Origin of the sequence: Halomarina rubra, from assembly GCF_023699475.1 — an archaeon.
GTDB classification, from domain to species: domain Archaea; phylum Halobacteriota; class Halobacteria; order Halobacteriales; family Haloarculaceae; genus Halomarina; species Halomarina rubra.
On sequence record NZ_JALXFV010000008.1, the window covers coordinates 589,911 to 698,959 of the forward strand.

115 protein-coding genes and 3 tRNA genes (2 of these 118 cut by a window edge) are annotated in these 109,049 nt (G+C 68.5%); 61 read left to right on the forward strand and 57 right to left on the reverse strand.

The annotated features are described in order from the left end of the window. A protein-coding gene (locus tag M1L36_RS18050; protein ID WP_250875130.1) for an amphi-Trp domain-containing protein crosses the window boundary here: on the reverse strand, nt 1-187 show its 5' portion. 92 nt of this gene lie to the left of the window's left edge; 187 of the gene's 279 nt are visible here — the first part of the coding sequence; its start codon is at nt 185-187; its stop codon lies off the left edge, out of view. 191 nt (nt 188-378) lie between these two features. Here M1L36_RS18050 and M1L36_RS18055 point away from each other — a divergent pair, with 191 nt between their 5' ends. After that, nucleotides 379-672: a PadR family transcriptional regulator gene (locus M1L36_RS18055; RefSeq protein ID WP_250875131.1), complete on the forward strand. Its 294-nt coding sequence runs from the start codon at nt 379-381 to the stop codon at nt 670-672. On the opposite strand, the gene M1L36_RS18060 is transcribed toward M1L36_RS18055, so the two are convergent. Next, on the reverse strand, nt 669-1,856 hold the full coding sequence (locus tag M1L36_RS18060) for an AI-2E family transporter (protein ID WP_250875132.1): 1,188 nt from the start codon (nt 1,854-1,856) through the stop codon (nt 669-671). The two genes, M1L36_RS18055 and M1L36_RS18060, sit on opposite strands and share 4 nt — an antisense overlap. Nucleotides 1,857-1,938: 82 nt before the next feature. Between M1L36_RS18060 and M1L36_RS18065 the strand changes: the two genes are divergently transcribed. After that, entirely contained in the window at nt 1,939-3,198 is a 1,260-nt protein-coding gene (locus M1L36_RS18065; protein WP_250875133.1) for an MgtC/SapB family protein, read from the forward strand. Nucleotides 3,199-3,291: 93 nt separating this feature from the next. Further along, the gene (locus M1L36_RS18070) at nt 3,292-4,629 is read left to right on the forward strand and encodes a class-III pyridoxal-phosphate-dependent aminotransferase (RefSeq protein WP_250875134.1); all 1,338 of its coding nucleotides are present in this window, start codon (nt 3,292-3,294) and stop codon (nt 4,627-4,629) included. Nucleotides 4,630-4,768: 139 nt separating this feature from the next. On the opposite strand, the gene M1L36_RS18075 is transcribed toward M1L36_RS18070, so the two are convergent. The 3 genes from M1L36_RS18075 to M1L36_RS18085 form a co-directional block, all read right to left on the reverse strand. Beyond that, nucleotides 4,769-5,122: a DUF7344 domain-containing protein gene (locus M1L36_RS18075; protein ID WP_250875135.1), complete on the reverse strand. Its 354-nt coding sequence runs from the start codon at nt 5,120-5,122 to the stop codon at nt 4,769-4,771. Between the two features lie 153 nt (nt 5,123-5,275). Beyond that, nucleotides 5,276-5,596: a ribbon-helix-helix protein gene (locus M1L36_RS18080; RefSeq protein ID WP_250875136.1), complete on the reverse strand. Its 321-nt coding sequence runs from the start codon at nt 5,594-5,596 to the stop codon at nt 5,276-5,278. 39 nt (nt 5,597-5,635) lie between these two features. Then, on the reverse strand, nt 5,636-5,908 hold the full coding sequence (locus M1L36_RS18085) for a hypothetical protein (RefSeq protein ID WP_250875137.1): 273 nt from the start codon (nt 5,906-5,908) through the stop codon (nt 5,636-5,638). A 102-nt stretch (nt 5,909-6,010) separates the two neighbouring features. Here M1L36_RS18085 and M1L36_RS18090 point away from each other — a divergent pair, with 102 nt between their 5' ends. Both M1L36_RS18090 and M1L36_RS18095 read left to right on the forward strand, forming a co-directional pair. Beyond that, the gene (locus M1L36_RS18090; protein WP_250875138.1) at nt 6,011-6,913 is read left to right on the forward strand and encodes an HhH-GPD family protein; all 903 of its coding nucleotides are present in this window, start codon (nt 6,011-6,013) and stop codon (nt 6,911-6,913) included. Further along, nucleotides 6,910-7,089: a hypothetical protein gene (locus M1L36_RS18095; protein ID WP_250875139.1), complete on the forward strand. Its 180-nt coding sequence runs from the start codon at nt 6,910-6,912 to the stop codon at nt 7,087-7,089. Before M1L36_RS18090 ends, M1L36_RS18095 begins: the two co-directional genes overlap by 4 nt. Here M1L36_RS18095 and M1L36_RS18100 read toward each other — a convergent pair. Both M1L36_RS18100 and M1L36_RS18105 read right to left on the reverse strand, forming a co-directional pair. Further along, the gene (locus tag M1L36_RS18100) at nt 7,086-7,298 is read right to left on the reverse strand and encodes a hypothetical protein (protein ID WP_250875140.1); all 213 of its coding nucleotides are present in this window, start codon (nt 7,296-7,298) and stop codon (nt 7,086-7,088) included. The two genes, M1L36_RS18095 and M1L36_RS18100, sit on opposite strands and share 4 nt — an antisense overlap. Nucleotides 7,299-7,371: 73 nt before the next feature. After that, nucleotides 7,372-8,403, reverse strand: a complete 1,032-nt coding sequence (locus tag M1L36_RS18105) for a hypothetical protein (protein ID WP_250875141.1) — start codon at nt 8,401-8,403, stop codon at nt 7,372-7,374. 95 nt (nt 8,404-8,498) lie between these two features. Between M1L36_RS18105 and M1L36_RS18110 the strand changes: the two genes are divergently transcribed. The 11 genes from M1L36_RS18110 to M1L36_RS18160 all read left to right on the forward strand — a co-directional run bounded on the left by M1L36_RS18110 (nt 8,499) and on the right by M1L36_RS18160 (nt 19,661). Beyond that, nucleotides 8,499-9,221 (forward strand): YIP1 family protein, encoded by a 723-nt coding sequence (locus tag M1L36_RS18110; RefSeq protein WP_250875142.1) that lies wholly within the window; start codon nt 8,499-8,501, stop codon nt 9,219-9,221. 107 nt (nt 9,222-9,328) lie between these two features. Beyond that, entirely contained in the window at nt 9,329-11,479 is a 2,151-nt protein-coding gene (locus M1L36_RS18115) for a DHH family phosphoesterase (RefSeq protein ID WP_250875143.1), read from the forward strand. Nucleotides 11,480-11,625: 146 nt separating this feature from the next. Continuing rightward, nucleotides 11,626-11,913 (forward strand): hypothetical protein, encoded by a 288-nt coding sequence (locus tag M1L36_RS18120; protein ID WP_250875144.1) that lies wholly within the window; start codon nt 11,626-11,628, stop codon nt 11,911-11,913. 77 nt (nt 11,914-11,990) lie between these two features. Continuing rightward, nucleotides 11,991-13,673, forward strand: coding sequence for a tRNA uridine(34) 5-carboxymethylaminomethyl modification radical SAM/GNAT enzyme Elp3 (locus M1L36_RS18125; protein WP_250875145.1), 1,683 nt, complete (start codon nt 11,991-11,993; stop codon nt 13,671-13,673). 56 nt (nt 13,674-13,729) lie between these two features. Then, nucleotides 13,730-14,263, forward strand: a complete 534-nt coding sequence (locus tag M1L36_RS18130) for an SHOCT domain-containing protein (protein ID WP_250875146.1) — start codon at nt 13,730-13,732, stop codon at nt 14,261-14,263. Between the two features lie 55 nt (nt 14,264-14,318). After that, on the forward strand, nt 14,319-15,023 hold the full coding sequence (locus M1L36_RS18135; protein WP_250875147.1) for an MBL fold metallo-hydrolase: 705 nt from the start codon (nt 14,319-14,321) through the stop codon (nt 15,021-15,023). A 67-nt stretch (nt 15,024-15,090) separates the two neighbouring features. Next, nucleotides 15,091-15,603 (forward strand): SHOCT domain-containing protein, encoded by a 513-nt coding sequence (locus M1L36_RS18140; RefSeq protein WP_250875148.1) that lies wholly within the window; start codon nt 15,091-15,093, stop codon nt 15,601-15,603. 99 nt (nt 15,604-15,702) lie between these two features. Then, the gene (locus M1L36_RS18145; RefSeq protein ID WP_250875149.1) at nt 15,703-16,746 is read left to right on the forward strand and encodes an NAD(P)/FAD-dependent oxidoreductase; all 1,044 of its coding nucleotides are present in this window, start codon (nt 15,703-15,705) and stop codon (nt 16,744-16,746) included. A 111-nt stretch (nt 16,747-16,857) separates the two neighbouring features. After that, nucleotides 16,858-18,189: an APC family permease gene (locus M1L36_RS18150; protein ID WP_250875150.1), complete on the forward strand. Its 1,332-nt coding sequence runs from the start codon at nt 16,858-16,860 to the stop codon at nt 18,187-18,189. Further along, on the forward strand, nt 18,186-19,280 hold the full coding sequence (locus M1L36_RS18155) for a 3-hydroxyacyl-CoA dehydrogenase (protein ID WP_250875151.1): 1,095 nt from the start codon (nt 18,186-18,188) through the stop codon (nt 19,278-19,280). The genes M1L36_RS18150 and M1L36_RS18155 overlap by 4 nt, the downstream gene beginning before the upstream one ends. Before the next feature lie 48 nt (nt 19,281-19,328). After that, nucleotides 19,329-19,661, forward strand: coding sequence for a DUF8070 family membrane protein (locus tag M1L36_RS18160; RefSeq protein ID WP_250875152.1), 333 nt, complete (start codon nt 19,329-19,331; stop codon nt 19,659-19,661). A gap of 26 nt (nt 19,662-19,687) precedes the next feature. Here the strand turns inward: M1L36_RS18160 and M1L36_RS18165 are convergent, their stop codons facing one another. From M1L36_RS18165 to M1L36_RS18180, 4 genes are all read right to left on the reverse strand, one after another. Next, nucleotides 19,688-20,527, reverse strand: coding sequence for a hypothetical protein (locus tag M1L36_RS18165; protein ID WP_250875153.1), 840 nt, complete (start codon nt 20,525-20,527; stop codon nt 19,688-19,690). Nucleotides 20,528-20,610: 83 nt separating this feature from the next. Then, complete coding sequence (locus M1L36_RS18170) at nt 20,611-22,260, reverse strand: thiamine pyrophosphate-binding protein (RefSeq protein WP_250875154.1); 1,650 nt, start codon at nt 22,258-22,260, stop codon at nt 20,611-20,613. A gap of 123 nt (nt 22,261-22,383) precedes the next feature. Continuing rightward, on the reverse strand, nt 22,384-22,710 hold the full coding sequence (locus tag M1L36_RS18175; RefSeq protein WP_250875155.1) for a DUF7344 domain-containing protein: 327 nt from the start codon (nt 22,708-22,710) through the stop codon (nt 22,384-22,386). Nucleotides 22,711-23,003: 293 nt separating this feature from the next. Next, nucleotides 23,004-23,639, reverse strand: coding sequence for an MBL fold metallo-hydrolase (locus M1L36_RS18180; RefSeq protein WP_250875156.1), 636 nt, complete (start codon nt 23,637-23,639; stop codon nt 23,004-23,006). A 122-nt stretch (nt 23,640-23,761) separates the two neighbouring features. Here M1L36_RS18180 and rqcH point away from each other — a divergent pair, with 122 nt between their 5' ends. Further along, a complete protein-coding gene (gene rqcH, locus M1L36_RS18185; protein ID WP_250875157.1) occupies nt 23,762-25,918 on the forward strand; it encodes a ribosome rescue protein RqcH in 2,157 nt (718 codons plus the stop codon). 132 nt (nt 25,919-26,050) lie between these two features. On the opposite strand, the gene M1L36_RS18190 is transcribed toward rqcH, so the two are convergent. Both M1L36_RS18190 and M1L36_RS18195 read right to left on the reverse strand, forming a co-directional pair. Next, nucleotides 26,051-26,494, reverse strand: coding sequence for an ester cyclase (locus M1L36_RS18190; protein ID WP_250875158.1), 444 nt, complete (start codon nt 26,492-26,494; stop codon nt 26,051-26,053). Nucleotides 26,495-26,658: 164 nt separating this feature from the next. Next, nucleotides 26,659-27,723, reverse strand: coding sequence for a zinc-dependent alcohol dehydrogenase family protein (locus tag M1L36_RS18195; RefSeq protein WP_250875159.1), 1,065 nt, complete (start codon nt 27,721-27,723; stop codon nt 26,659-26,661). Nucleotides 27,724-27,975: 252 nt separating this feature from the next. Between M1L36_RS18195 and M1L36_RS18200 the strand changes: the two genes are divergently transcribed. Continuing rightward, nucleotides 27,976-29,043: an mRNA surveillance protein pelota gene (locus tag M1L36_RS18200; protein WP_250875160.1), complete on the forward strand. Its 1,068-nt coding sequence runs from the start codon at nt 27,976-27,978 to the stop codon at nt 29,041-29,043. 57 nt (nt 29,044-29,100) lie between these two features. On the opposite strand, the gene M1L36_RS18205 is transcribed toward M1L36_RS18200, so the two are convergent. The 3 genes from M1L36_RS18205 to M1L36_RS21480 form a co-directional block, all read right to left on the reverse strand. Next, the gene (locus tag M1L36_RS18205) at nt 29,101-29,628 is read right to left on the reverse strand and encodes a universal stress protein (protein WP_250875161.1); all 528 of its coding nucleotides are present in this window, start codon (nt 29,626-29,628) and stop codon (nt 29,101-29,103) included. A 112-nt stretch (nt 29,629-29,740) separates the two neighbouring features. Continuing rightward, on the reverse strand, nt 29,741-30,565 hold the full coding sequence (locus M1L36_RS18210) for an MBL fold metallo-hydrolase (protein ID WP_250875589.1): 825 nt from the start codon (nt 30,563-30,565) through the stop codon (nt 29,741-29,743). Nucleotides 30,566-30,731: 166 nt separating this feature from the next. Further along, the gene (locus tag M1L36_RS21480) at nt 30,732-30,857 is read right to left on the reverse strand and encodes a hypothetical protein (RefSeq protein WP_305794565.1); all 126 of its coding nucleotides are present in this window, start codon (nt 30,855-30,857) and stop codon (nt 30,732-30,734) included. A 332-nt stretch (nt 30,858-31,189) separates the two neighbouring features. On the opposite strand from M1L36_RS21480, the gene M1L36_RS18215 reads away from it, so the two are divergent. Continuing rightward, nucleotides 31,190-34,075 carry an ATP-dependent helicase gene (locus M1L36_RS18215; protein WP_250875162.1) on the forward strand — a complete coding sequence of 962 codons (2,886 nt, stop codon included), beginning with the start codon at nt 31,190-31,192 and terminating at the stop codon, nt 34,073-34,075. Between the two features lie 55 nt (nt 34,076-34,130). On the opposite strand, the gene M1L36_RS18220 is transcribed toward M1L36_RS18215, so the two are convergent. From M1L36_RS18220 to M1L36_RS18240, 5 genes are all read right to left on the reverse strand, one after another. Further along, nucleotides 34,131-35,828 (reverse strand): alkaline phosphatase D family protein, encoded by a 1,698-nt coding sequence (locus tag M1L36_RS18220; protein ID WP_250875163.1) that lies wholly within the window; start codon nt 35,826-35,828, stop codon nt 34,131-34,133. A 69-nt stretch (nt 35,829-35,897) separates the two neighbouring features. Continuing rightward, nucleotides 35,898-37,127: a lactate racemase domain-containing protein gene (locus tag M1L36_RS18225; RefSeq protein ID WP_250875164.1), complete on the reverse strand. Its 1,230-nt coding sequence runs from the start codon at nt 37,125-37,127 to the stop codon at nt 35,898-35,900. Continuing rightward, nucleotides 37,124-37,657, reverse strand: coding sequence for a DUF6789 family protein (locus M1L36_RS18230; RefSeq protein ID WP_250875165.1), 534 nt, complete (start codon nt 37,655-37,657; stop codon nt 37,124-37,126). Before M1L36_RS18230 ends, M1L36_RS18225 begins: the two co-directional genes overlap by 4 nt. A 120-nt stretch (nt 37,658-37,777) precedes the next feature. Continuing rightward, on the reverse strand, nt 37,778-40,516 hold the full coding sequence (locus M1L36_RS18235) for an AAA domain-containing protein (RefSeq protein ID WP_250875166.1): 2,739 nt from the start codon (nt 40,514-40,516) through the stop codon (nt 37,778-37,780). A 59-nt stretch (nt 40,517-40,575) separates the two neighbouring features. Beyond that, nucleotides 40,576-40,839: a hypothetical protein gene (locus M1L36_RS18240; protein ID WP_250875167.1), complete on the reverse strand. Its 264-nt coding sequence runs from the start codon at nt 40,837-40,839 to the stop codon at nt 40,576-40,578. Between the two features lie 79 nt (nt 40,840-40,918). Between M1L36_RS18240 and M1L36_RS18245 the strand changes: the two genes are divergently transcribed. Then, complete coding sequence (locus M1L36_RS18245) at nt 40,919-41,299, forward strand: FAS1-like dehydratase domain-containing protein (RefSeq protein ID WP_250875168.1); 381 nt, start codon at nt 40,919-40,921, stop codon at nt 41,297-41,299. Between the two features lie 147 nt (nt 41,300-41,446). Here the strand turns inward: M1L36_RS18245 and M1L36_RS18250 are convergent, their stop codons facing one another. Continuing rightward, complete coding sequence (locus tag M1L36_RS18250) at nt 41,447-42,211, reverse strand: enoyl-CoA hydratase/isomerase family protein (RefSeq protein ID WP_250875169.1); 765 nt, start codon at nt 42,209-42,211, stop codon at nt 41,447-41,449. A gap of 90 nt (nt 42,212-42,301) precedes the next feature. Here M1L36_RS18250 and M1L36_RS18255 point away from each other — a divergent pair, with 90 nt between their 5' ends. From M1L36_RS18255 to M1L36_RS18275, 5 genes are read left to right on the forward strand one after another with little or no spacing between them, the layout of a single operon-like run. After that, nucleotides 42,302-42,850, forward strand: coding sequence for a hypothetical protein (locus M1L36_RS18255; protein WP_250875170.1), 549 nt, complete (start codon nt 42,302-42,304; stop codon nt 42,848-42,850). Between the two features lie 31 nt (nt 42,851-42,881). Beyond that, a complete protein-coding gene (locus M1L36_RS18260; protein WP_250875171.1) occupies nt 42,882-43,310 on the forward strand; it encodes a nuclear transport factor 2 family protein in 429 nt (142 codons plus the stop codon). Then, nucleotides 43,311-43,532 (forward strand): DUF8527 family protein, encoded by a 222-nt coding sequence (locus tag M1L36_RS18265; protein WP_250875172.1) that lies wholly within the window; start codon nt 43,311-43,313, stop codon nt 43,530-43,532. Nucleotides 43,533-43,589: 57 nt separating this feature from the next. Further along, on the forward strand, nt 43,590-44,756 hold the full coding sequence (locus M1L36_RS18270; RefSeq protein ID WP_250875173.1) for a thiolase C-terminal domain-containing protein: 1,167 nt from the start codon (nt 43,590-43,592) through the stop codon (nt 44,754-44,756). Then, the gene (locus tag M1L36_RS18275; protein ID WP_250875174.1) at nt 44,753-45,112 is read left to right on the forward strand and encodes a Zn-ribbon domain-containing OB-fold protein; all 360 of its coding nucleotides are present in this window, start codon (nt 44,753-44,755) and stop codon (nt 45,110-45,112) included. The genes M1L36_RS18270 and M1L36_RS18275 overlap by 4 nt, the downstream gene beginning before the upstream one ends. A gap of 42 nt (nt 45,113-45,154) precedes the next feature. On the opposite strand, the gene M1L36_RS18280 is transcribed toward M1L36_RS18275, so the two are convergent. After that, nucleotides 45,155-46,105 (reverse strand): zinc-dependent metalloprotease, encoded by a 951-nt coding sequence (locus M1L36_RS18280; protein ID WP_250875175.1) that lies wholly within the window; start codon nt 46,103-46,105, stop codon nt 45,155-45,157. Nucleotides 46,106-46,209: 104 nt separating this feature from the next. Continuing rightward, the gene (locus M1L36_RS18285) at nt 46,210-46,737 is read right to left on the reverse strand and encodes a hypothetical protein (protein WP_250875176.1); all 528 of its coding nucleotides are present in this window, start codon (nt 46,735-46,737) and stop codon (nt 46,210-46,212) included. Nucleotides 46,738-46,896: 159 nt separating this feature from the next. Between M1L36_RS18285 and M1L36_RS18290 the strand changes: the two genes are divergently transcribed. The 6 genes from M1L36_RS18290 to M1L36_RS18315 all read left to right on the forward strand — a co-directional run bounded on the left by M1L36_RS18290 (nt 46,897) and on the right by M1L36_RS18315 (nt 50,840). Next, the gene (locus M1L36_RS18290; protein ID WP_250875177.1) at nt 46,897-47,958 is read left to right on the forward strand and encodes a M20/M25/M40 family metallo-hydrolase; all 1,062 of its coding nucleotides are present in this window, start codon (nt 46,897-46,899) and stop codon (nt 47,956-47,958) included. Nucleotides 47,959-48,086: 128 nt separating this feature from the next. Next, on the forward strand, nt 48,087-48,272 hold the full coding sequence (locus M1L36_RS18295; protein ID WP_250875178.1) for an LSM domain-containing protein: 186 nt from the start codon (nt 48,087-48,089) through the stop codon (nt 48,270-48,272). Next, nucleotides 48,269-48,442 (forward strand): 50S ribosomal protein L37e, encoded by a 174-nt coding sequence (locus M1L36_RS18300; protein ID WP_250875179.1) that lies wholly within the window; start codon nt 48,269-48,271, stop codon nt 48,440-48,442. Before M1L36_RS18295 ends, M1L36_RS18300 begins: the two co-directional genes overlap by 4 nt. Nucleotides 48,443-48,666: 224 nt before the next feature. Next, complete coding sequence (gene purF, locus M1L36_RS18305; protein ID WP_250875180.1) at nt 48,667-50,118, forward strand: amidophosphoribosyltransferase; 1,452 nt, start codon at nt 48,667-48,669, stop codon at nt 50,116-50,118. A gap of 155 nt (nt 50,119-50,273) precedes the next feature. After that, on the forward strand, nt 50,274-50,525 hold the full coding sequence (ddfA, locus tag M1L36_RS18310; protein WP_250875181.1) for a DdfA family disk-determining factor: 252 nt from the start codon (nt 50,274-50,276) through the stop codon (nt 50,523-50,525). Nucleotides 50,526-50,681: 156 nt separating this feature from the next. Then, complete coding sequence (locus M1L36_RS18315) at nt 50,682-50,840, forward strand: DUF7563 family protein (protein ID WP_250875182.1); 159 nt, start codon at nt 50,682-50,684, stop codon at nt 50,838-50,840. 349 nt (nt 50,841-51,189) lie between these two features. Here M1L36_RS18315 and M1L36_RS18320 read toward each other — a convergent pair. After that, nucleotides 51,190-51,273: transfer RNA gene (locus M1L36_RS18320), tRNA-Ser, on the reverse strand. Nucleotides 51,274-51,313: 40 nt separating this feature from the next. After that, nucleotides 51,314-52,033 (reverse strand): hypothetical protein, encoded by a 720-nt coding sequence (locus tag M1L36_RS18325; RefSeq protein ID WP_250875183.1) that lies wholly within the window; start codon nt 52,031-52,033, stop codon nt 51,314-51,316. A 54-nt stretch (nt 52,034-52,087) separates the two neighbouring features. Here M1L36_RS18325 and M1L36_RS18330 point away from each other — a divergent pair, with 54 nt between their 5' ends. Beyond that, nucleotides 52,088-52,294, forward strand: coding sequence for a hypothetical protein (locus M1L36_RS18330; protein WP_250875184.1), 207 nt, complete (start codon nt 52,088-52,090; stop codon nt 52,292-52,294). 15 nt (nt 52,295-52,309) lie between these two features. Here the strand turns inward: M1L36_RS18330 and M1L36_RS18335 are convergent, their stop codons facing one another. Then, a complete protein-coding gene (locus tag M1L36_RS18335) occupies nt 52,310-53,974 on the reverse strand; it encodes an acetate--CoA ligase (protein WP_250875185.1) in 1,665 nt (554 codons plus the stop codon). Nucleotides 53,975-54,046: 72 nt separating this feature from the next. Next, entirely contained in the window at nt 54,047-55,237 is a 1,191-nt protein-coding gene (gene aroC, locus M1L36_RS18340; protein WP_250875186.1) for a chorismate synthase, read from the reverse strand. A gap of 198 nt (nt 55,238-55,435) precedes the next feature. Here aroC and M1L36_RS18345 point away from each other — a divergent pair, with 198 nt between their 5' ends. Both M1L36_RS18345 and M1L36_RS18350 read left to right on the forward strand, forming a co-directional pair. Next, nucleotides 55,436-55,591 carry a hypothetical protein gene (locus M1L36_RS18345; RefSeq protein ID WP_250875187.1) on the forward strand — a complete coding sequence of 52 codons (156 nt, stop codon included), beginning with the start codon at nt 55,436-55,438 and terminating at the stop codon, nt 55,589-55,591. Nucleotides 55,592-55,711: 120 nt separating this feature from the next. Then, nucleotides 55,712-56,569 carry a winged helix-turn-helix domain-containing protein gene (locus tag M1L36_RS18350; RefSeq protein ID WP_250875188.1) on the forward strand — a complete coding sequence of 286 codons (858 nt, stop codon included), beginning with the start codon at nt 55,712-55,714 and terminating at the stop codon, nt 56,567-56,569. Nucleotides 56,570-56,600: 31 nt separating this feature from the next. Here the strand turns inward: M1L36_RS18350 and M1L36_RS18355 are convergent, their stop codons facing one another. The 4 genes from M1L36_RS18355 to M1L36_RS18370 form a co-directional block, all read right to left on the reverse strand. Further along, nucleotides 56,601-57,803, reverse strand: coding sequence for an iron-containing alcohol dehydrogenase family protein (locus tag M1L36_RS18355; protein ID WP_250875189.1), 1,203 nt, complete (start codon nt 57,801-57,803; stop codon nt 56,601-56,603). A 57-nt stretch (nt 57,804-57,860) separates the two neighbouring features. After that, nucleotides 57,861-59,138: an alkaline phosphatase family protein gene (locus M1L36_RS18360; protein ID WP_250875190.1), complete on the reverse strand. Its 1,278-nt coding sequence runs from the start codon at nt 59,136-59,138 to the stop codon at nt 57,861-57,863. Between the two features lie 95 nt (nt 59,139-59,233). Further along, the gene (gene aroA / locus M1L36_RS18365; RefSeq protein WP_250875191.1) at nt 59,234-60,526 is read right to left on the reverse strand and encodes a 3-phosphoshikimate 1-carboxyvinyltransferase; all 1,293 of its coding nucleotides are present in this window, start codon (nt 60,524-60,526) and stop codon (nt 59,234-59,236) included. Between the two features lie 183 nt (nt 60,527-60,709). After that, nucleotides 60,710-61,246, reverse strand: coding sequence for a hypothetical protein (locus M1L36_RS18370; RefSeq protein WP_250875192.1), 537 nt, complete (start codon nt 61,244-61,246; stop codon nt 60,710-60,712). Between the two features lie 136 nt (nt 61,247-61,382). Here M1L36_RS18370 and M1L36_RS18375 point away from each other — a divergent pair, with 136 nt between their 5' ends. Genes M1L36_RS18375 through M1L36_RS18385 form a run of 3 tightly spaced genes read left to right on the forward strand, consistent with a single transcriptional unit; the run spans nt 61,383 to nt 64,351 of the window. After that, entirely contained in the window at nt 61,383-62,180 is a 798-nt protein-coding gene (locus M1L36_RS18375; RefSeq protein WP_250875193.1) for an enoyl-CoA hydratase/isomerase family protein, read from the forward strand. Between the two features lie 2 nt (nt 62,181-62,182). After that, nucleotides 62,183-63,061, forward strand: a complete 879-nt coding sequence (locus M1L36_RS18380) for a beta-keto acid cleavage family enzyme (protein ID WP_250875194.1) — start codon at nt 62,183-62,185, stop codon at nt 63,059-63,061. Nucleotides 63,062-63,112: 51 nt separating this feature from the next. Next, nucleotides 63,113-64,351 (forward strand): alpha/beta hydrolase family protein, encoded by a 1,239-nt coding sequence (locus tag M1L36_RS18385; protein WP_250875195.1) that lies wholly within the window; start codon nt 63,113-63,115, stop codon nt 64,349-64,351. On the opposite strand, the gene M1L36_RS18390 is transcribed toward M1L36_RS18385, so the two are convergent. Beyond that, nucleotides 64,352-66,418 carry a S9 family peptidase gene (locus tag M1L36_RS18390; RefSeq protein WP_250875196.1) on the reverse strand — a complete coding sequence of 689 codons (2,067 nt, stop codon included), beginning with the start codon at nt 66,416-66,418 and terminating at the stop codon, nt 64,352-64,354. A gap of 116 nt (nt 66,419-66,534) precedes the next feature. On the opposite strand from M1L36_RS18390, the gene udk reads away from it, so the two are divergent. Further along, nucleotides 66,535-67,173, forward strand: a complete 639-nt coding sequence (udk, locus tag M1L36_RS18395; RefSeq protein ID WP_250875197.1) for a uridine kinase — start codon at nt 66,535-66,537, stop codon at nt 67,171-67,173. Between the two features lie 80 nt (nt 67,174-67,253). Here udk and M1L36_RS18400 read toward each other — a convergent pair whose 3' ends face one another. Both M1L36_RS18400 and M1L36_RS18405 read right to left on the reverse strand, forming a co-directional pair. Beyond that, complete coding sequence (locus tag M1L36_RS18400; RefSeq protein WP_250875198.1) at nt 67,254-67,493, reverse strand: hypothetical protein; 240 nt, start codon at nt 67,491-67,493, stop codon at nt 67,254-67,256. 71 nt (nt 67,494-67,564) lie between these two features. Continuing rightward, a complete protein-coding gene (locus tag M1L36_RS18405; RefSeq protein WP_250875590.1) occupies nt 67,565-69,277 on the reverse strand; it encodes an acyl-CoA carboxylase subunit beta in 1,713 nt (570 codons plus the stop codon). A gap of 181 nt (nt 69,278-69,458) precedes the next feature. Between M1L36_RS18405 and M1L36_RS18410 the strand changes: the two genes are divergently transcribed. Next, on the forward strand, nt 69,459-70,625 hold the full coding sequence (locus M1L36_RS18410; protein ID WP_250875199.1) for an acyl-CoA dehydrogenase family protein: 1,167 nt from the start codon (nt 69,459-69,461) through the stop codon (nt 70,623-70,625). Between the two features lie 23 nt (nt 70,626-70,648). Here the strand turns inward: M1L36_RS18410 and M1L36_RS18415 are convergent, their stop codons facing one another. Beyond that, complete coding sequence (locus M1L36_RS18415) at nt 70,649-71,041, reverse strand: hypothetical protein (RefSeq protein ID WP_250875200.1); 393 nt, start codon at nt 71,039-71,041, stop codon at nt 70,649-70,651. Between the two features lie 138 nt (nt 71,042-71,179). On the opposite strand from M1L36_RS18415, the gene M1L36_RS18420 reads away from it, so the two are divergent. Continuing rightward, complete coding sequence (locus M1L36_RS18420; RefSeq protein ID WP_250875201.1) at nt 71,180-71,344, forward strand: hypothetical protein; 165 nt, start codon at nt 71,180-71,182, stop codon at nt 71,342-71,344. Between the two features lie 57 nt (nt 71,345-71,401). Here M1L36_RS18420 and M1L36_RS18425 read toward each other — a convergent pair whose 3' ends face one another. Together M1L36_RS18425 and M1L36_RS18430 are read right to left on the reverse strand one after the other, a co-directional pair. Then, the gene (locus M1L36_RS18425) at nt 71,402-71,902 is read right to left on the reverse strand and encodes a hypothetical protein (protein WP_250875202.1); all 501 of its coding nucleotides are present in this window, start codon (nt 71,900-71,902) and stop codon (nt 71,402-71,404) included. A 59-nt stretch (nt 71,903-71,961) separates the two neighbouring features. Continuing rightward, a complete protein-coding gene (locus M1L36_RS18430; protein WP_250875203.1) occupies nt 71,962-73,602 on the reverse strand; it encodes a class I adenylate-forming enzyme family protein in 1,641 nt (546 codons plus the stop codon). Nucleotides 73,603-73,723: 121 nt separating this feature from the next. Between M1L36_RS18430 and M1L36_RS18435 the strand changes: the two genes are divergently transcribed. From M1L36_RS18435 to M1L36_RS18445, 3 genes are all read left to right on the forward strand, one after another. Further along, entirely contained in the window at nt 73,724-74,515 is a 792-nt protein-coding gene (locus tag M1L36_RS18435) for an HAD-IIA family hydrolase (protein WP_250875204.1), read from the forward strand. A 48-nt stretch (nt 74,516-74,563) separates the two neighbouring features. Beyond that, nucleotides 74,564-74,728: a hypothetical protein gene (locus tag M1L36_RS18440; protein WP_250875205.1), complete on the forward strand. Its 165-nt coding sequence runs from the start codon at nt 74,564-74,566 to the stop codon at nt 74,726-74,728. Between the two features lie 136 nt (nt 74,729-74,864). Continuing rightward, entirely contained in the window at nt 74,865-75,116 is a 252-nt protein-coding gene (locus M1L36_RS18445; RefSeq protein WP_250875206.1) for an MTH865 family protein, read from the forward strand. Between the two features lie 28 nt (nt 75,117-75,144). Here M1L36_RS18445 and M1L36_RS18450 read toward each other — a convergent pair whose 3' ends face one another. Then, nucleotides 75,145-75,624 carry a metal-dependent hydrolase gene (locus tag M1L36_RS18450; protein WP_250875207.1) on the reverse strand — a complete coding sequence of 160 codons (480 nt, stop codon included), beginning with the start codon at nt 75,622-75,624 and terminating at the stop codon, nt 75,145-75,147. Between the two features lie 65 nt (nt 75,625-75,689). Between M1L36_RS18450 and M1L36_RS18455 the strand changes: the two genes are divergently transcribed. Together M1L36_RS18455 and M1L36_RS18460 are read left to right on the forward strand one after the other, a co-directional pair. Further along, nucleotides 75,690-75,827 (forward strand): hypothetical protein, encoded by a 138-nt coding sequence (locus M1L36_RS18455; protein WP_250875208.1) that lies wholly within the window; start codon nt 75,690-75,692, stop codon nt 75,825-75,827. A 90-nt stretch (nt 75,828-75,917) separates the two neighbouring features. Beyond that, on the forward strand, nt 75,918-76,505 hold the full coding sequence (locus tag M1L36_RS18460) for a peroxidase-related enzyme (protein WP_250875209.1): 588 nt from the start codon (nt 75,918-75,920) through the stop codon (nt 76,503-76,505). 17 nt (nt 76,506-76,522) lie between these two features. On the opposite strand, the gene M1L36_RS18465 is transcribed toward M1L36_RS18460, so the two are convergent. Next, nucleotides 76,523-77,323 carry a hypothetical protein gene (locus M1L36_RS18465; protein ID WP_250875210.1) on the reverse strand — a complete coding sequence of 267 codons (801 nt, stop codon included), beginning with the start codon at nt 77,321-77,323 and terminating at the stop codon, nt 76,523-76,525. A gap of 127 nt (nt 77,324-77,450) precedes the next feature. Here M1L36_RS18465 and M1L36_RS18470 point away from each other — a divergent pair, with 127 nt between their 5' ends. Continuing rightward, nucleotides 77,451-78,041, forward strand: coding sequence for an AsnC family transcriptional regulator (locus M1L36_RS18470; RefSeq protein ID WP_250875211.1), 591 nt, complete (start codon nt 77,451-77,453; stop codon nt 78,039-78,041). Nucleotides 78,042-78,084: 43 nt separating this feature from the next. Here M1L36_RS18470 and M1L36_RS18475 read toward each other — a convergent pair whose 3' ends face one another. Continuing rightward, nucleotides 78,085-78,282 (reverse strand): heavy-metal-associated domain-containing protein, encoded by a 198-nt coding sequence (locus M1L36_RS18475; RefSeq protein WP_250875212.1) that lies wholly within the window; start codon nt 78,280-78,282, stop codon nt 78,085-78,087. A gap of 139 nt (nt 78,283-78,421) precedes the next feature. Between M1L36_RS18475 and M1L36_RS18480 the strand changes: the two genes are divergently transcribed. Next, nucleotides 78,422-81,100: a heavy metal translocating P-type ATPase gene (locus M1L36_RS18480; RefSeq protein ID WP_250875213.1), complete on the forward strand. Its 2,679-nt coding sequence runs from the start codon at nt 78,422-78,424 to the stop codon at nt 81,098-81,100. Nucleotides 81,101-81,140: 40 nt separating this feature from the next. On the opposite strand, the gene M1L36_RS18485 is transcribed toward M1L36_RS18480, so the two are convergent. After that, nucleotides 81,141-82,580, reverse strand: a complete 1,440-nt coding sequence (locus M1L36_RS18485; protein WP_250875214.1) for an MFS transporter — start codon at nt 82,578-82,580, stop codon at nt 81,141-81,143. A 161-nt stretch (nt 82,581-82,741) separates the two neighbouring features. Between M1L36_RS18485 and M1L36_RS18490 the strand changes: the two genes are divergently transcribed. From M1L36_RS18490 to M1L36_RS18500, 3 genes are all read left to right on the forward strand, one after another. Then, nucleotides 82,742-83,467: an ABC transporter ATP-binding protein gene (locus tag M1L36_RS18490; protein ID WP_250875215.1), complete on the forward strand. Its 726-nt coding sequence runs from the start codon at nt 82,742-82,744 to the stop codon at nt 83,465-83,467. Beyond that, on the forward strand, nt 83,464-84,891 hold the full coding sequence (locus M1L36_RS18495; protein WP_250875216.1) for a hypothetical protein: 1,428 nt from the start codon (nt 83,464-83,466) through the stop codon (nt 84,889-84,891). Before M1L36_RS18490 ends, M1L36_RS18495 begins: the two co-directional genes overlap by 4 nt. Nucleotides 84,892-84,987: 96 nt before the next feature. Then, on the forward strand, nt 84,988-86,460 hold the full coding sequence (locus tag M1L36_RS18500; RefSeq protein ID WP_250875217.1) for a sodium:solute symporter family protein: 1,473 nt from the start codon (nt 84,988-84,990) through the stop codon (nt 86,458-86,460). Nucleotides 86,461-86,863: 403 nt separating this feature from the next. On the opposite strand, the gene M1L36_RS18505 is transcribed toward M1L36_RS18500, so the two are convergent. Then, nucleotides 86,864-87,454, reverse strand: a complete 591-nt coding sequence (locus tag M1L36_RS18505; protein ID WP_250875218.1) for a DJ-1/PfpI family protein — start codon at nt 87,452-87,454, stop codon at nt 86,864-86,866. Nucleotides 87,455-87,637: 183 nt separating this feature from the next. Between M1L36_RS18505 and M1L36_RS18510 the strand changes: the two genes are divergently transcribed. Next, complete coding sequence (locus tag M1L36_RS18510; protein WP_250875219.1) at nt 87,638-88,060, forward strand: hypothetical protein; 423 nt, start codon at nt 87,638-87,640, stop codon at nt 88,058-88,060. A gap of 3 nt (nt 88,061-88,063) precedes the next feature. Here M1L36_RS18510 and M1L36_RS18515 read toward each other — a convergent pair whose 3' ends face one another. Next, nucleotides 88,064-88,249, reverse strand: coding sequence for a hypothetical protein (locus M1L36_RS18515; RefSeq protein ID WP_250875220.1), 186 nt, complete (start codon nt 88,247-88,249; stop codon nt 88,064-88,066). Nucleotides 88,250-88,383: 134 nt separating this feature from the next. Between M1L36_RS18515 and M1L36_RS18520 the strand changes: the two genes are divergently transcribed. After that, nucleotides 88,384-90,345, forward strand: a complete 1,962-nt coding sequence (locus M1L36_RS18520; protein WP_250875221.1) for a DEAD/DEAH box helicase — start codon at nt 88,384-88,386, stop codon at nt 90,343-90,345. A 3-nt stretch (nt 90,346-90,348) separates the two neighbouring features. On the opposite strand, the gene M1L36_RS18525 is transcribed toward M1L36_RS18520, so the two are convergent. Then, nucleotides 90,349-91,899, reverse strand: a complete 1,551-nt coding sequence (locus M1L36_RS18525; RefSeq protein ID WP_250875222.1) for an aldehyde dehydrogenase family protein — start codon at nt 91,897-91,899, stop codon at nt 90,349-90,351. A gap of 139 nt (nt 91,900-92,038) precedes the next feature. On the opposite strand from M1L36_RS18525, the gene M1L36_RS18530 reads away from it, so the two are divergent. Further along, nucleotides 92,039-92,371 (forward strand): hypothetical protein, encoded by a 333-nt coding sequence (locus tag M1L36_RS18530; protein WP_250875223.1) that lies wholly within the window; start codon nt 92,039-92,041, stop codon nt 92,369-92,371. 126 nt (nt 92,372-92,497) lie between these two features. On the opposite strand, the gene M1L36_RS18535 is transcribed toward M1L36_RS18530, so the two are convergent. The 3 genes from M1L36_RS18535 to M1L36_RS18545 form a co-directional block, all read right to left on the reverse strand. Then, the gene (locus tag M1L36_RS18535; RefSeq protein WP_250875224.1) at nt 92,498-94,045 is read right to left on the reverse strand and encodes a cryptochrome/photolyase family protein; all 1,548 of its coding nucleotides are present in this window, start codon (nt 94,043-94,045) and stop codon (nt 92,498-92,500) included. A 173-nt stretch (nt 94,046-94,218) separates the two neighbouring features. After that, nucleotides 94,219-94,947, reverse strand: a complete 729-nt coding sequence (locus tag M1L36_RS18540) for a sporulation protein (RefSeq protein WP_250875225.1) — start codon at nt 94,945-94,947, stop codon at nt 94,219-94,221. A gap of 105 nt (nt 94,948-95,052) precedes the next feature. Continuing rightward, nucleotides 95,053-95,991 carry a haloalkane dehalogenase gene (locus tag M1L36_RS18545; protein ID WP_250875226.1) on the reverse strand — a complete coding sequence of 313 codons (939 nt, stop codon included), beginning with the start codon at nt 95,989-95,991 and terminating at the stop codon, nt 95,053-95,055. A gap of 71 nt (nt 95,992-96,062) precedes the next feature. On the opposite strand from M1L36_RS18545, the gene M1L36_RS18550 reads away from it, so the two are divergent. Continuing rightward, entirely contained in the window at nt 96,063-96,389 is a 327-nt protein-coding gene (locus M1L36_RS18550) for a ubiquitin-like small modifier protein 1 (protein WP_250875227.1), read from the forward strand. After that, complete coding sequence (locus M1L36_RS18555) at nt 96,386-97,405, forward strand: MBL fold metallo-hydrolase (protein ID WP_250875228.1); 1,020 nt, start codon at nt 96,386-96,388, stop codon at nt 97,403-97,405. Before M1L36_RS18550 ends, M1L36_RS18555 begins: the two co-directional genes overlap by 4 nt. Before the next feature lie 255 nt (nt 97,406-97,660). Here M1L36_RS18555 and M1L36_RS18560 read toward each other — a convergent pair whose 3' ends face one another. The 3 genes from M1L36_RS18560 to M1L36_RS18570 all read right to left on the reverse strand — a co-directional run bounded on the left by M1L36_RS18560 (nt 97,661) and on the right by M1L36_RS18570 (nt 98,694). After that, nucleotides 97,661-97,978 (reverse strand): hypothetical protein, encoded by a 318-nt coding sequence (locus tag M1L36_RS18560; protein WP_250875229.1) that lies wholly within the window; start codon nt 97,976-97,978, stop codon nt 97,661-97,663. 306 nt (nt 97,979-98,284) lie between these two features. Next, a tRNA-Arg gene (locus M1L36_RS18565) sits at nt 98,285-98,357 on the reverse strand. A gap of 31 nt (nt 98,358-98,388) precedes the next feature. After that, on the reverse strand, nt 98,389-98,694 hold the full coding sequence (locus M1L36_RS18570; RefSeq protein WP_250875230.1) for a twin-arginine translocase TatA/TatE family subunit: 306 nt from the start codon (nt 98,692-98,694) through the stop codon (nt 98,389-98,391). 89 nt (nt 98,695-98,783) lie between these two features. On the opposite strand from M1L36_RS18570, the gene M1L36_RS18575 reads away from it, so the two are divergent. The 3 genes from M1L36_RS18575 to M1L36_RS18585 all read left to right on the forward strand — a co-directional run bounded on the left by M1L36_RS18575 (nt 98,784) and on the right by M1L36_RS18585 (nt 101,588). Continuing rightward, entirely contained in the window at nt 98,784-99,257 is a 474-nt protein-coding gene (locus M1L36_RS18575; protein ID WP_250875231.1) for a redoxin domain-containing protein, read from the forward strand. Nucleotides 99,258-99,305: 48 nt separating this feature from the next. Further along, nucleotides 99,306-100,124 carry an HD domain-containing protein gene (locus tag M1L36_RS18580; protein ID WP_250875232.1) on the forward strand — a complete coding sequence of 273 codons (819 nt, stop codon included), beginning with the start codon at nt 99,306-99,308 and terminating at the stop codon, nt 100,122-100,124. 141 nt (nt 100,125-100,265) lie between these two features. Further along, nucleotides 100,266-101,588, forward strand: coding sequence for an MFS transporter (locus M1L36_RS18585; protein WP_250875233.1), 1,323 nt, complete (start codon nt 100,266-100,268; stop codon nt 101,586-101,588). A gap of 24 nt (nt 101,589-101,612) precedes the next feature. Here M1L36_RS18585 and M1L36_RS18590 read toward each other — a convergent pair whose 3' ends face one another. From M1L36_RS18590 to rocF, 5 genes are all read right to left on the reverse strand, one after another. Then, a complete protein-coding gene (locus M1L36_RS18590; protein WP_250875234.1) occupies nt 101,613-102,098 on the reverse strand; it encodes a YciE/YciF ferroxidase family protein in 486 nt (161 codons plus the stop codon). Nucleotides 102,099-102,183: 85 nt separating this feature from the next. Further along, on the reverse strand, nt 102,184-103,005 hold the full coding sequence (locus M1L36_RS18595) for a class I SAM-dependent methyltransferase (RefSeq protein WP_250875235.1): 822 nt from the start codon (nt 103,003-103,005) through the stop codon (nt 102,184-102,186). 187 nt (nt 103,006-103,192) lie between these two features. Continuing rightward, nucleotides 103,193-103,263 (reverse strand) — tRNA-Gly (locus tag M1L36_RS18600). Nucleotides 103,264-103,292: 29 nt separating this feature from the next. Continuing rightward, nucleotides 103,293-104,015: a class I SAM-dependent methyltransferase gene (locus M1L36_RS18605; protein WP_250875236.1), complete on the reverse strand. Its 723-nt coding sequence runs from the start codon at nt 104,013-104,015 to the stop codon at nt 103,293-103,295. A gap of 2 nt (nt 104,016-104,017) precedes the next feature. After that, the gene (gene rocF, locus M1L36_RS18610; RefSeq protein ID WP_250875237.1) at nt 104,018-104,920 is read right to left on the reverse strand and encodes an arginase; all 903 of its coding nucleotides are present in this window, start codon (nt 104,918-104,920) and stop codon (nt 104,018-104,020) included. Nucleotides 104,921-105,102: 182 nt separating this feature from the next. Here rocF and M1L36_RS18615 point away from each other — a divergent pair, with 182 nt between their 5' ends. Further along, a complete protein-coding gene (locus M1L36_RS18615; protein WP_250875238.1) occupies nt 105,103-106,443 on the forward strand; it encodes a TIGR00341 family protein in 1,341 nt (446 codons plus the stop codon). Nucleotides 106,444-106,471: 28 nt separating this feature from the next. Here the strand turns inward: M1L36_RS18615 and M1L36_RS18620 are convergent, their stop codons facing one another. Next, nucleotides 106,472-107,383 (reverse strand): NAD-dependent epimerase/dehydratase family protein, encoded by a 912-nt coding sequence (locus tag M1L36_RS18620; RefSeq protein ID WP_250875239.1) that lies wholly within the window; start codon nt 107,381-107,383, stop codon nt 106,472-106,474. Between the two features lie 102 nt (nt 107,384-107,485). On the opposite strand from M1L36_RS18620, the gene M1L36_RS18625 reads away from it, so the two are divergent. After that, nucleotides 107,486-108,019 carry an HTH domain-containing protein gene (locus M1L36_RS18625; protein ID WP_250875240.1) on the forward strand — a complete coding sequence of 178 codons (534 nt, stop codon included), beginning with the start codon at nt 107,486-107,488 and terminating at the stop codon, nt 108,017-108,019. Between the two features lie 160 nt (nt 108,020-108,179). Further along, nucleotides 108,180-109,049: the 5' portion of an NAD(P)/FAD-dependent oxidoreductase gene (locus tag M1L36_RS18630; RefSeq protein WP_250875241.1), read on the forward strand. Its footprint extends 324 nt past the window's final position; the window shows 870 of its 1,194 coding nt (coding positions 1-870); it begins with the start codon at nt 108,180-108,182; its stop codon lies off the right edge, out of view.

Sequence of the window (109,049 nt, forward strand, 5' to 3'; positions counted from 1 at the left end):
ACCCGGTCTCGCGTTCGGCTTTCACCTCGAACGTGGGTCGAGCGGGGACCTCCAGGGAGAGGGTCTCCTCACCGGCGGTGAGGACGATGGGTTCGCCCGCGTCCAGCTTGTCGGCGACCGCTCGCAGGTGGTCGGCGATGGCCGAGCGGTCGAGGGTCGACTCCGATTTGAACAGGGTCTCTTCCATGGCGATACACTGGTCGGAACGGAGATAAGTCGGTCGCTCGGTTCGACGTCCGGACGGAGCTGACTGTCGACTGGCACGACAGACGGCGGAGGGACGAAAACGGCCGCGGACGGGGCAAATACGCTTCGGTTCGGTGCTGCCCGGATGCCGACATGTTTATACTTCCTTCCGTGATACTATTCTAGTGACACATGTACGACCTGACCGGATTTCAACGGGACCTCCTGTACGTCATCTCCGGTAGCGAGAAGCCACACGGCCTCGCCATCAAGGAGGAACTCGAAGACTACTACGAGAAGGAGATCCACCACGGACGGCTCTACCCCAACCTCGACACGCTCGTCGAGAAGGCCCTCATCGAGAAGGGCGAGCAGGACCGCCGGACGAACTTCTACACGATGACGGCCCGCGGACGGCGCGAACTCGAAGCCCGCCGCGAGTGGGAAGCCCAGTACGTTCAGGGCGAAGTCGATATCGAGGCTTAATCGGTTCCGTCGGGCGACGCCCCGCCAGGGTTCTCGACCGGTGGTTCGTCGACGACGACCTCTTCTGCGGACGGTGGTCCCGCCGACTCGATAGTCATCGCTCCGGGGTCGACGGCGAACGGCTGGATGGTCTCGCCGTCGAGCAGTTCGGGGAGGACCACGGTCCCGAAGTTGTAGACGAGCACCAGCGCGATGGGACCGAGGAAGATGCCGTACCACCCCCAGAGCAACGGCCCGAAGATGTACGCGAACATCACCATCCCGATGTGGAGGTTCCGACCGCTGACGTACGGTCGGAGCAGGAAGTCCGGGATGGAGTCGACGACGACGAACGAGACGGCGAAGAACACCGCGACGAACCAGAGGTTGTCGAGTCCGGGGAGGCCGCGGACGACGAGCAACCCGGTGATGGGGAAGTAGACGAGTTTCATCCCGACGACGGGGACGAGACTCGCCACCCCCGTCAGCAGGCCCAGGAGGGTCGGGTACGGGATGGGCGTCCCCGGGGCGATCTCGTTGAGCAGCGTGTAGGAGACGGCCCCGATGACGCCGGTCATGATAGCGTTGAGAATGTTCCCGAAGAAGATGGAGGCGAAGTCGGTGTCCACGGCGCGTGCGTACGCCTCGAAGACGCCGCGGTCGTCGCCGAAGCGGGTTCGCACCCACCGCGAGAGTCTCGGGCCGTCGCGCAGCAGGTAGAACGCGATGGCGAGCATGATGAACAGGTGGAACAGGGCGTTGCCGATGAAGAAGACGTAGTCGAGAGCCTGGTTCACCCCCTCCTGGAGGACGCTCTGGAGGTTCGGGTCGTTGAGCAACTCCTGGGGGTTCTCGGCGACGGTCGATATGTCGACGTACTCCTCGATGTACGGTTGCAGGGGGCCGAGGTCCGCGCCCCTGTTCTCGACGAGGGTGTTCACCTCCTGGAGCGAGACGGCGAGGACGTACGCGAACAGGAGCAACGCCGGGAGCGCGAGGACGAAGATGGAGACGCCCGCCGCGAGACTCGGCGGGTAGATGTGGCGTTTCAGCCGGTCGTACACCGGCCGGGTCGCGTAGTAGATGAACAGACCGAACACGAACGTCCCGACGAACGAGTAGAGCGTCAACAGGAGGACACCGACGAGGAGGACTCCGAGCGCGGCCCACGCGAGGCGTCCGCGGTCGAGGGAGGGCCATTCCATACCCGTCGGTGGCGATGGACTGTCAAAAATCCCGTTGCAAGGGGCGGGTTTAAGATGTACTGAGTGGTATATAGTGCTACGTATGTCACAACAGTTGCCCGTGTTCGCAGACGGGCTGCTCCTCCGACTGGTGCTCGCGGGGGCCCTCGGCCTGTTCATGGGCCTCGAACGCGAGTGGTCACACCGGTCTGCGGGCGTGCGCACCTTCTCGCTCATCACGCTGCTCGGGGCGATGTTCACGGTCCTCGAACGCGACGGTCTGCTGACCGTCGGGGCCGCACTGGTCGTCCTGATGGGGCTGGCGCTGGTCGCCCGCGGCCTGCTCGACGAGGACGAGGGCCTGTCGCTGACGACGGCCACCTCCATGCTGGTCGCCTACGGCGTCGGCGTGCTCGTCGGCGCGGGCTACATCACCGCGGGGGTCACCGTCGCCATCCTCTCGTCGCTCCTGCTCGTGTTGAAGCGGGAGCTCCACTCGTTCGCGTGGGGGCTGAAACGCGACGAGCTACGGTCGGCGACGGAGTTCGGCGTCCTCGCGTTCGTCGTCTACCCGTTGCTCCCGGCGGAGCCGATGAAGTTCGCCATCGCGGACCTCCCCATCACGGTCGAGCCACGCACGGTGTGGCTCCTCGTCGTGAGCGTCGCCGCCATCGGCATCGTCAACTACGCCATCGTCAAGAACTACGGCTCTCGGGGCATCGCCGTCACCGGATTCTTCGGTGGGTTGGTCTCCTCGACGGCCGTCGTCGGGACGATGCTCGACCACGTCCGCCAGCGCCCGAACGCGGTCAACTACGCCGTGGCGGCCGTCCTGCTGGCCGACGCCGCGATGGCCGTCCGCAACCTCGTCATCGTGCTGGCGTTCACGCTCGGCAACGGGCCGCTGTGGGGACTGGTCGTCCCGCTAGGGGTCGTCATCCTCGGGAGCGTCGCCATCGCGGCGTTCACAGCCGACTGGAGCGAGTCCGTCGAGATGGACCTCGACAGCCCGTTCTCGCTGCGCAACGCCCTCGGGTTCGGCGCGCTGTTCGCCGTCGTCCTCGTCGGCAGCGCACTCGCTCAAGCGCTGTTCGGCCAGCAGGGGTTCTACCTCGCGGCGGCGCTCTCGGGACTCGTCTCCAGTGCGGGCGCGACCACCTCCGCGGTCGTCCTCTACACCGGCGGGGCGCTGTCGGCACAGACCGCCATCATCGGCGTGATGATCGCCACCGTCTCCAGCATCGTCGTGAAGGCCGCGCTGACGCTCGCCGGCCCGACCCGGTCGTTCGGCTACCGCGTTTCCATCTGGAGCGGCGGCCTGACGCTCGCCGCCGCCGCCGTCAGCCTGGCCGTCATCGTGTAAGCCACGCGCGCCGACATTCACATATCAACCCACGGTCGCAAGTTTCGTCCCCATCCCGAAGCCTTATTTAGTGAATTGGTACCAAGGCCGGCCATGAACCGCGAGACTGCGGAGCCGAACGTGCGCTCCATGCCGGGCGAGAAGGCTCGACGATGGGCCGCGGCACACCGCGAGCACGCCGCGAAGAGCACCTACGTCTACGACTTCGTCTGGGATCTGACGGGCGAGGCGACGGGACCGTTCTGTACCGACGTCGACGGCAACGTCCTCATGGACTTCACCAGCCACGTCGGGGCCGCGCCGCTCGGGTACAACAACCCGAAGATCCTCGACCCGCTCTCCGAGTTCGACCTGGTCGACCCGCTGAAGATCGCGGGCCAGGACTTCTACGTCTCCGGCGAGGGCGTCGGCGACGACGGCATCCCCGGCCCCGCGGGCCTGATGCGACGGCTCACCGAGGCGACGAGCCACTACGACATGGACACCGTCTTCCTCTCGAACTCGGGCGCTGAGGCCGTCGAGAACGGTATCAAGATCTGTTACGACGCGACCGAGGGCCAGTACGGCATCACCACCCACGGCGCGTTCCACGGGCGGACGCTCGGTGCGCTCTCGCTCAACCGCTCGAAGTCGGTCTACCGGACGGACTACCCCGAGGTCGCCGGCATCCACGACGTGCCGTTCTGCGACGACGGTGGCTGTGACGCCTCGACGTGTTCGTGTGGCTTCTTCACCGACGACGGGTCACAGCTTCGGCGGATGCTCGACCCGGACACGGGGTTCGTCGACCCCGAGGAGGTCGCGTACCTCGTCCTCGAACCCGTCCAGGGCGAGGGTGGTTACCGTATCCCCAGCGACGCGTTCATGGAGGAGGTCGCCGCCGTCACCGACGAACTGGACGTCCCCATCGTCGCCGACGAGATCCAGTCGGGGATAGGCCGCACCGGGAAGATGTGGGGCGCGGACCACTACCCCATCGAACCGGACGTCATCACGAGCGCGAAGGCGCTGCGGGTCGGCGCGACCATCTCCCGCTCGGACGTGTTCCCCGACGAGGGCTCGCGCATCTCCTCGACCTGGGGCGCGGGCGACGTCCTCGCCAGCGCGCAGGGCGCGCTCACCATCGACGCCATCCACGAACACGACCTGCTGGAGAACGCCACCGAACGCGGGCGACAGATGGTCGAGCGTCTCGAAGACGCGAACCTCGACTGCATCACCGACGTGCGCGGTCTCGGCCTGATGCTCGCACTCGACTTCGAGACGAAGTCCCTACGCGACGACGTCATCGACGCCGCGCTCGCACGCGGCTTCCTCACGCTGGGTTGTGGCTACCGCACGCTCCGCCTGCTCCCCCCGCTCGACGTCACGGAACGCGAGATCGACCTCGCGGCGGACCTGCTGTTGGAGTCCGTCTCCGACGTGAACTGAGGCAGTCTCGACCGACTCGACAGTCCCCGCGGGTCGCGAGCGCTGTGGAGGGCCGCTGCTCGGGGACTTACGAGTCGGTCGTCTCGCCGGGGCGGCCACGACACGGTGGGAACGGCCCGTCGTGCTCGGAGGGTGTCGCTCAGACGCTCGCGACGAACGCGCGCTTCTCGTCGACGCGGTCGTCGTGACCGAGCAGGTCGTCGAGGTGCGCACCGAGTGCGGGGAGGAGGCGTCCCGATTCGACGGTTTTCGTCTCGGCGTCGAAGTCGACGGCGTCCGCGTCGGCGAGTTTCGGCAGTGCGCAGTGGTAGAGGCGGATGGCGACACGCTCGACGTCGTCGGTGGAGGCGGTCGGGTCGAGTCGGGTGAGTTCCGCGGCGAGTTCGCGGACGTCCCACTCTCGCTCGACTTCCAGCATGAGTGCGACGACCTGCCGGCGGGTCTCGGTCTCCAGGAGGTCGTGTGCCGTGGTCGCAGTCATCTCGGATTTCATGGTGTTCTCGACCACAGAGACAAGACAGACGACTATAGGAGAACTTCCTAATCAGTTAGGCTCGCGACGACGGAACCACGACGTACCTCTCGAATCTACGCGACTGAAACCCCGTACTCACGATTTCGGGCCCTCGCGCTCCGAGAAGAGCGTCTAGAACTGGTAGCGACGGCCGTCGTTCTCGGGGGGTTGGGGTGTCCCCGTCATCTGCTCGTAGGTCATCCCCGAGAGGTACTCGTCGTAGGTGACGTCGTACTCCCGGCGGAGGTGGGCGTCGAGGCGACCCGTCTCGACGGTCGACTGGAACAGGAGGTGGACGGCGCGCTTGAGCAGGTCGTCGGCGTCCTCGGGGCCGAGTCCGGCCTGGAGGAGCGCGAGTTCGGTCCTCGTCTCGCGGTCGAGCGAGACGGCGTAGTCGTCGCCGAGGTCGGCGTACGCGGCGTCGACGGCGTCCGAGAGGTCGTCGAGACTCATGTCCGGGCAGTCGAACGCCGCGGGCCAAACGCGTTTCGCTCAGAGCCGACCGCCACAGAACCGACAGTCCTCGCGCGTGGCCACCTCGCGAGCGCGACAGTGTGGACAGGTTCGGACGTCGGGGCCGGGGACCGGGGCCGAGGTCGGGTCGGGAGTCGACGCGAACGCGGAGTGGACCCCGGCGAAACAGACGACTGCCACGCCGAGGAGCAGCCAGAACGCCTCGATATCCAGGAGGGCGACCAACCCGTCGACGAGGAACGGCGCGAGCGCGAGGAGGACGCCGACGAGTGCGATCTCTTCGGAGCGCATGGGCGGTGTTCGAGTCAGCCGTCATGAACGTTCGGATGCGTCGGCACGGCCCGCCGCCACGCGAATCACCACCGCTAAACCGCCAGCGAGCGACCCCCGAGTATGACAGAGACGGCGCTCGCCGAGGACGAGCGCGAGGGCGTCAGGCGAGCGCTCGTGGAGTGGTACGAGGCCGACCACCGCTCGTTCCCGTGGCGCGAGACGACGGACCCGTACCGCATCCTCGTCAGCGAGGTGATGAGCCAGCAGACCCAACTCGGGCGCGTCGAGGAGGCCTACCGGGAGTTCCTGGCCGAGTGGCCCACCGTCGAGGACCTCGCGGCCGCCGACCGTGCCGACGTCGTGGGGTTCTGGACCGGCCACTCGCTGGGGTACAACAACCGCGCGAAGTACCTCCACACCGCCGCGAACCAGGTCGTCGACGACTTCGACGGCGAGTTCCCCCAGACGCCCGACGCGCTCCAAGAGCTCCACGGTGTCGGCCCGTACACCGCCAACGCAGTCGCGTCGTTCGCGTTCGACGCGGGCGACGCCGTGGTCGACACGAACGTCAAGCGCGTGCTGTACCGCGCGTTCTCGGTGCCCGACGACGACGGCACGTTCGAGGAGAGCGCGAACGACCTCATGCCCGACGGCGAGTCACGGGTCTGGAACAACGCCATCATGGAACTCGGGGGAGTCGCCTGCGGGCAGACGCCGCGCTGTGACGAGGCGAGTTGCCCGTGGCGCGAGTGGTGTGACGCCTACACCTCGGGTGACTTCACCGCGCCCGACGTCCCCACGCAACCGACGTTCGAGGGGTCGCGCCGCATGTTCCGGGGGCGCGTCGTGAAGCTGCTCCGGGAACACGACGAACTCGACGTCGACACGCTCGGCCACCGCGTCCGCGTGGACTACGCGCCCGACGGCCGGTACGGACGGGAGTGGTTGCGGGAGCTCCTCGACGACCTCGAATCGGACGGCCTAGTGGAGGTGACGGCGGGTCGCGCCCGCCTCCAGCGATGAAGGTCGGGTTCAGGTCGGAGAACCTCGGCCGGGCGCTGGTGGGGTTCACCGCGGCGATGCTGGGCGTCGCCGTGGTCGGTGCGCTCGTCGGGATGACCGTCCAGGAGATACTCGTCTTCGGCGTCGCCCTCGGCGTCGGGTTCGCGCTCGGCGTGCTGTTCTTCGACCAGGGCTAACGGACGTGGTAGCCCAGGTCGCGAATCGCGACGACGGCGCGCTCGACGGCCTCGGTGTCGCCGACGAGGTCGAGCCAACCGCTCATCCGGTCGAACTCGAACTCGGTGAGGCCGTCGACCTGGAACACGCGCCGCCGAATCGTGTTCTCGTCGAGGACCTCGCTCGCGCCCTCGACACGGAGGAGTCGCCGCGTCTGTTCTTCGGGCATATCGTGAGCGGTACGACTGGTAGGTAAAGACGTTTCCGGGCGACGTGCGGCGAGCGTTCGGTACCGAACCCCGTTACGCTCGCTCGCCGACGGTGAACACGGCGAGAGTCGTCTGCGTGCCCTCGGCGACGTACGACACGAGCACCTCGGCACCCTGGGGTGGGTTCAGTGCGATGCTCGACCCCGCGGCGACGGTCCCCTCGAACTGGGTGGCGGCCGGGTCGCCGTCGACGCTGACGAGGAGGTGGTCCGCGTCGACCGTGTCCCCGCCCGCGTGGCGCAGTTCGTACCCGGTCTCCGTCTTCACGAACCCGAACCGGACCTGCGGGACGGTCTCGTCGACGCCGCCGGTGGCGGGCACGAGCGAGACGCCTGCGACTTCGGAGGGGCGGTCGTCGAGTATCTCCGCGACGGTGTAGTTCGTGACGGCGACCGTCAGTGGGTCGGTGGGGTCGGCCCCCACGTCGGTCGGCCGGAACACGTCGCGGTAGACGCCGGGGGCGTGCTCCTCGAACGCCGCAGAGCGGGTCGTGCGGTCGCCGCCCTTCCGGATGCGCCGTTCGCTCGACCCGGTCAGGTGCCAGTCGAAGGCGTCGCGGAACGCGCGATTGGCGTAGACCCGGTACTCGAACCCCTCGGACTCCCGGTACACCGGTGCGACGAACCCGGCGGGAGGACCGTCGAGGGGCAGTGTTCGCGAGACGACCAAGGGGCCCCCGTCGCCCGGGACGCTCGTCCCGCCCCACGTCCCGCGCAGTTCGAACGTCGTCTCGACCGGTGCGGTGTACGCGACTCTCGACGCCGCGTCGACGGCGGCGCGCGCGTCGACGGTCACCGCCCCGTCGGTCACCGATGCGAGTTCGACCGCGACGCTGTCTGCTTCGATACGCACGTCGGGGGGCGAGGCGGACGGCGTCTCCGTTCCCGGTTCGGCCCCGGCGTCGGTCGTCGCCACGGCGGTGTGACCCGGCGTACGTGTCGACGCGTCGGTTCCGTCCGGTGTCGTCGCGCCGTCTCCCGTCGGCCCTTGGAGACACCCCGCAAGGGTCGCGGTCCGACCGAGCACGCCGACGGCGAGCAACCGTCGTCGCGAGATGTCTTTCACGTTAGTGTGTTACTACAGAAAACTTATATATCTTGGGTCTACCCGGCGACGGTCGCTTCGGAACCCTCATGCGGCGCGCGAGTCTCCGTTCGTGCGTGACGCAGTGGGTCGAGACCGCGGAGGGTGGCCGCGACCGCGGACCGGTCGGCATCGCCCGGGCGTGGGTCGAGGTGCTCGTCAGGCCACGGCGCTTCTTCCACAACGGCATCGCCCCCGGCGACCAGGCACCCGGGTTGGTGTTCGCCGTCGTCGTGGCGATGTGCCACCTCGCGGTGCGCTTCGCGCTCGAAGCCGAACCGCTCCCGAACGTCACGGGACGACCGACCGGCCTGCTCGTGTTCGGCTTCCTCGTCTCCGCGCTCATCCTCGCACCGCTGGCGCTCCACCTCGCGGCGGCGCTCCAGACGCTCGTGTTCCTCGCGCTGTCGACGCTCGGCCTGGCGCGGAATCGCGGCGGCGTCAGCCAGACCGTCCAGGTCGTCGCGTACGCGACCGCCCCGTGTGCACTCTCCGGGGCACCGATTCCGGCCCTGCGGGTCGCCGCGGCCGCCTACGGCTTCCTCCTGCTCGTCGTCGGCCTCACCGTCGTCCACGACCTCTCGCCCGCGGTGGCCCTCCTCGCGGCCCTCGTCCCCGGGACGTTCGTGTTCGGCTACGCCTTCGGCGGGGTCTTCGCACTGGAGGCGTTCCTCGGCGTCGACCTCGTCGGCCCGACCGGGAACGCGACGAACGCGTCGGCCGCGTCGACCACCACGACCGCCGCCGTGACCACAACCGACGTCGCGACCGCGCCCGCCACCGCCGCGAACGGCCCGTAGCGGGCTACCCTGTCGGGGTTCTGACCGAACGGGGTCGGTCCGACGGGGGCGGCGGCCGTGTAAGTTAATCCGACAACCGTTTCAAGCCGGGCAGGAACAGTCGAGTAATGGGTAGCTGTATCATCTGCGGCACGTCGACCGACGGCCGTATCTGTTCGAGCCACGAGGAGGACGTCGTCTTCGAGTTCAAGGGAAAGCACGCCAACCAACTGACCAGCGGCCGGTTCTACCGCGGCACCGTCGACGGCTACGCCGACTTCGGCGTCTTCGTCGACATCGGTGACCACGTCACCGGCCTCCTCCACCGCAGCGAGATCGACCGCCGACTGGAGAGCCTGACGTGGGAACCCGGCGACACCGTCTACGTGCAGGTCAAGGGCGTCCGCGACAACGGCAACATCGACCTCGGCTGGTCCATCCGCCAGGCCGACCGCGAGTTCCGCGGCGCACTCGTCGACGACCCCTCCAGCGACGAAGGGACGTACCTCCCCGACGACACCGACGAGGACGACGACCCGACGCCGACGGTCACCACGTCCTCGCCCGACCCCGAGGCGTCCTCGCAGGACGACGACTCGCAGGCCGAGTCGGACGACGCGTCCGAGAGCGACGAGACTCCCGACCCGACCGACGCCGAGCCGGACCGCCGCGAGGGTGCGAAGGCCGAGTCCTCGACGCCGAACGGCGGTGCGGTCGTCACGCAGGAACCGGCCGAGGAGACCACCGAAACGGCTGAGACGGCCGAGACCGCAGAGAGCACCGAGGAGCAGGCCGCAGACGTCGAGCGCGCGAGCATCGAGACGCTGAACGACCAGGTCGGCGACGTCGTCCGTCTCGAAGGTCGCATCGTCGGCGTGCGTCAGACCTCCGGGCCGACCGTCTTCGAACTCCGCGACGAGTCGGGTATCGTCGACTGCGCGGCGTTCGTCGAGGCCGGCGTCCGCGCGTACCCGGACGTCGAGATGGGCGACCTCGTCCGACTCGACGGCGAGGTCCGCGAACGCCGCGGCGAGCTCCAGATCGAAACCGAGGCGCTCGTCGTCCTCGAGGACGACGACGCGGCGACGGTCAGCAGCCGGATGGACGACGCGATGGACGAGCGCGCCCGCCCGCCCGAGACCGAACTGCTGGCCGACGACGACGCCGTGGCCGCGGTCCTCGACGACACGCGCGACGCCGCGACGGCCATCCGCCGCGCCATCATCGAGTCCCGACCCGTCGTCGTCCGTCACGACGCGACCGTCGACGGCTACCTCGCCGGCGCGGCCATCGAGCGCGCCGTCCTCCCGCTGGTACGTGAGGAACACGCCTCCAGCGACGCGGTGTACCACTACTTCGACCGCCGCCCGCTGGAGACGGTGTACGACATGGACGACGCGACGAAGGACGTCACGTCGATGCTGTCGAACCGCGACCGCCACGACGAGAAGCTCCCGCTGATGGTGTTCGCCGGTGTGGGTGCGACCCGCGACTCCCTCGACGGGTTCGGCCTGCTCGACGTCTACGGCGCGGAGCGCGTCGTCGTCGACGCGGGGACCGTCGACGAGGGCGTCGCCGACGCGACCGACGTGCTGGTCACCCCGGACACCGACGACGCGACGAGCGCCACCGCGCTCGCCAGCGCCGTCGCGCTCCACGTCAACGACGGCGTGCGCGAGGACCTCCGGCACCTCCCGGCCGCCTCGTTCTGGGAGGACGCCCCCGCCGAGTACGTCGACCTCGCCGCCGACGCGGGCTACAAGACGAGCGACGTCGAGCACCTCCAGGAGGCCATCGCGCTCGAAGCGTACTACCAGTCCTACGAGGACAAGCGCGAACTCGTCGAGGACCTGCTGTTCGACGACAGCGAGTCGCTCGTCGAGTCCATCAGCGAACAGTTCCGCGAGAAGCTCGCCACCGAGGTCGAGACGGCCGAGGCGAACCTCGAGGAACGCGCCGAGGGCGGCGTCGCCTTCGCGGTGCTCGACACCGACTCGTTCACCCACCGCTTCGACTTCCCGTCGACGGACATCCTCCTCGACGAGGTCCACCGACGCAACCGCGACGGCTCGTTCGTCACGCTCGGCGTCGCGACCGACGAACTGCACGTCCGGTCGACGTTCGACCTCGACACCCGCGCGGTCGCCGAGGCCGCCCGCGAGAACGTGGAGAACGCCGGCATCGACGCCCGCGGCGGCCGCGACCGCATCGAGTTCGTCGCGGGCGAACGCGACGCCGTCGTCGACGCCGTCGTCGCGGCCATCGCCGACCTCGCCTGAGCGACTGTTTCGGACCTTCACCGCGAAACGCCGTCGTGGTTAATCACGGGATAGACGGCCTGTAGACGATATTTTTCCACGCCGAGACGACTCACATCTTGTTACCCGAGCTATAGCTTAGTCCCCGGAGTGCCCGAGGTCGAGCCATGAGTGGGGGAATCGACGGTCGTCGGAGGAGACTCCCGGACCCCGAGTCACGCCGCTGGACGCTCTCGGACCTGCCGTGGCTGCTCGACGGCGAGTGGGTGGTGCAGTCGGTCGCGAACCGTATCGTCGCCAGCCGTGAGCACGCCGCGGTCGTCGTGACGCGCGAGCGTGGCGTCTACCGAGCGACGACGCGCATCCACGGCCTAGAGTACAACCACCACCAGTCGGTGACGCTGCCGGGCGCGCTCGCGGGTGTCCGGCGCGACCTGCGGCGAGAAGGCCGCTGAATCCACCGGGCGACGGCCCACCGGACCGTACCGAAACCACAGCCTCTTGTCCGCCCACGCCCTCGCTCCGCCAACGAATGAGCAGCGAGGCGACCGAGACGGAGGCGTTCGAGCAGGCGTGTGAGGCGCTCGTCCAGCGCATCCTCGCGGGGGAGGTCGACCGCGACGACGTCGAGAGCGAGAAACTGGCGGTCTGTTCGGAGTTCTCCGCGCCGAAGGTGCCCAAGAACTCGGAGATTCTCGACCACGCCGGTCCGGAGTTGCGCGAGGAACTCGAACCCGTCCTCCGGCGGAAACCGGTCCGTACCGCCTCCGGCGTCTCGCCCATCGCGGTGATGACCTCGCCGCACATGTGCCCCCACGGGAAGTGTCTCTACTGTCCGGGCGGCCCAGCCTCGGAGTTCGACTCCTCTCAGAGCTACACGGGTCACGAACCCGCCGCCGCCCGCGGCGTCCAGAACGACTACGACCCCTACGGGATGGTCACGCTCCGATTGGAGCAACTGCGCGAAATCGGGCACCCCGTCGACAAGGCCGAACTCATCGTGATGGGCGGGACGATGACCGCCCGCAGCCACGACTACCAGGAGCACTTCGTCAAGCGCTGTCTGGAGGCGATGAACGACTACGACGTGGAGAAGGAGCCCGAACCCGCACAGGACGAGAGCTTCGCGCAGGACCCCGCGGACTACGAGTTCAGCTACCTCGAGGACGTCGTCGCGGAGAACGAGACGGCCGACGTGCGCAACATCGGGACGACGTTCGAGACCAAACCGGACTGGTGTGACCCCGAGCAGGTCGACCGGATGCTCGCGCTCGGCGGGACGAAGGTCGAGGTCGGCGTCCAGACGACCTACGAGCGCATCAACCGCGAGATGCACCGCGGGCACGGTATCCAGGCCAGCGTCGACGCCAACCGCCGCCTGCGCGACGCCGGGTTCAAGGTGGGCTTTCACATGATGCCCGGCCAGCCGGGGATGACTCCCGAGATGTGTCTGGAGGACTTCCGAGAGCTGTTCGACTCGACCGACTGGCGACCGGACTACCTCAAGATATACCCCACGCTCGTCGTCCGGGGCACCCGCACCTACGACATGTGGCGACGCGACGAGTACGACCCGCTCACCAACGAGGAAGCCGCCGACCTCGTCGCGGAGATCAAGTCGATGATTCCGAAGTACACCCGCCTCCAGCGCGTCCAGCGTGACATCCCCGCGGACTTCATCGACGCCGGCGTCTGGAAGTCGAACCTCCGCCAACTCGCCCGCAAGCGCATGGACGAGCACGGCTGGACGTGTGACTGCATCCGCTGTCGCGAGGTCGGGATGAACGACGAGAGCCCCGAGTCCATCGAGATGGACACGCTCACCTACGAGGTGTGTGGCGGCACCGAGCAGTTCATCTCCTTCGAGGACCCCGAGAAGGACCTGCTCGTCGGGTTCTGTCGCCTGCGGTTCCCGAACGACCCAGTGCGCCGCGAACTGGAGAACGCCGCTATCGTCCGCGAACTCCACGTCTACGGCAACGAGGTCGGCGTGGGCCGCGAGCCGCGAGACGACGGTGGAACCGCGAGCGCCGACTCGGACGACGACTTCCAGCACAAAGGGTTCGGCAAGCGCCTGCTGGGGGAGGCCGAGCGCCGCGCCCGCGACGCCGGCTTCGACAAACTCGCCGTCATCTCCGGCATCGGCGTCCGCCAGTACTACCGCGAGAAACTGGGCTACTACCAGGACGGTCCGTACGTCTCGACGTCGCTGTAGAGAGGGTCCGGTGGTGGGTTGGTAGGGTTTTTGTCACCGGAGGAGAACAGTCGGTCGTGTCTCGCTCTCCACTCGCCGAATCGGCCCGAATCGTCGCGCTCGCCGCGAGTGTACTCGCAGCCGTCTCGATTCTCATCGGCGTCGGGGGGCTCGTCGTTACGATTCTGTTACTGACGGCCCTCGCTGGGGCCGCGACGATGGCGTTCGGCGACGATCGGCAACAGGAGGTTCGGCGTCGCACGAGCACGGCTCTCGACGACGTCGTCCAGACCGCACCCACTCGGTCCACAGACGCCGGCGAGGCTCCGATGGTCGATTCCGACGGGCCGACGACCGACGACGCCCTCGCGGAACTCCGCCGTCGGTACGCCGCGGGCGAACTCAGCGAACCCCAGTTCGAGGGTCGCGTCGAACGCTTGCTCGCCGACGAGGACGACCCCGACGACGCTCGTGCAGTCCTCGAACTCCGCTACGCTCGGGGCGAACTCTCCGACGAACAGTTCGACAGGAAACTCGCTCGACTCGACGGGACGCGGACCGTCGAGTCCGCCGAGCGCACGTTCGACCGCGACGCCGTCTCGGAGTCCTGACCGGGGTCGACGTCGGACTGCTCCGCTTTTCTCCCCGCGACCCCTCCGGACGAGCATGGAACGGGTCCGCGCAGACACCCACCGCCTCCAACTGGGCTGGACCGAACCGTTCGTCGTCAACGCCTACGTCTTCGAGGGCGAGGACGGCGTGACGCTCGTCGACACCGGGATGCCGCTCAACCGTCGGTCGCTCCGGGCCGAACTCGCGGCGGCGGGCTACGTGCCCGCGGACGTCGACCGCGTCCTGCTGACGCACTACGACCTCGACCACGTCGGCGGGCTGACCAGCCTCGCACACCGACTCGGGGGAGCGCGGTTCGACGCCGAGGTCTACCTCGGCGCGGGGGACGTGGCGCTCGTCCGGGGGACCGCCGACCCGCCGTGGGTCCACCACAAGGGAGCGTTCCACCGCCTCGCTCGCGAGCTGTTCGACCTCGACGGAGTGGCCTTCCGAGGCGTCGCCGAGGGCGACCGTATCGGGTCGTTCACCGCGTACCACACGCCCGGTCACAACCCCGGCCACACCGTGTACGTCCACGACGCCGGGGTCGCGTTCGTCGGCGACCTGCTGTGGGAGACCGACGGCGAACTGACGCCGCCGTTCTGGGGCGACAGCTACTCCATGCGCGAGTTGCGCGCCAGCATCCGGGCGTTCAGCGACCGGGCGGGGTCGTTCGAGGTGGTCTGTCCCGGCCACGGGACGCCGTTCGTCCGCGGCGGGAGCGACCGCGTCGCGGCGCTCTCTTCGCGCGTCGACTGAGCGGTCGGTGGCCCCGACACCTGCCCATTCGGGAGTGTTTTCACCTCGTCGGCGAAACGGTCGTGCGATGAGTGCCGACACGCCGCGAGAGCGCCTCCGAGAGAACGCGACGGGCATCGCCTCGACGCTGGTAACGGGCACCTGGCTCGCGGCGCTGTTCCTGGGTGTGGAGTGGTGGCTCCCGCTGATGCTGTTCGGCTACATCGTCGTCATCCCCATCGTCTCGTTGCTGTTTGGCGACGACGAGGACCGCGAGGAGTGGTGGGACGAGGACGGTCAGTCGGCGTGGTGGGGGACCAAGGAGGACTGGTTCGGGACGGGGTGGGGGAGCGACCCGGAGACGGACCGCGACACCGCGACGACCGCTTCGCCGGCCTCGACGCCGGACGAGACGCCGCTGGAGACCCTCAGACGTCGCTACGCGGCGGGTGAACTCACCGACGCCCAGTTCGAGGCGAAACTGGAACGCCTGCTGGAGACGGACACGCTGGAGAACGCCGAGGAGCGGGCGGCCCGGCGCGAGCGCGAGAGTCTCCGCGACCGAGACCGACTCGACGAGCGCGACCGGGAGTACGAGTGAGAGCGCCGGGCGACGCCCACCGACCGCAGCGGGAGCCGAGTGTCGCGGTGGACTACCGCGGTCCGCGTCTTTTTGCGTCGCACGGCCGTCGGTTCGGACATGACCGTCGCAATCGTCGGAGCCGGTGCAGCGGGTGCGGCCATCGCCTACGCGCTTCGAGACGCCGACGCCGACGTCACCGTCTTCGAGAAGTCCCGTGGCGTCTGTGGTCGGGCCGCGACCCGTCGCAAGGAGGGCTGTCGCTACGACTACGGCGCGAACTACGTCAAGGACGACGACGAGCGCGTCACCCGGCTGCTGACCGAGGAGTTGGACACGAACGGCCTCGTCGAGGTCGAAGAACCCGTCTGGACGTTCGACTCGGCGGGGGAGATATCGCCGGGGCGCGACAGCGACGAACGCAAGTGGACCTACGAGGACGGCATCACCCAGCTAGCCAAACGGCTGTTCGCGGCCACGGACGCGACGGTCCAGCGCGAGACGCGCGTCGAGACCGTCGCTCGCGAGGAGGGGCGGTGGTCGCTGGCCGACGCCGCCGACACCGTCCTCGGGTCGTTCGACACGGTCGTGCTCACGCCGCCGGCACCCCAGACCGCCGAGTTGCTCGCGGCGATGGCGTGGGACGACGACCGACGCGTCGCGGCGCACGACGCCGTCGCGGCCGTCGACTACGCGTCGGTGTTCACCGCCGTGCTCCACTACCCGTTCACCCTCGACCGCTCGTGGTACGCCCTGATCGACACCGACGGCGAGCACCCCGTCGGCTGGCTCGCCCGCGAGGAGCTCAAACCCGGCCACGTCCCCGAGGGCGAGAGCCTGCTGGTCGCCCAGATGGGCCACGACTGGTCGGGCGACCGCATCGACGACGACCGCGACCAGGTGCTCCGGGAGGCGGTGGGACACGTCGCGGAACTGCTCGACGACGACCGGTTCGCCGCCCCCGACTGGACCGACCGGCAGGGGTGGCGATACGCGCTCCCGGACGGCGGCGTCACGGGCGACGCCCACCGGTCGACGGAGGACGCCGGGCTCTACTTCGCTGGCGACTGGGTGGCCGGCGAAGCCCGCGTCCACGCCGCACTGCGCAACGGGTTCGCGGTCGGCGAGCGCATCGTGGAGGCGCGGAACGCGAAGACGTACTGACGACGGCTGCCTCGCGCGTCCGTCGTGCCGTCGGGAACCTGTGACCGAGGCGAGGGTTTTTGTCCTCCCTCTCAGAGTGCTAGCCGTCATCATGCAACGAGGGGTGTGTCCGTGCTGACCGAACGGGAGGGCGGTGACGTCGGGTTGCTCGACGCCGTCGCCATCGAGGTCGGTCTGGTCGTCGGCGGTGCGCTGTTCAGTCTCACCGGAGTCGCGACGGGAATCGCGGGCACGGGCGTGTTCGTCTCGTTCGCGCTCGCGTTCGGTATCGTCGTGCTCGGTCTCGTCCCGACGGCGATGTTGGGTGCGGCGTTCCCGACGACCGGCGGGAACTACCGCTACCCGCGGGCGTTCGTCTCGCCCTTTGTCGCCTTCCTCGCGGCGTGGGGGCTGGGCGTGAGCATGTTCGGCGGCGGGTTGCCGCTGTACGCGCTCACGTTCGGCCAGTACGTCGAGTCGCTGGTCGCCGTCGACCCCGTCGTCGTCGGCTTGGCGGTGCTCACCGCGTTCTTCCTCGTCAACCTCGCGGGCATCCACGTCGCCGCCCGCGTCCAGGTGCTGCTGTTCGTCGCGCTCGTCGCCGCACTCGGCGTGTTCGTCGTCGGTGGCGCACCGGCCGTCGACACCGCGAACCTGACGCCGCTGTTCTCGACTGGCCCGACGGGACTGGTCGCGGGCGCGGCCGTCCTCTACTTCGTCTGTCTGGGTGCGAACTTCGTCGTCGACATCGGCGGCGACGTCCGGGAGGCGACGGTCACGCTCCCGCAGTCGCTCGCCATCAGCGTCCCGCTCGTCCTCCTGTTGTACGTCGCGACGGCCGTCGTCGCCGTCGGGTCGGTCGGGGTCGGTGCGCTGACGGACGAACCGCTCACGGTCGCCGCCGACGCGTTCCTCTCGCCGGGGCTGCGTGGCTTCTTCGTCGTCGGTGGCGCGCTGTTCGCCATCACGACGTCCATCAACGCCGTGTTCATCATCGTCCCGAAGTACCTCGACGCGCTGGCGACCGACAGGTTGGTTCCGGGCGTCCTCGCGACGACGAACGACCGCTTCGGGACGCCACACTGGGGGCTGGCGCTGGTGTACCTGCTGTCGGTGCTGGCGCTCGTCAGCCCGCTCCCCATCGCGGAACTCGGGACGTTGCTCGGGTTCGGCGGCATCTTCCTCATCGTCCCCGTGATGCTCGCGGCCATCCGGGCGGTGCGTCGCCGACCCGAGGCGTTCGCGGCGGTCCCCTCGTACGTCGGGCGGCGCGCGACCACCGTCCTCGCGGCGAGCGCCGTGGTCTGCAACGCGCTCCTGTTCGTCGTCCTCGCCACCCAGTCGCCGGTCGTCTGTGCGACCTGGCTCGGTCTCGTCGCACTCGGCGCGGGCTACTACCTCGTCCGGACCCGACTCGGTGCCGGCGAGCGCGACCCCGACCCCGTCGTGGAGGGGTCGCTGTGAGGACCGGTGTCGTCGGCGCGGGCGTGATGGGTCGGGACATCGCCGGCCTGTTCGCCAACGGCGGCCACGACGTGACGCTCGTCGACGTCGACCCCGACGCGCTGGCGGCCGCTCGGGACTACCACCGCGAGACGCTCCGCGACGCGCTCGCCGACGCCGGTCTGGTCGCCGAGGACGACCCGGCCGAGCGCATCGTCTACGACCGGAGCATCGAATCGCTCGCGGACGCGCGGTTCGTCGTCGAGGCCGTCCCCGAGCGTCTCGGCCTGAAGCGGTCGTTGCTGGCGGACCTCGACGCGGTGCTCGACGCCGACACCGTCGTCGGGACGAACACCTCCTCGCTCACACCCTCGGCCATCGCCGCCGACTCCGAGCACCCCGAGCGTGTCGTCCTGTTCCACTTCGCCAACCCCGCCATCCCCCGGGACGTCGTCGAGATATCGGGCGACGACGCAAGCGACGCGGCCCTGAATCTGGCCGTCGAGGTTGCCGAGGACATCGGGAAACACCCCGTCGTCCTCGGTGCGGAGTACCGGGCGAACTGTCTCTCGCGGCTCTCGGCGAGCATCAAGTGCGCCGCGACGTGGGAGTTGCGCGTCGCCTCGCCCGCGGCCATCGACGGCGCGGCCCGCGCCATCGGGTTCGACCGCGGTCCCCTGGAGTTCATCGACCTCATCGGCCTCGACGTCCACCTCGCGACAGTCGACAACCTCGCGGAGGCGTACGGCGACCGATACGCCCCGCCCGCCGAGTCCCGCGAACGCATGGAGCGGATGCGCGAGGAGGGCCGCCTCGGCACGAAGACCGGCGAGGGGTTCTTCGAGTGGGACGGCGAGACCTGCCTCGTCCCAGAGACCGACGAGACGTACGACGTGACGCCCGTCGTCGCCGCCCTCGTCAACGAGGGCCACCGCCTCGTCGCCGACGGCGTGGCCGACGCGGAGACGGTCAACGACGTCCTGAAACGCGGCTCCGGGGGCGAGGTCGGGCCGTTCGACGTCGAGGCGATGCTGGGTTCGGAGTACCTCCGCGAGACGCTGGTGCGCCGCCACGAGGAGACCGGCGCGGGCGTCTACGACCCCGTCTTCTGACCGCCTCGGCGTGGATACACTCTTATCATCGGATACCTAACACGAACCATGGTCCTCCACACGGTCGGTCGCTGTCTCCTGCGGTACAGCCTCGTCTACGCCGGTCTCACCGTCGCGGTCGTCGCGATCGTCTTCGGCAGCGAACTCGCGGTGTTCAGTCTGTTCGGCGTCGGCCTCCTGCTGGTGCTGTTCGCGGTCGGTGCCAGCGACTACCGGGTCGTCGGGTCGAGCGTCCCCGAGGCGGGCCTCGCCCGGGGCCAACGAACCATCGTCAGCGAACACACCGCGATGCCACTGGACAAGGTGCTCCTCTTCTACGGGGTTGGCCTGGCGGTCATCGCCTTCGCGACGGTCGCCGTCGCCGGGGCGTACCTCGGGTAGGCCACGCTGCCGCCGAACCGCCCCACTCACTCGGGAGTTTCGTCGGCCGAATCGCGGGGCTCGTCGGTCGTCCCGCGAGTCTCGTCGAACCAGTCGGGGCGCTCGACCGTCGTCGACCCGACCGCCGAGTACCGGACCGTCTCGACCCCTTCGACGCGCGTCTCCGGGGCGTCGGCGAGTCGTCCCTCGAACTCGATGCGGTAGTGTTCGACCCGCCCTTCGTTCGTCAGTCGGACGGTGACCGTCGCCTGGGTGACCTCGACCCGTTCGCCACCGACCGTCAGGTTCCCGGCGGGTCCACGGAGTCGAAGTTCGAGGTCGCTCCCGGCCGGCGTGACGCTCACCGTCTCGGCACCGAGGTAGAACGGTTCGAGCGCGAGTTCCGCGCGCTGGCCGGGCGTTCCGAGCCTGACGACGTCGACGACGGCGGTCCCGTTCGGCCCCACCCCGCGGTAGTAGTGGCGCTGTCCGTCGTACCAGCCTTCGACGCGAGTCACAGGTCGGTCGAAAAACCGCGTGACGTCGCCGGTCCCGTTCGTCGTCGAGCGCGTCCGCCCGTGGTCGCTCGCGATCCGGGTCGTGGTAGTCGAGTCGACGAGGACGGTCCCGTTCGCCGCCGTGAGGGTCTGGTTCTGTCGCACGGTGAAACTGGTGTTCGCCAGCGCCGCGGTGTGGGCGTCGGCCAGCGCGAACGGGTCGTCGATACCGGTCGCGTCCAACCCGTCGGGCGGGTGTTCGAGGGGGTCGTCGGTGGGGACGGCCGCCGGGGACGAGGGGGCCCGCGTCTCGGCGTCGTTCCCGACCCCGCCGCTACAGCCGGCGAGACAGACGACCACGACGAGAGCGAGCGAGAGCGTACGGCGCACAGCCCACTATCGACGGGTCGTCTGTTCAATCTTCTGTGAGGTCCGGGCCTCACAGCTGGGTCGAGGCGGTCCGGTCGGCATCCTCAGACCAGCACCGGCGGTGCGGCGTACGGGTCGACCACCACGTCGAGCAGCGTCGGGCGGTCGCTGTCGACGGCCTCGGCGAGCGCTCCGGCGAGTCGCGACGGGTCCTCGATGCGTTCGGCCGCACAGCCGAAGCCGCGAGCGACCTGCGCGTAGTCGACGCTCGCGAAGTCCGTCGACTGGTCGACGGCGTAGTTCCCCAGTTGGCTCGCCTTCGAGGAGCCGAGCATCGCGTTGTCCGCGACGACGACGGTGACGGGGAGGTCCTCCCGGACGGCGGTCTCCAGGTCGGCGATGTGGTAGCCGAGACCGCCGTCGCCCGTCAGCACGACGACGGGTGCGTCGGGGCGAGCGACCTGGATGCCGAGCGCCTGCGGGAGGGCGTAGTTGATGCCGTCGCTCCCGCGAGCCTGGACGTAGCCCAGACCGGCGCGGGGCACCTCGTGGAACGCTCCCGAGAAGAACCCGGAGTAGCTGGTCGCACTGACGAGGACGCCGTCGTCGGGCAGCGCGGTCCCGATGTCGGCGACGACGCGGGCCGGGCGGATGGGCGTCGCGTCGCTCTCCAGTTCGTCGCGGTGGTGTTCCTGCCAGTCGGCGCGGTCGGCCGCCAGCGACTCGACGCGACCCGCTCGGTCGGCGAACTCGTCGTCGTCGAGCGCGCCGGTCAGCGACTCGACGGCGGCCCGGAGGTCGGCGGCAATCGCCACCTCGGCGTCGTAGTTCCGGCCGAGCCAGGCGGGGTCGCGGTCGACGTGGACCACCGTCGCATCGTCGTCGAGCAGCGACCAGCCGACGGTCGTGAGTTCGCCGAGCCGACAGCCCAGCGCGAGGACGAGGTCCGCGTCCGCGACGGCGTCGTTCGCCACCTGGCAGAACCCCCAGCGGCCGACGACGCCCAGCGCGTACGGGGCCGTCTCGGCGACCGCTCCCTTCCCGTTCATCGAGGTGACGACGGGTGTGTTCGTCGTCTCGGCGAACGCGACGAGCGCCCGGTGGGCCGCCGCGCGGTGGACGCCCTCGCCGGCGACGACGACCGGTCGCTCCGCCGCGCGGAGTAGGTCGGTCGCTCGCTCGACGTCCTCGGGGTCGGGGTGGGGACGGTCGGCGGGGAAGTCGGCGGCGACGGTACGCTCGGTCGTCTCACCGCTCGTCTCCGCACGAAGTACGTCCTCGGGAACGTTGAGGTGGACGGGACCGGGGACGCCGCCGACCGCCTCGCGGAGCAACGACGCGGTGTCGTCGAGAACGCGCTCCGGCGTCACCGCGTCGGCGCTCGCCGCCACGTGTGGCGCGAGGATGGCCTCGTTGTCGGCGTCCTGGATGACGCCGGTGCCGCGGGTGGCGACGGGGTTGTCGCCGGTGAGCGCGAAGACGGGCGAGGACGCGCCGGTGGCCTCGACCAGACCGACGCCGAGGTTCGCCGCGCCGGGGCCGCCGACGCCGTCGACGACGCCGACCCGACCGCTGGCGCGGGCGTAGCCGTCCGCCATGATGGCCGCGCTCGCCTCGCTGCGGGCGAGGACGTGCCGGAGGTCGGAGTCGGCGAGGCTGGCGTAGTACGGGTCCATCTGCTCGCAGGGGAAACCGAACACGGTGTCGAGGCCGGCGCGCTCGAACAGTGCGACGAGGTCGTCGGTCACCGGCATCGCGTCGCCTCCACGGGAGGGTCGGTTCGTGGTCGCATACCACAATCGACACACCGACCGACAAATAACTAGCCTCGGAGGGATTCCACGCGACTCGTGCCCGATTGGTCCCCAGGTGGGCCGTCAGGCCAGCGGCAGGAGGGTCGGGAGGTGTCTCCCCGGGGCGACGACTCCCGCGCCGTGGTCGAACTCGACGACGTTCGCCTCGGCGAGTTTCGGGAGGTGGTGGTGGACGAGGTCGACGAGGACTCGTCTGCGTCGGTCGTCGCCGACTCCCGACGAGTCCCGTGACGCGTCGGCGACGATCTCGGTGGCCAACGCATCGAGTTGCCACTCGACGGGGTGCGTTCCGAGCAGACGGACGACCGCACGGCGCGAACCGTGGCGCATGAGGTCGTAGGCGGTGTCCTTCGAGAGGCTCTGGGGGTCGTATCCTGTGAGCGGAAACATGTGGGGGTGGGGGGTTGTGGAGTTGTTCGTCTCGCTGTTCGACCGCTGCCGGTCGGGTGTATCGCGTCCGGCCGGTCACCGTGCGGCCCGTCGTGGACGGACCGACGGTGGTGGCTCACCGTCGAGGCGAACCACACGCGACGCAGGTCGAGTCACCGAATAAACATTTCCGGAGATTCCACCCAAATCTGTTCGGAGTTACACGTTCGTCGGGGAGTCTGGTGGAGGGAAGTGGAACGGAGCGGAGTGGGTGGTGTGAAGGGGAGTCGGACGACGACCGTGGCACCGCGGCGTCACTCCACGAGTTCGACGTACGTCCGGAGCTTCTCGCTGGCGGCCTCGAGCACCGACGAGCCGTGGTAGACCAGTCCGACCTCGAAGTCGTACTCGCGGAGCTTCGCGAGGCTCTCTTCGGCCAACAGGAGGTCTTCGGAGTAGACGCCCGGTGGGAGGTGGAAGTGGCCCTTCGGGAGCCCCCGCTGGTCCGCGCCACTGGCGGCGTCGGCCATGACGGCGACCCCCCGGTCCTCGTTCACGAGCAGGTGCTGGTGGGCGCGGTGGCCCGGCGCGTGGACGGCCTCGAACCCGGCGAAGGTGTCGCCCTCGCCGTAGAACTCGTGAGCCGACTCGACGTCCGGGTTCGACCCCTCCGGGAGGTAGAGGTCGCAGCCGTACTCGGCGCAGACCGCGTCGACACCGCCGACGTGGTCGCCGTCGGCGTGGGTGACGACGACCTGCTCGGGCGTGACACCCGTCGACTCGATGCCCGCGAGGAGCGCGTCGGTGGTGTCGGGCAGGCCGGCGTCGAACAGCGTCGGCACGTCGGCGTCGGCGAGGAACGCCCGAATACGGCCGGTATCACGCTCGACGCAGGTGACGTCGTAGATACCGTCGACCCGTTCGACCACGTCCGTGTCGGCTGTTGTCATGGCTGAGCGTGGGCGGGCCGAGCGGATACGTGTTCTGGCGGTGGCAGGTACACGACGAGACCGTGAGAGGCGGTGCCGACGGACCGATATCCCTTTTCACTCCGCCCGTAGACCGTGTGGGTATGGAACGAAAGCGCGAGTTGACGAGCGTCGACTGCGCGGCCCTCGCGCGCGAACTCGGCAAGTACGAGGGCGCGAAGGTCGACAAGGCATACCTCTACGGCGAGGACATGCTGCGGCTGAAACTCCGGGACTTCGAGCGTGGCCGCCTCGAACTGCTCGTGGAGGTCGGCGAGCCGAAACGCGCCCACCTCGCGGCCCAGGAGCACGTCCCCGACGCCCCGGGGCGTCCGCCGAACTTCGCGATGATGCTCCGCAACCGCATCACGAGCGCGGACTTCGCCGGGGTCGAACAGTTCGAGTTCGACCGCATCCTCACCTTCCACTTCGAGCGCGACGACGGCGACACCCACATCGTCGCCGAGCTGTTCGGCGACGGCAACGTCGCGGTCTGTGACGACAACTACGAGGTGCTCGGCAGTCTGGAGACCGTCCGTCTCAAGTCCCGGACCGTCGCGCCAGGGTCGCTGTACGACTATCCCTCTTCGCGCTTCAACCCGCTGAAGGTCGACGAGGAGGGGTTCACCGCTCGGATGCAGCAGTCCGACACGGACGTGGTTCGGACCATCGCCACCCAACTCAACTTCGGTGGGCTGTGGGCAGAGGAGCTGTGTACCCGCGCCGGCGTCGAGAAGACGAAGGACATCGCGGACGCCACCGAGGAGGACTACGCCGCGCTGTACGAACAGCTCGACCGCCTCCGGACCGTCCTGCGCTCGGGCGAGTTCGACCCACGGGTGTACTACGAGTCCGTCGACGGCGACGGGAGCGGCGACGACGGGAACGGGGACGACGCCGACGGCGAGAACGAGGTCCGTGCGGACGTCACGCCCGTCCCCCTCGAAGAGTACGAGGGCAAGCACGCCGAGGTGTTCTCGAACTTCAACGACGCGCTCGACGACTACTTCTTCAACTTCGAGCGCGACCCCGGCGACGAGGCGACCGGTGGGGGAGCGTCTTCACGCCCCGACTTCGAAGAGGAGATCGCGAAGTTCGAGCGCATCATCGCCCAGCAGGAGGGTGCAATCGACAGCTTCGACGAGGACGCCCAGGAGGAACGCGAGCGCGCCGAACTGCTGTACGCGCGCTACGACCTCGTCGACGACGTCATCTCGGCGGTCCAGTCCGCCCGCGCGGAGGACGTGCCGTGGGACGACATCGCCGCCCGGTTCGAGGAGGGCGCGGAGAAGGGCATCGAGGCGGCCGAGGCCGTCGACGACGTGAACGGTGCGCAGGGTACCGTCACCCTCGTCGTCGACGACACGCGCGTCACCGTCGACCCCTCGATGGGCGTCGAGAAGAACGCCGACCGCCTCTATCAGGAGGCGAAGCGTGTCGAGGAGAAGAAGGAGGGTGCACTCGCGGCCATCGAGGACACGCGCGAACAGCTCGAAGACGCGAAACAGCGCCGCGACGACTGGGAAGCCCCCGACGAACCGGACGAGGACGACGAGTCGATGGCCGACGTCGACTGGCTCTCGCGGGCGTCGATTCCGCGGCGACGCGACGAGCAGTGGTACGAGCGCTTTCGCTGGTTCCGCACGAGCGACGGCTACCTCGTGCTCGGCGGGCGCAACGCCGACCAGAACGAGGAGTTGGTCAAGAAGTACACCGAGAAGCACGACCGTTTCCTCCACACCCAGGCCCACGGCGCGCCCGTCACCATCCTGAAGGCGAGCGAACCGAACGAGCCCTCCGAGGCCGTCGACTTCCCCGACAGTTCGCTCGAACAGGCCGCGCAGTTCGCCATCACCTACTCGTCGGTGTGGAAGGACGGCCAGTTCGCCGGCGACGTCTACATGGCCGAACCGAGCCAGGTGTCGAAGACTCCCGAGAGCGGCGAGTACGTCGAGAAGGGGTCGTTCGTCGTCCGCGGCGACCGCACGTACTTCCGGGACACGCCCGTCGGCTGTGCGGTCGGTATCGCCGTCGAACCGCAGACGCAGGTGCTCGGCGGACCGCCCGAAGCCGTCGAACCGCGAACCGAGACCTCGATTCGCCTCGAACCCGGCCAGTACGCCCAGAACGACATGGCGAAGATGCTCTACCGGGAGTTCAAGGGCCGCTTCGAGGACCAGACGTTCGTCCGGAAGGTGGCGAGCGCCGACCGCATCCAGGAGTTCCTCCCGAACGGCGGCAGTCGGATGGCAGAGGAGTAGGGCGAGTCGAGCGCAGACGAGACTCGCCGGGATGCGAACGGGGAGCGGTTGCGACCCGTGAGTAGCGAGGCCGACCGCAGGGAGGCCTCGACCATCCGAACGGGAGGTCGAGTGAGTGCCCGTGACGCCTCTTCAGTCCTCGATGGGGACGTCGACGCCCAACTGCGAGAACAGCGAGGTCATCCCCACCATCGAGGCCATCTCGGTTATCTTCCCGTCCTCGACGCGCCGATAGTGGTAGCCGTCGACCTCGATACGGGTACCGGTCGGTTCGATGCCCCGGAAGGTTCCCTCGTGAGTGCCGGTGACGGTGACGTACTCCATCACTTCGTCGCCCTCGGCGACGAGCGCGTGGGACACCTCCGCCAGGTCCGGGAACGCCGAGAACCACTCGCGATACAGGCTCTTGACGTCCTCGCGGCTGACGACGAGGTCGTCGGTCCCAGTGCGAGTCAACCGGACCCGGACGTCCTCGGCGTACAGGTCGTCGACGGCGTCGACGTTCTTGTTCTCGGTCAGTTCGACGGACTCGCGGCGTACGAGGTCCTTGTTGGCCTCCGTCTCTGTGGTCGCCATGGTGTGCTCCGCGTCTCCCCCACCTATCACGCGACCGACCGGCCACACGGAGGACGCGGTTCGTGTTGCCACCGTGTCAGCATCAAGCTGTCTGCGTTCCGACCCGGTGACTCTCCGGGAGGTGCGAACGAGCAGGCCGAAGACGCGATGTCGGCGGTGTCCGCTCAGTCGAACTTGTCGATGACGGGGATGCCGACGGTCTCGAAGTCGGTCATGGACTCGAGGCGCGAGGTGACGTCGTCGAGTTCGACCGTCTCGCTGACGACGGCGCTGGGGTCGATCTTCCCGGTCTGGACCATGCGGAATATCTCGTCGTAGCGCGTCGGTGGCATCCCGAGCGAGCCGATGAACTCGATCTCCTGCATCACCATCGCGTCGGTCGGCACCGACACCATCCCCTGTTCGTCCTGTGTCGTCAGGCCGATCTGGATGTGCTGACCACGGTTGCCGAGACTGAGGATGGAGTTCTGACACGTCGTCGCGATACCGAGGGCGTCGACGCTGACGTTGGCCGCCCCGCCCGCGAGGTCCTTGACCGCCTCGGGGACGTCCTCGGCCTCGCCGGCGTTGACGACCTCGGACGCACCGAGTTCTTTCGCTTTGTCGAGTTTGTCGTCCATCAGGTCGACGGCGATGACGTTCGCGCCGAGGGCGTTCCCGATGTGGACCGCCGAGAGACCGACACCGCCACAGCCGTGGACGGCCAGCCAGTCACCCGCCCCGATGTCGGCGCGGTGAGCGAGGCCGTGGAAAGCGGTCATGAACCGACAGCCCAGACCGGCCATGTCCGTCGAGGAGACGCCGTCCGGGAGTTTGACGAGATTGTGGTTCGCCGCCGGGACGTGCATCTGTTCGGCGAACGCACCCTGAACCTGTTCGACGAACCCGAGCGGCATCACGTTCTCGCAGGTGTTGGAGTGGCCGGTCCGGCACTCGTGACAGGTGCCGTCGCCGATGTTGAACGGGACGGCGACGTGGTCGCCCTCCTGGACCTCCGTCACGTTCTCGCCGACCTCGACGACGTGACCGGCCGGTTCGTGGCCGAGAATCTGGCCGGACTGGGGCTGGATGCCCAGCCAGTCCCAGTCGCCCTGCCAGCCGTGCCAGTCCGACCGGCAGATACCACAGGCCTCCAACTCGATGACGGCACCGTCGGGCGTCACCTGCGGAGCGTCTACGTCTTCGATTTCGAGCGGTTCGCCGTGTTCCTTGAGAACTGCTGCTCGCATAGCATATGTTGGTTGGTACCTCTTCCCATAAGCCTAATTTCGTGACGAGAGAGTGTATCGAAAAACGTTCAGTCTTACACGTTTCGAGTGAACGACTGGACACTCTCACGTGGATTCCGCCGAACGAGCGGCACAGAACGTGGCCAAAGGGACACAGTGTGAGCACGCGGCGACGGAGGGTGGTGCGTCGGAGCGGCGGACCGACGCCTCCGAGATAGCAGGACACTTCCCGGCCGCCCGCACACCTCGACCATGCGCATCGCGGACCGCTACCACGTCGAGGGCGGGAAGGAGAAGATAACGCTCGTTCCCGAGACGCTCGACGACCTCTGGCATCTCAACTACATCCTCGAACCCGGCGACCTCGTCGGCGGCGACACCCACCGACGGGTCCGCCGCGACGACGAGCAACTGCGCGACTCCGGCGGCGAGCGCGAACACATGTACGTCACGTTGAACGTCGACGAGACGGAGTTCGCCCGCTTCGCGAACCGCTTGCGAGTGTCGGGGGTCATCGAGGACTGCTCGCGGGAGGATCAACTCGGCTTCCACCACACGCTCAACGTCGAGGGAAACGAGGAGTTGGAGGTCACCAAACACTGGAAACCCGACCAGCTCGACCGGCTGGAGGAGGCCGTCGAGGCGACCGAGACTGCCGACGTCGCCGTCGCCACCGTCGAGGAGGGCGCGGCCCACGTCCACACCGTCGCCCAGTACGGCGCGGAAGAGCGCGTCGCGCTGACGGGGACGACCGGGAAAGGCGAGTTCGCTCAGGGACGCGACCAGTTGTTCGCCGAACTCACGACGGTGCTCCAGCGGATGGACGTCGACGCCATCATCCTCGCCGGGCCGGGGTTCACGAAACAGGACGCGCTCGACTACATCGAGGAGAACGCCCGCGACCTCACCGAGAAGATAACGGTCGTCGACACGAGCGCCGTCGGCGACCGCGGGGTCCACGAGGTCCTCAAACGCGGCGCGGTCGAGGACGTACAGGCCGAGACCCGCATCACCCGCGAGGCCGAACTCATCGACGAGTTGATGAGCGAGATCGGGCAGGGCGCGAAGGCGGCCTACGGCGTCGAAGAGGTCCAGAAGGCCGTCGAGTTCGGCGCGGTCGAGACCCTGCTCGTCGTCGACGAGCGCCTCCGCCTCGAACGCGCCGGCGAGGGCGAGTGGGACGCCGACGCCAACGCGCTGCTCGAATCGGTCGACCAGAAAGGCGGGGACGTGGTCGTGTTCTCCCACGAGTTCGACCCCGGCGAGCAGTTGGCGAACCTCGGTGGCATCGCCGCGATTCTCCGCTACCGACTGCAGTGAGCGGTCCTCGCGAGACGTCCCCGCGTCCGGTGACGGCGTTCGTGCCCGCCCATCGTCTCAGACCAACTCGACCTGACGCGACTCGGAGTCCGGGAGGTCACGCAACACCGTCACGGTCCCCTCGAACGCCTCGACGACCTCGTCGACGACGTCGCGCGCACCGACCGCCCCCAGCGAGGAGCGCCGGCGGTCCGAGAGGAAGACGTGGCCGCAGGCGCGTTCGCTCGCCTCGACGAGGATGCGGTCCGGTTCCCGCCCGACGACGCCGACGCAGTCGTACTCGACGGGGACTCCCTCCAGCGCCTCGCGCGCGACGTACTCGGCCGAACAGCGGCGCTCGGTCTCCGCCTGTGCGAGCGTGAACCGACCGAACCCGGCCAGGCGTTCCCTGGCGTGGCGGCGGTCGGCGAACGCGCCGCTCGGCATCACGTTGAGGACGGTCAGTCGACCACCGGTCCAGGCGACGTACCGACCCGCTGCACGGACGAGTTCGCGGTCCGCCGCGGCACCCTCGACGCTCACCAGTGCGTTCGCCCGGTCGACCCCCCACGCGGACGGGTCTCCGTCCGACGCTGTTCTCGACATACACCCTCTCGGGCAGCCGTCCGTATGAACCGCAGCCAAGTCCAGAGTGAAAGTGTAGCAACGGCGCTCGTACCGCCGAGGCGCGGCTCCGTGCGGGCCGCTGCGTTCACTTTCACTCGACGTTCTCGCCGTCGGGAGCGTCCCCTTGCGGCGGTCGATTCTCGGGTCCGCCCTCCGCGACGTCCGGGTCGTGGGTGACCGGGACGACGAGGCCGTCCCGGGCGAACTCGGCCCGTCCGTCGTACCGGTCGCCCAGCGAGTCGAGCATCTCGTCGTGGTGGTCGTCGGTGTGCGGGTAGAGGTGGGTGAGGTAGACGGTTCCGAGGTCCGTCCCCGCGAGCGTCTCGCCGAGTTGGGAGGGCGTCGGGTGGTTCGCGACGTCCACCTCGTCGGGGAACGAACAGTCGTGGACGAGCACCGCCGACCCGTCGGCGAGGTCCGCGACCGCGTCGGTCGCTTCGGTGTCGCCCGAGAACGTGAGGTCGCCGTCGGGACCGGCGAAGCGGTAGGCCAGACAGTACATCGAGTGGACCGTCTCGACGGCCGCTACGTCGTAGGCCCCCACTTCGAACTCGCCCGGACCGACCTCCTCGACGACGAGGTCCAGTCGGTCCTGCATGTACTCGTGGACGTCGAGTAGACCGTCGAGGAGGTCGCGCGTCCCCTCGGGGCCGACGACGGTGAGGTCGGTCGTCCCCGCCAGCCACTTCGCCTTCATCAGCGGGAGGAGGTCGGCGACGTGGTCGAGGTGGTGGTGGGTCAGCAGGACCGTCGAGACGCCCTCGTAGCCCACGTCGGTACGCGCCAGCGCGTGGAGGACGCCGCTCCCGCAGTCGACGAGGAGCGGGTCGTTCGCCTCCGATTCGAGCAACAGACCGGTCTGGAACCGCTCGCCGGTCGGCATCGCGCTGCCCGTCCCGAGGAAGGTGAGTCGCATGGTCACGCCTCTGTCCGCGCGGGCCAGCGGCTAAGGGGTTTCCGTCGTCGGGAACGCTACTTGTCGCCGAACGGAACCTCGGAGGGACGGAGACGTCGCTCACGGTGTCGAATCCACGTGAGGAGTGAATCGCGTTCGCCGGTCGTCGCGTCTGTCGAGCCGCGCGTCAGTTCAGCGGGCGGCCGCAGTCCAGACACTGGCAGTCGCCGTCACGCGCGAGGACGTGCATCGGCTGCGTACCGCAGTGGGGACAGCTCCGCGAACCGCCGTGGTCGTGTTGCGTAGTCGCCATACTACCGACGACAACGCCCTCACGTAAAAGTCTACACCCGGCAACGAACACCAACCATCCATCAGTGTTTGAACGCGTCCGGGAGCGTATAAGGACACATAAAGTGAACCGAACGGATTCCGATTGGACATTCATCTACATTCGAGTCTGTAGTGTTACGAAGGGAGACAGAGCGCCGGGACCTTCACGGTTCATCGACCACTCGTGTCGGCGGACGGTCGACAGAGCCGACCGATGGACCCGAACCGAGCGTTCGTGACCGCCACGACGGGAGTTTCAGTTACACTCCGGTAACCGAACCCACTTGTCGCCCGCGCCCGACGTCACGGTAGATGGGACGGGGCGATTCGACGGGGGGTCGCGACCTGCTCGACCGGTTCGACGTGGGCGTCGGTGCGGACGTGACCATCGACGACGAGGACGTACTGGACCTGCTGGAACCCGCCACGCGCGAGTGGTGGGTCCGGGAGTTCGGCGAGTACGTCCCCGGCAACGGCGGCTTTTTCACGCCGCCACAGAAGGAGGCGATTCCCCTGATACACGACAGCGAGAACGCACTCATCTGCTCGCCGACGGGGTCGGGCAAGACCCTCGCCTCGTTCACCGCCATCATCGACGAACTGTACCGACGCGACCGAGAGGGTCGTGCGGCCGACGACGACTCCGGGGCGACCGATGGAGGGGGGCAGACGGGGACCGACGGCGACAGCGACCACGGCGAGGACAGCGACGACGAGGCCGGCGATGCCGGGACGTCGGCCGACGGCGGTCTGGAGAACTCGGTGTACTGTCTGTACGTCTCGCCCCTGAAGTCGCTCGCCAACGACATCCACCGCAATCTGGAGGTTCCTCTGGAGGGTATCGCGGAGTTGGCCGACGAGGACGTCGAGATTCGCCACGCCATCCGCCACGGCGACACCTCCTCGGCCGACCGCCAGAAGATGCTGGAGGAGACGCCCCACATCCTCAACACGACGCCCGAGACGCTCGCCATCCTGCTCAACAGCCCGAAGTTCTCCGAGAAACTGCGGACCGTCGAGTACGTCGTCGTCGACGAGATCCACAGTCTCGCGGAGAACAAACGGGGCACCCACCTCTCGGTGTCGCTCGAACGCCTCGAAGAACTGTGTCACGACTCGCCGACCCGCATCGGCTGTTCGGCGACGGTCGAACCGCTGTCGACGATGGCGGAGTTCCTCGTCGGCTGTGGAGAACCGACGAGTGCGGGCGAGGACCCCCAGTTCCGGGACTACGAGATAGTGGACACCCGGTTCGTCCGGGAGTTCGACGTCGAACTCACCTGCCCCACCGACGACCTCATCAACACCCCCCGAGAGGTGGTGACCGACCGCTTCTACACCGAGTTACACGACCTGGTCCGAGAGCACACGAACACGCTCGTGTTCACGAACACGCGGTCGGGAGCCGAGCGCGTCCTCCACAACCTCCGGGAACGATACGACGAGTTCGACGAGGAGAACTCCGGTTGTCACCACGGGTCGCTCTCGAGGGAGCGCCGCCACCGCGTCGAAGAGCAGTTGAAGGCGGGCGAGTTGGACGTCGTGACGACCTCGACGAGTCTCGAACTCGGCATCGACATGCCGTACATCGACCTCGTGGTGCAGGTCGGCTCCCCGAAGTCCGTCGCCTCGTTGCTCCAGCGCGTCGGGCGCGCGGGCCACCAGCTCGGCCAGACGGTGACGGGACGGGTCGTCGCGCTCGACCGCGACGAACTGGTCGAGTGTGCGGTGATGCTGAAGAAGGCCGAGGAGGGGTTCGTCGACCGCGTGTTCGTCCCCGAGGACGCCCAGGACGTCGCCGTCCAGCAGGTGTACGGGATGGCCATCAACGAGATTCGCCCCGAGTCGGAGTTGAAGGCCGTCCTCCGGCGGGCGTACCCGTATCGGAACTACTCCGACGCCGAGTGGGAGTCGCTGATGCGCTACATGACCGCCGACTACCCCGGGATGGAGGAGAAGAACGTCTACGCGAAGATATGGCGCGACGAGAACGACCCGCCGGACGGCGAGTACCACTACCCCGCTTTCCCGGTCGGCGAGCGTCTCGTCGGCAAGCGCGGACGACTCGCGCGGGTCATCTACATGACGAACATCGGCACCATCCCCGACTCGTTCACCTGCGACGTCAAGACCCGAGGGTCGAACGAGTGGGTCGGCCAACTCGACGAGAACTACCTCGACACGCTCGAGGCGGGCGACGTGTTCGTCCTCGGCGGGTCGAACTACGAGTACCGCTACCGGCGTGGGAGCAAGGTGTACGTCGACCCGACCGGCGCACGCCCGACGGTCCCCTCGTGGTTCTCCGAACGGCTGCCGCTGAGCTACGACCTCGGGCGGGAGATTCTGGCGTTCCAGCGCGAACTGCTCGACGAACTGGAGTCGGGCGGACCCGCCGCGGTCAGGGCGTGGCTCCGGGAGTTCCCGCTCGACGAGAACAGCGTCCGGGCGACGACCCGGATGTACGACCAGCAGGTGCGCTACGCCGGCCCGGAGAGCGTCTCGACGGACGAACGCCTCGCCATCGAAGTCGAGTTGGACAAGGCGGAGTACCGCCGGCACTACTACGTCCACTCGAACTACGGCCGGCGGTTCAACGACGGCTTCTCGCGCCTGCTGGCGTACCGCTGTGCCCAGGAGGCCAACGCGAACGTGCAGGTCGCCGTCGCCGACCACGGGTTCACGCTGTCGATGCCGCTCAACCGGAAGGTCGACATCGCCGGCATCGTCCGGGACGTCGCCCCAGAGGAGGCACGCGGCGACCTCCGGGCGAGTCTGGACGGCTCCGACCTGCTGAAACGCTACTTCCGCATCAACGCGACGCGGGCGCTGATGATCCTCAAACGCTACAAGGGGTACGAGAAGACCGCGGCCCAACAGCAGGTCTCCAGCGAGATGCTCATCGGGTTCGCCGACGACCTGGACGGGTTCGCGGTGATGGAAGAGACCTACCGCGAGATTCTGGAGGACAAACTGAACGTCGGGGGTGTCGAGACCGCACTGCGGGCCATCCAGCGCGGCGACCTGACCGTCGAACGCCAGCAGGTGTCGTCGCCATCGCCGCGCGCGTTCGGGTTGGCGACGCTGATGGCCTCGGACGTCGTCCTCGCCGAAGACGAGAGCGAGGTGCTTCGGGAGTTCCACGAGCGCGTCCTCCGGGACATCGGCGACGAGGAGTCCATCCCCGCCCGGAGCGACTAGCGGGCGGCCGGCGTGGACGACCAGTTCGGGTGCCCGTCCGCCCGTCGACCCGGGGTCACTCTCGGACGCGCTCGGGGACCGGGTCGTCGTGAGACCGTCGGAACCGGACCAGTTCGCGGCGGTCGGCGTCCGCGGTGTCGTCGGTCTTGTCGACGGCGTAGGCGGTGTACGTGCAGTCCTCGCGGGTGAACTCCACGACCGAGTAGCCCCAGTCGTGGCTGTCGAAGAACGCCATCTCCGGGTTCATCGCGGGAAACAGCTGGCGGAACAGCGGCCGGGTGAGTCGAGCCAGCGCTCCCGACGCGACGCCGGCGTTCTCGGCGATGTTGACGCTCGTCACCGCAGGCGTCATGAACTCGGTGCCGACGGCCGGGCCGTCCGCCCCGCCGAGACGTTGGGTGCCGACGACGTACGTGTGCAGGTCGCCCGAGAGCGTCACGACCGCGGGGTCGGCCGCCCCGAGGTCGGCGAACAAGCGGCGGCGCTCGGCCGCGTAGCCGTCCCACGTCGCGCCCACCTTCGGGTGGACCGACAGCGGGCCGACTCCCACCCGGAACGGTTGCGTGAGCACGGCGCTCGCCCACGTCAGCCAGCGCGCCTCCGAGGACCGAGCCTGCCGACCGAACCACTCGCGTTGGTCGCGGCCGAGCATCGTCCGGTCGGCGTCGTCGTCGACACCGAGGCCGAACGTCGCGCCGGCGAGCGTCACAGTCGGGGAGGGCGGGCCGTCGCGGTAGAACCGCTGGTCGGTGACCAGCAGGTCGAGGAGGTCGCCGAACCGGAGCGACCGGTACAGCCGGAAGCGGTCGTGGACGTGGTCGGCGTCGTCGTCGTACCGGACGCGAATCGGGACGAACTCGTGGAACGCCCGGATGCCCGCGTCGGTCAGGTCGGTCGCGTACCGGGGGTCCGCGCCCCGGTCGTGGTCGGGCACGACCGGAGCGTCGAGGGTCCGGTCCCAGTAGCGGTCGTCGGCAATCTCGTGGTCGTCCCAGCCAGCGACGAGCGTGTGAGCTTCGAGCGCGCGCTGGAGGTGGGGGTCTCGCCGGTAGGTCCCGTGGAGGTACCGGTAGTCCGCGAGCGAACTCGCCATCGGCTCACCGCTCGGGAGTTCGAGTTCGTGGCCCGCGACCGGGCCGTCGCCCGCGCCGAACAGGTTCGCGGCGGACTCGTAGACGACGTCGCCGAGGTGGAGGAGGAAGTCGACGTCCTCCGCCGCGACGTGGGAGAACGCGCCGTAGTAGCCGTTCTCGTAGTCCTGGCACGCGACGACGGCGAGACGCAGCGAGTCGGGTGAGGCGTCGGGGGCGGGCAGGGTTCGACAGTGCCCGGTTCGGGAGGCGACGCCGCCGTGGACGAAGCGGTAGGCGTACTCGGTGTCGGGGTCGAGGTGGCCGTCGACGTCGACGCGGACGGTGTGGCCCGTCCCCGGCCCGTACCGGTCGGTCGGAACCGTCCCCTCGACCACCGAGTCGGCGAACGAGTCGTCCTCGGCCACCTCGACGACCAGTTCGGCGGAGTCCTCGTCGTCGCTCGTGTCCCCGCCGACCGAATCCGGCGAGAGTCGAGTCCAGAGGACGACGCCGTTCGCGGTCGGCCCACCGCTTGCGACCGACTGGGGGAACCGCTCGTCGTCGCTCGCGGTCGTCACGGTGTCTCCTGTCGGGGACGCTGCGTGCGTCGGCGTCGTCAGTTCGTCCGGCGTCACGTCGCCGCGGTACCCGCTCGTCGGCGTCCGTCGCGCTCCAGTCACTACCGCTCCGCTCTCGCGGGGACGGGATGAACGTACTGCACGCAGACGGCCGGACCGACGGCGCGTCCGTCAGACCAGCAGCGTGTTCAGCGCGTCGGGGACGACGAGGACGCGACTCCCCGGGTCGACGGCGTCGGCGACGCCCTCCTCGGCGCGCATCAGACACCGCTCGACGACGTCGGGAGCCTCGCTGTCCGTGACGACCAGCGGGTGGTCGCGCAACGCGCGAGCGACGACGAACGCCCGCTGTGCACCCGGTTCGTACCCCTCGCGCATCTCCTCGTACAGCGTCCCGGCGTCGGTCGCTCCCGAGAGGCGGTCGAAGAAGCGCTGCTCGCCACGGCCGTCGCCCGCACCCTCCTGCAAGCGCGCGGGGACGACGACCCGCCCGCCCTCGCGAAGCGGGTTGGCCGCGCCCAGTACGACGTACGTCGCCGCCCTGGTCGCCTGGTAGAGGGTGGCGTCCTTCGGCGCGCCGACGCCGGCGACGACGGCGTCGTAGCCCTCCTCCACCTCGACGGCGAGCGCCTCGCGAGCGGTGGCGGCCAACTCGCGGACCACGGCGCGAGGGTCCCCCGCCGCGACCCCGAGGACGCCCTGCGGGCCGCGCGTGACGTTCAGACAGAACTCGACGCCGGCGACGTCGCCCGCCCTGTCGAGGAACTCCCGGAAGGGGTTGTCCGCCACGCGACCGAGACGGACGCCGTCGCGCGAGAGCATGTCCGGGCCGTGTGTGTAGCGGATGAGTGGTTCGCCGCCCGCGCCGACGACGACGGTCTTCGCACCCCCGGAGAAGCCGGCGTACTGGTGAGGTTCGACCATCCCCGTCGAGAGGACGTGGTCGGCCGCCGCGACCGTACGGTGGAGTTCGACCGGCACGCCGTCGACCTCGCCGGCGACCACGGTGTCGTCGGGGTCGTGGTTCACCGCCAGCGGCGCGAACTCGCCGAGCATCGCGTCGAGTTCCTCGTCGGTCATCGGCCGGTGGAGACCCAGGCCGACGACGACCGTCACCTGCTCGCGGACGACACCGAGCCTCCCCAACCGGTCGAGCAGCGGGGCGAGCAACGCCTCGTCGGGCGTCGCGCGGGTCAGGTCGGTGACGACGACGGCGACGGTGTCGTCGGGGTCGACGAGCGCCGACAGCGACGGCCCGTTGGGGTCGTCGAGCGCACGCTCGGTGGCTACGGCGGGGTCGACGGCCTCGCCCCCCGCCGGCCGGGCCACGTCGACGGTGCAGTCGGGGAGGTCGACGGCGACGTGCCCCTCGCCCAGCGGGACGTCGACGGGGTCGCTCATACGATGTCCTCGCGTGTGGCGAAGTACTCGAAGACGAGGCCCAGTCCGAACCCGTAGGCGAAGTGCGCGAGGAGCGTCGCGACGATGTAGATGTAGAGCGCGTCGCCGGTCTGGTCGCCGTAGAACGCGATGACGAACCCCGTCCAGAGGACGAACCCGAACGAGACGCCCCGGAGCGGAAGCGACGACCCGGGCAGGTAACGCTCGACGGAGGCGTACAGCAGCGGCCACGTCGTCATCCCGCCGGCGAGGAAGATGAGGTAGCCCGCCGCGACGGTGAGGCCGGGGTCCAACACCGCGTCGAGACCGACCAGTCCCGCGATGTCGGCGAACGCGTCGAAGTCGAACGCGCCGAGCACCTGCGCGATGAGGAGGATGACGGTCATCATCGCGGTGCCGACGAACCCCCCCGCCGCGCCGATGATGCCGTCGCGGACGATGGCGGCGATGTCCTCCGCCGCCGTCGGGGTTATCTCGCCGCGGTTCTCCTCGGGATGAATCTCCCCCCGGTCGTCCGCGTCGGTTGACATGCTTCGACCGACGGCCGGGAGCATCAAAAAGCCGCCTCCACCTTCGACTCCCCGTCGGCCCGGCGAGTTACACGGAGACGGATGCGGTCAGTCGAGCGTGTGGCCGGTGGCGACGCGCCCCTACCGCGCCCACGCCAGCAGTCGCTCGTAGAACGGGTCGCTCGCCAGCGCGCGCTCGTCGCCGACGAGACACAGCGCGCGTTTCGCCCGCGAGAGGGCGACGTTCATCCGACGGTGGTCCTCGAAGATGGGACCGTCGAGGTCGCCCGTCGCCACCGTCGAGAGGACGACGACCTGCTTGTCCGACCCCTGGAACCGGTCGACGGTGTCGACGGCGACGCCGTCGGGGGCACGACGTTGAATCTCCGAGACCTGCGCCCGGAACGGCGCGATGACGCCGACGTCCTCGGGTGCGAGGCCGGCGTCGAGGTACGAGTGGACGACCCCACAGACTCGCTCGGCCTCGATAGGGTTCGTGTTGCCTACGCGGCGGCCCGACGGGTCGACGAACGTAACGGGGTCGGCGAGTTCGTCGGGGAGCGCCTCCTCGGAGACGCCCGGCAGGTCGCCGAGTCGCTGGGCCGCTATCTCGGGGCCCGCGGGGCGCAACTGCCCGTCGTAGAACTCCTGCGAGGAGAACCACTGGATGCGCTGGCTCATGCGGTACTGGCGGTCGAGCATGACGGAGGCGTCGGGGTACGTCTCGATGAGGCGCTGGAACAGCGACTCGGACAGCGAGTTCTCCGCGCGCACGACGGGCGGCAGTTGCTGGTGGTCGCCGACCAGTACGAAGCGGTCGGCGCGATTTACAGCGGCGAGGGTACCGGGTTCGGTGAGCTGTCCCGCCTCGTCGACGATGGCGGTGTCGAAGTCGAGAGACTGGACGACCCGTGAGCCACACGAGGCCGTCGTCGCTGCGACGACCGACGCACCCTCCAACTCGGCGACGCGCTCGTCGGGGTCGCCGCGTTTCGACAACCGGAACCGCTGCATGTCCTCGCGGACGCCCGACTCGGTGCCGACGCGGACGATATCGGTGAACCCCTGGTCGACGAGCGCTTCGAGCGCGTTGTCGACCGCACGGTTCGTGAACGCCGACAGCAGAACGCGTTCGCCACGGTCGACCAACTCCCGGACCGTCGTCGCGAGCGTGTACGTCTTCCCGGTGCCGGGCGGCCCCTGGACGATGGCGCAGTCCTCGGCGGTGACCGCGAGGCGGACCGCCTCGCCCTGGGCGGCGTTGTTGCCGATGAACGTCTCTCCCGCGGCGCGCGACTCGTCGAACTCGGGGGGACGGCGGCCGAACAGCACGTCCTTGCGGTCGGCGTCGCCCTTCAGGACGGCGTCGTGGACCGCCGTCAACATCCGGTCGACGCCGAGTTCGGAGGGGTAGACGTCGAGTCGTCGCAACTCGACCGGTTCGTCGGTCGTGACGACGACCTCCTCACCCAACTCGACGACACGGGCGAGTTCGGCGACGCCACGCGTCGGGTGCCCGTCGCTGGCGAGCACCACGTCTCCTTCCCGAATCTTCGAGACGGCCTCCGTGCCCTTCGCCCGCAGTTCCCAGCGACCGTCCTCGCGTTGGTGCTGACCGACTGGTTCGAGATTCACGAGCGCCCGGTCGTCGTCCGCGCGCTCCTCGGCGCTCTGTTCCCACAGTTTCGCGTACTCGCGGTGGACGAACCGGCGTTCCTCCTCGATAGCCCGGAACGTCTCGCGGAGGAACGCCCGTTCTTCCTCGGGCACTGGTTTCCCGATCTGGCCGGCCTTCGACTCCTCGTCGAGACGGCCGGCGACGACCATGCAGGTGTCCTGTTCGAAGCAGTACTCGCACTTCGCGCCCGACTCGTACCCCGTCGGCACGTCGCCGCGGACCGCCGTCGCCGCTATCTGGTTTCGCTGGCGGACGACGTACTGGAGGAACCCGCGACCGATGGTGAAGTCCTTCGCCGGCGAGAGGTCGCCGGTCTCCTCGTGGCGGTCGAGCACGCTGTTCTTGGTGTAGAGCAGGGTGCCGGTGTCGGGGTAGGTCGGTTCGTCTGCGGGTTCGGCCACCGTTCCCGACGCGTCCCCGCCGTCGGCGGCCATCCCCGTCGTCCGACCCTCCGCGCCGTACTCGCCGAGGAGGAGCGCGTAGCACGCGGCCTGCACCTTGTCCTGGAAGCGCGGTTCCTTCCGGAGGTTCTTCCCGGTCTTCAGTTCGACCGGGACACCGCGACGGATGGCGTCGGCGCGGCCCTTGATGCCGAAGCGTTCGCCGATGAGCGTCCGTTCGGAGCGCCAGTCGTCCTCCTGGCCGAGCGCGCCCTGCGAGAGCCAGTTCTCGATGGCACGGGCGTTCTCGCGGACGTCGCCCGCGACTTCGTCGGCGGTCCGGCCGAGCAACCCGAGGTCGAGGCCGGCGTCGGCGACGTGGTCCTCGATAGCCTCGTCCAGGTCCCGGCCGCGGAGCAGGTCGCCGAACACCTCGTGGACGAGCGTCCCCTTCACGACGGGGTAGTTCAGCGGCGTGGCTGTGAGTTTGCCCAGATAGTACATCCGGGGGCACTGGACCCACCCGCGGATGTCGGTCACGTTGACGAGGTAGGACGGTTCGACGACGACGAACGACTCCTTCGACGTGCTGTAGCGCGTCTGGCCGTTCCACTCCTCCTCTTCGGGGTCGGTGACCAGCAGGTCCATGCCGGGGTCGACCCACTCGGCGAGTTCGGTCCACTTCGGCCAGAGCGTCACCGTCACGGGGTCGCCGCGTCCCCCGTCGGGGCGCAGCGACAGTTCGAGCAGTTCGCGGTCGCCGTAGCGTGTGCTGACGGTCTTCGGTTCCTCGACCTCGGCCACGACGCCGCGAAGTGTCACACTCGAACGCACGTTGGGAGGGAAATGAGCGTGTCGGTCGGTCGGGTCCTCGACGGCGGTCACTCCCGGCGCTCGGCCATCCGTTCGGCCATCTTCGCTCTCTGTTCCATCCGGACGACCATGCCGAACGTCACCGCGAAGAACGCAGTCGTCCCGACCACGATGAAGTACGCGGCGAACAGCGGGTCCGACCCGAAGATGACGTCCCGGACGCCGTCGAGGTAGAACGGGACGGCGAGGAACAGTACCGTGAGACCGAACGCGAGCAGCCCGACTCCCGCGATGGTCTGGTCCGGATGCCGACGGTCGTCCTCGCCGTTCATGCCAACGGTGATTGGTCCACTGTCGTGAACGTTCCGGTGGTCCCCAACAGCTACGGTCGCGGCCACCGCGCACCACGGTATGACCGACGTTGCCGAAGGCGACACGAGCAGTTACGAACGGACGTTCACTCGCGAGGACGTCGAGCGGTTCACCGAGGTGTCCGGCGACGAGGGTGAGCACCACGTGGAGGCCGACGAAGAGGGTCGTCTGCTCGTCCACGGCCTGTTGACCGCGACACTGCCGACGAAACTGGGCGGGGACCTCGACTTCGTCGCCCGGACGATGGACCTCACCTTCCACCGCCCCGTCTACACCGGCGAACCCGTCCACTGTGAGATGACGGTCACCGACGTCGAGCCACAGGACGGCCGCACGCGGGTGCAGTCCCGAGCGGAGTGTACGAACGAGGACGGCGAGACGGTGCTGGTCGGGGAGTACGACGGGGTCGTCTTCGACTGAACGCCGGCCCGGAGGTTCATCAGTGACGACGCGGCCAGGGTCCCCGTGCACTGAGCGTCGCCGCGAGTGGGTGAGCGGGTGTGCGATGCGGCCCCTCGCGGAGCGGTCCGCATCGCCTGTTCGCCACCCACACGAGCGGTCGTCAGGCTACTCGAACTCGGGGTCGCGCTTCTCGACGAACGCCTCCATCCCCTCGCGCTGGTCGTGCGTGCCGAACATCCCCGACCAGAGGCGGCGCTCGAACGCCAGCCCCGCGGACTGTGGCATCTCGTGGACCTGGTTGAGCGCCTCCTTCGCCGACTGGAGGGCGAACGCGGGTTTCTCCGCGAGCTGCTGGGCCATGTCGGCGACGTACTCGTCGAGTTCCTGCTGGGCGACGACTTCGCCGACGAGGCCGAGGCGCTGGGCGTCCTCGGCGTCGACGCGCTCACCGAAGAACACCATCCGACGAGCGGTCGCGTCGCCGACGATGCGCGAGAGCCGCTGGGTGCCGCCCCACCCGGGGACGATTCCGAGGTCGATCTCGGTCTGGCCGAGGACGGCGTTGTTGCTCGCGACCCGGAGGTCGGCCGCGAGTGCGACCTCACAGCCGCCGCCGAAGGCGTAGCCGTTGACCGCCGCGACGACCGCACCGGGGTACGTCTCGATGGCGTCGGTGACGCGGTGGCCCAACTCCGCGTAGGCCTGTGCCTCCGGCGTCGAGAGGTCTTGCATGTACGCGATGTCCGCACCGGCGATGAACGCGTCGTCGCCCGCACCGGTGATGACGAGCACCCGCGCGTCGGCGGACTCGACGGTGTCGAGGAGGTCCTCCAGGACGTCGGTGTTGAGCGCGTTGAGCGCGTCGGGGCGGTCGACGGTGATTGTCAGCACGTCTCCGGCGTGTTCTCGGCGAATCGTGTCTCCGGCCATAGCGGGCCAACGGCCAGCGGTGCCGTAAGCGTTCGCGCCGACCCCTCCGAGGGCCGATACGTTCAAGCGCCCGCCTCTCCTCGCTCGGTTATGCGCGTTCGAGACTGGCAGGACATCCTCGCGGACGTCACCGAGGGGTCGGCCGACGCCGACGGCTGGCGGGCGGTCGCCGGGGACCGACGCGACGGCATCGGCGAGGACCTCTACCTCGGGCACCCCGACGCGGGCGTCTACCAGGTGAAGACGTACGCGAAGAACCCCTTCGAGGTCCAGGGCGTCGGCACCGAACTCGCCCGTCGTATCGACGACGACCTCGACCCGTTGTTCCCGGAGCGAGCGGGCGGTCGCTTCGGCGTCCAGCGCGGCATCGCCGACGAGGACGACGCCGAACGGACCGCCAAACGCCTCGGGTCGGTCGTCGAGACCCACCGCGACGCGCCGACGACGGCCGCCGACTTCTTCGACGACGTGATGGGTGCACTCGACAGTCCGGCGTACGGCCCGATGGAGTACGACGCCTACGGCCGCCCCGAGGGACTGGACGCCCTCGCCGACGAGTTCGAGGAGGCCGAACGGCTGTTGAGCGCCGACCTCGACGACCTCGTCGACGAGGAGGGCGTCGCTCGCGGCTTCCAGTAGCGGTAAGTCCCGCGCTCACCCAGCCCTCTGTATGACCGTCGCGGACACCATCGAGGCGTACTACGCCGCCCTCCGTGCGGGCGACCCGCTCGCACCGTTCTTCCTCGACTCGCCGGACACGGTGAAGTTCGGCCTCTCGGAGCGACTCGACGGGGCCGACGCCGTGGCCGAGGCGCTCCGGACCCAGACCGAGACCACCCGTGCGTGGGTCGTCGAGAGCACCGACCGCCACACGGGCCAGCGCGGCGAGACGGCGTGGTTCGCCGACAGCGTGTTCATGGGCTGGACCGACGTCGAGCGCGCGATTCGCTTCGAGTTCGACACCCGCTGGAGCGGGACGCTCGTCCGCGTCGACGCCGAGACGGAGGGGGCCGGAGGAGACGAGACCGGCGAGACCGACGAGAACGGCCACGAGTGGCGATTCGCGAGTATGCACGTCTCGACGACGGAGGCGCTGTAGATGGTCGGGCCGATGACCAGCGAGGAGCGCATGCGGATGACGCTCTGGCTCAAACTGTCGTTCGTCGTCCTCATCGGGTTCTCGGCGGGACTCATCACCCTGCTCGGGGACACGACGCTGTTGGAGACGGCGCTGGTGACCGGCGTCGGGTTGGTGTTCGGTGCGCTGGTCGTCCGGGTCGTCTTCCCGGGCACGGGCGAGACGAAGCAGTCCGGCCGCTGACCGGTCGGCACTCCCGACCCTCGGTACGACTTAGTAGATGGGCGCTCGACAGCGTGTATGCCACGAGCGAGCGTCGTGGGTGCCGGGATGACGAAGTTCGGCGTCCACGATTCGACACTCTCGGAACTGTTCGCGGGGGCCGCGCTGTCGGCGTTCGACGACGCCGGCGTCGGCCCCGACGACGTCGACGCACTGTACTTCGGCAACGCGATGGGCGGCCAGACGGAGAACGACACGCACCTCGCCCCCAAGGCCGCCTCGCGTATCGGCCTCGCGGGCGTCCCGTGTCAACGCTACGAGGACGCCTGTGCGACCTCGGCCAACGCGTTCAAGAACGCCGTCCACGCCGTCGAGACCGGCGTCCACGACACCGTCCTCGTCGGCGGCGCGGAGCGCTGTACGCCCGTGACGGGCCTCGGAACCGACGAGATGACGCGCATCTTCGCCAGCGCGTCGGACCGCCACTACGAGCAGCCCACCGGGCTGACGTTCCCCGGCGTGTTCGCACTGCTCACCAAGCGCCACATGCACGAGTACGGCACGACCGAGGAGCAGTTGGCCCACGTCGCGGTGAAGAACCACGCCAACGGCCAGTTCAACCCGAACGCGCACTTCGGGAAGGAGACGACCGTCGAGGAGGTCCTGGAGACGCCCGTCATCGCCGACCCGTTCCGCCTGATGGACTGCTGTCCGTTCTCCGACGGGGCGAGTGCGGTCGTCGTCACCAGCACCGACCGCGCCGACTCGTTCGACGCGCCGGTCGACGTCTCGGGCGTCGGCCACGCGACGGACGTCGTCCCGCTGGGAGCGAAACCCGTCCCCCACCACACGCAGGCCGCCCGCGACGCCGCCGCCCAGGCCTACGACCAGTCGGGAACGACCGCCGACGAGATGGACCTCGCGGAGGTCCACGACTGCTTCACGGGGGCCGAGATCATGGCGAGCGAGGCCATCGGCTTCTTCGAGGACGGCGAGGGCGGCCCAGCCGCCGAGGCCGGACGCTCGGCGCTAGACGGCGACCGGCCCATCAACCCCTCGGGAGGCCTCAAGGCGAAGGGCCACCCCATCGGCGCGACCGGGACGGCTCAGATCGTCGAGTTGACCGAGCAGTTGCGCGGTGACGCGGAGGACCGACAGATTTCGGGCGCGGAGAAGGCGCTCGCACACAACCTGGGTGGGGACGCCGCGACCACCGTCGTCACGGTGATGGAGGTGCGCGGATGAGCGCCCTGACCCACGAGCAGTGGGCCGAGGCGCTCCGAGAGGGCGACCTACTCGGCGTCACCTGCACCGACTGTGGGCGGACATACGCCACGCCGTTCCTCGTCTGTGACGAGTGCAAGAGCCGAGACCTCGAACGCACCGCGCTCCCCCGCGAGGGCGTCGTCTACTCGGAGACGACCATCCAGGTCCCGCCGCGGGACTTCGACGGGCCGTACCAGGTCGGGATGGTCGAGGTCGACGGCGCGAAGGTGATGGCCCGCCTCGAAGGTGGCGCGGCCATCGGCGACCGCGTCGTGTTCGACGACGTGCTGGAGGAGGGCGGCGACCCCGCTCCCGTCTTCCGCGTCGAGGAGTGAGGAGAGAAGCGAGAAGCGACTTTTACGCGCAGTTCGACCGACTCAGACGCCCATCCGGCGGAGCCACCGCACCGGGTGGTCGAGTTCGTCGTCGGTCGGGAGGTTGTCGGGGGACTCCCAGACGACGGCGGCGGTCTGCACGTCGCGAGCGGCGGCGACCGACTCGAAGAACTCCTTCCCGCGTTCGTACTGGCGACGTTTGCGACCGAGACCGAGCAGGCGACGGAACAGCGTCGAGACCGGCCCGCCCTGGTTGCGTCGGGCGTCGAGTTTCGCCCGGAGGTCGGCGTACTCCTCGTCAAAGGTGCGGTCCATCAGCAGCTCGGCGTACCCCTCGACGGCGGTCATCGTGGTGTCGATCTCCTTCAGGTCGTCGCGGTTGAACCGGACCGCCGAGATGTCCTGGAGGGTGTCCTCGATGAGCGACTCGAGGTGGTCGTCGAGCCACGGGGCGGCCCCGAACTCGGCGGCGTGGCTCACCTCGTGGAACGCGATCCAGCGGCGGAACCGCGGGAAGTCGGCGTCGAGGATGTTCGCGACGTTGACGATGTTGGGGTGGACGAAGTAGAGGCGGTGGTCGTCGTGCTCCGAGAGGAGCAACGGGTCGTACTGACCGAGGACGTGGTTGGCGAGGAAGCCCACCGAGGCGGCGATAGAGCCGGTGTTGAGCGTGCGGGCGACGCCCGGGACGACGGCGGGGCCGACCTCCAGTTCGTCGAGTACGCGCTCGAAGGTGGGGACGTTGGCGTCGATCCAGTGGTGGCGGTGGTGGAGTTCGACGGTGTCGGGCAGGTCGAACTCGACGCCGCCGACCTCCTCGATGCGGCGGTGGGCCGCCCGGACGTCGTCGGCGTACCCCTGCTGGGCACCGGGTGAGAGGTCGAGGTCGCCGGGGTCGGTCGCCGCCTTCGCCGCCTCGCCGACCGCGGACCAGTCGACGGGACCGTCGCCGGAGGCCTCCGAGACAGCGCGGACCGCACGAAAGAGATTCATGCACGATACAGGCGCACACGACGCAAAGGCCTTCCGGCTACCCGGCACGGTGGCGTCCGGCGACCGAAGGCGGGAGTGACGCGCTCGGCTCCTGTGCTCGCTCGTTACCGCTCCGCGGCGGCCGTCGCAGCCTCTGCGTCCTCGACGGCGTACTCGTCGGTGGTTGGGGTGGCGCGGCGACGGCGGACCAGCGCCGTGACGAACAGCAAGAACAGCAAGCCGACGACGGCGGCGACGGCCCCGCCCCGCGCCGACTCCTCGTCCGTCTGCGGGCCGAGTTCGACGAACCCCTCCTCGCGCGTGTCGCCGTCGAGTGCGTCGACATCGCTCCCGTCGTCCCCGAACCGCCTACCCTCGCGGTCGGCGCTCCAGTCGTCGTCGCCCCACTCGGTCTCCTCCGGTGGCTCTGCGTCGTCGTCTCCACCGCGGACCCGTCGGACCAGCGCGAACGCGAGTCCGCCGACGAGCGCGATACCGACGACCCCGGCGAGCAGCAGTTTCCCGCGGCCACCGCCCGATTCCTCGTCCGTCTCGTCGTCGGTCTCGACACGGTCGGCGACGACGTGCCGTCCGAACGGCGCGACGAACGTCGACTCCGAGAGGTCGACCTTGAACAGCGTGATGTCGGCCATGGGTCAGGAGTCGGCGGGGGAGGGCTTAGCGGTTGTCCCGAATCGAGACGCGAGTCGGGGGTCGAAGGGTGTTGGGGGTTCGGTGGTCCAGTAGTCCGGTGGTCCGGTGCGAGCGTCGAAATCGCGGGCTACTTACTCGGTGCCGTGTCACCGTCGACCATGGACGAGCGCCGCCGCGCGTTTCTCGACGAACTACTCACGACCGCCTCCCCCTCCGGGTTCGAGACGCCCGCCACTCGCGTCTGGGTCGACTACGTCTCCGCGTTCGCCGACGACGTCAGTGTCGACGCCTACGGGAACGCCGTCGCCACGGTCGAGGGGAGTGGTGCGGGCGAGGTGGCCTTCGGCGGGCACGCCGACGAGATCGGCTTCATGGTACGGGACGTCGACGAGGACGGGTTCCTCTCGCTGACGCGCATCGGCGGGTCCGACAAGACCGTCACCCGGGGCCAGCACGTCACGGTCCACGCCGACGAACCGGTCCACGGCGTCGTCGGACAGACAGCCATCCACCTCCGCGACGGTGACGACGACGAAGACGAGGTCCCGGACATCGGCGAGCAGGCCGTCGATATCGGCGCGACGAGTCGCGAGGAGGCCGCCGAACTCGTCGAGGTCGGCGACCCAGTCACGTTCTCCAGTGGCGTCCGAGACCTCCACGGCACGCGCCTCGCCGCCCGCGGCATGGACAACCGTATCGGCATCTGGGCCGCGGCGGAGGGTCTCCGCCGGGCGAACGAGCGCGGAACCGACGCGACGGTCCACGCGGTCGCCACCGTTCAGGAGGAGGTCGGTCTGAAGGGCGCGCGGATGGTCGGGTTCGACCTCGACCCCGACGCCTTCGTCGCCGTCGACGTGACGCACGCGACCGACGCACCCGGCGCACCGGACGACAAGTCCACCGACATCGACCTCGGGGCAGGCCCCGTCGTCGCCCGCGGGTCGGCGAACCACCCCGGCCTCGTCGCGGGCGTCCGCGAGACGGCCCGCGAGGCGGGGATCGACGTGCAGTTGCAGGCCGCCGGGAGTTCGACGGGCACCGACGCCGACGCCGTGTTCACCGCACGCGGCGCGATTCCCTCGCTCAACGTCGGCCTGCCGAACCGCTACATGCACACTCCGGTCGAGGTCGTCGACCTCGACGACCTCGACGCACTCGCGGAGTTGCTGGGGGCCGTCGGGACCCGCGTCGCGTCGTTCGACCTGGGTCCGGGGCTCTGACGCCGGATGCCGCGTCGGCGTAGCCGTCGACACGCTCGATGCGAGGCCGGCCGTGTGCATCGCTCGCAGGCGGCGATTGCGCGGGGATTCCCGGTGGTATTAAGACGATTCCCCGTTCGATTGCGGGTATGACCGGTCGTCCGCTGGACGTACTCGAAGAATCGCTCGGTGAGGAAGTGACGGTGAACCTGAAAGGTGGGGAGGTCTACAGCGGGTCGCTCACCGGCTACGACCAGCACATGAACCTCGTCGTCGAGGACGGTGACAACGTAACCATTATCCGCGGGGATAACGTCGTCTCGATAACCCCATGACTGGCGCAGGAACTCCATCCCAGGGTAAGAAGAACACGAAGACGCACGTCAAGTGCCGCCGCTGCGGCGAGAAGTCCTACCACAAGAAGAAGAAGGTCTGCTCGTCGTGTGGCTTCGGCAAGACCGCGAAACGCCGAGGCTACGACTGGCAGTCGAAGAAGGGCGAGTAACGACGAACCACCGAACGGAACGCGGTTCTTTCTCTCTGTTCTCCACGCCCCAGAGCGACGGCGTCGACCCTCCGCCGGGCCGCTACTCGAACCATCGCCCACAGCGGCCGCTCTCGGCGCTCGTCCGCACCACGTATCCACGTTCGTGCATATACTGTCGACAGAGAGCGGCGCACTGGTCACAACCACGAACTTTTTACTCGCGCCGTGGTCACACACACCTGATGATACACTCCGGGCCGCGAGAGAAGTGCGGTGTCGTCGGCATCGCCCTCGACGACCGGGCGGCGTCCCGACCGCTGTACTACGCGCTCTACGCCCTCCAGCACCGCGGACAGGAGTCGGCGGGCATCGTCACCCACGACGGGTTCCAGCAGTACGACCACGTCGAGATGGGCCTCGTGGGCGACGCGTTCGACGAGGCCGACCTCGACGGCCTCAACGGGAGCGTCGGTATCGGCCACGTCCGCTATCCGACGGCCGGCAGCGTCGACTCCTCGTGTGCCCAGCCGTTCTCCGTCTCGTTCAAGAGCGGGTCGCTCGGCCTCTCGCACAACGGCAACCTCGTCAACGCCGACGAGGTCCGCGACGCCCTGGGCGCACAGGGTCACGCGTTCACCAGCGACGGCGACACCGAGGTCATCGCACACGACCTCGCGCGTAACCTGCTCGACGGCGACCTCGTCCGCGCCGTCCGGCGCACGATGGACCGCATCCACGGTTCGTACGCACTCACCATCGTGCACGACGACACCGTCGTCGGCGTGCGCGACCCGGAGGGAAATCGCCCGCTCTGCATCGGGAAGCTCCCCGACGGCTACGTGCTGGCATCGGAGTCGGCGGCCATCGACACACTCGACGGGGAACTCGTCCGGGACGTCCGCCCCGGCGAACTCGTCGTACTCGACCCCGACGGCTCGGGCTACGAGACCTACCAACTCGTCGAACGCGACCGGACCGCTCACTGTTTCTTCGAACACGTCTACTTCGCCCGACCGGACTCCGTCATCGACGAGAAACTCGTCTACGAGACCCGGCGCGACCTCGGGCGAGCGCTCTGGGAGGAGTCGGGTGTCGACACCGACGTCGTGATGCCCGTCCCGGACTCGGGGCGGGCGTTCGCGACGGGCTACGCAGAAGCGTCACAGGAGGCCGGAGCGGACGTCGAGTTCGCCGAGGGGCTGATGAAGAACCGCTACGTCGGCCGGACGTTCATCATGCCGACCCAGGACGCCCGCGAACGGGCGGTCCGTCTCAAACTCAACCCCATCCGCTCGACCGTCGAGGGGCGCACCGTCACGCTCATCGACGACTCCATCGTCCGCGGGACGACGTCGAACCAGCTCGTCGACCTGCTGCGCGACGCCGGTGCCGAGGAGGTCCACCTCCGCATCGGCGCGCCGCCCATCGCCGCGCCCTGCTACATGGGTATCGACATGGCGACCCGCGACGAACTCATCGCCGCGAACCAGGACGTCGAGGACATCACCGACGCCGTCGGTGCGGACTCGCTGGCGTACCTCTCGGTCGACGCCATCGCCGACGCGCTCGACGAGTCACGCGCCGACCTCTGTCTGGGCTGTGTCACCGGCGAGTACCCCTACGACATCGACGACGAGGCCACCGACCGCGACGTCACGCGACCGTCGGTCGACACGCCGCTGGCCGACGACTGACCCCTCCGCTCCGCGCTCGCTGACGGTCTCTCGTTCGGGGAAACCACGTCGTTCCGAGAGTCACGAGAGACTGATATCTCGCTGTAGAAGCCTTATCCGGGCCGTTGGCGGCTGTTTCGATTCCCTTAAACAGCGGGCATCGTAACCCACTGGTAATGGGTTTTCACGAGGCATCGTACGACGGGTCCGACCCCATCTACACGGCGGTCGTCGAAGCCGTCGCCGAGACGAAGGGGGTCGACCCGCTCTCGCTCGAGCCACCGCTGTACGACGTTCTCGACCCCGAAGCGCTCGACTCACTGTACAGTTCTCCGACACGGACAGAGACACCGCTCCGCGTCAGCTTCTCCTACGCCGACTGCACCGTGACCGTCGACAGCGACGGCCAGATTCTGATCGAGAGTTGACCTCACACGTCGAACTCGCAAGCCGCCACACCCGGTGGATGGGAGTCTGCGCGCCCGAGTCGCCACACGGGGCGACGGTGACCGGCCCGGAAGGTCACGAGCACGGCCCGTGTTGCAGGCTCAACCCACATCCGGCGCGAGACCCTTCCTCCTCACATGTCCGACTGTGACAACTGTGGGTCGTTCGTGACCGAGGCGTACGTCCGCGTGTTCGCCCCGGAGGGGATGGAGACGGTCCGTGTCTGCCCGAACTGTGAGAACAAGCTGCGCGACGGTGCCGAGATTCGCGAGGCCCGGTCCTCGCGAGGGAACTGACCGGAGACCGGGACCACGCGGTCACCGAAGGGAGAGACGGACGACGGGCGCACGCGGTGGGTTTTCCGAATCGGTCGACCGTTCAGCGTTCGCTCGTAGAAACGGCGAGGCTGGGATTCGAACCACGCCGAGACGGTCGCTCACTGACGTTTGCGCCGCGTCTCGTCTCATTCGAATCCGCAGGTCCACGTTCTCGTCACTCACGTCCGTTCGTGACGAAGAACGGTACGGCTGGGATTCGAACCACGGTCGCTCGCGCTGCTCGCTCCCTGATTCAAATCGCCAGCGGTCACGCTTTCGGGCCTCAAGCAGGATTCGCTTCGCTCATCCCGATGGTCGAACCGAGAAGCGGTGAGGCTGGGATTTGAACCCAGGAGGCAAATGCCACCGGTTTTCAAGACCGGCGCGATAGGCCAGGCTCCGCCACCTCACCACACCACGGCGTACCGGTCGCCCCCTCTTTGAACTGTCGGTCAGCGGGCGAGCGAGAGGTCGTCGCCGTCGGCGACGACGGTCAGTCCCAGGTCGTCGAGGACGGCGGTCGTGCGCTCGGGGACGATGCGACCGGCGCGCTGACGCGCGCGGATCAACGTCAGCGCCTCGGCGAGGTCCGACCCGGTCTCGACGACCGGGAGCACCGGGAGGAAGTCGACGTCGTGGCCGGCGTCGAGACCCCGGTCGGTCAGCGTCTCGACGGCCGGTGCGGTGTACGCGCCCTCGAAGTCGACGGGCGCGGTGAACCCGGCGTAGTACGTCCGGCCGCGCGTCGCGGGACCGAGGACGACCTCGCTGGAGCGCAGTTTCATCGCCGCGTTGTCGACGTGCGAGCGCCCGAGGAACGCCGCAGTCGGTTCGACGACGGCGACGGAGACGACCTCCTCGCCTTCGAGGAGGTGGGTCGCGGTGTTGCCCGCCCGCCCCGCGAACGTCTCGCCGACCTGAACCTCGAAGCGCGCCGCGTCGGGGTCGGCGAGCGCCTCGCGGACCACGCTCCGGAGCTCCGCTTCTGCGTCCTCGTCCCCCCGGTAGTTGACGAGCAGTTCGCCGCCGCTGGTCTCGATGGCTCGACAGACGTCGCCGAGCATCGCGGCGTAGAGGTCGGCGCACTCCGCGGGCGTGAGCGGGGAGCTGTCGGCGAGCGGTGCGAGGACGCCTTCGCGCGGCGGGTCACAGAGAACGGCGACGGTGGTCATACCGGGTGGTGTGCTCCCCGCGGGCTTTATGCCCTCGGTGTCGAACGGTTCGCCATGGCATCGACTCGACTCCTCGGCTCGCTCGCCGTCCTCTCCATCGCCGTGCTCGTCGTCGGTTCGCTCTGGCGACTGCTCCAACTGGCAACCGGCGACGACGTCGCCGCGGCGGGGGCAACCCTCGCCATCGTCGTCGTCCTCACTGTCGCGGGCGTCCTCGCCGGGCGACGCTCGGGGGGGTGGACCGCCAACCCGTACTGGTGAGACGAAACAGCGCGCTCACCCCTCGATGCGGTCTCTGAGCTTCCGGCGTTGAATCTTCCCCGTCGTCGTCTGTGGTAGCTCCTGGACGAAGTGGACCTCGCGGGGGTACTCGTACTTCGCCAGTCGGTCGCGGACGAGGTCCTGAATGGCTGCCGCGAGCGCGTCGTCGCCCGTGACGCCGACGGCGGGTTGGACGAACGCGACGATGCGCTCACCCCGGGTCTCGTCGGGGACACCGACGACCCCGACCTGTGCGACGTCGGGGTGGTCCAGAATCGCGTTCTCGACCTCTCCCGGTCCGACGCGGTAGCCCGCGGTGATGATGACGTCGTCGTCGCGCGATTTGAACCAGCAGTAGCCGTCTTCGTCGCGACTGCCGAGGTCGCCCGTCAGGTGCCACTCGACGCCCTTCTCGTCGGTGACCGTCGCGGCGGCGGTCTTCTCCGGTCGATTCCAGTACTCCCGGAAGACGACGGGGTCGCCCGCGCGGCGGACGGCGAACTCGCCGACCTCGCCGGGGGGCAGTTCCGCACCTGTCTCCGAGTCGAGCACCCGAACGTCGTGGCCGGGGACGGGTTTGCCCATGCTCCCGACGCGGGCGGGGAACCACTCCCGACAGTTCGTCACCAGCAGGTTCGCCTCGGTCTGGCCGTACAGTTCGTTGACGACGGTGCCCGAGAGCGCATCGTCGGCCCACTCCAGGATCTCCGACGTGAGCGGTTCGCCTCCCGAGCAGATGGCCCGGAGCGAGAGGTCGTAGCGGTCGGTCGGGTCGTCGACGCACATCAGCATCCGGATGGCCGTCGGGGGGAGGAACGCTCCCGTCACGTCGAACTCCGCGAGCAGTGAGAACGCTGTCTCTGGGGCGAACTTCCCCATCGGGTAGCCGACGACCGGCTGGCCGTAGTGGAGCGCCGGGAAGACGAGGTCGCCGAGCGCACCGATCCACGCCCAGTCCGCGGGCGTCCAGTAGACGCCGTCGAGATTCCGTTCGAAGTACATCGAGTACGCAGGGCAGTGGCCGGCCCACACACCGTGACCGTGGAGGACGCCCTTCGGCGGCCCCGTCGACCCGCTCGTGTAGAGGACGACCGCGGGCGTCTCGTGGTCGGTGTCGACGATGGCGAACGACTCGCCCGCGGCGAGCAGGTCGGCGAACGCGACGGTGCCGGCAGTCGGCGTCCCGGCGTCGGTGAGGACGCCGTCGGTCGCCTCGACGACGTGGTCGAGCGACGGGAGGTCTCCGGCCACCTCGGCGACCGTCTCGCTCACCTGCGGGTCGGCGACGACGGCCGACGCGCCGCTGTCGTCCAGTCGGTAGCGCAGTGCGTCGGGGCCGAACAGTACCGAAAGCGGAATCGAGACCGCCCCGAGTTTCCAGGCCGCGAGGTGCGTCAGCAGGTTCTCGGGGCGCTGGGGGCAGACCACGGCGATGCGGTCACCGCGTCCGACGCCGCGCTCTCGCAGACCGGTCGCGAGGCGGTTCGACAGACGGTCGAGGTCGGCGAACGAGTAGGTCTCTCGTCGCCCGTCTGGGTACGCCTGGAACAGGGCCGGCCGGTCGGCGTCGGCGTGTTTCCGGAGCAGGTCGTGGGCGAGGTTGTACCCGTCCGGGAACGACCACTCGAACGACTCACGGCACTCCTCGTACGTCCCGTCGGGCGTGACGTGCCAAGCCATACCGCACGAGTACGCTCGGAGGTAAAGAAACCGCCCCCTCGACTCACCGGCCGGTAACGGGAGTCCGCCCGACTACTCGTCGGTCGGTTCGGCGCGCGTCGCCGCGTCCGCCGGGTCGTTCTGTGGGCTGCTCGGGTGGTAGTCGGTGTCGTACTCGCCCGGGCGGTCGTCAAGTCGGTCGGGGTTGACGCGCCCCGCCAGGAGCATGAAGTCGAGGATGGTGCAGTGGAGCATCGCCTCGACGACGGGAACCGCACGCGGCGGGAGGACGGGGTCGTGGCGGCCGACGACCTGGATACGCTTCTCCTCGCGGGTCTCCCAGTCCACCGTGGTCTGCTCTTTCGGGATGGAGGTGGGCGCGTGCCACGTCACCTCGCCGTAGATGGGTTCGCCAGTCGTGATACCGCCCTGGATGCCACCGTGGTCGTTTCCGACCGGGACGGGGTCGCCCTCTTCACTGAACTCCCAGTCCTCGTTCCGGTCGATGCCGGCCACCTCACGGGCCGCTCGGCCGAGACCGAACTCGAAGGCGGTCGTCGCCGGAATCGCCATCATCAACTGCCCCAGACGGGCCGGGAACGAGTCGAAGCGCGGTGCGCCGAGTCCGCGAGGGACGCCGCGCGTCTCGAAGTATATCGAACCGCCGATGGAGTCACCCTCCTGTTGGTACTGGTCGATACGCTCGCGCATCTCCTCGGCGGTCTCGGGGTGGGCACACCGAACCGGGTTCTCCTCGGTGTGTTCGACCATCTCCTCGAAGCTGACGTCGGGGGCGACGATGTCGTCTATCTGATTGACGTGCGCCTTCACCTCGACGCCCAACCGCTCGTTGATCTTCTTCGCGATGGCACCCGCCGCGACCCAGTTGACCGTCTCGCGGGCGCTGGAGCGTCCGCCGCCGCCCCAGTTGCGCGTCCCGAACTTCGCGGAGTAGGTGAAGTCGCCGTGGCTCGGTCGCGGGGCGGTGACGAACGGTTCGTACTTTCCCGAGCGGGCGTCCTTGTTCTGGACGACCATCCCGACCGGCGTGCCCGTCGTGTAGCCGTCCTGGACGCCGGAGTTGATGACGACCGCGTCGGGTTCGCCGCGACTCGTGGTGATCATCGACTGCCCCGGTTTCCGTCGGTCGAGTTCGCGCTGGACGTCCTCCTCGGTGAGTTCGAGACCCGCCGGGACGCCCGAGACGGTGACGCCCATCGCCGGCCCGTGGCTCTCACCGTAGGTGGTGACCCGGAACAGTCGGCCGAACTGGTTGCCGTTCATGGCCCAGATGGGGTGCGTGCCCATTTCAAGCGAACGGAAGCCGCAACGGTCGGCGGTCCGCCGCGTCACCCGTTCGCACGTCACCTACCGAACTCTTCAGGCACGACGGTGATGCCACGGACGCGAGTGGCCTACTACACTGATGCGGACGAAATCGTTGACATCTGAAGGTATCGTTGGGTCGCACGGTGGTCGCTCGTGGTAGAGCAGGTCCTCGGGACGTGCTCGTCGTGCGGGCAGGTGTACTCGGTCAGGAAACACGGCGACGCGCTGGTCGTCCCGACCAGTGACGGGAACTGCCGGTGTGGCAACGAGTCGTTCCGGGAGGTCACCGCCGCCTCGCTCGCCGGGTGAGTCGGTCGGTAGTTCGGTCGACGGATGGACGGCCGTCGGCCGTCGGTCCCCCGGCGGTCCAGTAACCGACGGGAGACGGCCCTCCACAACAGTTTTCGGCTGCGGGGCGGTGGCCCTCGCATGGACGAGTCCCCCGAAATCTCCGTCGACCACCGCCCGCCCGACGAGGTGTTCGCCGTCCTCGGCAACGAGACGCGTGTCGACATCCTCCGGGCGTTCGTCGACGCCGACGGCCCGCTGACGTTCTCGGAACTGCGCGAGGCCGTCGGGATGCGCGACTCGGGACAGTTCAACTACCACCTCGGGAAACTCGTCGGGACGTTCGTCCGCGAGAGCGAGGACGGTGAGGGGTACCGACCGACCCTCGCCGGTCTGCAGGTCGTCGGCGCGCTCGTCGCTGGCACCTACACCGCCGACGCGACGGTCGCACCCATCGACATCGACGACCCCTGCCCGAACTGCGGGGGCCGGCCGCTCGTCGTCACGTTCCAGGACGACCACGTCGACATGGTCTGTTCGACCTGCGAGGAGTTCCACAACTACTACTCGTTCCCACCGGGCACCATCGACCAGTACACCCGCGACGAACTCCCCGAGACGTTCGACCGGTGGCTCTGGACGCTGTTCCAGCGCATCACCGCGGGGTTCTGTGCGAACTGTGCGGGACGGCTGACGGGGCGACTCGACCCCGACCCGGACCCGGCGCGCGTCGAGTGGTCCTGTGACCGTTGTGGCGACCTCGCGACGGCGTCGGTGTCGACACCGGTGCTCTACCACCCGGCGACACAGGGGTTCTTCCACGACCACGGTGTCGACACGATGACGACGCCCTCGTGGCGACTCGCCTCCGCCCGTGACCTCGACGTCGAGGCCACACCCGAGGGTGCGACCGTTCGGCTCACCCTCGACGGCGAGACGCTGACCGGCCACGTCGACGCCACGGGGACGGTCACGGGCGTCGACCGCTCGACCCGCTGAGAACTGCCGAGACCTACCTCGACGGTGCTCTTCACCACGCGGCTTGGAGGGTCGCCAACAGGTCGTCCTCGTCCGGGTCGAACTCCTCGGGGGCGTTCTCCATGAACCCGTCCGCCGAGACGCGACGGGCGACCGCGGGGAGCGCCTCGCGGTCGACCTCGTCCAACTCGCGCAGTCCGGCCGGGAGGCCCAGTCCGTCCCTGACCGCCGCGACGGTCTCGACGATCGCTCCGGCGCGGTCGTCGGCGTCTTCGACCCCGAGCGCCTCCGCGAGCAGGTCGCGACGGCCGTCGACGGACTCGAACAGCAGTTCCAGCGCAGGCGGGGCCATCACTGCGTGCGCGACGCCCTGCTGGACGCCCTCGCCGCGGAGGCCGTGGCCGAACGCGTGGATCACCGAGAGCAACCCGCCGCCGGTCGTCGCTCGGGGGTACTGGACGAGGACGATGCCGGCGACCACTCGCTCCATCACCGACTCGTCGCCGGGGTCGATTACCTCGGGGAGCGCTTCCGTGAGCAGTCTGAGGCCACGAATCGCTGGCGCGTCGGTCAGCGGCGAGGCGTGGCGAGCGTACAGCGCCTCCAGTCCCTTGTCGAAGCCGTTCATCGCCGACCCGACGAGCGCGCCGGTCGGCGTCGTCTCGAACAGCGCGGGGTCGTACAGTAGCGCGTCGGGCATCAGGTCGGGAGCAGAGTAGCCCCCCGAGAGCGTCTCGTCGCCGTCGTAGAACGTCACCGACCCACCGGTCGAGAGGTCCGCGCCAGCGAGCGTGGTGGGGACGGCGACGAGCGTCGGGAGGTCGTCGTCCGGCACCGGCAGCGTCCCGTTCTCCGCGACGTACGCCCGGAGTTCGTCGTAATCCTGGCCCGTGACGCTGACCGCGCGCATCGCTCGTGCCACGTCGATGGACGACCCCCCACCGACGGCGACGAGGGCGTCCGCGTCGTGGTCGGCCATCGCGGCGACGCCTTCCGTCACCGCCCGAGCGTCCTTGTCGGGGGTCGTCCCGTCGAACACGCCTGCGAGGCGGTCGCCGAGGCCGGACTCGACGGGGGCCATCGTCTCGCGGTTCGCCCCGACGTTCGAGCCACAGACGACCAGCGCGCGCTCGCCACCGTCCGAGGCGGTCGTCTCGCTGTCGGCGAGGAGGTCCGCGAGGTCGTCGGTCCGTCCGCGACCGAACGCGATGCGGCCGGCGACGTTCTCGTAGTCGAAGGCGTCGAGATGGTCCATGCCGGGACCGACGGTCGGTCCCTGGTTAACCGTTCACCCGTTCGACTGTGGGGGTGGTCACTCGCGGAGGTCGCTCACACGTGCTGTCGCGAACGGGACGAGCATCTCGTCGGGGTGTCCGCCGCCGTGCATGCCGACGAGCGAGAGTTCGTCGTGGTGGTCGTCGTACCAGACTCCGCGGTCGCGCGGAACGACGAGCAGGTCGGGCAGGCGACGTTCGAACACCTCCGAGTTCCGCCGGTTGCCGAACACGCGCTCGTCGAGCTGTCGCTCGCGGTCGAACGTCGCGCAGTCGAGTTGCGCGGTGAGCGACGAGCGGAGGGCCTCAACGTGACCGTCACGAACACGGAACTGGAGCTGTCGGGGGCTCCCTACCGCGGGAATCGGCCTGCCCGCCTCGTCGCGTTCGAGGTGCGACTCGACGTCGTCCAGAGTTCCGATGGCGACGTTCTCCTCCGGAGTCGTGTCGAGGTGACCGTGGTCGGCGGTGACGACGAGCAGCGTCCGCTCGGCGACGGCGGGGGAGAGTGCGTCGACCAAGTTACGGCGCAGCGACTCGGTGACCGCGCGCAGTTGCTCGCGATAGTGGTCGCTCTCGGTCCCAGCAGAGTGGGCCGCGGCGTCGACCTGCGGGAAGTAACCGTAGGCGTAGGTAGGCGTCGACGACGCTTCGAGCCGTTCTCGGAGCGTCTCGGAGACAGAAGCGATGTCGGCCGTCCCCGACACCGTCGCCCCGTGCAGAGCGACGTCGCCGTGTGCCCCCTCGGCGATGGTCTCCGGAACGACGACCTGCACGTCGACACCGGCGTCGGCCGCCCGGTCGTACGCAGTCTGGCCGTCGGCGACGAGCCACGAGGAGTCCGTACCGGGACAGACCTCCCGGAGAGGTGTGCCCTCGTAGTCCGTGAACGGGAGCATCTGTACGACGGTTTCGGTGGCTTCGTGGTACTGGAACCAGCCGAGGATGCCGTGCTCACACGGTAGGCGTCCTGTCTGCATCGTCGTGATAGCGGCAGCCGTTTCGGAGGGAAACACCGACGTCAGCGGCGTGACCCTCCCGCGGTCTGTGAGTGCCGAGAGGAGAGGGACCGTCTCGTAGTCGCGACGCCACTGCTCGTAGCCGTAGCCGTCGACGAGCGCGACCACGACGTGTTGAACGTCGGTGTCGACGCCGCCGAACACGTCTTCGGGGAGCGGCCGCCGGGCGTCGGCACCTAACACGTCGAGTACGGTGTCGGGGACGTTCCCGAAACAGTATCGCTCGTAGTCGGGCCGGACCACCCCCGGCGCTAGTTCGTCCTCGCGGAGGTCGGCGGCGAGGTCGGTGCGGAGCATACCGTAACCGATTGACCGCCACCGAAAATCGCTACTGGTCGTGCGGGTCGACCTGTCACACCCAAAACGTGCGTCGTGAGTGTGGGTTCGTCCGCTCACTCGACGCGCGTCAGGTCGGCACCGAGGTCGTCGAGCACGTCGAAGAACGTCGGGAACGAGACGTCGACGTGTTCGGCCCCCTGCACGGTCGTCTCGCCGTCGGCGACGAGTCCGGCGACCGCGAGCGACATGACGATGCGGTGGTCGTGGTAGCCGTCGACGGTCGCCCCTTGGAGGGCCGAGTCGCCGCCGTGGACGGTCAACGAGTCGCGCTCCTCGGTCGTCTCGACGCCCATCTTCCCGAGTTCGGTCGCCATCGCGCTCACCCGGTCGGTCTCCTTGAACCGGACGTGCTCGGCGTCCGTGATGTGGGTGTCACCGTCGGCGACCGCCCCGAGCGTCGCGATGGTGGGCAGGAGGTCCGGCGTGTCGGCGACGCTCACCTCGACCCCCGAGAGCGTCGAGCGCGAGACCTCGATGACCCCTGCCTCGCGGTCCCACTCGACGTCGCCGCCCATCCGCTCGAGGACGTCCACGATGGCGGTGTCGCCCTGAGCGCTCGGCACCGCGCCCTCGATTCGCAGGCCGTCGGGGGCGGCGAGCGCCCCCATCGCCAGCAGGTAGGAGAGAGAGGAGAAGTCCCCGGGGACGGTGTACGGCTCCTCGCGGCGGTACGACTGGCCGCCCGCCACCTCGAAGCCGTCGTCGGTCTCCTGCGTGTCGACGCCGAAGTCCGCGAGCAACTCGCGGGTGATGTCGACGTACGGCGCGCTCTTCAGTTCGGTCTCCAGGTCGACGCGGATTCCCTCGTCGGTGACCGCTCCGGCCATCAACAGCGCGGTGATGTACTGGGAGGAGACGTCGCCCGGAATCGAGACCGTCCCGCCGCCGAGCGCACCGCCGACGACGAGCGGTGCCTGTCCGTTTCCGCGAGTCGACTCGGCGCGACCCCCCAGGTCCGTGATGGCGTCCAGCAGCGGTCCCTGCGGACGCGAGCGCAGCGAACCGTCGCCCGTGAGGACCGTCAGGCCGTCGCCGAGCGCCGCCGTCGCGGTCGTGAGACGCATCGTCGTCCCGCTGTTGGCGCAGTCGACGACGTCGTCGGGCGTGTCGGGACGACCGTCGAACCCCGTGACGTGGTAGGCGTCGCCGTCCTCGCGCTCGGTGACCGTCCCCCCGTACGCCTCGACGGCGCGCATCGTCGCACGGGTGTCGGCGCTGACGAGCGGTCGGTCGACCGTCGCCTCGTCGGCGTAGCCGGCCGCGAGGACGGCGCGGTGGGTGTAGCTCTTCGAGGGCGGGGCACGAGCGGTGCCGGAGAGAAGCGACGGCGAGAGTCGAACGTCCATGCGACGGCGTGGCGCGGACCTCGCAAGAGGGTTCCGGAGCGTGCAGGGATTGCGGTCGTCGCGGGGCAGACGAACGGTGAATCGAAGACGGGGCCGGCGTCGTGCCGACTCAGAACCGGAGGTTGGTCATCACGTAGATAATGCCGAGCATCACGCCCGCCTCGAACAGGCCGATGGCGAGGTTCAGCTTCTCGATGCGGGCGAGCACCGAGGAGTCCGGCGACGCCGACTGGGCCTCGTAGTACGCCTTGAGGTGCAGTCGGTTCGGGACGACCAACCCGAACAGCCACAGACCCAACCGGCGGCGAGCGCGACGGTCACCCACCAGTCGACGGGCGCGAGCGGGTTCGCGAGGTCGAACATCCCCATCGTGTCGGCCAGGAGCGTCCCCGAGAGCACCGCCGTGAGGCTGATGCCCGTCATGAAGAACACGACCTTCGGCGTGAACGCCGCCGAGAACTGCTTGGCCGCCGGCGGGTCCAGCGACCCGATGGCCGGCCCCAGCACCGCCGGGAAGAAGACGGCCACCGAGAACCACAGCGCGCCCGTCGCCACGTGGACGTAGAACAACCCCCGCCACTCCCCGTTCGTCGCCATCGCGTACGTCGCGGCGAGAATCGCCAACGGCACGGCGACGACGCCGACGGCGAACGCCGGGTTCGCTGCGCTGGCGAGCGTCTGCATCCGAGCCGAGAACCCTGTTCCGGTGGAAGTTGCCATCTCGACTGGCAGTACCGGCAGCAGGAAATAACTATTCGGTGATAATATCGGCGTAGCGACGCTGTACGCAACGATTCGAAGTCAAAAACCACCGAGGGAAACGACTTTGTGATGCGCTGACGCACCACGCTCCATCGTGGACACCGACGCGCTCTCGACCGACGACCTCCGCATCGCGATGGACGACGACGGACTGGTCGTTCGTGCGACCATCGACCGCCCCGACCAACGAAACGCCATGAACGAGGCCGTCATCGGCGGTCTCGTCGACGCCCTCGACGCCGCGGACGACGCCGACGCCCGCGTGTTCGTGATTCGCGGGGCGGGCGGAACGTTCTGCTCGGGAGGCGACCTCGCGGCCATGCCCATCGGAGAGGGTGCACAGGCCTACCGGGAGAACTTCTCGGGGCTCGCTCGGCTGCTGAAGCGGATGGAGTCGGCGTCCGTCGTCACCGTCGCGGCCGTCGAGGGCTACTGTCTCGCGGGAGGGTGTGGTCTCGCCGCCGCCTGCGAGTTCGTCGTCGCCGACCCGGGCGCGGAGTTCGGGACGCCAGAGGTTCGCGTCGGCCTGTTCCCCGCTCAGGCGATGGCTCCTATCACCCGCGCCGTCGGCGAGAAACAGGCGCTCAAACTCATGTTCACCGGCGAACGCATCGACGCCGCCGAGGCGAGGGAGGTGGGCCTCGTCACCACCGTCGCCGAGGAGGGAGCGTTCGACGAGACGCTCGACGACACCGTCGCCGCCGTCGCGAAGAACAGTCCCGTCATGCTCTCGATGGGCAAGGAGGCGTACTACGCCCAGCGCGACATGGGCTACGGTGAGGCGCTCGACTACCTCAAGGAGGTCATCGCGCTGCTCGCGCTCTCGGAGGACACCGAGGAGGGCATCGACGCGTTCCTCACCGACCGCGAACCGGAGTGGCGGGGGCGATAGCGATGTTCGACACCCAGGAGTCGGTGAAGGGGAACGACCCAGACAAGGCGGTCGTCTCGGCGGCGCTGACCGGCGCGCTCACGACGCGCGACCAGTGTGAGGACATCCCCTACACGCCCGAGGAGATCGCCGAGGACGCCGCGGCCGCCCGCGAGGCCGGCGCGAGCGTCGCCCACATCCACGCCCGGACGCCCGAGGGGAGTCCGACGTTCGAGACCGAGGCCTACCGGGAGATTCACGACGCGGTCCGCGAGCGAACGGACATCGTCGTCAACTTCTCGACGGGTGCGATAGACGTCCCCGTTGAGAAGCGCGTCGCGTACATCGAGGAGACGGCCCCGGAGATGGCCGCACTCAACATGGGGTCGATGAACTACGCGAAGTACTCCGACTCCCGCGAGGAGTTCGTCTTCGACATGGTGTTCGAGAACTCCTTCTCGGAGATCCGCGAGTTCGTCACCGCGATGGCCGACGCCGGCGTCAAACCCGAGTTGGAGTGCTTCGACACGGGACACGTCGGGAACGCCCGCCCGCTCGTGAAACACGGCGACCTCGACGAACCGCTCCAGTTCAGCCTCGTCATGGGCGTCCTCGGGGGCATCCCGGCGAGCGTCGAGAACCTCGCTCACCAGGTCCGACAGTTGCCAGAGACCGCGACGTGGCAGGTCATCGGCATCTCGCGGGACCAGTGGCCGCTGTGTGCGGCGGCGCTGTCGATGGGTGGGAACGTCCGGGTCGGTCTGGAGGACAACTTCTACCTCCCGAACGGCGAGATGGCGACCAACGCGGAACTGGTCGAACAGGCCGCCCGGATGGTCCGGGACGTGGGGCGGGAACCGGCGACGCCCGACGAGGCACGCGAGATTCTGAGCCTCGACTGAGACGGGCATCCCACTCGCCTCTTTTTCTCCTCGGATGTGGTAGGTCGACTCATGCGCGTCCAGTTCTCCTCGAAGGCGTTCGACTACCAGACGCTCCGGGCGCTAGCGTACGCTCCGTTCGGCGGTTCGGAGGCCGGTGAGGTGCTCACGACCGTCGAGCGCGTCCCCGACGGCGACACCGAGGCGTGGTACGAGGAGTGGCACCGGACGGCGGCGCTGGTCGACGGGGCCGCCGCGACCGCACTGGACAGCGGGCGCGAGCGGACCGCCGGCCACGCCCTCCTCCGGGCGCACACCTACTACCGGACCGCCGAGTTCTTCCTCGCGGCCGACGACGAGCGCCGTCCGTCGACGTACGACCGAAGCCGCGAGGCGTTCCGGGCGGGCCTCGACGCGCTCGGCGTCGCCTCCGACCGCCTCTCGATACCGTACGAGGGGACCACCATCCCGGGCTACCTGTTCGTCCCCGACGACCGCGAGGGACCGCGGCCCACCGTCGTCTGTGTCGGCGGCTTCGACTCGCTGGCCGAAGAGCTGTACTTCCTCTGTGGCGTCCCCGAGGCGCTGGCCAGGGGCTACGCCGTCGTCCTCTTCGAGGGTCCGGGTCAGGGTGCGCCGCTGCGCGAGCAGGGGTTGACCGCCCGTCCCGACTGGGAGCACGTCGTCGGCCCGGTGTTCGACGCGCTCGAAGACGAGGCGGCGGTCGACGACGACCGCCTCGCACTCGTCGGCGTCAGCTTCGGCGGCTACTACGCCCCACGAGCGGCGGCGTTCGACGACCGCGTCGCCGCCTGCGTCGCGTTCGACCACATGCACGACCTGTGGCGCGCGTCGGCGGCCGACGCACCCCGACTCGCGACGGCGATGCTGTACGCCCCCGACGCGTTCGTCAACGGCCTCGCACGGCTCGGTCAGCGGGTCAGCGCCGACTCGCGCTGGCTGATGGAGAACTCGCGGTGGGTGTTCGGCGTCGAGACGGCCGCCGACCTCCAGCGGACGCTCCGGGAGTACTCGCTGGCCGACGACGCGCGACGCATCGACTGCCCGACGCTCGTGTTGGCGGGCGAGGACGACCACTTCGTCCCGGTCGAACTGGCCGACGAGTTCGTGGACCTCGTCGGGGAGTCGGCCTCACGGCACGTCTTCCGGACGGAGGAGGGCGCGGGCGAACACTGTCAGGTCGGCAACCTCACGCTGGCGACCGACACCATCTACGACTGGCTGGACGAGACGCTGGTGCGTCCCGGGAGTGGAACCGACGAGGAGGGTCGGCGGGAACGAGCCGTCTGATTACGATTCGTCGACGGTCGGGTCGTGCTCGCGGAACCAGTTTTCCAGCTCTCGAAGCCGATGGATGGCGCGCTCGGGCGCGCCGACGTTGTGGTGCTCGTTCTGGTAGACGACGAGCTTCGCGTCGACGCCCTGCTTGCGGACGCTGACGTACAGTTGTTCGGCCTGGGTCGGGGGACAGCGCCAGTCGTGCTCGCCGGCGGTGACGAGCATCGGGGTGTCGACCTCGTCGACGCGGCTGATGGAGGAGATGTCGCGGTAGGTCTCCTCGTTCTCCCACGGGACGCCGAACTCGTCGTCGTGCCAGAGGTGGTTGTCGTCGGTGCCGTAGTTCGAGTAGAAGTCGTAGATGCCGTGTTCGGGCGCGATGGCCGCGAACGGGTTGTCACGGACGGCGACGTGCGCGCTCGTGATGCCGCCGTAGGAGAACCCCGTACAGAACAGGCGGTCGGGGTCGGCCCACCCCAGGTCGACGAGGTGCTCGACGCCGCTAATTACGTCGTCTGATTCGAGGTCGCCGCGCGAGCCTCGGAGCGACTCTGCGAACGCGCGACCGTACGACGTCGACCCGCGGTAGTTGACACAGAGGACGACGTAGCCCTGGTTCGCGAAGTAGCTGCGCTTGAACTGCCACCCTGGCGTGTCGCAGGCCATCGGGCCGCCGTGAATCTGGACGACGACGGGGTGTTCGACGGGGCTGTCCGGGTCGAGCGTCGGCGGGACGAACGCGAGCGCCTCGATGGCCTCGCCGTCGCCGTTCTCCACCGTGAGCCGTTCGACGCTCGGCTGGTCGTACGCGGCGAGGAAGTCGGCGTTCAGGTCGGTCAGCCGACGTTCTTCCTCCAGCGCGTCGAGCGCGCACACGTCGAGGCCGTCACTCGCCCCCGAGACGATGGCGACCGCGGTGTCGCTGTCGGGAACCGCGTCGAGCGTGTCGACGGTGCGGTCGTCGCCGAGCGTCGCGAACGCGCGCTCGACGCCGCTCCCGTCGGCGTCGATGCGAACCGGCCGAAATCGTGCTTCGTCCTGGGCGAGCGCCGTGACGGTCTCGTCGTCGCTCCAGGACAGCCCCGCCATGGGGACGACCGAGCGGTCGAACCCCTCGGTGGCGACGTGGGTCGCTCCCGAGTCGAGGTCGGCGACGTGGACGTCCTGTGGCTTGTACCAGTTCATCGGTGGGTTCCGGGCACCGTAGGCCAGTTGCTCGCCGTCCGGACTCCACGTCGGGACCGCGGCGTAGTGCTCGCCGTCGGTGACGCGGTTCAGGTCGGTGCCGTCGGGGGCGACGGTGTAGACGTCGACGACTGCGGAGTCGTCGGGGTGGTCGGTCCGGTTGGTGACGAACGCGATGCGGTCTGTCGGCCCCCACGACGGATGGAGGCCGCCGACGGGTTCGAACGTGCCCGCACCGTACGCCTCGTCGAGCCGTTCGGTCTCGCGGCTCTCGACGTCGACGACGAACAGGTACGTCGTCACGTCGTCCAGCCAGCCCGCCCCGTCTCGCTTGTGCTGGAGACGGGTCACCTCGATGGGGCCGTCGTCGCGCACCTGGTCGAGGTACTCCCGTTCGTCGTCCGTGGGGTCGCGCGCCGAGACGACGATGCGCTCGCCGTCGGGTCCCCAGTCGAACTCGCGGACGCCCTCGTCGAACTGCGTCACCTGTCGGGCGTCGCCACCGAGCGCGAGGTCGAACGTCCAGACCTGCGGCTTCGGGCCGTCGTCGTCCGCACCGCCCGAGGGAGCCGCCTCCTTTTCTTCAGGGTCGGTGTCGTCGCCCCCGTCGTCTTCGGGACCCACTCGGAGCGCGCTGTCGCGCTCGCGTGCGGCGACGAACCCCAGTCGTTCGCCGTCGGGACTCCACGTCGGCTGGCTCGCGGTGGAAGCGCGCGTCAGGCGGTGGGGCGGTCGCGACCCGTCGGTCGGGACGACGAACAGCGAACTGCGCGAGCGGTCGTCGGCCTCGTCGTTCTCCTGGGCGACGAAGGCACACCGCTCGCCGTCGGGCGAGAGCGCGACCTGCCGCGGGAGTGTGAGGTCGTAGAGGGCCTCCAGGTCCATCTCCTGCATGACACGATTCGTGGGTGGGGGCGTGTTATGCGTACTGGTACCGAGGGGAACATCCGGTCGTGGTGACAGCGACGGAACCCGAGCGATTCAAGCGTTCGGGGCCGTCACTGTGGGCAATGACGCAGCCGTCGTTCGTCATCGGCATCGCGGGGGGCACGGGGGCCGGCAAGACCGCCGTGGCACGCGAGGTGAAGGAGGCCGTCGGGGAGGCCGTCACGCGAATCCCGCTGGACAACTACTACCGGGACCTCTCGCACCTCCCGATGGCCGAACGCGAGGAGGTCAACTACGACCACCCCTCGGCGTTCGAGTGGGACCTGCTGGCCGACCACGTCGCCGCGTTGATGCGCGGGGAGACCATCGAGATGCCCCAGTACGACTTCTCGGCGCACAACCGCGACCCCGAGCGAGTGACCGTCGAACCGTCGACGGTCATCGTCGTCGAGGGCATCCTCTCGCTGTACGAGGCCGACCTGCGCGAACTGATGGACCTCTGTGTCTACGTCCAGACGGACGCCGACGTGCGCATCCTCCGGCGCATCCAGCGTGACGTCATCGAACGCGGCCGCGAACTGGAGGGCGTGATGGACCAGTACCTCGGGACGGTGAAACCGATGCACGAGCAGTTCATCGAACCGACGAAGAAACACGCCGACATCATCATCCCCGAAGGCCTCAACCGCTCTGCGGTGGACCTGCTCATCAAGAAGATTCACGCCGAGATGCGCGAACACGACGGCGCGCTGGCGGACTGACTCCGTCCCTTCTCTCGATACCCTACCGCCGTCCCCGTTCGACGGAACGGGAGAATATCGACGCCACCGCTCTCGCCCGGTCAGTCGGCCATCCGCTCGACGGCGGCGACGAACCGGTAGAGCAGGTAGACGACGTACAGCGCGACACCGGCCCAGAAGAGTTGGTAGAGCATGCCGAACCAGACGGCGATGCCGGGGCCACGGAAACTGAACACGGTCACGAGGAGCGAGAGGCCGAGGAATCCGAGGATAGCCAGTGGGAGGTACTGTAGCCACGGCGGACCGCGTTCGTACAACTGGAGAGGAGTGTACGGCGACATACAGTTCAGATTTGGCGTCCGAACGATAACCGTTCCGGCCAGCGGACAGTGCCGGCCGGGGACATCTCCACTCAGAACAGAACGGTGCCGTGGTGGCGGTCACGTTCAGTCCGTCGTTTGTTCCGAAACGCACGGAGGCGAGCGGCGAGTTGGTCGCGCAGGTCGCCCGCCGGGAGGAGTTCGTCGACCTGCATCGTCGCGGCCTGCGCGCGGACGTCGACGAACTTCTGGAACTCCGCCTTCGCGCTCTCGACGAACTGTTCTCGGGCTTCGCCGTCCATCTCCGCCAACTGGCCGCCGAACAGTGCGTGGACGGCGGCGTCCGGCCCCATCACCGAAATCTCGGCGGAGGGGAGCGCGAGCGTCGCGTCGGGACCGAACGACGGCCCACACATCGCGTAGATGCCCGCGCCGTACGCCTTCCGGGTGATGACGCAGAACTTCGGCACCTGGGCGTTCGAGGTGGCGTAGATGAACTTCCGACCGCGCTGGAGGATGCCGTCGCGTTCGACGGCGGAGCCGACCATGAACCCCGGCGTGTCACAGAGGTAAATCAGGGGAATGCCGTAGGCGTCGCAGATCCAGACGAACTCCGCGCCCTTCTCGGCGCTGTCGGGGAAGATGGCTCCCGAGACGTGGTTGGGTTGGTTGGCGACGATTCCGACCGGCCGGCCCTCGATGCGAGCGTACCCCGTCACGAGTTCCGGCGCGAAGCGGGGTTTGAGTTCGAACCACGAGTCGCGGTCGACGAGGCGGTCGATGACCTCGTGGACGTCGTACGCCCTGTTCGGCTCCTCCGGGATGACCGCGTCCAGCCCCTTCGGGTTCGCGGCGGGCGGTTTCGGGGTGCGAGTCGGGAGGTCGGCGTCGAACGTCTGGGGGAGGTACCCCAGCAGGTCACGGACGGCGGTGGCGGCGGCGTCCTCGTCGGGGACCACGAGGTCGGCGCTCCCCGACTGGGTGGCGTGGACGTCGGGGCCGCCCAACTGCTGCATCGTCACCGCCTCGCCGGTCATCGCCTCGACGATACGCGGGGAGGCGATAGCCATCCCCGAAATCTCCTCGACCATCACGAGGTAGTCACAGAACACGGGCGTGTAGGCGCTCCCGGCGATGTCGGGGCCGTAGAGGACGCCGATCTGGGGCACCTGCCCGGAGTGGATACACTGGTTGTAGAACATCCGCCCGCCACGGTAGCGGTCCATGTGCGACCCGCCCTTCTCGCGCTCATCGGCGTCGAGACGCGCACCCGTCGAGTCGATGAGTCGGAGGATGGGTGCGCCCGCCTCGACGGCGCGTTCGGCGAGGCGAATCTCCTTCTCGACGCCCATCTGTCCGAGCGAGCCAGCCTTGACGGTGTAGTCGTTGGCCGCGAAGAACACCTCGCGGTCGTGGATGTGTCCGACCCCGGTCAGGAGACCGTCGGCGGGGAACTCCAGTTGGTCGGCGTCGCCCGAGTCGAACCTGGCGAACGTGCCGTCCTCGTAGGTCACCTCGTCGAAGATGCGGTCGATGCGCTCGCGGACGAACAGTTTGCCGAGGGCGTCTATCTTCTCGTGACCGCGCTCGGGACCACCCGAGAGCACGCGCTCGATGTCCGTGCGCAGGCGGTCCTCGCGGTCGGTGACGACGTGGTCGCCGTCGTCCCACGACTCGTCGCCCGCCGCGGCGACTGGGCCGTCGTCCGCGACGAGTTCGACCGGTCGACCGAGGTGTTCGGCGAGTGCCGTCGCGATGACCCTGGCGGTCTCCTCGTCGGTGTCGCCCCGGACCGTTATCTCCATGTCGACCACCCCAGCGCTCCCCGCGCGGGGCCGGCCGTCGGTCGTGATGGCGTCGGGGAGGGCGTTGGTCGCGTCATGGTCGGACACGTCGCCCGGATGGCAAATAGCTATGGGGGACGGCCCCGCGGCCCGTGGGTCGTGTCACCACAATCGTCATTAGCACGTGGCCCGGCGAACGTGTATGGCGAGCGACAACGAGGAGCTCCACGGCCTCATCCGCGAGTCGGTGCGGGGCATCGCGAGCGACTTCGACCGCGAGTACTGGCGCGAGCACGTCGACGAGAAGCAGTTCCCCGAGGAGTACTGGCAGGCGCTCGCCGACGACGGCTGGCTGGGCGTCGCCATTCCCGAGGAGTACGGCGGCGAGGGGATGGGGATGGAGGAGATGACCATCATCGTCGAGGAACTGTCGCGGGGCGGCGGGCAGGGCGGCATCGTGTTTGTCCTCACCCCCGTCTTCGGCGGTATCGGCGTCACTCGCCACGGAACCGAGGAGCAGAAACAGCACTACCTCCCGAAGATCGCCTCTGGCGACATGCGCTTCTGCATGGGCTTGACCGAGGCCCACGCCGGGACGAACACGCTCAACATCGAGACCCGCGCGGAGAAGGAGGGCGACGAGTACGTCGTCTCCGGTCAGAAGATGTGGATATCCGGCGTCGAGAACGCCGACACGATGTTGCTTATCGCCCGGACCAGCGAGTTCGACCGGTCGAACCCGACCCACGGCGTCTCGATGTTCCTCGTCGACGACCCGGCCGAGCGCGATGCCATCTCGCTGTCGACGGTCGACGTCGCTCTGCCCTGGTTCGAGAAACAGTACCAGGTCGACATCGACGGGCTTCGCGTCCACGAAGAGGACATCCTCGGCGAGGAGGACGGCGGCCTCTACATGCTCTGGGACACGCTCAACACCGAGCGTATCGCGGGGGCGGCCTCCTCGCTCGGTGGTGGGCTTCGAGCCGTGGACCTCGCGGTCGACTACGCCTGCGAGCGCGAGGTGTTCGGCAAACCCATCGGTGCTCACCAGGCCATCCAGCACCCGCTGGCCGAGTCGTACGCGAAACTGCTGGCCTCACGTGAGATTCTCTACAAAGCTGCCCGACTGTGGGACGACGGTGAGGACTGCGGGATGGAGGCCAACGCCGCGAAACTGCTCACCAGCGAGTTCGGCACCGAGGCCGCCGACCGTGCCATCCAAACCCACGGCGGCAACGGATTCACCCGCGAGTACGAGGTGTACGACATCTGGCAGAACATGCGCCTGACGCAGGTCGCACCGGTCACGAACCAGATGGCGAAGAACTACATCGGCGAACACCACCTCGGTCTTCCCCGGAGCTACTAGCTCGGTGGCGCTCTCCTCGGTCGTCACTCGTCGGTCGAGAGTGGCCTCGCGGTCCGAAACACCACGACGTACGCACCGACGTACGCCGTCGCGACGACCGGGAGGCTCCACCGGCCGACGGTGTCGGCGTCGCTCAACAGCAGTTCCGGCACCGCGAGGACGAGCGCACCGGCGAGCGAGAACGCGTACGTCCACAGCGTCAGGTCCCACAGTCGCTCGAACCCACCGGGGTGGATGGCGATACGAACGCCGACGGGGATCGACGCGGCCACCAACACTCGCACGAGCGGACCCACCCAGGCGTCCGAGAGCCCCCCGGTCAGCACGTTCGTCGCGGGGACGAGGAGGGCGAACACGCATCCGGCGGCGAGCACCGCTCGTGCGGCGTGGTACAGCGCCGCACGCGGAGTGACCATTCGGTCGAAAATACGGTCACGGATTGAAACAAGTTTCGACACTGACCTTGGATGTCCTTATACAGTAGAGTCGACCGTGTGAGAACATAGGTCATGTCAACAAACGCTTTTACGAGTGTAATCGAAACGACGAGTCGTATGCCCGAGACCGTCATCCCAGAACCCGAGGACGCGAACGAATCGGACCTCGAGACCGAACCCGACGCCGAGGCCGAGGAGACGCCGGAGAACGACGCCGAACCCGACGCCGAAGAGGAGCCACCGTTCTACATCCCGACCCCCGGTGGCCTGCGCGGACTGTAGACTGAGAGCGAGCTTTCGACCCGACGGCATCGCCACGGAGCGGCGCGACCGAGGCGGTCACTCCGACCCGTCCGGTGTGGCACCCGCCGGGGCACTCGACCGGTCGCGCCGGACGTACCAGAGCGGCACGAGGTAGGAGGCGGCCAGCGACATCGTCCCGGGGAGTCCGACTCCGCCACCGGTCAGTCCACCGAGGAGGAGACCGACCACGAGGACGGCGAAGCCCACGCAGACCTGGGCGAGGACGAACAGGCCGAGCGGACGAAGGCGGACGCCGAGTGCGACGTGGCCGACGGCGGCGAGCGTCGGGAGTCCGTGGAGGACGAGAGCGCCGTTCTCGCGGAGCAGGTCCGCCGGCCCTTCGGTGGTGCGGTCGGTCGCTGGCCCCACCGCGCTCGCCGCGTCGGGCGGGAGTCCGAGGACCGTGGCGACGACGGGCCCGAGTATCACCAGGTACGCGAGGAAAGCGAGGAGGACCGTCCCGAACGCCCGAACCCAGCGGTAGACGGGGTCGTCCGTCTCGTCGACGTCGCCGGTCGCGTCGGTCCTAGAGGGCATCGACTCGTCGTGGTCAGGGCCGAAGAAAAATAGTTCGTTCTGGAGACAGTCGGGCTACTCTACAACTCCTCGCTCGGGGAGAGCGGCCCGTCAAGGTGCTGGTCCGCCTCCTCCTCCAGTTTGTACCGCTGGACCTTCTGGGTCGCGCTGCGGGGGAGTTCGTCAACGAAGAACACCCGTCGGGGGTGGGCGTACGTCGCGAGGTGGTCGAGCGTGAACCGCCGCAGGTCGGTCTCCGAGACCTCCTCGCCTTCTTCCAGCACGACGAACGCGACGGGGGCTTCGCCCTTCGTCTCGTGGGAAACGCCGACGACGGCCGCCTCGGCGACCGCTGGGTGTTCGTACAGCGCGTTCTCGACCTCGGCGGGGTAGATGTTCTCTCCACCGGCGATGATCATGTCGTCGGCGCGGTCGACGATCCAGAAGTAGCCGTCGCGGTCGACGCGCGCGACGTCCTCGGTGTAGAACCAGCCGTCGTCGTCGAACACCTGGTCGGTCTTGTCGGGGCGGTTGTAGTAGCCCTCGAACACGTTCGGCCCGCGGATGGCGATCTCCCCCGTCACGGCGTCGTGGTCGTCGAAGTCGATGTCGGGGTTCGGGTGCGGCGAGAGGTCCTCGGGCGCGACGATGGTCTCGCGTGTCTCCGGGTTCGTAATCTTGAGTTCGACGTTGTAGACGGGCGGCCCGACACAGCCAGCGGCCTTCCGCACGCCGCGGGAGGGTTCGACGGTGCCCGCGGGGGCGGTCTCGGTCATCCCCCACCCCTCGACCATCGGGACGTCCCACGCCTCCTCGATGGTGCGGCGGGTCTCGTCGGCCAACGGCGCGGCCGCGCACGTCACGCTCTCGAGTGACGAGAGGTCGTACTCTTCGGGGTTCTGGCGGTACTCCCTGAACATCATCGTGTACATCGCCGGAACGCCCGCGAACTTCGTGATGCCCTCGTCCTCGATAGCCCGGAGCATCGGGACGGGTTCGGGCGTCGGCTGGAGGTACATCGTCGTCCCCGAGTAGATGCCTGTCCCCATCAGCGCGTTGAGCGCGTAGATGTGGAACAGCGGGAGGACGAGCAGGAACGAGTCCTCGGGGTCGATTGCCAGGCCGCCCTTGTCGTACGCTTCGATGGTCGTCAGCAGGTTCTCGTGGGTGAGCATCACGCCCTTGGGACGGCCGGTCGTTCCCGAGGTGTAGGGCTGGCAGGCCACGTCGTCGTACGCGCGTTCTGGTCGGTCGAGGTCCGGCGACGCGTCCGAGAGCGCGACCTCCAGGTCCTCCAGTCCCTCCCCGCCACCCGCGACGAGCGTGTGTTCGACCTCGGCGGCCGCGGCGAGCTGGCCGACCTGGTCCGCGATGAGTTGGGAGCCGAGCAGGTGGTTCGCCCCCGCGTCGTTCAGCACGAACACGAGCGTCTCGGGGTCCATCCGGAGGTTGAGCGGCGTCGGTACCCCGCCAGCCTTGATGGCCCCGAAGTACGCGACGGGGAACTCGTTGGTGTTCGGAATCATCACGCCGACCCGGTCGCCCGGAGACAGTCCACGGTCGAGGAGCACGTTCGCCATGCGGTTCGAGCGCTCTTCGAGGGCCGCGAACGACAGTTCGTCGGCGTAGAAACTGAACGCCGGTTTCTCGCCGTAGCGGTCGGCCGCCATCGCGGGCAGGTCACCCAGGTGCCGGAGTGGTTCGCCTCGGTAGAGTTCCATGGTGTCGTTTGACGCTGTTCGTGAGCTTACATAAACGTTCACACCGTTGGTAACCGTTGGTCGGTCGAGAGCTACCACCGCTCACCGGGGCGGTTATGCGGTCGTCGTCCGTCTCACCGGTATGGACGTACGCGGTGCGGTCGTCGACCTGGACGGGACCGTCTACCGAGGCGACAGCCTCGTCGACGGGGCGCGCGAGGGAGTCGCGGCGCTTCGCGACCACGGCGTCGACCCCCTGTTCGTAACGAACAACCCGACGCGCTCGCCCGCAGAGTACGCTCGTCGACTGGGCGAGTTCGGACTGGACGTGACTGCCGACCGGGTGCTGTCGGCCGGGTCGGTGACCGCTCGGTACCTCGCGGCGAACCACGACGGCGAGGCCACGTTCGTCGTCGGGAGCGACGGGTTGCGCGAGCAGTTGCGGGCGGTCGGGGTGGCGCTGACCGACGACCCCGGCGCGGCCGAGGTGGTCGTCACGTCCCATACCTACGGCTTCGACTACGAGGCGCTGACCGAGGGGCTGTGGGCGCTCCGGAGCACCGAGACGTTCGTCGGGACGGACCCCGACCTCACGTACCCGAGCGCGGACGGGCGGGACCGGCCCGGGTCGGGTGCCATCACGCGTGCGGTCGGGGGGGTCGCCGCTCGCGACCCGGACCACGAGTTCGGAAAGCCCTCCCCGGAGACGCTGGCGGCGATTCGCGAGCGTCTCGACTGCGCGCCGGAACACTGTCTCGTCGTCGGGGACCGCCTCGACACCGACGTCGCCCTCGGTGTGCGCGGCGGGATGCTGACGGCGCTCGTCCTCTCGGGCAGCACCTCGCGAGCGCAGTACGACGCCCGCGACGCCGACGCTCACCCGACCCCCGACCACGTCTTCGAACACCTGGGTTCGCTCGGAACGGTCTTGTGAGTTACTGTCTGACATAGCTTTTTATACGAGCGTGTGCTTCACACGACCATGAGGAACCCAGACAGCCCGTACCTCTTCGGCGAGGTCGACGAGGAGGAAGAAGAGGAGGAAGTGGAGTTCGTCGAGACGCCCGACGTCAGCCGCGAGACCGTCATCGTCGACGGTTCGGCGATGAGCTACCACGGCTACCAGGCCCAACAGGACGAGGAGTGAGCGACCGACCGCCACCACCCGGCCGGCCGCGTCGTCCGCCGGTACGGCCACTCTCGCCCGTCCGATAAACTCTCCGCGGGGGGTCCGCGGTTCCATACGGTTTTTTGTGCCCGACGGTGTTCTGTGTCGGTGTCACATGGCAGACAAAGAAGAACTCCGTCAGCAGATGATCGACGCGTTCGAAGGTGCGGACTACCCCATCAACAGCCCGATGGACCTCGTCCCGGCGCTCCCGAACGGTCCCTCGACGCGCTTCGAGTCCGGTGACTTCTCGATGACCGCGATGGAGCTGAACACGAAGCTCGGTGGCGGCGACTTCCCGTACGAGTCCCCCGAGGCCTTCGTCGACGACGTCATGGACCAGCTCGAAGACCAGGGCCACTTCTGAGTCGCCGGTCACGACAGCCTCCGATTTTTCAGCGCACCAGGACCGCCAGCGCCGTCGCGAACGCCCCCAGCGCCAGCGCCCCCCAGTTCGCGACGGTGTTGCTCGCTCGGACCAGCCCCAGCGAGAACCGTCGTCCCGACAACGGCCACAACAGCGGGACGCCCGACGGCGTCACGACGTCCCCCGCGAGGTGCGTCAGGATGCCGAACACCCCGACGAACCCGGCGAACGGGACGAGCCACGGCGCGGCGAGCGACGGTGGCAACTGGTTCGCGAGCAGAGTCGCCGCACCCGCCAGCACCCCGCCGACGGCGAGCGCGAACGCGAGCGTGTGCGTCGGCCCTCGATGGGGGACGAACGGCAGTCGCAGGTCGACGTCGGGCAGTCGCGCCAGTGCGAGGACGCCGATACCGCCCGCGAGCGCCAGCCCCGGGCGAGCGTCGAGCAACAGCCACCCGACCGGCGCGTAACAGACCAGCGCCACACCCCAGTGGCCCTCCTTGAGCATGGACGAGGTGACGACCCGAGCGTCATCAACGGTCCGTTTTTCTCGACGCCGGCCGAGGCTCCCGTATGCAAGACACCGTCGCGTCGATTCTGGAGACCTACGGCGCGTTCCTCATCCCCGCTCTCGTCTTCGCCGCCGGCCTCGTCGGCTACGGCGTCCTCTACGCGATGAGTCGGCGGGGCCTGCTCGACTGGCTGAACTGACCGTCGAGAGCGCGCTCCGGACAGCCACTGGAGGGCCACCGGACGACCGTCGGACCTAGAGCTTTGGCCTCCCCCGTTCACCACCGGGACATGAGCGACGACACCGAGCCAGCGATGCGGAACTTCCCGGTACCCGCGTCCGACGACCTTCCCGCGGACCTCCGCGAGCGCATCGACGAGGAGACCGACCGCGCGGGGTTCACCCCCAACGTCTTCTCGGCGATGGGCTACAAGCCGAGTCACTTCCGAGCGTTCTTCGAGTACCACGACGCGCTCGTCGAGGACACCGCCCTCGAACGCGAGGAGATAGAGATGCTCGTCGTCACGGTCTCGGGCGTCAACGACTGTCTGTACTGCGTCGTCGCCCACGGCGCGCTCGTCCGTATCTACGCGGGGGACCCGAAACTCGCCGACCAACTGGCGACGAACCACCGCGCCGCCGACCTCAACCCGACCCACCGTGCGATGCTCGACTTCGCGGTGAAACTCACTGAGTCGCCGGGCCGCGTCGACGAGGAGGACCTCGCGACGCTCCGCCAACACGGGTTCTCCGACGAGGCCATCTGGGACATCGCGAGCGTCGTCGGGTTCTACAACCTCTCGAACCGGATGGCCGTCGTCAGCGACATGCGACCCAACGAGGAGTTCTACACGCTGGGCCGCGAGCAACGGGAGTAGTCCCCACGGAGAGACCGCTACCAGAAACGCCCGGCGGGACCGCTCTTCTCCGGACGGACGCCCCACAGCGCGGCCGAGTGCATCTCGACGGGACTGAACGGAAGGTTGTCGCCCTGTCCGGCCATGTTCCACCACCGCTCCTCGTGGCGGTTCCAGTAGACGCCGTTGAAGTTGAACTCCGTGCAGTACCACGTCCCGTCGGTCGCCATGTCGAAGTCCACGGCCCACGTCGCCTCGGGGAACGCCGGGGCGATTCGCTCGGCGTACGCACGGGGCCGGTCGAACGACACGCCGTCGAGGCGTTCTGCGAGGTAGTCGTAGTGGTCGCCACAGGTGAACGACCGATTCGGCGACGCCGGCGTCTGTCCGAGGACCGCCCCGTCGTCGACGAAGAACCGGACGCTCGGTCGACAGCCGTGGGTCGGGTGCGGGCAGAACGCGAGGTCCAGCCACTCGCGGACGACGAGGCCGCCGCCGTGGGGCCACCACTGCGCGTCGTTCTGCGAGAGGAGCGACGAGACGACGTCGTCGACCACCTCGGGCGTCGGTTCGGAGACGAACGACCCCTCGCGGAGTCTGACGGTGGCGGCCTTCCGCTCCGTGCGGACGAACGCCCGGTCGAGGTCGTGGTCGGCCATGAACGCGAGAATCGCGTCGGTGTCCCACGCGTAGCCGTGGGCGTCGTCGGTCTCCTCCAGCGCGACGAACTCGGTCTCGGGCACCGGCACGTCGAGCGCCGACAGCCGCGACCAGTAGTAGCTCAGCCGCGACCGTTCGTCCGCGAAGTCCGTCGGGTAGAGCGAGACGGGACCGACCATACGGCTCACTGACGGGTCGTCCGCATCAGTGCATCGGGGGCGTGACTCGACGTCTCACGGCAGTCGCTTTCGAATCGAAACTCGAATCGCCGAAACCCTGTTGCGACCAAAGCACCTACCGAGGGGTATGCCCGACCTCGACGACATCGACCGGACCATCCTGCGACTGCTGGTCGAGGACGGTCGACGACCGTACAGCGACATCGCGGCGGCCGTCGACCTCTCGCCGCCGGCGGTCTCCGACCGCGTCTCACGCCTCCAGGAGTGGGGCGTCGTCCGGCGGTTCACCGCGGACGTCGACCGCTCGCGACTGCGCGACGGCGTCTCCGTCCTCGTCACGCTCGACCTCGCGCCGAACACCGTCGAGACGACGCGTGCGGCGCTCGTCGGCGACGAGGCGGTCGAACACGTGTTCACGACGGCCGAGGGGTCGTTGGTCGCCTCGCTCCGCATCCCCGACGGCGACGTGCGTGGCTACCTGGAGGAGACCATCGACTACGACGCGGTGCGCGACCTGGCGGTGTCGTTGCTCACCGCGACGTCGTGGTCGCCCGGCCTCGGCGCGGCGGAGTTCGCCCCCGAGTGCGCCGAGTGTGGCAACACGGTGACCGCCGAAGGCGAGACGCTGACCCTCGGCGGCGAGTCGTACCACTTCTGTTGCTCGTCGTGTGCGGGGCGGTTCGAAGAGCGCTACGAGGAACTGGAGTCAGGGGTGTAGGTCGAGCGGTCGAGAGAAGGCGCACCAGCGACGTCGTCGGTCGTTACGCGCTGGCGTCGTAGCCCGCACCTTCGACGGCGGCGACGAGCGCATCGGTGTCGGCCTCGCCCTCGACGGTCGCCGTCTCGGCTTCGTTGTCGGCACTCGCTGACTCGACGCCGTCGACGGCCTCCAGCGCCTCCTCGACGCTCTGCTCGCAGTGTCCACAGCTCATCCCGGTGACGGTGAGTGTCTTCGCCATGCGTGTCGATTGCAGCCACAGACACTTGTACCTGCACGATACGTCGCGACGATAGAGTTTGGAATCGTAAGTTCGAGCACTTCTCGGCGATACAATCGAAGTCACAATCCGGTTGAACCTCGGTCCCGTCTAGTCCAGTATGAGCTACCGCCGCGAACGCCTCGCGATAACCGGGATGAGCTGTGCGAACTGCTCGTCATCGGTGACCGAGGCGCTCGAATCGCTGGAGGGGGTGAGGGAGGCGAACGTCAACTTCGCCACCGACGAGGGGACCGTCGAGTACGACCCCGAGGTCACGTCGCTGGCCGACGTCTACGACGCCGTCGACGACGCGGGGTACGCCGCCGTCGACGACACCGTCCGCGTCACCGTCACCGACATGTCGTGTGCGAACTGCTCGCAGGCGGTCGGCGAGTCGCTGCTGGACACGCCCGGCGTGATTTCGGCGGACGTCAACTTCGCCACCGACGAGGGGCGGGTCCGGTACAACCCCGAGGAGGCCTCGCGGTCGGACCTCTACGACGCCATCGAGCGGGCAGGCTACTCCCCGGTCCGCGACGACGGTGCGGACGGGAGCGGGACGGACGAAGACGGTGACACCGAGAGTCGCGCCGACGCCGCGCGCCGCGCCGAGGTCCGCCACCAGCGGAACCTCGTCCTGTTCGGTGCGGCGCTGTCGCTGCCGCTGCTCGGGATGATGGTGCTCGAACTGTTCGCACCGGGGACGCTCCCCGAGACCATCCCCGGCACGGACCTCGCGATGGGGTGGGTCGCGTTCGCGCTAGCGACGCCAGTCCAGGTCGTCCTCGGCCGGGAGTTCTACGTCAACTCCTACAAGGCGGTCGTCCGCAACCGGGCCGCGAACATGGACGTGCTCATCGCGCTCGGCTCTTCGACGGCGTACCTCTACTCCGTCGCGGCGCTCGCGGGCCTCATCGCGCAGGCGGGGCTGTACTTCGACACCGCCGCGCTCATCCTCGTGTTCATCACGCTGGGCAACTACCTCGAAGCCCGCTCGAAGAGCCAGGCCGGCGCGGCGCTCAAGCGCCTGCTCGAACTCGAAGCCGACACCGCGACCGTGGTGGACTACTCGGAAGAGTCGGGTGCGAGCGACGAACGCGAGGTCCCGCTCGACGAGGTGCAGGAGGGCGACTACCTGAAGGTTCGTCCCGGCGAGAAGGTGCCGACCGACGCCGAGGTCGTCGAGGGCGAGTCCGCCGTCGACGAGTCGATGGTGACCGGCGAGTCCGTCCCCGTCGAGAAAGCGCCCGGCGACGAGGTCGTCGGGGCGACGGTCAACCAGAACGGCGCACTCGTCGTCCGCGCGACGAAGGTCGGGGCCGACACCGCGCTCCAGCAGATCGTCGAGCAGGTCCGGGATGCCCAGTCCCGTCAGCCCGACATCCAGCGCGTCGCCGACCGCATCAGCGCGTACTTCGTCCCCGCGGTCATCCTCAACGCGCTGTTCTGGGCGGCCGTCTGGTACCTGTTCCCCGAGGCGCTCGCGGGAGTCGTCGACGCCCTCCCGCTGTGGCGTCTCGTGGGAGGTGGCCCGGCCGCCGCCGCGACGGGCGCGGCCGGTATCTCGGCGTTCGAGTTCTCGGTCGTCGTGTTCGCCAGTGCGGTGCTCATCGCGTGTCCCTGTGCGCTCGGACTCGCGACGCCCGCCGCGACGATGGTCGGCACCACCATCGGCGCACAGAACGGCGTGCTGTTCAAGGGCGGTGACGTGCTCGAACGCGTCCGCGACGTCGACACCGTCGTGTTCGACAAGACGGGCACGCTGACGAAAGGCGAGATGGAACTGACCGACGTCGTGGCCGTCGGCGCTCGTAGCGACGGCGGTGACGCCGACGCCGCGACGGCGGCCGACGGCGGGCAACTCGAACACGCCGACGAGTCGCTGGACGACGCCGAACTGCTCCGCCTCGCCGCCAGCGCCGAACGCGACAGCGAACACCCGCTCGCGCGGGCCATCGTCGAGGGGGCCGAGGAACGCAGCGTCGACCTCGTCAGCCCCGACTCCTTCGAGAACGTCCCCGGTCACGGCGTCCGCGCGACCGTCGAGGACCGCGAGGTGCTCGTCGGCAACCGTAAACTGCTCGCCGACGCCGGTATCGACGTCGCTCCCGCCGAGGAGACCGCCGAGCGTCTCGAATCCGAGGGGAAGACGGCGATGTTCGTGGCGAGCGTGCCCGCGGGCGCGAACGACGGTCAGGTCGTCGGGGTCCTCGCCAACGCCGACACCGTCAAAGAGACCTCGAAGGAAGCCGTCCGGACGCTCCGCGAGCGCGGGACCGACGTGTGGCTCATCACCGGCGACAACGAGCGGACCGCCCGCGCCGTCGCCGAGACGGTCGGCATCGACCCCGAGCACGTCCACGCCGAGGTGCTCCCCGGCGACAAGGCCGACGCCATCACGGAGTTCCAGTCCGACGGGCGAGAGGCGATGATGGTCGGCGACGGCGTCAACGACGCGCCCGCACTGGCGGCCGCGTACGTGGGCGTCGCCATCGGGTCGGGGACCGACGTCGCCATCGAGGCCGCCGACGTGACGCTGATGCGCGACGACCCGGTGGACGTGGTCCGCGCCATCCGCATCTCCGAGGGGACGCTCTCGAAGATCAAGCAGAACCTGTTCTGGGCGCTGGGCTACAACACGGCGATGATTCCGCTCGCCTCCCTCGGCCTGCTCCAACCGGTGCTCGCGGCGGGCGCGATGGCCTTCTCGAGCGTCAGCGTGCTCACCAACAGCCTGCTGTTCCGCAGCTACGACCCCGAGGAGGACTACCGACTGCTCGGGTTCCTCCGGCGCTGAGCGAACGCGTCTCCCACCGAACGCTGACTGTAGCCTCCTCCTACCGCCCCCCCGAAACGTGCTCCGAGTCGGACGGCTCCGCCGGGCCGGTCGAGGCACTCGCCGGTTCGTCTCCCGTGACGAGCGCGTCGCGTTCGAGTCGCCCGAGCAGGACGACGACGGGACCGAACAGCACACCGGCGACGACGAACGGCGTCCAGAAGCCGACCCCCGAGTAGAGCGCTCCCGCGAGCGCGGGGCCGACGGTTCGAGCGAGACTGCCGGCGCTCTGGGTGAGACCGAACGCACCGCCCTGCGTCTCCGCGCTCGCCGTCCGCGAGACGAGTGCGTTGAGCGAGACGTTCGTCAGCGCGTTGCCGAACGCCAACGGCGTGGCGACGAGCGCGAGCGCCACCGACGCACCCGTCTGCCACGGTTCGAGGCCCGCGAACGCGACGAGTTCGAGGCTCCGCCCCCAGTCGGCGGCGAACGGCACCAGGCCGAGCGTCACGAACTGGACGGTCGCCCCGGTGACGGCCAGTCGGTACTCGCCGAAGCGGTCGGTCAGCGGGCCGACGAGACCGCCCTGTACGACGGCGATGACGACGCCGAAGTAGGTGAGCAGGAGGGCGTTCTCGGCGGTGCCGAAGGCGAGCAGGTCGTTGGTCAGGAAGATGAACTGGCTCTCGAACGCCGAGAAGGCGAACGACGCGACGAAGAAGGAGACGACGAGCACGCCGAGCGCGGGCGTTCGGAGCGCGCCGACCAGCGCCTCGATACGCGACTGGTCGCCCGTCTCCGAGCGCGTGCGGTCGGGTTCGGGGAGGACGACGGCGGCGACGACGAGGTTGACGGCGGTGAGCGCGGCGGCGACGAAACTCGGCAGCGTGAACTCGGTGATGGGGGCCCACGGCACCAGCGCGCCGACGGTGTCGAGTGCGGGGCCGCTGGCGGCGAGACCACCGATGGCCGGGCCGAAGATGAACCCCAACCCGAACGCCGCACCGAGCAGGCCGAGGCCACGCGCGCGCTCCTCCGGGGGTGTGATGTCAGCGATGTACGCCTGGGCGGTGGCGATGTTCCCGCCCATCGCGCCGGCCAGCGCGCGGGCCAGGAACAGTATCACCAGTCCGTTCGCGGCTCCGACGAGCGAGCCGAGTTCTCCCGCGAGGCCGAACAGCGTCCACGCGAGCGTACTCCCGAACAGCGAGATGAGGATGACCGGGCGGCGGCCGCGTTCGTCGGACAGCCGACCGAGTAGCGGCGCGAACACGAACTGGAACAGCGAGTAGACCGCGACGAGGAGGCTCCCGACGAACTCGTTCGCGCCGAACGAGAGCGCGTACAGCGGGATGACGGGGATGAGGATGCCGAACCCCAGCAAATCGACGAACACGACGAGAAAGAGCGTCGCGAGCGCCCGCCCCTGGTCGACGTCGGTGTTCGCGTCCGGTCCCGACTCGGTCCCGTCCGGGCCCGCCCCGCCCCGGGAACCGCTCACCGCGCGCCCCTCCACGCCGACGGTCCGTCCATACTACTCGGTGACCACCGGGCGCGAAAGCAGTGTCGGCGGGCCGACCCCGACGGGGGCCGTCACCGACGTCGCTCTCGCGACACCACCCCGTTGCAAAGATTCAACAAGTACGAGTCGATGAAAGAATCATGGACGAGAACGAATCGCCCGCCGTCCGCCTCGACGGCGTCCACAAGCGCTACGGCGAGGTCGTCGCGCTCGACGGTCTCTCGCTGTCGGTCGACCGCGGCGAACTGTTCGGCTTCCTCGGCGCGAACGGCGCGGGGAAGACGACGACCATCAAACTGCTGACGGGTCAGCGCACGCCGGACGCGGGGTCGGTGTCGGTGCTGGGACGGGACCCGAGCGACGACCCTGTGGAGACGCGCCGCCACCTCGGCGTCCTCCCCGAACGCGAGGACCCGCCGAGTTTCGTGACGCCGCGGGAGTACTTCGCGTTCGTCGGGCGCGTCCGCGACATCGACGAGGAGACGCTCGACGCGCGCATCGACGGCTGGACCCACCGTTTCGGGTTCCGCGACCAACTCGACACGCTCTGTACGGACCTCTCGCGGGGACAGCGCCAGAAGGTGATGATCACCGCGTCGTTCCTCCACGAACCCGACCTCGTGTTCATCGACGAACCGCTCGCCAACCTCGACCCCGTCATGCAAGAGCGCCTCAAAGCGTTCCTCGTCGACTACACGAGCGAGGACAACACGGTCTTCCTCTCGACGCACCACGTCGACGTCGCAGAGGGGATATGTTCGCGGGTGGGTATCCTCCGGGACGGTCGCCTCGCCGACGACCGGCGACCCGACGACGAGGACGGCCGCCTGCTCGACGCGTTCTTCGACGGGGTGCGTTCGGAGTGAGTGCGGGTCGGGCGGACGGCCTGTTCTGGGCGCTGTTCCGCGAGGAGTGGCGACTCCACGCCGACCTGTTCGGCGGGCGGCGGTTCGCGGCGTTCCCGGCGTTCGTCACCCTTCTCGCCGCCGCGGCGCTGTACGGCCTCCACGTCGTCGGGACGCCGCTGGCGGACTCGCTGGCGGGCCTGCACGCGCTCGTGTTCGTCTTCGGCCTCCAGACCGGGGCCGTCGCCTTCGTCTCCTCTGACGCCCTCGACAGCCTGCTGGGAGACGTGACGTTACTGCTCTCCTCGTCGCGGACGCTCCCCGTCTCCGAGCGGCGCATCTACGCGCTGTTCCTCCTGAAGGACGCGCTGTACTACTCGCTGCTGTTTCTCGCACCGCTGGCGCTCGCGGTGGCGGGCGTCGGCGTCGCGACGGGGCGACTCGACCTCGTCGTGCGCGCGCCGCTGTTGCTGGCGACGCTCGCGGGGACGTTCTCGCTCGGTCTCGCGACGACGCTCGTCGGTATCGGCCTCGGGCGACGCGGCGTCGTCGGGCGTGTCCTGCTCGCGGGCTGCGTGCTGGGCGTAGTGGGGGCGCTCTGGAAGGGGGTGCCCGTCGTCGCGTACTCGCCGTACGGCGTGTTCGCCACGTTCGACCCGCTCCGTGCGGTGGTCGCGCTGGTCACGGTGAGCGGCGCCGGCGTGCTCGGCTGGTGGCTGTTCGACCCCGACCACGAGCGCCGCGCCCGGACGACCCGCGACCGCTTCGACGCGCTCTCGGAGCGACTGGGCGACCCGCTGGCCGCCCGGTCGCTGCTCGAACTCCACCGCTCGGGTGGCGGCGTCGTGAAGGTCGTCGTCTCGACGGCCATCGTCGCGGGCGTCGCCGTCGCGCTCCTCGAACTCGTGAGCCGGGTCGTCGGCGAGCCACCGGCACCCGCCATCGCGCTCGGCGCTATCCTCGCGCTGACGGCGTTCACGACGTACAACTGGTTGACCCAGTTCGACTCGCTGGAGGAGTACCGCACCCTCCCGCTGTCGGTCGGGGACGTGTTCCGGGCGAAGGCGCTCGGGTTCGCGCTGTTGCTCCCCGTCGGCGGCGCGGGCTACCTCGCGACGGCGCTGTACGTCGGCGTGACGGTCGTCGAACTCGCCGTCGGGGGCGTCCTCTTCCTCGGCGTCTCGGCGTACCTGTTCGGCGTCACCGTCCTCCTCGCGGGCGTCGAACCCAACGAGTTCCTCTTCGATACGGTGCTGTTCGCGACGTTCACGCTGTGCGTCGTGGTGGCGCTCGTCCCCGTGCTGGTCGCTGGCCTCGTACTCCCGCTGACCGCGACGCTCGCTGCGGGCGTCGTCGCGGAGTCGCTCCTCCTCGGAGCCGTCGGCGTCCTCGCGCTCCGTCGGGCCGCTCCGCGCTGGGAAGCGCGGTTGCTCCACGACTCATAACACCCCGAGTTGTGCAAGCGTCGGTTGTCCGTGCGCCCCCCGTGACGCTTCGAGCACGATGCAGGACGACGCAGCCGTTCGGTACGGAGGTCGACCGTGGTAACGCTCACGAGTCCGTTCGTGCTCATCATGGTCGCGTACTTCCTCCTGACCGTCGGCATCGCCTACTGGTCGGGCCGGAACAGCGACGCGACGTACACCGAGTTCACCCTGGCAGGACGGAACCTCTCGTTCCCGGTGTACATGATGACGTACTTCGCGACGTTCACCGGCGGGGGGCTCACCATGGGTATCGCCCAACAGGCGTTCCTCTCGGGTATCAGCGCCCAGTGGTACGCGATGGCTCAGGGTCTCGCCTGGATGTCGGTGACCGTGCTCGTCGGCTTTCTCTACGCGTTCGACGTCGTGAGCGTCCCCGAACTACTCGGCCGGGCGTTCGGCGACCGAACGAAGTACTTCGCCGCGCTGTTCACCGTCGTCGGGCAGGTGGCGCTGACCGCCGGTCAGACCATCGGGATGGCGTCGGTCATCTCCGTCTCGCTCGACGTGCCCCTCCAACTGGCGTTCTGGGCGAGCACGCTCGTGTTCGTCGGCATCACCGTCTACGGCGGGATGCACTCCGTGGCGTGGGCCGACACGCTCCACGGGAGCATCGTCATCGTCGGGATGTTCCTCGCGGTCCCCATCGCGCTCTCGAACGCCGGTGGGTGGGGGGCGGTGACCACGGGCCTCCCCGAAGGTCACATGAACTGGTTCGGCGTCGGCCTCGTCCAGATCGGGTCGTGGTACCTGATGTACCTCACCGTCGCGGGCGCACAACAGCAGATGCTCCAGCGGACGTGGTCGGCGAAGTCCAAACGTGTCGCCGTCGCCGGGACGTTCCTCGCTGGCGCGGTCATAACGGGCTACGGCGTTCTCACCGCCGCGAGCGGCATGATAGCGAGTTCGCAGGGTGCGGACATCGAGTCCTCGATGGCGTTCGCGTGGACGCTGAAGAACACGCTCCCGCCCGCACTGGGTGGGCTGTTGCTCGCGGCGGCCGTCGGAGCCATCATGAGCGGGGCGGACTCGTTCCTGCTCGCGGGCGCGACGACGTTCGTCAACGACCTCTACATCCCCGCACGCGGTGGCCGGGAGGGTCTGTCGGAGGCCCACCTGGTTCGGACGGTGCGCGTGACCATCCTCGTGTTCGGTATCGGGGCGGCGCTCATCGCGCTCAGCGGCATCCGCATCATCACCATCAACACGCTCGGAATGGGCATCATGTCGGTGCTGTTCGCGGGTATCGTCTCGCTGCTGTGGAGTGGCACCCGTCGGGCCGCCGGACTCCCCGCGTTCGTCGTCGGTGGTCTCGTCTTCGTCGTCTGGCAGTTCCTCCTCGGCGAACCGACGCTGTTCGGCGAGGGGACGATGGAGTCGGCCGTCCCCGCGACGGCGGCGGCGCTGGTGACCTTGGTGGTTCTCAGTCTCGTCGGGAACGGCGAACGAGTCGACGTCGGTGCGGTCCGGTCGGGGACCACCGACGGTCCGGAGGTGAGTCGGCCGGTCGAGTCTCCGGGCGACGACTGAGTCCGGACGCAGCACCTGCTCACGGTGACCGAGAGTAGTGGTGAAACGATAGCCGGGCGGCCGACGGCGTGGCCGCTCGGGGGTCGAAACGGTCGGAGAACGTGTCGATTACTCGTCGTACATCGGCCCGACGTCCGGGAGGCCGGAGCGACGACGAGCGAGCGACCGGAGGGTTCGCTGCATCTCGCCGTAGTCGGGCATCCGAGCCTCGGTGGCGGGACTCATCGGTCCGCCTCCGTGCGCGCGTCGGTTGCCTGCCGGCGATGGGCGTCGGCCGTGGTGATGACGTTCGATGCCATATTATCTCAGCACAACGGTAGGATGGGTCTTTGTTATGCCTGCATGTGCAACACGGTAGTCGGCAACTAACGGGCGTCTCCGTACGAAAACGTGAAGATTCGTGTCAGTCCGCGGTGGCCGGTTCGCGGTGGCTGACCTCGTCGCCGAGCAGGTCCATGAACGCGGCCAGCCACTCGGCGTGGTCGGGCCACGCCTGACCGGTGACGAGGTTGCGGTCGGTCGTCACCTCGTCGACCCACGAGCAGCCAGCGGCCTCGCACTCCGCCGCCACGGCGGGGTAGGAGGTCATCTCGTAGCCGTCGAGCACGCCCGCGGCCGCGAGTATCTGCGGGCCGTGACAGAGCGCCGCGACCGGCTTCTCCGCCTCGAAGAAGTGTCGGACGTACTCCAGCACGCCGTCGTAGGTGCGGAGGTACTCCGGTGCGCGCCCGCCCGGAACGACCAACGCGTCGTAGTCCGCCGGGTCGACGTCGTCGAACGTCGCGTTGAGCGTGAAGTCGTGGCCGCGCGTCTCGAGGTACGTCTGGTCGCCCCGGAAGTCGTGGACTGCAGTTTTACAGGTGTCTCCCTCCGCTTTGTCGGGGCAGACCGCGTCGACCTCGTGGCCGACCATCTGGAGCGCCTGGAACGGGACCATGATCTCGAGGTCCTCCCCGAAATCACCGACGATCATGAGTATCTTCTTTCCAGTCATAGTGGACCGCGCGCCGGGTGGCGCACGGGGTGTCCTTGTCCCTTGGTACCGATAACGCTAGTTCTCGGGAACGGACAGGTCGTGTCACCGAGCAAACTGTCCCTGGAGCCGATACGTTTAAGAACACCCGAACCTGTCGTGTGGGCGTATGGCACGACCGGCCGCTCTGGAGGTGACGACGGGGTGACGACAACGGTGTCCGTCCGCCCGTACGTTCGACCGCTGGGGCTGTCGGTCGTCGGTCTCCACGCGACGTTCGCCACCCTCGGTGCGGTGGCCGCCGAGTCGGTGGTGTCGGTGGGCGCGCTGGCGCTCACGCTGACGCTCGCCGGAGCGGTCGGCCTCCACGCCCGCGGGTGTGGTCCGCTCGTCCCGACGGTGCTCGGGGCGGGCTACACGCTCGCGGCGCTCGCGGCGCTCGCCGTCGCGGTGCCCCTGGGCGTGCTCGGGCCGGTCCCGACCGACGCGTTCGCGTCGCTGCCGTGGCGGACCATCGCCTCCATCGTGTTCTTCGCACTGTTCGCGGGTGCGCCGTGTCTGGCGCTCGCGGCGCTGTCGCTGGCGGGTATCAGACCACAAAAGACGGTGCCGTTGGACGTCGAGTGACGCTCAGTCGTCGGACGCTGGCTCCTCGTCGAGCAGCGAGTCCGCGTCGGGCTCTCCGCCGAGTAGCTCGTCGAAGTCCGGCTCCTCCTCGGATTCGAGCGATTCGAGTTCGCGGTCGTACAGGTCCTCGCGGAGCTGGTGTTGTTTGCCGCGCCCCTTGCGCTCACGACCACGTTTCGTGTCTGGCATGCCCTGCCATACCTCGCCTGGCGTCTTGAAGCTTGTCCTTATGCGACCGGTTACCACGGCAGTTCGTGTCGCTCGGCCGGCGTGACGCGTCCGTGACGCAACCGGTTTGAGCGGCGCTTCCCTAGCCGGGAGCAGTGTCAGACGAGTCGCCAACGCTGTCGCTCGATGAGTTCCAGGCCGCCCTCCAAGACCTCGGCCGCTCGGTCGTCACCGCGAGTCAGGTGGCCCGCGTGCTGGAGTGTTCGCAGGCAGAGGCCAGCGAGCGTCTCCGGGCGCTCGCGGAGGCCGGCAGCATCGGAAGCGCCGACGTCTCCGGGGACCCCGTCGTCTGGTATCCGATCGACCTCGACGCGTTCGCCTCCCGCGAACACCGCATCCTCTTTCCCGAACGCCGGGAGGTCGTCGTCGAACACCCCCGCCAGTTCACCCGCGCCCAACTCGCGCAGTTCGCCCACCTCGTCGACTCCTCGGGCGACGCCTACATCTACCGCATCCGCGAAGAGGACGTCTGGCAAGCGCCCTACGACCACCTCGAGGACCTCCTCCGGACCATCCACGACGTGCTCCCCGAACGTTCGCCGCACCTCGACGAGTGGATAGAGCGCCAGTGGAGTCGTGCGCACAAGTTCACACTCGCGACCCACGAGGACGGCTATACGGTGCTCAGAGCGGCCAGCGACGACCTGATGGGCAACGTCGCGCTTCAGAAGCTCGACCAGGGCGAGCACGTCCGCGCGCCCATCACCGACTCGGAGGTGTGGGTCGTCGCCGAGCGCGTCGGCGAGATAAAACGCATCCTCTACGACGCGGGCTACCCCGTGCAGGACGACCGGGAACTGGAGTCGGGTGAACCGCTCGACATCGACGTGACCCTCGACCTGCGGGAGTACCAGCAGTCCTGGGTCGACCGCTTCGAGACCGCGAACTCCGGCGTGTTCGTCGGGCCACCGGGCAGCGGGAAGACCGTCGCCGCGATGGGCGCGATGGCCGCCGTCGGCGGCGAGACGCTGATTCTCGTCCCCTCGCGTGACCTCGCGGGGCAGTGGCACGACGAACTGCTGATGAACACGAACCTCACCCCCGAGCAGGTCGGCGAGTACCACGGCGGCGAGAAGAACATCCGGCCGGTCACCGTCGCGACCTACCAGACCGCGGGGATGGACCGGCACCGCTCGCTGTTCGACGACCGCGAGTGGGGGCTCATCGTCTACGACGAGGTCCACCACGTTCCCTCGAACGTGTTCCGGCGGAGCGCCGACCTCCAGGCCAAACACCGCCTCGGGCTGAGCGCGACCCCCATCCGCGAGGACGACCGCGAGGCCGACATCTTCACGCTCATCGGACCACCAATCGGCACCGACTGGGCGGCGCTGTTCGACGCGGGGTTCGTCGCCGAACCCGAAGTCGAAATCCGCTACGTCCCGTGGGCCGACGACTACGCGCGCAACGAGTACGTCTCCAGCCACGGCCACGAACGGCGACAGGCCGCCGCCCAGAACCCGGCGAAGGTAGCGGCCGTCCGCACGCTGCTCGAAGAACACGCCGGGGCGAAGGTGCTGGTGTTCGCCGACTATCTCGACCAGGGTGAGGCGCTCTCGGCGGCGCTCGACGTTCCGTTCGTCTCCGGCGAGATGCGCCACAGTCGCCGACAGGTGTTGTTCGACGAGTTCCGGAACGACCGTCGGGACGTGCTCATCATCTCCCGGGTCGGCGACGAGGGCATCGACCTGCCGAACGCAGAGGTCGCCATCGTCGCCTCGGGACTGGGCGGGTCACGTAGACAGGGCGCACAACGCGCGGGCCGGACGATGCGGCCCGTCGGGAGCGCGCTGATGTACGTACTGGCGACGCGGGGGACGAGCGAGGAGGACTTCGCACGCCAGCAGTTGCGTCACCTCGCTGGGAAGGGCATCCGGGTCACCGAACGCGACGCCCCGCAGGTCGAACCGGTCGTCGAGGAACCGAACGAGGACGGTGGTGCCGCAGAGGACGGGGACGACGCGAGCGACGAGGCGGACGGAGAGAGCGCGAACGACAGTGGCGTGGACGGCGACACCGACGAGTCGGTGAGCGACGCTACCGACCGCGACGACTGACCCTCAGAACGGGTAGTCGCGCGGTTCGTGCTGGACGGATATCCACTTCGTCTCGGTCAGCTCTTCGAGGACGTGTTCGCCGTTGAAGCGACCGATACCCGACGCCCCCATCCCGCCGAACGGGACGTGTGGCTCGTCGTTGACCGGCATGTCGTTGACGTGCATCATCCCGTGGTCGATACGGTCGGCGACGCCCTCCGCAGCCTCTCTATCGCCGAACACCGACCCCGACAGGCCGTACTCGGTTGCGTTGGCGAGTTCGACGGCCTCCTCCTCGTCGGAGAACGGAATCACGGGCGCGACCGGCCCGAAGTGCTCGTTACAGGCGGCGCTCATCTCGTTCGTGGCGTCGGAGAGCACCGTCGGCAGGACGAACAGTCCGTTCGAGTCGCCGAGGTCGCCCTCCAACTCGCCGACCCGCTCGGACGTCCCCTCGAAGTCGTCGGGGCCGACGGCGAATCCTCCAGTTTCGAGGGTCGCGCCCGCCTCGACGGTCTCTTCGACGAACTCCAACATCTGGTCGCGCTGGGACTCGTTGATTATCGGGCCGACGACCGTCGACTCGTCGGTCGGGTCGCCGAGCGGCAGGTTCCGGGCCTTCTCGGCGAGCTTCTCGACGTACTCCTCGTAGTGGTCCTCGTGGACGAGGTGGCGGTTGATGGAGATGCAGATCTGGCCCTGATGGAGGAAGCTGCCGAACGCGCCGGCGTCGACCGCCTGGTCGACGTCCGCGCTCTCCAGGACGACGTGGGGGCCGTTGCCGCCGAGTTCCATCGACGGCAGCGCGAAGTTCCCGGCGGCGGTGGCGGCGACCTGCGACCCCACCTGCGACGACCCGGTGAACGAGACGACGCTGGCGGCGTCGTGGCCCGCCACGCGGTCACCGATGTCCGAGCCACGACCGGTGACGACCGTCAGCAGACCCTCGGGGAGACCGGCGTCCTCGAAGATGCGCGCGAGCAACAGGCCGCCCGTGATGGGCGTGTCCGAGGCCGGCTTGAGGACGACGGCGTTGCCCACCGCCAGCGCGGGCGCGACGGCGCGCATCGAGAGGTGGAACGGGAAGTTCCACGGCGAGATGACCGAGACGACGCCGACGGGTTCGCGCTTGACGACGTGCTCCTTGTTCGGGACGAACGAGTCCTTGTTGTCCCCGCCCATCCGCGTCGGGAACGAGGCGGCCTCCTGCATCATCCCGACGGCCGTCTGGAGTTCGGACTCGGCTTTGATTCGCGTGCTCCCGGACTCGGTGGCGAGGAGGTCGAGAATCTGCTCGCGGTGCTCTTGGACGGTCTGGATGGCGTTCTGGACAACTCGCTGGCGTTTCGCGGGAGTCGTCTCGGCCCACTCCCGTTGGGCCTCCTGTGCGACCTCGAACGCCTCGTCGACGTCCTCGGTCGTCCCGGCGGGGACCTCGGAGACGGGAGTCTCCGTCGCGGGGTTCTCGACGGTGATGGTGTCGCGGTCGCCCGCGTCACGTACGCCGTCGAGGTACAGCACGTTCCAGTCGCCGTGCGGTTCGTAGCGGTCGGCTCGCTGGGTCTGCTGTGCCATACCGATGGTAGGGGTTCGACGGTAAAGGGACCAGCCGAAGGCCACGGACTTGCCGCCACCGACCGGTGGTGACAGACACCGATTCGAGATGGTTCGACCGGTGATAAGATACTTGAGAACGTGTCACCAACGCTACCGTATGCGAGAGACCGTCGTCGCTTCGGCCGCCCTCTTCATCGCGTTCCTGCTCCTCACGATGCCGTTTCTCGGGACCGAGGCGCTGTATCTCGCTCTCCTCGGTGCGTTCGTTCCACAGGTCCTCCGCGTCGTGCGAGGCGATTCGTGGAGCTCTCCGTACGGGTCGAACGACGAGTCCGGCCCCACGAGTATCTGGGACAGCGTCCCGAGGGAGCAGTACACGGGTCGGTTCGCGGAAGCCGGCGGCATCACTCGGCAGGAACAGGAACAGGCCCTCGACGACATCGAACAGCAGGCTCAGGTTGAAGAACGGCACGAACCGTACGGCAGGTAGGACGCCCAGTCACGCGTCTGCGGCACGCACGCGCTCTCTCGCTGCTGAATCGCGGACCGAACGGACGAACCGAGGCCGCCTCGTTCCGAACGGTGGGTCGACGGCAGGTGGGGCCCTCCTCGACACTCAGAGGTCGCCCGACTCGGCCAACTCGCGAATCTCGTCGGCCCGGTCGTGTATCTCGCGGCGCTCGTCGTCGTCCTTGCCGTCCCAGTGGCCGTACACCGGGCCGATGCGGTAGTTGTTCCGCAGGTCGTCCTCGTGGCGACCGAGGAAGTCCCAGTACAGCGCGTTGAACGGGCAGGCGTTCTCGCCGGTCGTCTCGGTCTTCGCGTACGCACAGTCCGAGCAGTAGTCGCTCATCCTGTCGACGTAGTTCGCCGAGGAGGCGTACGGTTTCGTCGTCAGCACGTCGGTGCCGAACACGCCCATCCCGACGACGTTCGGCGTCGTCACCCAGTGGTAGGCGTCGACGTAGGCGGCGTGGAACCACTCGTTGACCTGCGCAGGTTCGACCCCGTAGGTGAGCGCGAAGTTCGACAGCAGCATCAGCCGCGGGATGTGGTGGGTGTAGCCGCGCTCGCGGACGCTCCCGACCACGTCGGAGAGACAGTGCATCTCTGTCTCGCTGGTCCAGTAGAACTCGGGCAGGTCGTGGGGCGCGTCGAGGAGATTGGCCGTCGCCATCTCGGGCATCTCCCGGCGGTACGTCTGACGCATGAACTCCCGCCAGCCGATAAGCTGGCGGACGAACCCCTCGACGCTGTTGAGCGGGACGTCGTCGCGCTCGCGGTACGTCTCGATGGCCGCCTCGACGACCTCCCGAGGGTGGAGGAGACCGAGGTTGATGGCCGGCGAGAGCAGGAGGTGGTTGAGCGACCACTCGCCGTCGAGCATCGCGTCCTGGTAGGGGCCGAACCCAGCGAGACGGTGTTCACAGAAGTCTGCCAGAGCGTCGAGCGCCTGCGCGCGGGTGACCGGCCAGAAGAACGGCTCGGGGTCGGCCCACGCACCGCCCTTCACGGTGGTGTCGTAGCCACCGTCGAACGTCTCCTCGACCCACTCGACGGTCTCCCGAGTGAGTTCGTCCGGGTCGAAGCGCGGCGGGTCGGGGAACTCCTTCTCGGGGTCGGCGGCCTCCTGATTCTGGTCGTCGAGGTTCCACTCGCCGCCCTCGGGGTCGTCACCGTCCATCAGATAGCCGGTCTCGCGGCGCTGCCAGCGGTAGAACGCCTCGTGTCTGTAGTTCGTCCCCTCCCCTCCGGACCCCTCGCCGTCGAACCACTCGTCGAAGGCGTCGGGCGTGACGAGAAAGAGGTCGTTCTCGACGACGTCGAGCGCACCGCCGGCGTCCTCGACGATGGACCGGAGTCGCTCGGCCCCCCGATAGCTCGGCGGGTCCATGACGACCAGTTCGTCGTCGGGGTGGTCCTCGAAGTGTGCCTCGATGGCCGCCGCGAACGTCTCGACCTGGTGGTAGTGGACGGTGTGTCCCGTCTCCCGGAGGTCGTCGCGGAACTGGCGCATCGCGGCGAACACGAGCGCGAGTTTGTGTGGGTGGTAGGCGTGGCGCGTCGCGAACGCGGTCGCCTCGACCATCAGCACGTCGGACGTCCCGTCGGCTATCGGTCCGTGGTCGCGGGTCAACTGGTCGCCGAGGACGAGGACGGTCATCGCCGAGCCTCGCACTGGTCGCCGACGGAGGCGACGGCCGGAATCGACATGGCTGAGCTACGGGTGAGCGACACAAAGCCGTTGACCGCCCGGCACCGTTCACCGCCTCGGGCCGCCCGGTGTGCACACTCGACGGCTTTCGGCGACCGAGAGAACGGGGAGAGGTGGGCGGTTCAGGCGTGGTGTTCGACGACCGACCGGACCTCGTCGGCGAGTCGCCCGACGTCGGTGTGAGTGACGCTGAACCGCTCGTAGCGTTCGTCCGTGTCGGTCATCTCCGCGAGGAGACCGCCGCGTCGGTCGACCTCCATCAGCACGTCGAGACCGCCGTCGGTGGGCGTGGCGACGACCTCCAGTTCGTCGAACGACCCCGCGAACGGGCCGCTACGCGGGCGGAACTCGAACTCCTGCGCGAACCGCTGGGAGAACATCCCGCCGGTCGCCTCACAGGAGGACTTGTAGAAGCCGAAGCCGAGCTCTTCGAGCGCGTCGAACAGCGCGTCGAGGTGTGTTCCGGGCTGAACCTCGACGTGGTCGCGGTCGTCCGGGTCGAGCGCGCCCTTCACGTCGAGGCCGGTGTCGAGCCAGACCTGCGTCTTGCCCATCGTGACTGGCGTCTCGCGCGGGACGTCGAAGCTCACGTCGACGGTGCGCTCCTCCTCGGCGTCGAGGGTGAACGGGTCGGTGACGCGCTTGCGCGAGAGGGTCGTCGTCGAGTAGCCCTCGTCGTCACGGTAGCGCGTCTTCAGCGCGAAGTAGATGGCGTCGATGTCCTGGGACGTCGAGCCGCCGTGCATCTCGACCTGTGCGTCGACGGTCTCACCCTGTGTGAGGGTGGTCGTGGGGAGGACTGTGTCGACCGTGGCCGCACCGATGCCGACGCGAGCGAGGATTCGCTTCATGCGTTCGAAGTGGGTGCGTGTCCCGTTGTAAACTTTCAGGTGTAGCTGTGCGTGTGCGTCTCGCCGACGACACACGACCCACAGCGGCCCCGCGTCAGGGGCCGCTCAGGTCCGGTCGACGAACGCCAGTATCTCCTCGGCGATCTCCTCGCCGGCGTCCTCCTGCAGGAAGTGCATCGCCCCCTCGACCCAGACGTCGGGTTGCTCGTCTGCCGAGCCGATGAGACCACGCAGCGGGTCGCGGGCGGGCTTCGTGATGGGGTCCGAGTCGGCGAACAGCACGAACGCGGGTTTCTCCCACTCCTTCAGCTTCTCGCGGGCGGCGGCGGTCTTCTCGCCCTCGCCGGCATCACCGCCGTCGGTCCGAGGGACCATGTCGGGCCAGGCGTACGCGCCGGCCTTGCTCGCCTCGTCGGGGTACGGCGCTTCGTAGGCCGCAAGCTCCTCGTCGCTGAGTTCGGTCGCCGTCGCGTTCTGGATGAGCATCCCGATGGGTAACTCCTCGACGCGCTCGACGAAGTTCCGGAAGTCGTACCACTCGTCGGCCATCTCGGTGTCGTACGTCGGGACGAACGTGTTCATCGCGACCAAGCGGGCGAACCGGTCGGGTTCGTGCGCGGCGTAGGTCAGCCCGACGATGCCACCCCAGTCCTGGCAGACGAGGGTGACGTTCTGGAGGTCCAGTTTCTCGACGAACTCCGCGAGCGTCTCGTAGTGCAGGTCGAAGCTGTAGTCCTCGCGGTCGGTCAGCTTCTCCGAGCGACCGAACCCGACGAAGTCGGGGACGACGACCCGGCCGCGCTCGGCGAGCGTCGGAATCATCTTGCGGTACAGGTAGCCCCACGTCGGTTCGCCGTGGAGACAGAGGAACGTCTCCGTCCCTTCCCCCTCGTCTACGTACGCCATCTCGATGCCGTCGCCGGACTCCGTCCGGCTTCCAGCGGCGCTTCGCGCCTCACTGTCACCGACGGTGACGCTGTGGCGCTCGTAGTCGAAGTCGGGCAGATCGGTGAACCTGTCGGCCGGTGTGCTGGTTCGTCCCATGGTCGGGCGTCGTCCCGGCGGGGCAAGGCCGTTGCGGCGGGGTTTATACCGCTCGCGCGGCGAGCGTGTGCATGGAGGAAGCGGACGAGTCGGTGGAGTTCGAGTTCTACGCGACCCTTCGTGACGCCGTCGGCGAGCGGTCGCTGACCAGGGCGGTTCCGGAGGGGACGACCGTCGCAGAGGCGCTCGGAACGCTCGGCGAGGAGTTCCCGTCGTTGCGCCCGCTGTTGTTCGACGGCGACGGTCGACTCCGCCCGCACGTGTCGGTGCTGGTCGACGGTGAACGCGTCGACGGTGACCGGTCTCTCGACGGCGGTGAGACGGTCGGTGCCGCGCCAGCCGTCGCCGGTGGGAGCGCCCCGGCGACCGAGTGTCGCGGACGCGAGGTGGCACGGTGAAGGCCATCAGTCTCGGCAACCGAGCGTTCGAGGGGCTGAACAACGCCTATCTGCTGGAGGGTGCGGTGACGACGCTCGTGGACACGGGCATCGCCACTCCCGACACCGAGTCGGACCTGCGGTCGGGACTGGCCGACGCGGGCTACGAGTTCGCCGACGTCGACCAGGTCCTCGTCACTCACTTCCACGCCGACCACGCCGGGTTGGCGGGAGCGGTCCGAGCGGCGGGCGACGCGACGGTCCGCGTCCACGAGGCCGACGCGCCGCTGGTCGCTCGCGACCCAGACGCCCTGGCCGCGATGGAGGACGAACAGCGCGCCCGCCTCGACCGATGGGGGATGCCCGAGGACGCCCAGTCCGAACTGCTCGGCTTTCTCGACGGGAGCGACGGCATCGGTGGCGACCCGACGGACGTGGCCACCTTCGAAGACGGCGACCGGTTCGACGCCGGCGACCGGACGCTCGAGGCCGTCCACCTGCCCGGTCACAGCGCCGGTCTCTGTGGGTTCGCGTTCGACAGCGACTACGCGGGGCTGTCGGCGGACGGCCGAGAGCTGTTCTCCGGCGACGCGCTGTTGCCCTACTACACGCCCAACGTCGGCGGCGCTGACGTCCGGGTCGACCGGCCGCTCGCGAGCTACCTCGACACGCTGACGCGTATCGCCGAGGGCCAGTACGCCCGCGCGTGGCCCGGCCACCGCGGTCCCATCGTCGACCCGGCCGGTCGCGCCCGCGACATCGCGGTTCACCACCGCGAGCGCACCGGTCGCGTACTCTCGGTGCTCGACGAGCACGGCCCCGCCGACGCGTGGACGGTCAGCGCCCACCTGTTCGGTGACCTCTCGTCGATTCACATCCTGCACGGCCCCGGCGAGGCGTCGGCACACCTCGACCACCTGACGGAGGGCGGCGTCCTCACCACCACCGAGAACTCCCCCGTCGAGTACGAACTGACGGGCGACGCGAGCGCGGCGGCGGTCGACGACCTGTTCCCCCCGCTCGCGACCGACCCGTAGGTCGGTCGTCTGGACTCTCGACTAACGACTCCGACTCGGTATCTCGCGAGCGTCCGCGACGGTGTCGTCGTCGATTTCCACACCGAACACGACACCGTGGTCGCCGCTGTAAACCGTCGGTAGTGGAAGATGCCCGGCGTCGCCGGTCGTCGCGGTACCGTCCGTCGGTCGGTGGAGTTCGGGCGACGACGCAGAAGAGGGCACTCCCGGGACGGTACAGACCGGCGCGCGCCGGTTCGGGGTCGTTTCGACGGGTCAGACGCGGCGCGACTCCCAGTCGCGTGCGGCCGCGACGACTAGCAGGAGGCCGACGAACGCCAGGACGAGCCACGCCCCGACCCCGGAGTCGAGGACGTCGATAGCCGCGTCGAGCAGGTTCACGTCGACGATGCGGCCGACGGCGAACAGGAGCAACACCAGACCGAGCACCGCGACGACGGCGCGGACGAGCGCCTCGCCGAACCAGGACGCGACCCGCGCGGACGTGCTCCGTCGCGTAGGCTCCTGAGTGGGGTGGCTCTCGGGGTCGGTCTCTCGAACGCGCCGCTCCTCGGTCGTGTATTCACGAGTCATGGAGACTGTAACGCGTTCCGAGGAGATGAAGCTAGCACCTGGGGAGTCGTCGTCCATCTCCGGACCCGCACGCGTCGTTGTCGGCCTCACTTCGAATAGAACTTCGAGGGCGTGACGGGACTCCCGCGAGCGGAGCGAGTGGGAGTCAGTCACGGTCCTCGACGGGTCGTTCGCTACGCTCCCGACACCGTCTACGGGCGTGACGGGATTCGAACCTCGGTCGGACGTGCTCGCTTCGCTGCGCGCGACCTCCCTGCTTCGAACCCGCACGCGTCGCTGTTGGCCTCACTTCGTTCGGCACAACAGCGGGCGTGGCGGGATTCGAACCCGCGATCTAGAGGTTAGGAACCTCTCGCCCTATCCGCTAGGCCACACGCCCTTCGTCACCCCGGAGAAGGGCAGAGAGAAAATCAGTTCTGCTTCTCGGTCTCGACGGTCTCCTCGGTCGCGGACGACGTCGAGTCGGAGTCGATGGTGGACGACTGGGTCTCGGCGCTCTCGACGTTCTCGGCGTTCTCGGCGCCCTTGCCCTGCATCTCGGCGAGCTCCTGTTCGACCTCCTCGCGTCCCTTCTTGAACTCGCCCATCGCCTGCCCCGACGAGCGAGCCAGTTTCGGCAGTTTGTTCGCACCGAACAGCAGGACGATGATGAGTAGCACGACGAAGACTTCGATGCCACCGGGGATGCCCGGGAACAGCGGTACCAGGGTTGCCATGTCTACCGTCACTTACCAACTCCCGACTATAGGCCTTTTGCTAGCCGAGAGGGTCGATTATATGCCGCCGTCGGCCCATTCTCGACTCGATGCAGGTCGGAGACACCGCACCGGAGTTCACGGCACCGCTCGCGACGGGCGAGGACATCGACTCGTTCACGCTCTCGGAGGCGCTCGAGGACGGCCCCGTCGTCCTCGCGTTCTTCCCCGGCGCGTTCACGAGCGTCTGTTCCCACGAACTGGCGACGTTCAGAGACCGCCTCTCGGAGTTCGAAGACGACGGTGCACGACTCTACGGCGTCAGCGTCGACTCCCCGTTCGCGCTCAACGCGTTCCACGACGAACTCGGGCTCAACTTCCCGCTCATCAGCGACGCGAACCACCGCCTCGTTCACGAGTACGACGTGGCGATGGACTTCGCGGAACTCGGCGTCGAGAACGTCGCCAAACGGGCGGTGTTCGTCGTCGACGAAGACCGGACCATCGACTACGCGTGGGTGAGCGACGACCCCGGCGTCGAACCCCAGTACGACGAGGTCAGTGCGGTCGTCGCCGACGACTGAATATATATCTCCGAAGGGATTTTTGTACCGCCGCTCGGAGGGGGCCGTATGCAACGCGAAGACGAGCGTGGGAACGGCGGTCGAACGTACGACCCCGACGCCGAACACGCATTCCCCGACGAGCGGCTGAACGAGGTGCTCCGGTTCGTCGACGAGGACGAGGAGATTCAGGCGTACCTCGACGCCCAGAACGTCAACCCGGTCGACCGGAAAGGGTACAACGACCACGGCCGCAAACACATCAGCATCGTCCGGAACCGCGCACTCTGTCTGTACGACCTGCTCAAGGCCGGTCACGTCGAGTTCAACGGCGCGAGCCAGCAGGGCCTCGACGAGGCCGACGAGGCCGTCATCGTCGCGCTCGCCGCCCAACTCCACGACATCGGCCACGTCGTCCACCGCAGCGAACACGCCTACTACTCGATTCCGCTCGCGGCGGACGTGCTCGACCGCATCCTCCCCGAGCTCGGCTACGACGTCGGTGACACCGTGCGTGTCAAAGGCGAGGTGCTCCACGCCATCCTCTGTCACCACACCGAGGAGCGTCCACTCACGCGCGAGGCCGGGGTCCTCCGCGTCGCCGACGCGCTGGACATGGAGCGCGGTCGCTCGCGAATCCCCTACGAGAAGGGTGGTCGGGGCATCAACACGCTCTCCTCGCGGGCCATCCGGCAGGTCACGCTCCGGGAGGGCGACGAACGCCCCGTCCTCGTCGAGATAGAGATGACCGACGCCGCGGGCGTCTACCAGGTCGACGAACTGCTGAAGTCGAAGCTCGAAGACTCGCTCATCGACGAGGAGATCCGCATCGTGGCTATCAACAGCCACGGCGACGGCGAGCAGTTGCTCGAACGCATCGAACTGTAAACCTCCGCCCGGCGGGGCCGGTCGCACCACCGACCGTGTCTCCCCACGCCCCCTGTCGACGACCCTCTATCACGGTCTTTCCTCCCGTCTTCGTCCGGTTTTCGGGGATTTAACCGTCTCCGCTCCTACGTCCGGACCACCGTGGCTGGTGGCTCGCTCGGCGTGCTCAGAGACCGCGAGTTCCTCGCACTCTCGGGGACCGCGTTCGCTCGCGCACAGGCGTACTCGACCATCGCGATAGCGCTGGGGCTGTACGCCGACATGCTCGGGACGACGAGCACCATCGAGGGCCTGTTCGCCACCTGTTTCGCGCTCGCGCAGTTCGTCATCGTCCTTCCACTCGGTCGGAAGATAGACACGGGCAACGCCAAGCGGTACCTGCTCGCTGGCCTCCTGCTCAACGTCGCCGTCTTCGTCGGGTTCTGGATGGTCGATTCGGTCACCGACATCCTCCTAGTCCGGGTCGTCCAGGGACTCGGCGCGTCGCTGCTGTGGATAACTGGGTCGACCGTCGTCGGCGAGATCTCTCCCGACGGCGAACGCGGCCAGTGGCTCGGGACGTACAACCAGGTCGGGGCGTTCTCATCGTTCGCCGGCGACCTCGTCGGGGGCTACATGCTCGCGACGTACGACTTCGGCGTCACCTACGCCGTCCTCGCGGGCGTCACCGTCGTCGCCACCGTCCTCCTCTACGCGTGGCTCCGGGACAACCCCGGCGGGAAGTCCGACCCCGAGGCGGTTTCCGGTCGCGAGACGCTCGAACGGCTGCTCGGACGGACGCCCATCCGCGCGCTCGTCGTCTTCCGGTTCGGCCTGAGCTTCGGGAAGATGTGCGTCATCCTCTTCTTGCCCATCTACGCCATCAAGACGCTCGGCATCTCCTCACTGTACGTCGGCGGTATCCTCGCCGGCGGGAAACTGACGAAGGCGCTCACGCAGGGGTACGTCGGCGGGCTGACCGACCGGGTCGGCTCGAAACACCTGTTCGTCTTCGTCGGTGCGGTGCTGTACGCCGTCGGGACGCTCGCCATCCCGCTTGCGGGCGTCGCCGACCAGTACATCTCGGCGGTGACGGTCGCCGGCTACACGTTCGTCCCCGGATTCGTCGTCTTGTTCGGCGCGTACGGCATCTGCGGAGTCGCCGACTCCATCCGCCTGCCAGCGAGCATGGCACTGTTCGTCGAGGAGGGCGAGCAGTTCGACGCCGTCGCCGCGAGCATGTCGCTGCGCTCTATCGCGTGGAAGGTCGGACAGATAACCGGGCCGCTCATCGTCGGTGTCGTCTGGGACGCGACGGACGTGTTCACCGCCTTCGCCGTCGCCGCCGCGACCATCGTCGTCTCGGCGTTCGTGTTCATCGGCATCTACGCCGTCGACGACCCGGTGCCCGACGTCGTCGACGAGGACCTCACGGACCTCACCCCGGGCGGCGACCCTTCCGAAGAGGCGGCCGACGACGACTGACGCAGCAGCCCCTGGCGGGTGCGCTCAGAGCGTCTCGTAGTCGAACGTCCGGGCCACCTTCGCGAGGTCGTTCAGCGTCTCCTCGTCCTCGTCGAGGTTCTGCTTGAGCAGGTCCATCGCCCCGTCGTCGCCGCGTTCGGACGCCAGCGCGACGAGACTCTCGTAGGCCGACTGCTCGTAGCGTTCGGTCTTCATCGCCGTCACGACGTTGTAGTAGTCGTGGATGGCCCCCGGTTCGTTGTCGGCGGCGAACGACTCCCACTCGGTCAGCAGTCCCTCGATACCCTGACACTCCTCGGTCTGCGGTGCTCGGCCGGTCCGCTCGAACACTTCGACGAGGCGTTCGATGTGGTCCCCGGTCTCCTCGACGTGGGACTCGAAGAACGCCGTGAGGTCCTCGTCGCTCGAGACCGACGCCATCCGCTCGTACGCTTCGGTGAGCTGGTGTTCGGCGAAGTAGACGTCCTCCAGTTCGTGCTCGAACAGCGCATCGATATCTGTGATCGCCATGACGGACCGGTCGACTCGGTGAACGGTCAATACGGTTGTGCCTGTTCCTGCCCGACCGGAGACCGTTACTCCCCCGAGAACACTGTCAGTCGACGGCACCGACGTCGTCCGTCACCACTCGCTCTCCGGCGACGACCTCGACCGTGGCCCGCTGTGTGAACGTCTCGCGGTCGAACTCTGCGAGTCGGTCCCGGAGGGCGGCCTTGAACGCCCCGACGTCGTCGCCGAACCGCGCGGGCGACGCGAACGACAGCGAGAGGACGTACCCGACGACGCCGTCGACCGACCACTCGCGCTCGACGGCGAACGACACCTCCGCGACGTCCGTGAACCCGAACGTTGCGAGCTTCTCGCTCCAGGGGTCGTCGTAGGTCACCGCCTCGGGGTCGACGCGCTGGGGGAGGTCGTCGAGGAACGACGCGACGACGTCGTAGACGGCCGCCTGCCAGTCCGCTCGCCCCTTCGTGAGCCACTCGTGGTCGGTGACGAGCGCGACGCCACCACCCGGTTCGGTCGCCCGGCGGAGGCGGTCGAGCGTCCGCTCCTGGTCCATCCAGTGGAACGACCGCCCCATCGTCGTGAGGCGGAACGGTCCCATCTCGGCGCGGACCTCGGCGTCCGACCCGACCACCCACTCGACGTTCTCGACGTCCCACGCCGCCGCTCGCTGTCGGCCGAACCGCAGCATCTCCTCGTTTGGGTCCATCGCGACCACCGTCCCGGCGTGGGCCGCCAGCGGGAGGGTAAGCTGTCCGGCACCGCAGCCGAGGTCGAGGACGCGGGCGTTCGCGTCGAGTTCGAACCGGTCGCGGAGGTACGAGACCGTCTGCTCGCCGTAGCCGGGACGGTGCGCGGCGTAGTACCGCTCGGTGCTGTCGAAGCGTTCCGATGGAGGCACGTCGGACATGGTCGCCGAGAGTACGTTCGAGACCGGAGAACGACAAACGCGTTGTGGTTCGTCGAACGGCGGTCGGACCGACGATGTCGAACAGAATGCACCGACCGGGATTCGAACCACGGTCGCTCTCGGCGGTCGCTCCCTGATTCGAATCTCTCCGTACCGCATCCGCTCGTCGCGTTCGCTCCTCGCAGAATGCACCGACCGGGATTCGAACCCGGGCCATGAGCTTGGAAGGCTCAGGTCCTGCCACTAGACCATCGGTGCGCGCTTCGTTCTGTACTTCTCGCCCCCGCCTATGTGCGTTTCCCTTCGACCCTCTCGCCGCCGACGACGGCGTAACAGTTGCCCTCGCTCTCGTAGACGTCCGCGACGGTCAGGGTGCTCGCGTCGAGGTCTGCCTCGAACTCCGCGAGGTCGTAGACGTGGTAGAACCGGCCCACTTTCTCCCCACCGGGGAGCGTCCAGTCGACGGTGGTGTCGAACCCCTCCTCGCGGTCGAACGCCGAGTGAGTGACCGCCCAGACGCTGACGAGCGCCCGCCCGCCCGGCGTCAGGACCCGCGCGAGGTCGTCGAGGCTCGCGCGACGCGTCTCGCGGGTCGGGAGGTGGTGGAGCGCGGCGACGTACACCGCGAGGTCGACGCTGTCGTCGACCAGCGGGAGGCAGGCGGCGTCGCCCGCGACCGGTGCGAGGGCGTCGTCGTAGCCGCGCTCGGCGGCCCGTTCGCGGGCGACACGCAGGAACGTACGGCTGACGTCGAGTCCGACGACACGGTCGGCGCGCTCGGCGAGCAGTTCGGCGTGGCGGCCGTTGCCACAGCCGAGGTCGAGCGCCGTCGCGGAGTCGGCCGCCGACTCGCAGAACTCGCGGACCTCGGGCCAGGGATGCTCGCGGGTCTTCGAGAAGTGCTCGGCGATGCGGTCGTACGTCTCGGGGACGCCGCGTCGGTCGACGGTCGCCTCGCGGTCGGGCCGGTCACGGGCCACGTCGTCCGCGGGCCGGTCGTCGTCGGGCATCGTCAGATGATGCGCTTTCCGAGGCCGCTCGCGGCGAGTTCGACGGCGAGTTCTGCGGTGCGGTTCGAGCGGTCGAGGATGGGGTTGACCTCGACGACCTCCATCGAGCGCACGTCGCGACGGGCGGTGCGTTCGAGCGCGGCGTGTGCCTCACGGTAGGTGACACCCCCGCGGACGGGCGTCCCGACGCCGGGCGCTTCGTTCGGGTCGAGCCAGTCGAGGTCGAGGCTGACGTGGATACCGTCGGTCCCGTCGCTGGCGACGTCGAGGGCGTCCTCGGTGACCTCGGTGATACCGCGCTCGTCGATGTCGCTCATCGTGAACACGCTCACGTCGGTGTCGCGCAACGCCTCGCGTTCGGTCTCGTCGATGCTCCGGATACCGACGAGCGCGACGTTCTCCTCTTTCACACCGGCTTCGGCCCAGTCGGTGTCGGCGAACTCGCCCTCGCCGAGGAAGGCAGCGACGGGCATCCCGTGGACGTTCCCGGAGGGCGTGGTCGCCGGCGTGTTGAAGTCGGCGTGGGCGTCGAACCAGACGACGCCGACGTCGGCGTCGCGGGCGCTGCCGTTGACCGACCCGATGGCGATGGAGTGGTCGCCACCGAGGACGAGCGGGAACGCGCCCTCCTCCAGGGTGTCGGCCACCTCGTCGGCCAGTCGGGTACAGACGTCCCGAACCTCCGCGACGTACTTCGCGCGGCCCGTCTCGGGAGTGACGGCGTCGGGGTCGCCGACCTCGGGGCGAGCGACGGTGAGGTCGCCCACGTCCGTCGGGTCGTAGTCCAGGTCGGTGAGTTGCCGGTCGAGACCGGCGTAGCGGATGGCCGACGGCCCCATGTCGACGCCACGTCGGTCCGCCCCGAGGTCCATCGGGACGCCGATGATTCGCAGTGGTCGCGTCATGGCCGAGAGGTCTCCACGCGGCGGTAAAGTGTCGCCGGTTCGGGTAGGGGTCGCTCGTCCTGCGACCGGACCGACCGGACCGACGGGAACGAACGGTCGCCCCCGTCGCGGACGGAGCGCCTTCGTTTCGGGCGACACGACGGGGCACCAAGGCTAAGCCGCCGGCGGTTGCCGTGGTCGGTATGCGCGTCATCAAACTCCTCGTCCCCGAGGACCAACTCGACACGGTCTTCGACATTCTGGACGGGGAGAACATCGACTTCGTCGTCACCAAGGACGCGACGGAGCGACGAGACCGGTCGCTCGTCGAGTTCCCGCTGCCCACCCAGGCCGTCGAGTTCGTCCTCCGGAAACTCCGCGAGGCGGGAATCGACGACCACGAGTACACCATCATCGCGAGCGCCGAGACCGCCAAGACCGAACACTACCACGAACTCGAAGACCGGTTCGTCGCCGGCGTCGAGGAGGACGACTCGGTCGCTCCCGAGGAGATCCGCGCGAAAGCGCTGGACATGTACCGCAACGCGCTCACCTACTACTCGCTGACCGCGTTCTCGGCCATCGTCGCCGCGGCTGGCCTCCTCCTCGACTCGCCGGCGGTCGTCGTCGGTGCCATGGTCATCGCCCCGCAGGTCGGGTCGGCGCTCATCTCCAGCGTCGGGATGGTGCTCGACGACCGCCGGATGATGCTGATGGGCATCCGAACACAGGTCGTCGGGTTCACCATCGCCATCGTGGGTGCAATCGCGTTCGGCTGGTTGCTCAAAGTGGGCGGGTTCATCCCCAACGCGCTCGACGTGACGACAGTCGGACAGATAGCGAAACGCATCTCGCCGGGCCTGCTCTCGGTGTCGGTCGCGTTCTGTGCGGGGGCAGCCGGTGCGTTCGGACTCGCGACGGCGTTGCCCGTCTCGCTCGTCGGTGTCATGATCGCAGCAGCCCTCGTGCCGGCGGCGGCGGCCGTCGGCATCGGCATCGCGTGGGGGCTTCCGGCGGTCGCACTCGGAGCGTTCCTCCTGCTGGTCGTCAACGCCGTCGCGGTCAACCTCTCGGGCTTTCTCGTCCTCTGGTACCTCGGCTACCGCCCGGAGTCTTGGGAGCGCGCCGAGGTCGGTGCGGTCCGGCGCTACGCCCCCACCGCGGGTGCGCTCTTCGTCCTCGTCGGCATCCTCCTCCTCGTCGGCGGCGTCGTCGGCGGGAGCGTCGCTCTGGAAAACGACGTGAACGGTGTCGTCACCGACGCCGTACAGAGCGACGAGTACCAGCAACTGACGCTCGTCTCCGTCTCGACGGAGGTGAACACCATCCAGCTGTTCGACGAGACCCCGACCGTCAGCGTCGTCGTCGGCCGGCCGTCCGGCGAACAGTATCCGGACCTCGCCGACGACCTCGCCGCTCGAATCGAGGAGACGACCGGCGAACGGGTCGTCGTCGACGTGCAGTACAACGACCACTCGCGTTCGGAACCGGAGTCGAGCGAGGCGCTGGGCGGTGCGTTCTCGGGACGAAGCGCGCTCGTCTGAGTAGAAAGGCTATGCCGCAGTCACGGGGTCACAGGTACGCCGTGCAGACGCGGCGAAGCCCCTCCTCGAAGTCGACCTGGGGTTCCCACCCGGTCGCGGTCTTCATCTTCGAGGGGTCGGCCTTCGTGTCGTGGACGTAGTTCTTCAGCGGGTTCTCGACGTACTCCGGTTCGACGGACCGCCCGAGCACCTCGTTGAGACGCTCGATGAGCGTGTTGATGGAGTAGGCGTCGCCCGTCCCGAGGTTGTAGATGCCGTCGAGTTCCTCGTCGGCGGCGAGTTCGAGACCGCTGACGACGTCGTCGACGTAGGTGAAGTCGCGCGTCTGGGTGCCGTCGCCGTAGATGACGGGCGACTCCTCGTTGGCGATCTTCTCGGCGAACTGCGCGATGAGGTTGGCGTACTCGCCCTTGTGCTCTTCCGCGCCACCGTAACCCTGGTACACCGAGAAGAAGCGCATGCCGGCCATCGACAGGTCGTGGAAGTTCGAGTAGTACTCGGCGTACTCCTCGCGGGCCATCTTCGACGCCTCGTAGCCGGTGCGGGCTTCGACCGGCATGTCCTCCGAGCACGGGTCGGTCTGGGAGCCGTAGATAGAGGAGGTGGAGGCGTAGACGACCGTCTCGCAACCGTCGGCACGGACCTGTTCGACGGTGTTGATGAACCCCTCGACGTTGACGCGGGCACCGCGCATCGGGTCGTCCTCGTGCATGTTCCGCGAGGAGAGCGCCGCGAGGTGGAACAGCACGTCGACGTCGCTCGGCAGGTCGTCGTCCAGGACCGACCCCTCGACGAACTGGACGGCTGGGTCGAGGTTATCCGCGGTCCCGAGGTAGGTGTCGTCCAGCGCGATGACGTCGTTGCCCTCGGCGAGCGCGTTAGCGAGGTTCGACCCGATGAACCCGGCACCGCCCGTGACGAGGACCCGGCAGTCTTCCATACCGAACAGCCTCGATGCCGTGGGAAATGTTTGTCGGTCGAAACGGCCTCGACGGGGGTCCTCACCGTCGGACTTATCACCGGTAGTTTCGAACCCTACTGCATGTCATCGATAGAGCTCACGTCCAGCCAGAAGGAGATCCTTCAGGAGCTCATCAACCTCTACAGCATCTCGGAGCGCGCGGTCAAAGGCGAGGACATCGCCGACCAGACCGACCGCAACCCCGGCACCATCCGCAACCAGATGCAGTCGCTGAAAGCGCTGCAACTGGTCGAGGGCGTGCCCGGGCCGAAGGGCGGCTACAAACCGACGGCGACGGCCTACGAGGCACTGGAGATTCAGAACCTCGACGAACCCGCGGAGGTACCCCTGTTCCACAACGGGGAGCGCGTCCCCGACGCGAACGTCCAGGAGATCGACCTGACGAGCGTCCACCACCCCGACCTCTGTCGCGCGGAGATCCGCCTCCACGGCTCCATCAACGAGTTCCACAAGGGCGACACCGTCACCGTCGGCCCGACGCCGCGCTCGAAGCTGCTCATCGAGGGCGAGGTCGACGGGAAAGACGAGACCAGCAACGTCCTCGTCGTCTCGACGACGTCGATGGAAGCGCCCGCCGGCGAACCCGAACACTAGTCGCCCGGCCCGTCACTCGTCGCCCGACCCCGGGTCGTCGGCAGTCCCGGCACGTCTGCCACGACGAGTGCGCACCGTTCGCCGTGGTAACACGACGTTCGCCACCGTATCACGTTCTCTATCCAAAGCCTTTGTATCCGATGCCGTTGGAGAGTTGGACATGACTGAGAACGTCGTGGTCCTCGGGTCCGGGTACGCCGGGGCAGGCGCGGTCAAGAGCATCGAGAAGAAACTCGGCGACCGCGTCGACCTGACGTGGGTCTCGGACGTGGACCACCACCTGGTGCTCCACGAGGCCCACCGCTGTATCCGCAACCCGCGGGTCAAAGAGAAGATCGCAATCCCCGTCGACGACATCAAGAAGCCGAGCACGCGCTTCGTGCAGGCGGAGGTCACCAACGTCGACACCGACGAACAGGTCGTCGAACTCGACGACGGCACCGAGGTCAACTACGACTACTGCGTCGTCGGCATCGGCTCCCAGACCGCCTTCTTCGGCATCGAGGGACTCCAGGAGCACGCCCTGACGCTGAAGAACCTCTCGGACGCCCTCGAGATTCACGACGCCATCAAGGAGGCCGCCCGCGACGCGACGCGCGCGGACCCCGCACAGGTCATCGTCGGCGGGGCCGGTCTCTCGGGCATCCAGTCCGCGGGTGAGATCGCGGAGTTCCGCGACATGCACCGCGCACCCATCGACATCCATCTCGTCGAGGGGCTGGACAACGTCTTCCCGCCTGGCAAACCCGAGATCCAGGCGAAGCTCGACGAGATGCTCCGCGACCGCGACATCCAGATTCACACCGGCGAGTTCATCGGCGAGGTCGACGACGAGACCGTCTACGTCGGCGACGACAAGGAACTCGACTACGACGTGCTGCTCTGGACCGGCGGCATCACCGGCCAGAACGTCGCCGAGAAGCTCGACATCGGGCAGGACGAACGCTCCCACCGGCTCCACGCCTCCTCGTCGTTCAAGACGAGCGAGCCCGGCGTGTTCGCCATCGGTGACTCCGCGCTGGTCGACCAG

What these genes read in the sequence shown, in the direction of transcription:
- M1L36_RS18240 (WP_250875167.1), bottom strand. Translation starts at nt 40,839, where the DNA reads ATGAACGGCGAGGACGACCGTCGGCATCCGGACCAGACCATCGCGGGA.
- M1L36_RS18125 (WP_250875145.1), top strand. Translation starts at nt 11,991, where the DNA reads ATGAGCAGCGAGGCGACCGAGACGGAGGCGTTCGAGCAGGCGTGTGAG.
- M1L36_RS18085 (WP_250875137.1), bottom strand. Translation starts at nt 5,908, where the DNA reads ATGCGCTCCGAAGAGATCGCACTCGTCGGCGTCCTCCTCGCGCTCGCG.
- M1L36_RS18550 (WP_250875227.1), top strand. Translation starts at nt 96,063, where the DNA reads ATGGAGGAAGCGGACGAGTCGGTGGAGTTCGAGTTCTACGCGACCCTT.
- M1L36_RS18440 (WP_250875205.1), top strand. Translation starts at nt 74,564, where the DNA reads ATGAGGAACCCAGACAGCCCGTACCTCTTCGGCGAGGTCGACGAGGAG.
- M1L36_RS18470 (WP_250875211.1), top strand. Translation starts at nt 77,451, where the DNA reads ATGCCCGACCTCGACGACATCGACCGGACCATCCTGCGACTGCTGGTC.
- M1L36_RS18295 (WP_250875178.1), top strand. Translation starts at nt 48,087, where the DNA reads ATGACCGGTCGTCCGCTGGACGTACTCGAAGAATCGCTCGGTGAGGAA.
- M1L36_RS18465 (WP_250875210.1), bottom strand. Translation starts at nt 77,323, where the DNA reads ATGGTCGGTCCCGTCTCGCTCTACCCGACGGACTTCGCGGACGAACGG.
- M1L36_RS18285 (WP_250875176.1), bottom strand. Translation starts at nt 46,737, where the DNA reads ATGGCCGACATCACGCTGTTCAAGGTCGACCTCTCGGAGTCGACGTTC.
- M1L36_RS18560 (WP_250875229.1), bottom strand. Translation starts at nt 97,978, where the DNA reads ATGACTCGTGAATACACGACCGAGGAGCGGCGCGTTCGAGAGACCGAC.
- M1L36_RS18100 (WP_250875140.1), bottom strand. Translation starts at nt 7,298, where the DNA reads ATGCCCGAAGAACAGACGCGGCGACTCCTCCGTGTCGAGGGCGCGAGC.
- M1L36_RS18255 (WP_250875170.1), top strand. Translation starts at nt 42,302, where the DNA reads ATGCGCGTTCGAGACTGGCAGGACATCCTCGCGGACGTCACCGAGGGG.
- M1L36_RS18335 (WP_250875185.1), bottom strand. Translation starts at nt 53,974, where the DNA reads ATGGCTTGGCACGTCACGCCCGACGGGACGTACGAGGAGTGCCGTGAG.
- M1L36_RS18360 (WP_250875190.1), bottom strand. Translation starts at nt 59,138, where the DNA reads ATGCTCCGCACCGACCTCGCCGCCGACCTCCGCGAGGACGAACTAGCG.
- M1L36_RS18615 (WP_250875238.1), top strand. Translation starts at nt 105,103, where the DNA reads ATGCGCGTCATCAAACTCCTCGTCCCCGAGGACCAACTCGACACGGTC.
- ddfA (WP_250875181.1), top strand. Translation starts at nt 50,274, where the DNA reads ATGGGTTTTCACGAGGCATCGTACGACGGGTCCGACCCCATCTACACG.
- M1L36_RS18120 (WP_250875144.1), top strand. Translation starts at nt 11,626, where the DNA reads ATGAGTGGGGGAATCGACGGTCGTCGGAGGAGACTCCCGGACCCCGAG.
- M1L36_RS18620 (WP_250875239.1), bottom strand. Translation starts at nt 107,383, where the DNA reads ATGGAAGACTGCCGGGTCCTCGTCACGGGCGGTGCCGGGTTCATCGGG.
- aroA (WP_250875191.1), bottom strand. Translation starts at nt 60,526, where the DNA reads ATGGACGTTCGACTCTCGCCGTCGCTTCTCTCCGGCACCGCTCGTGCC.
- M1L36_RS18200 (WP_250875160.1), top strand. Translation starts at nt 27,976, where the DNA reads ATGCGCATCGCGGACCGCTACCACGTCGAGGGCGGGAAGGAGAAGATA.
- M1L36_RS18570 (WP_250875230.1), bottom strand. Translation starts at nt 98,694, where the DNA reads ATGGCAACCCTGGTACCGCTGTTCCCGGGCATCCCCGGTGGCATCGAA.
- M1L36_RS18210 (WP_250875589.1), bottom strand. Translation starts at nt 30,565, where the DNA reads ATGCGACTCACCTTCCTCGGGACGGGCAGCGCGATGCCGACCGGCGAG.
- M1L36_RS18545 (WP_250875226.1), bottom strand. Translation starts at nt 95,991, where the DNA reads ATGGGACGAACCAGCACACCGGCCGACAGGTTCACCGATCTGCCCGAC.
- M1L36_RS18370 (WP_250875192.1), bottom strand. Translation starts at nt 61,246, where the DNA reads ATGGCAACTTCCACCGGAACAGGGTTCTCGGCTCGGATGCAGACGCTC.
- udk (WP_250875197.1), top strand. Translation starts at nt 66,535, where the DNA reads ATGACGCAGCCGTCGTTCGTCATCGGCATCGCGGGGGGCACGGGGGCC.
- M1L36_RS18065 (WP_250875133.1), top strand. Translation starts at nt 1,939, where the DNA reads ATGTCACAACAGTTGCCCGTGTTCGCAGACGGGCTGCTCCTCCGACTG.
- M1L36_RS18315 (WP_250875182.1), top strand. Translation starts at nt 50,682, where the DNA reads ATGTCCGACTGTGACAACTGTGGGTCGTTCGTGACCGAGGCGTACGTC.
- M1L36_RS18145 (WP_250875149.1), top strand. Translation starts at nt 15,703, where the DNA reads ATGACCGTCGCAATCGTCGGAGCCGGTGCAGCGGGTGCGGCCATCGCC.
- M1L36_RS18075 (WP_250875135.1), bottom strand. Translation starts at nt 5,122, where the DNA reads ATGAAATCCGAGATGACTGCGACCACGGCACACGACCTCCTGGAGACC.
- M1L36_RS18420 (WP_250875201.1), top strand. Translation starts at nt 71,180, where the DNA reads ATGCCCGAGACCGTCATCCCAGAACCCGAGGACGCGAACGAATCGGAC.
- M1L36_RS18170 (WP_250875154.1), bottom strand. Translation starts at nt 22,260, where the DNA reads ATGCCGGTGACCGACGACCTCGTCGCACTGTTCGAGCGCGCCGGCCTC.
- M1L36_RS18245 (WP_250875168.1), top strand. Translation starts at nt 40,919, where the DNA reads ATGACCGACGTTGCCGAAGGCGACACGAGCAGTTACGAACGGACGTTC.
- M1L36_RS18580 (WP_250875232.1), top strand. Translation starts at nt 99,306, where the DNA reads ATGCAACGCGAAGACGAGCGTGGGAACGGCGGTCGAACGTACGACCCC.
- M1L36_RS18530 (WP_250875223.1), top strand. Translation starts at nt 92,039, where the DNA reads ATGCGAGAGACCGTCGTCGCTTCGGCCGCCCTCTTCATCGCGTTCCTG.
- M1L36_RS18475 (WP_250875212.1), bottom strand. Translation starts at nt 78,282, where the DNA reads ATGGCGAAGACACTCACCGTCACCGGGATGAGCTGTGGACACTGCGAG.
- M1L36_RS18180 (WP_250875156.1), bottom strand. Translation starts at nt 23,639, where the DNA reads ATGACAACAGCCGACACGGACGTGGTCGAACGGGTCGACGGTATCTAC.
- M1L36_RS18060 (WP_250875132.1), bottom strand. Translation starts at nt 1,856, where the DNA reads ATGGAATGGCCCTCCCTCGACCGCGGACGCCTCGCGTGGGCCGCGCTC.
- M1L36_RS18425 (WP_250875202.1), bottom strand. Translation starts at nt 71,902, where the DNA reads ATGCCCTCTAGGACCGACGCGACCGGCGACGTCGACGAGACGGACGAC.
- M1L36_RS18225 (WP_250875164.1), bottom strand. Translation starts at nt 37,127, where the DNA reads ATGAGCGACCCCGTCGACGTCCCGCTGGGCGAGGGGCACGTCGCCGTC.
- aroC (WP_250875186.1), bottom strand. Translation starts at nt 55,237, where the DNA reads ATGAACGGCAACCAGTTCGGCCGACTGTTCCGGGTCACCACCTACGGT.
- M1L36_RS18265 (WP_250875172.1), top strand. Translation starts at nt 43,311, where the DNA reads ATGGTCGGGCCGATGACCAGCGAGGAGCGCATGCGGATGACGCTCTGG.
- M1L36_RS18355 (WP_250875189.1), bottom strand. Translation starts at nt 57,803, where the DNA reads ATGGACCATCTCGACGCCTTCGACTACGAGAACGTCGCCGGCCGCATC.
- M1L36_RS18535 (WP_250875224.1), bottom strand. Translation starts at nt 94,045, where the DNA reads ATGACCGTCCTCGTCCTCGGCGACCAGTTGACCCGCGACCACGGACCG.
- M1L36_RS18275 (WP_250875174.1), top strand. Translation starts at nt 44,753, where the DNA reads ATGAGCGCCCTGACCCACGAGCAGTGGGCCGAGGCGCTCCGAGAGGGC.
- purF (WP_250875180.1), top strand. Translation starts at nt 48,667, where the DNA reads ATGATACACTCCGGGCCGCGAGAGAAGTGCGGTGTCGTCGGCATCGCC.
- M1L36_RS18490 (WP_250875215.1), top strand. Translation starts at nt 82,742, where the DNA reads ATGGACGAGAACGAATCGCCCGCCGTCCGCCTCGACGGCGTCCACAAG.
- M1L36_RS18300 (WP_250875179.1), top strand. Translation starts at nt 48,269, where the DNA reads ATGACTGGCGCAGGAACTCCATCCCAGGGTAAGAAGAACACGAAGACG.
- M1L36_RS21480 (WP_305794565.1), bottom strand. Translation starts at nt 30,857, where the DNA reads ATGGCGACTACGCAACACGACCACGGCGGTTCGCGGAGCTGTCCCCAC.
- M1L36_RS18595 (WP_250875235.1), bottom strand. Translation starts at nt 103,005, where the DNA reads ATGTCCGACGTGCCTCCATCGGAACGCTTCGACAGCACCGAGCGGTAC.
- M1L36_RS18445 (WP_250875206.1), top strand. Translation starts at nt 74,865, where the DNA reads ATGGCAGACAAAGAAGAACTCCGTCAGCAGATGATCGACGCGTTCGAA.
- M1L36_RS18190 (WP_250875158.1), bottom strand. Translation starts at nt 26,494, where the DNA reads ATGGCGACCACAGAGACGGAGGCCAACAAGGACCTCGTACGCCGCGAG.
- M1L36_RS18540 (WP_250875225.1), bottom strand. Translation starts at nt 94,947, where the DNA reads ATGAAGCGAATCCTCGCTCGCGTCGGCATCGGTGCGGCCACGGTCGAC.
- M1L36_RS18405 (WP_250875590.1), bottom strand. Translation starts at nt 69,277, where the DNA reads ATGGAGATAACGGTCCGGGGCGACACCGACGAGGAGACCGCCAGGGTC.
- M1L36_RS18415 (WP_250875200.1), bottom strand. Translation starts at nt 71,041, where the DNA reads ATGGTCACTCCGCGTGCGGCGCTGTACCACGCCGCACGAGCGGTGCTC.
- M1L36_RS18480 (WP_250875213.1), top strand. Translation starts at nt 78,422, where the DNA reads ATGAGCTACCGCCGCGAACGCCTCGCGATAACCGGGATGAGCTGTGCG.
- M1L36_RS18070 (WP_250875134.1), top strand. Translation starts at nt 3,292, where the DNA reads ATGAACCGCGAGACTGCGGAGCCGAACGTGCGCTCCATGCCGGGCGAG.
- M1L36_RS18515 (WP_250875220.1), bottom strand. Translation starts at nt 88,249, where the DNA reads ATGCCAGACACGAAACGTGGTCGTGAGCGCAAGGGGCGCGGCAAACAA.
- M1L36_RS18095 (WP_250875139.1), top strand. Translation starts at nt 6,910, where the DNA reads ATGAAGGTCGGGTTCAGGTCGGAGAACCTCGGCCGGGCGCTGGTGGGG.
- M1L36_RS18135 (WP_250875147.1), top strand. Translation starts at nt 14,319, where the DNA reads ATGGAACGGGTCCGCGCAGACACCCACCGCCTCCAACTGGGCTGGACC.
- M1L36_RS18175 (WP_250875155.1), bottom strand. Translation starts at nt 22,710, where the DNA reads ATGTTTCCGCTCACAGGATACGACCCCCAGAGCCTCTCGAAGGACACC.
- M1L36_RS18115 (WP_250875143.1), top strand. Translation starts at nt 9,329, where the DNA reads ATGGGTAGCTGTATCATCTGCGGCACGTCGACCGACGGCCGTATCTGT.
- M1L36_RS18525 (WP_250875222.1), bottom strand. Translation starts at nt 91,899, where the DNA reads ATGGCACAGCAGACCCAGCGAGCCGACCGCTACGAACCGCACGGCGAC.
- rqcH (WP_250875157.1), top strand. Translation starts at nt 23,762, where the DNA reads ATGGAACGAAAGCGCGAGTTGACGAGCGTCGACTGCGCGGCCCTCGCG.
- M1L36_RS18505 (WP_250875218.1), bottom strand. Translation starts at nt 87,454, where the DNA reads ATGACTGGAAAGAAGATACTCATGATCGTCGGTGATTTCGGGGAGGAC.
- M1L36_RS18385 (WP_250875195.1), top strand. Translation starts at nt 63,113, where the DNA reads ATGCGCGTCCAGTTCTCCTCGAAGGCGTTCGACTACCAGACGCTCCGG.
- M1L36_RS18270 (WP_250875173.1), top strand. Translation starts at nt 43,590, where the DNA reads ATGCCACGAGCGAGCGTCGTGGGTGCCGGGATGACGAAGTTCGGCGTC.
- M1L36_RS18450 (WP_250875207.1), bottom strand. Translation starts at nt 75,624, where the DNA reads ATGCTCAAGGAGGGCCACTGGGGTGTGGCGCTGGTCTGTTACGCGCCG.
- M1L36_RS18215 (WP_250875162.1), top strand. Translation starts at nt 31,190, where the DNA reads ATGGGACGGGGCGATTCGACGGGGGGTCGCGACCTGCTCGACCGGTTC.
- M1L36_RS18435 (WP_250875204.1), top strand. Translation starts at nt 73,724, where the DNA reads ATGGACGTACGCGGTGCGGTCGTCGACCTGGACGGGACCGTCTACCGA.
- M1L36_RS18625 (WP_250875240.1), top strand. Translation starts at nt 107,486, where the DNA reads ATGTCATCGATAGAGCTCACGTCCAGCCAGAAGGAGATCCTTCAGGAG.
- M1L36_RS18590 (WP_250875234.1), bottom strand. Translation starts at nt 102,098, where the DNA reads ATGGCGATCACAGATATCGATGCGCTGTTCGAGCACGAACTGGAGGAC.
- M1L36_RS18400 (WP_250875198.1), bottom strand. Translation starts at nt 67,493, where the DNA reads ATGTCGCCGTACACTCCTCTCCAGTTGTACGAACGCGGTCCGCCGTGG.
- M1L36_RS18430 (WP_250875203.1), bottom strand. Translation starts at nt 73,602, where the DNA reads ATGGAACTCTACCGAGGCGAACCACTCCGGCACCTGGGTGACCTGCCC.
- M1L36_RS18080 (WP_250875136.1), bottom strand. Translation starts at nt 5,596, where the DNA reads ATGAGTCTCGACGACCTCTCGGACGCCGTCGACGCCGCGTACGCCGAC.
- M1L36_RS18280 (WP_250875175.1), bottom strand. Translation starts at nt 46,105, where the DNA reads ATGAATCTCTTTCGTGCGGTCCGCGCTGTCTCGGAGGCCTCCGGCGAC.
- M1L36_RS18290 (WP_250875177.1), top strand. Translation starts at nt 46,897, where the DNA reads ATGGACGAGCGCCGCCGCGCGTTTCTCGACGAACTACTCACGACCGCC.
- M1L36_RS18605 (WP_250875236.1), bottom strand. Translation starts at nt 104,015, where the DNA reads ATGCCCGACGACGACCGGCCCGCGGACGACGTGGCCCGTGACCGGCCC.
- M1L36_RS18230 (WP_250875165.1), bottom strand. Translation starts at nt 37,657, where the DNA reads ATGTCAACCGACGCGGACGACCGGGGGGAGATTCATCCCGAGGAGAAC.
- M1L36_RS18250 (WP_250875169.1), bottom strand. Translation starts at nt 42,211, where the DNA reads ATGGCCGGAGACACGATTCGCCGAGAACACGCCGGAGACGTGCTGACA.
- M1L36_RS18205 (WP_250875161.1), bottom strand. Translation starts at nt 29,628, where the DNA reads ATGTCGAGAACAGCGTCGGACGGAGACCCGTCCGCGTGGGGGGTCGAC.
- M1L36_RS18160 (WP_250875152.1), top strand. Translation starts at nt 19,329, where the DNA reads ATGGTCCTCCACACGGTCGGTCGCTGTCTCCTGCGGTACAGCCTCGTC.
- M1L36_RS18460 (WP_250875209.1), top strand. Translation starts at nt 75,918, where the DNA reads ATGAGCGACGACACCGAGCCAGCGATGCGGAACTTCCCGGTACCCGCG.
- M1L36_RS18390 (WP_250875196.1), bottom strand. Translation starts at nt 66,418, where the DNA reads ATGCAGGAGATGGACCTGGAGGCCCTCTACGACCTCACACTCCCGCGG.
- M1L36_RS18090 (WP_250875138.1), top strand. Translation starts at nt 6,011, where the DNA reads ATGACAGAGACGGCGCTCGCCGAGGACGAGCGCGAGGGCGTCAGGCGA.
- M1L36_RS18330 (WP_250875184.1), top strand. Translation starts at nt 52,088, where the DNA reads ATGGCATCGACTCGACTCCTCGGCTCGCTCGCCGTCCTCTCCATCGCC.
- M1L36_RS18350 (WP_250875188.1), top strand. Translation starts at nt 55,712, where the DNA reads ATGGACGAGTCCCCCGAAATCTCCGTCGACCACCGCCCGCCCGACGAG.
- M1L36_RS18055 (WP_250875131.1), top strand. Translation starts at nt 379, where the DNA reads ATGTACGACCTGACCGGATTTCAACGGGACCTCCTGTACGTCATCTCC.
- M1L36_RS18260 (WP_250875171.1), top strand. Translation starts at nt 42,882, where the DNA reads ATGACCGTCGCGGACACCATCGAGGCGTACTACGCCGCCCTCCGTGCG.
- M1L36_RS18455 (WP_250875208.1), top strand. Translation starts at nt 75,690, where the DNA reads ATGCAAGACACCGTCGCGTCGATTCTGGAGACCTACGGCGCGTTCCTC.
- M1L36_RS18325 (WP_250875183.1), bottom strand. Translation starts at nt 52,033, where the DNA reads ATGACCACCGTCGCCGTTCTCTGTGACCCGCCGCGCGAAGGCGTCCTC.
- M1L36_RS18195 (WP_250875159.1), bottom strand. Translation starts at nt 27,723, where the DNA reads ATGCGAGCAGCAGTTCTCAAGGAACACGGCGAACCGCTCGAAATCGAA.
- rocF (WP_250875237.1), bottom strand. Translation starts at nt 104,920, where the DNA reads ATGACGCGACCACTGCGAATCATCGGCGTCCCGATGGACCTCGGGGCG.
- M1L36_RS18140 (WP_250875148.1), top strand. Translation starts at nt 15,091, where the DNA reads ATGAGTGCCGACACGCCGCGAGAGCGCCTCCGAGAGAACGCGACGGGC.
- M1L36_RS18410 (WP_250875199.1), top strand. Translation starts at nt 69,459, where the DNA reads ATGGCGAGCGACAACGAGGAGCTCCACGGCCTCATCCGCGAGTCGGTG.
- M1L36_RS18575 (WP_250875231.1), top strand. Translation starts at nt 98,784, where the DNA reads ATGCAGGTCGGAGACACCGCACCGGAGTTCACGGCACCGCTCGCGACG.
- M1L36_RS18380 (WP_250875194.1), top strand. Translation starts at nt 62,183, where the DNA reads ATGTTCGACACCCAGGAGTCGGTGAAGGGGAACGACCCAGACAAGGCG.